Source organism: Marinitoga lauensis (assembly GCF_004135675.1).
Taxonomy (GTDB): domain Bacteria; phylum Thermotogota; class Thermotogae; order Petrotogales; family Petrotogaceae; genus Marinitoga; species Marinitoga lauensis.
Genome location: NZ_QHLX01000001.1, coordinates 115,343 through 230,685 on the forward strand (window position 1 = coordinate 115,343; position 115,343 = coordinate 230,685).

Genomic DNA, 115,343 nt, shown 5'->3' on the forward strand with positions numbered 1-115,343 from the left:
TATGTACTAAACAATAGCATCTTTCTACATGTTTTAAAAATCTATCTCCAAGTCCAACACCTTCATGAGCTCCAGGAACTAATCCGGGAATATCTGCAATCACGAATGAATTTCCATCACCCATATCAACAACACCTAAATTTGGTATTAATGTTGTAAAATGATAATTTGCAATTTTAGGTTTAGCATTTGATATTACGGATATTAAAGTAGATTTTCCTACATTTGGAAATCCTATAATTCCAACATCCGCTAATACCTTTAATTCTAACTTTAATACTCTTGATTCGCCTTCAACTCCTTTTTCTGCAATAGTTGGAGCTTGAACTCTGGAATTTACAAAATGTATATTTCCTTTTCCACCTTTTCCTCCCCTTGCAACTACTACATACTGGTTAGGATATTTTAAATCTGCTATCAATTCATTAGTTTCATAATCATATACTAATGTTCCTACTGGAACCTCAATTATTAAATCTTTACCATTTTTTCCATGCATTTTTTTACCTTGACCATTTTTACCATTTTCTGCTCTAAACTTTTTTTTATATCTAAAATCTGTTAAAGTATTTTTTTCCATTTTTGAAACAATTATAACATTTCCGCCGTCTCCACCATCTCCACCATCTGGTCCTCCTTTAGGTACAAATTTTTCACGCCTGAAACTTACTACACCATCTCCACCTTTTCCTCCGAATACAGTAATAATCGCCTCATCAATAAATATATTTTCACTCATTTTATCGCCTCCGTTTTGATTTTTTAATATTTTCGGTGTATAATATAATTTATGGAGGTGAAAATATGGCTATCATAAATGTTACAAAAAACTCTTTCTTAATTGCGGAAAGAATACATTCTATTATACCAGAAAAATTTGCACATTATAAGAGACTAAAGAAAGAACATCAAAATACAACCAGTTTAGTTGATTTAACTTATGGTAAAAGCGTAAGATCAATAATTTTTACAGATAGTGGCCATATGTTTTTATTGGCTCTTCCAGTAGAAAAAATATTTGAAAAAATAAGGAAGGTGAATGAACAGTGAGTATGCCTATTCCAGTAGTTGTCGAATCAACAGGTAGGTATGAAAGAGCATATGATATATATTCCAGATTATTGAAAGATAGAATCATATTTTTAGGTTCAGAAGTTAATGATTATATTTCAAATTTAGTTGTTGCGCAACTTTTGTTTTTAGAAGCTCAAGATCCTGAAAAAGATATTTATTTATATATCAATAGTCCTGGTGGTTCAGTAACAGCTGGTTTAGCAATGTACGATACTATGCAATATATAAAACCAGATGTTGCTACTATTTGTATTGGCCAGGCAGCTTCAATGGGTGCTGTTTTATTAGCTGCAGGTGCTAAAGGAAAAAGATTTGCATTACCAAATTCAAGAATAATGATTCATCAACCATGGGGTGGTGCTCAAGGTACAGCTAAAGATGTAGAAATTCAGGTTCAAGAACTATTGAGAATAAAAAAAATGTTAAATAAAATATTAAGTGAACACACAGGGCAGGAATTACAAACTATCGAAAAAGATACAGATAGAGATTATTTCATGTCAGCTGAAGAAGCTCTTGAATATGGACTAATAGATAAAGTTATTAAAAGCAGAAAAGAAATAAAATAATTGCAGGGCGCTTAGCGCCCTGATGTATATTTATTCTAATATAATTTTCATCATCAGGGTGCGAAAGCACCCTGATGTAATGGGAAGGTGGTATTATCAATAATGTTACTCCTATGATGAGACAATATCTGGAAATAAAAAATGAATATAATGATTGTATTTTATTATTTAGATTAGGGGATTTTTATGAAACCTTTTTTGAAGATGCAAAAATTACCAGCGAAGCACTTCAAATCACCTTGACCCAAAGGAATGGACATCCTATGGCTGGGATTCCACATCATGCTCTTGATAACTATTTAAAAAAGTTATTAGAACAGGGATTTAAAGTTGCTATATGTGAGCAAGTAGAAGACCCTGCTACAGCAAAAGGGATTGTTAAAAGAGAAGTTACTAAAATTCTTACTCCAGGAACTATAGTTGAAGAAAATATGATAGATGAAAATAATAGATATTCATTATTAATTTATTTTATTGATAACAACAATTATGTATTTACAATATTTGATTTTAGTACTGGTGAATTATATATAGATTCCTTTAAAATTTCAGAAAATGAAATTTTAGATTTTATTTCTTCTTATTCTTTTGTCCAAGTTTTATTATCTAATAATTTAAAAACTCTAAAGAATAAAATAAAAATATATATCCCTCTCTATATGTTGAGGAATTAGACGAATGGTATTTTAATAAAAATTTTGAAGATATTTTAAAAGAAAGTTATGGTATTTTGAATATTGATGTTTTAAACTTAAATAATAATGAATTATTAGCATTGGGTGCTGTTTTTAAGTATTTGGAAATTACTCAAAAGCAAAAAATCACTCATTTTTCTCTCCCGAAACATTTTAAAAGTTCAAATAATATGATTTTAGATTCCACCACCATATTAAATTTAGGATTGCTTCCAAATAGAGAAAACAAAGGAAAAACTCTCTTTGATGTTTTGAAATTTACAAAAACTCCTATGGGTTCAAGAACCTTAAAACAATGGATATCAAAACCTTTAATCGATAAAAAGTCAATAGAAAAACGTCTGGAAATAGTAGAAATATTCAGAAATGATCCTTTAATTATGGAGGAATTGAAAGAATATCTTAGTTCAATCAGAGATATAGAAAGAATAATTTCAAGAATTTCGCTTTTAAGAGCTACTCCTAGAGATTTAGTTGCTTTAAGATTTTCTCTGGAGGTATTGCCTTACATAAATGAATTATTAAGTGCCTTAGGATTAGATACATTAGAGGAATTTCATGATTTAATAGGTTTATTACATTCTGCTATAACTGAAGAACCTTCTACACAGGTTGGAACTGGAAGAGTTATAAAAAAAGGATTTAATAATGAATTAGATCAATATAAAGAAATATTCGAAAACTCTTCTGTTTTCTTAAAAGAAATTGAGTTAAAAGAAAAAGAAAAAACTGGTATTTCAAATTTAAAAGTTTCAAGAAATAAAATATATGGTTTTTATATTGAGGTTACAAAAGCTAATATAGATAAAGTTCCACCACATTATATTCGAAAACAAACACTTGTAAATTCAGAACGATTTATAACTGAAGAATTAAGAAATTTAGAGGAAAAATATTCTATTGCGGAAAAAAAGATTGATGAATTAGAAAAAAGGCTTTTTAATAATTTAATTTTAGAATTGCAAAAATATGTAAAAGACCTTAAGATTTTATCTTCTAATATCTCAAAAATAGATATTTTAAGAGGATTTGCAGAAGCTTCAATAAAAAATAATTATTCAAAGCCGGATTTTGATGATGATAATTTTGTTATTATAAATGGTCGTCATCCCGTTGTGGAACAATTTACCGACTCATTTACGCCTAATAGTATAAAACTTGATAGAAGTAAAAGATTTGTGATTTTAACCGGGCCTAATATGAGTGGAAAATCTACGTATTTAAGACAAATTGGTATTATTTCTATAATGGCCCAAATTGGCTCTTATGTACCAGCTGAATATGCAAAATTACCTATATTAAAAATATTTTTACCAGAATTGGTGCTAAAGATGATGTTGTTAGTGGAAAATCTACTTTTCTTGTGGAGATGGCGGAAGTTTCTACCATATTAAATAATGCTGATGAAGATAGTTTAATTCTTCTTGATGAAGTTGGTAGGGGTACAGGTACAATTGATGGAATCAGTGTTGCGTGGGCTACATCTGAATACATTTATCAAATTTTAAAATCATATACTATATTTGCAACACATTATATGGAATTAACAATGTTAAATGATTTTTATGATGGAATTATTAATAAAAGGGTAAAGGTTTTAGAAACTGAATCTGGTATAATATTTCTACATAAAATTGAAGATGGAATTAGTGATAAAAGCTATGGAATTGAAGTCGCGAAACTTGCAGGCGTTCCTAATGAAGTTGTTGCAAGAGCGAAGGAAGTTATGGAGGAAATATCTAATAAAACCGAATTTGAAAACAAATTGAAAAGCATGAAAAAAATTAAACAAAAGAGGTTTATTAAGAATAAAAATCAACTAAAACTTTTTTGAGTCTATGGTATAATATTATAAATATCCAATCAAAAATTTAAATTTAAGGGGGATTTATTGTGTTTGAAAATAGAATTAAAAAATTAAGAGAAAAAATGGAATCAAAAAACTTAGATGCCTATTTAATAATTAATATTGAAAATTCATCAAAACCTTCTTCCTATTATTTAACAGGATTTACTGGTTCATTTTCTATTATATATATTACACATAATGATATTATATTTATGACAGATGGAAGATATACAGAACAAGCAGAAAAACAAACTGGAATCAAACCCTTATTATTTAAAACTAAACTTTCTGAAGAATTAAAAAATATTATAAACCTACCAAAAGGTGCCAAAATTGGTTTTGAATCGACAACAATATCATCAAACATATATTTAAAGGTATTAAAATCTTTTGAAAATTACGAATTTATTCCAGCTGAAGATTTAATTACTGAATTAAGAAGAACAAAATCAGAAGAAGAAATTAAATTTATTAAAGAAGCTGCGATTATTGCTGAAAAAGCATTACAGGAAACCCTTGATACTTTTATTGTTGGGATGACAGAAAAAGAGTTTGCTGCTAAATTGGAATATAATATGCGATTATTTGGTGCAGATAATTATGCATTTGAAACAATAGTTGCTTCAGGTTTTCGAGGTGCATTGCCACATGGCATAGCTTCAGATAAAAAAATTGAAAATGGAGAACTTGTTGTTATTGATTTTGGTGCATATGCAAATGGATATAATTCAGATATTACAAGAACTATTGCAGTTGGGAATGTTTCAGAGAAACAAAGAAACATATATGAATTAGTTTTAAAAGCTCAAATGGCTGCTATAGATGCTGCAAAAAGTGGTATGAGGTATGGTGATTTAGATAAAGTCGCAAGAAATATCATTGCTGAAGGTGGATATGGCGAGTATTTTACACACAGTTTAGGTCATGGGTTGGGATTGGAAGTTCATGAAAATCCTCGAGTTTCAAAAAATTCAGAACTTATATCCATGGTTGGTGATATAATAACTATCGAACCTGGCATATATTTACCTGGGGAATTAGGTGTAAGAATTGAAGATGATGTATTAATTACTAACGACGGATGTGAAGTTTTAACTTCATTTGATAAAAAACTAATTATTTTATAATTTTATGATATAGGAGGAATGAAAAGATGGTGGTTGTTGGAGATTTAAAAAAAGGTATGATTATTGTAGTAGATGGTGAATTATATAGAGTATTAGGAATGCAAAAACACTTTACAGGTAGAGGCAGTGGTATTATTAAAACAAAATTAAAAAATATAAAAACCGGTTATGTTATTGATAAAAATTTTAATTCAGGTGAAAAAGTTGAAGAAGCAGCTTTAGAATATAGACCTGCGGAATATTTATATCATGATGGAGATAATTATGTTTTCATGGACTTAAATACTTATGAACAATATTTATTAACAGAAGATGACGTGTCAGATGCAAAAGATTATTTAATTGATAACTTAGAAGTTACTTTAACATTCTACGAAGAAAAGCCTGTTGGAATTGTTTTACCTACAGTTGTTGTTTTAGAAGTTACTGAAACTGAACCAAACTTTAAAGGTGATACTGCATCAGGTGGTGGAAAACCAGCTATTTTAGAAACGGGATTAAAAACAACAGTACCATTCTTTGTTGAAGTGGGACAAAAGGTAAAAATTGACACGAGAACAGGAGAATATATAGAAAGAGCCTGAAAGGAGGGAGAATATGGCCATTAATGAAAATAATCAATTTGGTGAACTTTCTTTTAGCGACACAGCTTTAAAAGAATTGGCCATGAAATCTTATCAATTATTCTTTAAAGAAAACGTACCTGAGTATGAGTTAAACGACAAAGATATCGCTAAGATGATAAAGATAATTGAAAATGACGATGAAACCATTTCTGTTTACATTAAAACAAAAGCAAAATATGGCACGAGCATAATACAGTTCGCAAAGGATTTACAGGAATTTTTAAAATCAGAAGTTGAAAAAATGACAGAGGTACCTGTAAGAAATATAGATATAGTTTTAGATGGATTAATTGTATCTCAAATGGAACAAAATATTGAAGAATTAGAAAGAACACCTGAGATAGAGAAAAAAAATATAGAAGAAAAAATAGAAGAAGAAGAATTTTATGATGAAAATAATGGGAGTGTTGAAAATTGATTTCTAAAAGAAGAAAAATTAGAGAAGCTGTTTTAGAGTCTATATTCCAATTAGATTTTAATTATAATGCATCATATGAAGAAATATTAAATTTATTGAGGGACCTTTTAGAAAATAAAAAGGTCCCTCAAAGCCTAATTGAGGAAGCAGAAGTATATTTAGAAAACATTTTTAATAATAAAAATGATTATGATAATTTAATAAAAAATATTTATTAAATTGGGAATTTGATAGAGTAGCAAATATAGAAAAATCAATTTTAAGATTATCTATTTTTGAATTGAAGAACAGAAAAGATATACCGCCAAAGGTAATATTAGATGAAGCTGTAGAATTAGCGAAAAAATATGCAAATGAAAAAAGTGCAAAATTTATAAATGGAATATTGGATAAGCTGGCTAAAGAAGAATTTAAAAGATTATAGAGGTGATCTGATGAAAGAAAAACCTTTGTATTATGCGATTCGAAAGATGAATTATGAACAATTAGATAGATTCGCAAATCAAATAAGAAAATATATTTATGAAACGGTAAAGAAAAATACTGGTCATTTATCTTCAAATTTAGGAACCGTTGAATTGACTCTAGCTTTATATAGAATTTTTGATCCTGAAAAGGACATTATAATTTGGGATACAAGTCATCAGGCTTATATACATAAATTGTTAACAGGTAGGTGGCATTCTTTTTCTACTTTAAGACAAAGAAATGGTATAAGTGGATTTACTAATATATTTGAAAGTAAATACGATTATTTTGGAGCTGGTCATGCTGGAACTTCAATTGCTGCTGCACTAGGTTATGAATTAGGATATAAAAAGCAAAATGTAGATAAAAATGTTATTGCCATATTTGGCGATGGAGCTATGACAAGTGGTATGATTTTAGAATCATTAAATCAATTGAAATCTGTTGATTCTAAAATAAAAATAATTTTACTAAATAATGAAATGTCTATTTCTCCAAATGTTGGAGCTTTAGCAAAAATGTTAAACAAAATTAGAATTTCAAACGATTATTTTTCTTTTAAAGAAAAATTAAAAGGTTCTCTCGAGAGTACCGATGTAGGACAGGATATTGAAACTGCATTGAAAAAATTAAAAGATGGTATTAAACATACTGTTTATAATAACACCTTAGGTGTATTTGAAGATATGGGAATTAAATATTACGGTCCTGTTGATGGTCACAATATAAAAGAATTAGAAAAATATCTGGAATTTATAAAAAACTATAAAGATGGACCATGTATATTACATTTAAAAACAATTAAAGGAAAAGGAATGGAATTTGCTGAAAAAAATCCAACAAAATTTCATGGAATAAGTAATAAAAAATCAACCAGTATATCTTACTCCAAAATAGTTGGTCATACTTTAAAACATATTGCCAGCAAACATAATTTCATTGCATATACAGCAGCAATGGAAGAGGGTACAGGATTAAATGTATTAAAAGAAAAATACCCAGAGAAGGTTATTGATCTTGGTATTACAGAGCCTTCTATTGTAACTGCTTCTGGAGCAACTCGATTATCTGGTATTTTTACAGTAGTTGATATATATTCCTCATTTATGCAACGAGCATATGATTCTATAATTCATGATATTGCATTGCAAAAAATACCTGTATTATTTTTGTTAGATAGAGCTGGTATTGTTGGAGAAGATGGACCAACGCATCATGGAGTCTTTGATATTTCTTATCTGAGATTAATTCCAAATATCGATATTTTAACTCCTTTAAACGCCCAAGATTTAGCGAATATGATTTTTACATCTTTGAAAAAGATCTGGATAAACCAACTTTTATAAGATTTCCACGTGGTGGAGAAAATTTAAATATTGATAAAGTAATTTCAAATTTGAAAATTGTGGATTACTCATGGAAAATTATAAAACACGGAAACGACAAAAATGTTATTTTGGTTGTTGGACAATTAGCGGAAGAATATAAAAATTTTTGGAAGAACTTGATGCTACAATAATAGGTGTTAGAAATGTAAAAAACATCGATAAACACATATTACAATTATATCTTAAAGATAATACCAATATTATAACAGTAGAAGAAAATAGTTTAAAGGGCGGTTTTAATGAAGAAATAAAATCTTATATATTAGAAAATAAAATCAAATGTTCTTTACATACTTTTGGTATTAAGGATGAATTTGTTCCACAAGGAATAAGGCATGAACTTTTGAATGAGTTTGTTGTAAAGCCAGTTGAAATAAAGAAATTATTATATTCTACTGAAAAAATAAAGTAATATGAAAGGGGAGAATAGAATGAAGAAAAGGACTGCAATATTAATATTTTTTGTATTGATTATATCCTGGGGATTTTCATTTAATTTATTAACGTTAGGTACATATGGATTTACTTCTTCATCGACATCATTAGATATTTCAAATTGGGATGATACATTTAAAAAGTTTGATTATTATTCATTTAAAATTGCTATAATGTATCCAGCTGAAGATTCTCCTGAAATGCTTTTTGGACCATATTTCGGATATACTATTTATGATAATTTGGATAAAACTCAGTTGAAAGATCTAAACTCAATAATAGAAAATACTGGATATGAATTAGGAATTGTTACTTTATATAATACTGACTTTTTATTTAATACAAAATTTAATGTGATGGCATTGGGTGGTATTCACACAGAAGATCAATTTCAATCATTATCCACTTCAATAAGTATAAATCTTGGATTATCTTATAAAGTTTCAACTATTGATATTTTTCTTCTTGGAGGATATGAATCCAGATATTTTACAACAGAAAATAAAATGGTAACAATTAATTATTTGCCAGTATCCATGGGAGTGGAGGTGCTTTTTTAATTAATGAATCTAAAAACATATAATGATCTTGAAATAAATAAAATATTAGAAATTATATCAGGTTTTTCATCTTCGGTATATGGAAAAAATTTTATTATAAAAAATTTTGAATATATAAAAGATTACGATGTGTTGAAAAATAAGTATGAAATTATTGAAGAGTTTAACAATTTCATTATAAAATATGGTGAATTTGATTTAAGGGGTATTCCATCCATATATTCTGAAATTGAAAAAATTGAAAATAATATATATTTAACCCCTGTGGAATATAAAAGAATTTCAAACTTTTTATCTCAATCATTAAATATAATAAAAGAAAATAAAACTTTTTTAAAAGGTTATAATAATTTAGAAAAAATAATTTTTTCTATACCCGATACTATGGATTATGTAAAATTAGTAGATAAGTCTATCGATGAAGATGGTAACATAAAAGATACCGCAAGTGATAATTTGAGACAATTAAGAAGAAAAATTGAAACTGTTAAAAAAAACTTATATACTTCATTAAAGCGAATCATATCCAAATATCATAAATACATAGCTTTGGAGAGACCTACATTAAAAAATAATAGATACTGCATCGTTATAAAATCAGAACATAAAAGTAAAATTGATGGAACTATTATAGCTTATTCCGATAGTGGTGTTTCGGCATATATAGAGCCATATGAAGTTGGTAGATTAAATTCAGAATTATCAGACTTAATCGCTTCAGAAAAAGCTGAAATTTCAAGAATATTGGGAAAAATATTTTTAGAAACCAATAAAAATTTGTACAACATAAATAAAACAATAAAAATTATTGAATATATTGATGGATTAAATGCAAAAATAAGATATGCTAAAAAAAATAGTTATATATTTTCATTACCAAAGAAAAATGAAAATACTATTTATTTAGATGGTATAAGACATCCGTTGATAGAAAAAGAAAAGGTTATTCCTGTAAATTTAAAATTGCCTGAAAAAAAATTAGGGATGATAATCACAGGTCCAAATACAGGCGGAAAAACTGTGGTATTGAAATCTGTCGGTCTTAGTATTGTATTTGCACATTCGGTTTTCCCAATACCAGCATATAATGCCAAAATACCATATTTTAAAAATATTTTTACAGATATAGGTGATGAACAAAGTATTGAACAAACATTAAGTACTTTTTCTGCTCATTTAAAAAATGTAAAATTTATTCTTGACAATGCTGATAATAAGTCCCTAATATTAATAGATGAATTAGGAACCGGAACAGATCCTATTGAAGGTTCTGCGTTAGCATTAGCTATTATTGAAAAGCTAATTGAATTAAATTCAACCTTTTTTGTTACCTCTCATTTATCTGCTGTAAAAACTTTTTCTATAGAAAACAAAAAACTGTTATCTGCCTCAATGGGATTTGATAAAGAAAATTTATCCCCTACTTATAGACTATTGGTAGGTGTTCCTGGTGCTTCTCATGCTATAGATATTGCAGAAAAATTAGGATTGCCAGAAGATGTATTATTAAAAGCTAATAATTTTCTTAGTAAAGAACAGGTTTTTGATGAAAAAATTTTGGAAAATTTAACGCAAATTTATGAGGAACTTGAAAAAGAAAAAGAAGAACATAAATTAAAACATAAGGAAGTTATATCTTTAAAAGAAAGTTTAGAGGAAAAAATGAAATTGCTGAAAAAAAGGAAATAGAAAAAATTGATAAAGAAATAAAACAATATAAGGAATATTTAAAAGATTTAAAAAAAGAAATAGATCACTATATAAATATTTTAAAAAAGAAAGGGATATAGATAAAATAAGACATCTAGGAAAATTAGTTGAAACTAAAAAAAGGAAATAGATAATATAAATATTCAAAAAAAGGAAAGTAACATTAGATATGTTAAAAAAGGAGACATTGTAAATATATCGGGAGAAAAAGCGAAGGTTATAAAGGTTAAAGGAAAAAAAATACTTGTAAGCTTTATTGATAAACCCTTTGAATTAACTGTTTCAATTGATGAAATAGATTTAAAAAAAGATGAAATAAAAAAAGACAATAATGTAAGTAACAAAGTTCATATTATTAAGAATGTCAAAAATGAAATAGACATACGTGGTCAAACGGTAGAAGAAGCTTTACCTGAAGTGGAAAAATTTATATCTGATTTATTAGCTTCAAATTTAAATGGTGGATATATTATTCACGGTAAAGGTACTGGTAAATTGGCTTTAGGAATCTGGAATTATTTAAGAAAAATAAAAGAGTAAAAACATTTAGATTGGGTAATGATAAAGAAGGGGAACAGGAGTTACATTTATAGAAGTAAAATAGCAAAATATGTTTTAATTTATTCTAATCCCTCATTGGAGGTGTATTTATGTTCGCACTCGATATAGGAACGAGATTTATCGTAGGAATAATATCTGATATGATAAATGACTCAGAAATAATAATAAAAGATGTTGCTATTAAAGAACATGAAAACAGAGCTATGTTAGATGGACAAATTCATGATGTTACAAAAGTTTCAAAAGGAGTAGAGAAAATAATTAATGAATTAAAGAAAAACAATAATAATGAGACAAAAAACGTTGCTGTTGCTCTGGCTGGAAGATTTTTAGTAACAGCCGTAGGAGAATATGAAAAGGATATATCTGAATTTAAACATATTGATTACAATACAATGAAAGGACTTGAATTAGAAGCTGTAAAAAATGCTGTGGAAAATCTTGATATAGAGAAAAATTTTTATTGTGTTGGTTATTCAGTATTATATTATGAATTGGATGGAGAATGGATAAAAAAACTTGAAGGTCAAAAAGGTAATATGGCTAAAGTTAAAGTAATCGCGGCTTTTTTGCCTAAAAATGTTGTTGATGCCATGCTTGCAGTATTGGAATTAAATGGTCTAGAACCAGTCCATATTACACTTGAACCTATTGCAGCAATGAATTTAATTGTACCAGAAGATTTAAGAACATTGAATATTGCAATGGTTGATGTTGGTGCAGGAACAAGTGATATTGCCATATCGAAAGATGGAACTATTATTGGTTATGGTATGGTCCCAATGGCTGGAGATGAAATTTCTGAGGCAATTTCTAAAGAATTACTGGTTGATTTTAAAACCGCTGAGCGAATAAAAAGGACATTGAATTCTAAAGAAAATAAAACTTTTAAATATAAAGATATATTGGATTTTGAACATGAAATAACAAAAGAAGAAGTTATGCAAATAATTGAGCCTGTAATAGACGAAATTACCAGTAAAATTTCAGAAAAAATTCTTGAATTAAACGGAAAACCGCCCATAGCTGTTATGGTTGTTGGTGGTGGTGGAAAAGTTCCAGAGTTTATAGATAAACTATCCTTAAAATTAAATTTATCAAGAAATAGAATTACTCTAAAAGATATTAAAAATATAGATTATGTTAAATTTGCAGATAATGTAAATTTTGAAGGCAGTGAATTTATTACTCCTGTTGGAATAGCTTACGTGGCACATAAAAATGAAGGAAATGTTTTTGCCAGAGTAATGGTTAACAATAAACCTATAAATATGATGCTTGTTGGTGGAAATATTTCGGTTATACAGGTTTTATTACAGGCAGGATTTACAATAAATGATCTTGTTGGAAAACCGGCACCTGCAATATCTTATGAATTAAATGGTGAATTGAAATTTATACCTGGTGAAAAAGGAAAAGAAGCTCCATTAAAATAAATGGTTTATTATCAGATTTAAAAACTCCTATAAAACCAGGAGACATTATTGAAGTAGGAAAACCTGAAGATGGTAAAATAAAAAAAGCGTTTTTAAAAGATATAATAAAACCATATAAGATATTTATTGATGGTCAAAAATATGAAATATATCCAAGAATATTAAAAAACGGAAAGGACATCAGTATTGAAGAAGAATTAAATGATGGAGATAAGATAGAAACCAAAAAACCATATGTTAAAGATATAACTTTAGAGTCATCAGTAATAAAATTCGTTATTAATAATATTCCTTATGAGATTCCAGCAGGCAAAATACTCTTAAGGAATGGTGTTATATTAGGTGATTTTGATGAATTAAATGATAATGATAATCTAAGTTCCAAAATTCTAGAATTACCAACTATTAGAGATTTCGTAAATATAAAACCAGAAAAATATATAACGGTGACATTAAATGGAAATAATATAGAATTACCCATTGAAGAAATTATTATAAAAGATGGAAATAACAGCATAATTGATATTAATAGTAAAGTTTATAACGATATGAATTTGAAAGTTGAAAAAATAGAAAAAGACATTAAATTATTAGACCTATTTTTACATATTGATTTTGATATTTCTAATTTTACAAAATATAGAATATATATAAACAATAAAGAAATCTTTAGTTTTAATGAAAAAATAAATAATGGAGATAATATAAGGATGGAGTTTGAATGATAAAAGGTATTGGTATAGATATTGTAGAAATAAATAGAATATCTCAAGGAATTGAAAATAAAGTTTTAAGTAATGAAGAAATTGAAATATTAAATGGTTTTACTGGAAATAGAAGGAAACAGGAATTTATAGCAGGAAGATTTTCTGCAAAAGAATCCTTAATAAAAGCTTTTGGAACTTTTATACCATATAAAAATATAACTATTATTAACGATGAAAAAGGGAAACCTTATTTTAGCGAAAAAACAATAGAATATTTAAAACAAAACTTTGGTAATTGCAAATTACATCTTTCTATTTCTCATGAAAGAAATTATGCTACATCAATTGTTATAATCGAAGATAATTAAGACAGATGGAGGTTTATATGATACCTGAAGAAATAAAAAAAGAATATGAAGAATTAAAAAAATAATAGAAAAACATAATTATCAATATTATGTATTAAATAATCCTTGATTTCTGACGCAGATTACGATAAATTATTTAATAAGCTTATTAAATTAGAAAAAAAATATCCGGAATTAAAAACTCCTGATTCTCCAAGTTATCGCGTTGGAGGATATATTATTTCTGAATTCAAAACAGTTGAACATACTATCCCAATGTTGAGTTTAGATAATACCTATAACGAACAGGATATTTTAGAATTTCATGAAAGAGTTAAAAGATTATTAGGCAAAGAAAATGTTGAATATACTTGCGAATTAAAAATTGATGGAATATCAATTTCTCTAAAATATGAAAACGGCATACTGACGCAAGCTATAACCAGAGGTAATGGTATTACTGGTGATGATGTTACTGAAAATATAAAAACAATACGTAGTATTCCATTAAAACTCACTGAACCTATAAACATAGAAGTTCGTGGAGAAATATTTATGCCTAAAAAAGAATTCTTCAGAATTAATGAACAACGTGAGGAAGAAGGATTACCAGTATTTGCAAATCCAAGAAACGCTACTGCAGGAACAATAAAATCACTTGATACAACTGAAGTTGCAAAAAGACATCTTGATTCTTTTATATATTATATATTATTTCCGGAAAATTACAACTTAAAAAATCAATGGATGCTTTAACATACTTAAAAAAATTAGGATTTAAAACAAATGAACAAACAAAATTAGCTAAAAATATTAATGAAGTAATAGAATACTGGAAATATTGGACAGAAAATAAAAAAATTTTAGATTATGATGTTGATGGCACTGTAATTAAAGTAAATTCGTTTGAAGAACAAACAAGATTAGGAAATACTGCTCGTTCTCCAAGATGGGCTATAGCTTTTAAATTTCCTGCAGAACAGGCAATAACTAAAGTAAAAGATATTATTTTTCAAGTTGGTAGCACAGGAGTCATAACTCCGGTTGCAATTTTTGAACCTGTATTTTTAGAAGGTTCTACCGTTCAAAGAGCAAGTTTACATAACTTTGATTATATAAAAGAACGCGATATCAGAATTAATGATTACGTTAAAATTGAAAAAGCAGGAGGAATTATTCCTCAGGTTGTTACAGTATTAACTGAAAAAAGAACTGGAAACGAAATTAAAATAAATGAACCTCAGTCATGTCCAGTATGTGGCGGAAAAGTTGGAAAATTGAATCCATCTGAAGTTGCAATTAGATGTTTAAATCCTTTATGTAAGGCAAAATTAAAAAGGAACCTCGAGGTTTGGGTTTCAAGAGATGCCATGAATATACAGGGATTAGGTCCAAAGCTCATAGATAGAATAGTTGAAGCTAAATTAATAGAAAAAGTTTCTGACTTATATAAATTAGACCATTTCAAATTAGCTACATTAGGACATGGGGTAGGCCCAAAAATGATAAGCAAAATATTGCAACAGATAGAAAACTCCAAACAAAGAGGATTAGATAAGGTTTTATATGCAATTGGTATCCCAAATGTAGGGAAAAAAATCGCAAAGGATCTTGCACAAAAATTTAAATCTATTGATAATTTAATGAATGCAGAATATGATGAATTAATAGCAATTGAAGGTATCGGAGAAGATATTGCACAGCAAATATATGACTTCTTTAGAAATGATAGAGTAAAAGAAGTAATAGATGAATTAAAAAAATATGGAATAAAGCTTGAAATAGAAAATACAAATTCATCAAATGGAATATTTAATGGCATGATGATATGTGCAACTGGAGAATTAGAAAGGATGCCAAGAAGCCAGTTAAAAGAAATTATTGAAAATAACGGTGGAATTTTCAAAGATAATGTAACTAAAAAATTGGATTTATTGGTTGTCGGAAAAAATGCTGGAAGTAAATTTGAAAAAGCAAAAAAATATGGTATTCCTATATTAACCGAAGAAGAATTTTTCAGTAAATATAAAATATAAGAAGAACGCGAAAACTCGCGTTCTTCTTTTTTCCAAAAAGAGGGTTCAGGTTCGGTGAAGGTTATTTACTTGCTAATATTTCTACAATGTCTCCAACAGTTTTTATTTTTTCTAATTCTGAATCATCAATAGCAATACCTAATTCATTTTCAAAATCCATTGTTAAATCTACTAATTCTAATGAGTCTAATTCTAAATCATCCGTTAAACTTGCATCTTCTGTAATTTTTTCTTTTTCAATACTTAAGCTATCAGCCATAATTTCAGCTACTTTTTCAAATAATTCTTTTTTGTCCATATTTTCTCCTCCTTACAATTTTTTAATTTTCAAATAATTCTTTTATGATATCTTCAACCTTTTGAATTTTATTAATTTTTGAAACAGCTCCTCCAGTGAAAACAAATCCTTCTTCAATATTACCAATTGCAGCGTTATATAATGCTTTTGCTATACAATATGGTGCCGTTTTAAAGTTACATGTTTTTATACAATGATACCTACATTCATATGGATGTTTTTCACCTTTTTCCACAGATTCAATAAACGAATTTTTCAAAGCTCTTCCTGGTAATCCAACAGGACTTTTTATTATTGTAATATCTTCGTCTTTAGCGCTTATAATAACTTCTTTGAATTTTATATCTGCATCACATTCTTCAGTTGCAATAAAGCGCGTTCCCAATTGAACAGCATCCGCACCTAAACTTAAAACTCTTTCAACATCTTCCTTTGAATATAATCCTCCACCTGCAATTAATGGTATAGATTTTCCATAACTTTTTTCTAATTCTAATAAATATTCTTTGACTATTGGAATATTATGTTCTAGTTTACTTTTTTCCGATGAAATCTCATTTCTTTTATAACCCAAATGTCCTCCAGCCAAAGGTCCTTCTAAAACAAAAGCATCAGGGAGGTATTCATATTTAGATAACCATCGTTTTACAATTACTTGAGCTGCTTTTAAAGAAGAAACAATAGGAACTAATTTGGTTTTACTATCTTTCTTTAAAAATGATGGTAAAGATAATGGTAATCCAGCACCGGAAAAAATAATATCTATTCCTTCATCAATAGCAGTTTTTACCATTTCAGCATAATCTGTCAATGCCACCATAATATTTACACCTATAATGCCTTTGGTCTTTGCTTTTGCCTTTCTAATATAATTTTTTAAACTTTCTATATTGGCTTTTCTATAGTTTTTTATATTGGAAAAAAAACCTATTCCTGCTGTGCCAATAACACCTATTCCGCCAGCATTTGCTACTGCAGATGCTAATCCATCTAATGAAATTCCAACAGCCATTCCACCTTGAACAATAGGATATTTTGTTTCAATATCACCAATTTTTAGTTTTTTAAAAATAATCTCACCTCACCTTATTAAATGACCGTCGGTCAGTTAATTATAAAAATAAAAAAATTATTTTTTTAAGCTTTTTCTCATAAAATCAATATAGTAATCTAAAATTTCTGAAGCAGGAAATTTCTCATCCCAATTTTCATATAATTTTTTTCTCAATTCAAATTGTTGAACAACTCCTATAGTTTGTAACCATAATAACATAGACATTTTAGTAATATCGACGTCTTCTCTTATTGATCCGTCATCTATTCCCTTTAAAATTAGCAACTTTAAAATATCATAAATTTCTTCACTTTTTTCATATGAATTTATTACTAATGGCTCAGTAGTATCCAAATCAGCTTTTTCAGATTCATATTTTATTACAAAACTATAATAATCTGGATATTCTCTATAAAATTTAATATAAGCCCTTCCCATATTCAAAATTTTATCTAATCCATTTTTAGCTAATTTTATATCATTTTTGATTATATTTTCCAATATTTTTAACCCTTCATATACTAAAGAAAAAAATAAATCCTTTTTACTTGAAAAATACAGGTACAACGTACCCTTTGCCATTTTTAATTCTCTGGCAATTTCATTCATAGATGTATTTTCATATCCTTTTTCATAGAAAATTTTTTTTGCAGTTTCCATTATTAGTTTTTTCTTTTTTTGAATTTTTTCTTCATCGTAATTATGTCTTGCCATAAAAACCCTTTGACCATTGGTCATTTTTTATGATTATAACATTTTTATTTTTATTTGTCAATATGCAAAAAAACAAATGATTTTTCATTAATTTTAATATTTAATCAAATTAAAGATTTTTATTATTAATTTGAAATATTTTTCTCTAAATTAACTCATGAAATGATAAATTTGATGATATTAAATATTTTAAATAATTATATTCTCCAACAACTACTAATAAATTAGGAAATGAAATTAGTGAAGTTGACGCAAGATTATTGATAGAAAGAATTTATGGAATTCTTCATTTTTTTATTTATTTTTAAGAAGTATATGATATAATAAGTGAGAAAGGAGTGTGATAAAATGGATTTAAAATCTAAATTAAATGAAGATATGAAAAAATTTATGAAAGAAAAAAACACAAAAGCATTAAACGCTATAAAAATTCTAAAAACTGAAATGAAAAAGGCCGAGGTTGAAAAACAAAGAGAATTAAATGACGATGAAATAATATCCTTAATTAGAAAACAAATAAAAATGAGACAGGATTCCATTGAACAATATAAATCCGCAGGTAGAGAAGATTTAGTTTCTGAAGAAGAATATGAGTTAAACATTTTAAAAGAATATCTTCCTCCAGAAATGTCCGATGAAGAACTTGAAAAAATTATTAAAAATATAATATCTGATTTAGGTGAAAATGTTAAGTTCGGACAGGTAATGGGAAAAGTTATGAAAGAATTGAAAGGGAAAGTTGATGGTAACAGAGTAAATTCTATAGTAAAAAAATTGTTAGGTTGATTATGAGGAAACTTATAATATTACTATTTTTAATTATTTCACTTACTAATTTTTCTCAAATAAAAATAAAAAAAGAAAATATTTTACTAAAGAAAAGCTCAAATTCATGGATTATTAATCAATTTATAGATGAATTTGAGTCAAAGCTTTCTTATTCCTATAATGTATATATATATGATAAAAAAAATAGTCAAAATTTAAATTATGATGTAGAAATAAATTTTACAGAAGATTCTTCAAAAAATACCATCAGAATTCTAGCTACTTTTGATGGAACCAGAATAGATTTAACTGAAAAAATTAAAAATAATAAAGATTGGATTAAAGTTTTTTCTACAAAAATCCTTGAAAAAATTTCTTTTAAAAGACTTAAATACAGCAAAAATTGGAATTTTCTTCAATTAACTTTTTGGGATGGAATAGATGAATACCCAATGATTTCTCCAGATAAAAATAAAATAATTTTTATTTCTGATAGATATATTGGAAATAGAAATGTATGGGGTTATGATTTAGTAGAAAATAAATATATTAATATACCTCTTAATTTTTCATCTGAATATTTTCCTAATATAACAGAAGATGGATCATATGTGTTTCAAAGTTCTCTATATGGGAAATGGGATGTTTTAATATATAATCCAGAAAATGAAGAGATAAAAAGGATTTCCGATGATTCATATAATGCCTATACTCCATACTATTATAAAGGAAATATTTATTTTTCTGCCGAAGAACGAAATGGAGAAAGCTGGACAGAAATTTATAAATATAACATAAAAGAAAGTAAAATCGATAAAATTACTTCTTTAAAAATACTTTTAAATTTAGACCTACTATGTGGAAAAATAAAATAATTTTTCAGATGATAAATCCTAAAAACGGACGAAATGATATATGCGTAATAGAAAACCATAATATTAAAACAATTATATCTTCTGATGTGAGCGAAGTTGATCCATTTGGTTTTGGAAAATATATTGTATATTCAAAGCCAAAAGATGGATATTATAGAATTACTTTATATAATACTGAAAACAACAAAGAAATTCCTTTAACTAGCAATATATCTGACGATACATTTTATCCTTCAGCATATAATAATATTATCTTATTTTCATTGTATTATAAAAATGGGAGCCAGATATTTTTGCAATCCGACTCCCTTAATTGTTTTATTTTATCACTTTTTCTAATTCTATTTTTTCTTCTTTTGATAATATTTTTTCAACATCTATCAAAAATATCATACTATCGTCTGTTTTTATTATACCGCTGATATAATCGGCTTTATTTCCACCAACTGAAGGAGACTCTTCAATTTGCTCCTGTTTTATATTCATTACCTCTTTCACTTCATCAACCATTAATCCAAATTTTTTTTCACCAATTTTTACTACCAAAATTTTTGCTTTATTTTTATCTTCAAATTGAGGATAGCTAAATTTAATCCTTAAATTAATAACAGGTAAAACACCATCTCTAAAATTAACAATTCCTTCTATAAAATCGGATGATTCTGGAACTTTAGTTGTTTTTTGATATTCTATAACAGTATCCACATGATTAATATCAATGGCAAACTTCTCATCTTCAATATTAAAGCTTACAGCCTTTAATTCAACAGACATATTTACCCCTCCTTTACTTTTATTATATTATATCATAAATAATTATATTTTGAAACATAAAAACAGCGTAAAAAATTATCGTGTATATCAGTTTTATACAAATATATTTATTTAAATTTAATTAAGCAAAATAATTACTGTGTATGTTAAATTTCATATAATTTGAAGAGTTAAGAATTTATGATATAATTGTTTGTTAAAAAATCAAAGGAGGGATTCAATGAAATTAAAAAGTAAACTTCTCTTTATTTTTGTTGTTATACTATTAGTACCCTTTCTTATTCTGGGATATTTTTCCATAAGCAGTTCAAAAAAAGTACTAAAAAATGAAATAGAATCAAAATTTTCAAACATAATGGAATCAAAAACTTTTGAGTTGTCTTTAATACTTGATAGATATAAAGGTGCTGTAGAAAATATTTCTAATTTTCAATACCTCCCTATAATGCTTAAATCGATGAATTCTTATTTTAAAGATTTTCAAAGTATAAAAAATTTAAAAGATGTATATGTAAATCAAAATCCAAACCCACCAGAAGAAAGATATAAATTAAACAATGTTAATGAAGATGAATTGGAAAAATACGGTGATGATGAATTTTCAATTTCCGACTATGATCTATTACATAGAAAATACCATCCAAATTTAGTTAAATATGCATTATCTCAAAATATTGAGGATATTTATTTGTTAAACACCGAAGGAGATATTATATATACATTAAATAAAGGTGATGAGTTTACAGAAAATATAAAAAATTTAGAAGATACTTCTTTGGGTAAATTATTTGAGGCACTAAAAAAACAATCAGATGATAAGATTACAATAGATTTTTCAAATATCTCCCTTTATAAATATAAAAATAATAAACCAATATTATTTATTGGAGAACCTTTTGTATACAGGTATGCCAGATATGGTTATATAATAATAGCCGTAGACTTTCAAAAAATAGGTCATATAATATTTGACTCTATAAACAAAGCTTCAAATACAGATATTTATGTACTAAATAAAGATAATATACTAATTTCAACATTAAAAGGTTATAATGTTGGAGAAAAAATTACACAAATTCCATCATCAGCAAATATTATTACTGAATATAATAATTTTGAAGGAAAAAAAGTTTTGGGAATACTTTCAAATTTAAAATTAAACAACGAAAAATTAAAAATCATTTTAGAGGAAGATAAAAATGCTGCATATATTCCTATTAACAGATTAAAAAGCACATTAATTCTCGTCATAAGCATTACTTTAATTTTTGCTATAATCATTGCTATTATTTTTGCAAACAGCTTAACCAAACCAATAAAAGTCATTGAAAAGAATGCTATATTGGTTTCAGAAGGAGATTTAACTCAGGAAATTTCAATCATCAGAAAAGATGAAATTGGCTTAATTGGAAATATTTTTAATAAATTAAAAGATACTATAAAAAACATATCAATTTCGTTTAACAAATATTCTAACACATTAAAGAAAGCAGAAGAAAATCTTAATTCAACATCAGATGAATTGATAAATATTACAAACCAAACATTTGAATCATTTGAAGAAATTAAAAAAAGATTAGAAATTGTAGCTTCATCCGCTGAAGAAACAACAGCAAATATTCAAGAAATAACTTCAGGAGCAGACTTGTTATCTAAAGAAGCAAATAATTTAAATTCTAAAACGAAAGAAATTACTGTTAGTGCTTCTTTAGGTAAATCAAATATTCAAAATATGATAAATGATGTTACAAATATTGAAAATCTTGTGGAAAAAAGTAATTCCATGATTTCTAAACTTTTCGATAAATCAAAAGCAATAGAAAAAATTGTTAATCAAATAACTGAAATTTCAAAACAAACCAATTTATTAGCATTAAATGCAGCAATAGAAGCCGCAAGAGCCGGAGAAGCTGGTAAAGGTTTTGCTGTTGTAGCAGATGAAATTAGAAAACTTGCAGATGAATCAAGTAATTCAGCAGCAAATATTACAGAAAATCTTAATTCACTTGTTAATGATGCCAGCGAAGCATTAAAAGAAAGTTCCAATATTACCAATAATGTTAATCAAATAGTAGAATCTATTAAAGAAATTGGAAAACAAATGGAAAATATACTTTCTGAAATTGATATTATTTCTGAAATGGTTGATAATACCTCTAATATTTCTAATCAACAAAAGATTTCGACATCTGAAATTACGAATGCTGTTGAAGCGATCTCTGTTTCTATCCAACATATAACAGAAAAAGTTGAAACTGTTTCTTCAATGATGCAAAGACAAAAAATTAAATTAAATGATTTTGATGTTTTAATTAACGAATTGGAAAATATGACATCTGAAATGATTAATTTCTCGAAGAAATTTAAATTATAATATTTATTTATGAAGACTCCGGACTTTTTCTCGGAGTTTTATTTTCCATATAAAAAATAATAAATAATATGTTATAATTATATTAGGTGATAGTATGAAAATCTTTAAATTTAATCTAAGAATAACACATCTACTTTTTATTTTATTTTTATCTATTTATTTAATAACTTACTTATTTAACAATCCATGGATTGAAATTTTTGAATTGAAAACACTGGATTTAAGATATAGAATAAGAGGAGAAAAAAAGATAGATTCTAAAGTTGTTATTATTGCTATAGATGAAAATTCATTAATAAACATGTCTATGCAATTTAATGATGAATGGCCATGGAATAGAGAGCACTATGCTAGAATGATTGCAAAATTATTTAAATTAGGCATTAAAACTATTGGTTTCGATGTTTCTTTCACAACACCATCAGAAAGCAATATTATGAGCAATGGAAAATCAAAAGATGATGTATTATTGTCTGCAATACTGAGAAAATATAATAAAGTTGTATTAGGAACATATTTAACTGTGAAAAAACAAAATTTTCTGGAATATAATGATGAGTTTAAGGAAGAGTTAGAAAAAAATAGATTTTATTTAAAATATTCTTTTAAGTTAAAAAATCCGGAATATTTATCTTTATTCTTCCCACTAACCGCATATAAAGTAATACCACCAATTCCTGAATTTTCTTCATTAGCTCCATCATCCACATATGAAATTGGACAATTGGATCCAGATGGTGTAGCAAGAAGCTTACCATTAATATTTAAAGAAGATTGGGCTGCTGAAAAGGGATATAGTACGGGGTTATTTCCACATATGGATCTTATTTTATATGCATTTTATAAAAATTATGATGTAAATAAATTTATTTTTGATCCAAAGAATTACTCAATAGAAATTAATGGTGAAAGCATAAAAACAGATAAAAATGGATTTTATTTATTAAACTTTTATGGAAAGGGTTCAGATATATTTGATACAATTTCTTTTTATGATTTAGTATATACAAATAAATATGATAACTATGACTTTAAAGGGAAAGTAGCAATTTTAGGGTATTCAGCTACTGCAAAAGGATTGTACGATTTACGAATAACCCTTTTTCAAATGATGAACCTGGAGTTTATTTACATGCTACTGCTGTTCAAAATTTGATAAGCAAAGATAAAATTAGAAGAATAAACTTTTTTTATAGTGTAATTATATTATTTTCATTACTCTTTTTATCTTTATCATTTTCCATTTTTAAAAAAATATCCATAAAACTTATCTCATTTTCAATACCTACATTATATATTTTTATATCTTATTTCTTATTTAAAAATAATATATGGATTGATACTTTTTATCCAGTTGTTTCAACACTAATAATTCCAGTTGTAGATACTATTCAGTCAGTATTAAAAGAATCTAAAGAAAAGAAAAAAATAAAATCGTTCTTTTTTAAATATGTACCAGACTTTGTAGCTCAAAAACTTCTGGATCAGGGAAAAACTGAACTTGGTGGTGAAAAAAAGAAAGTTGTTCTTATAATGTCAGATATAGTCGGCTTTACTGAAAAGTCCGAAAAGCTTTCGCCAGAAGATGTAGTAAGATTTTTAAATTATTATTTATCTCAAATGGCCGATATTATAAGAAATAAATATTATGGTACAATAGACAAATTTATAGGAGACTTAATAATGGCCATTTTTGGTGCTCCCATAGAGTTCGGAGATGAAGTTGATAGAGCTATTTCCTGCGCACTTGATATGAGAAAAAAATTAAAAGATATAAATATTGAACTCAAAAAAATGGGATTTGATTTTGAAGTAAATGCTGGAATCGGAATGCATTATGGAGAAGTTATTATAGGTAATATAGGAGCAGATTTTAGGATGGATTATACATGTATAGGAGATACGGTAAATACTACTTCCAGAATTGAACATTTAACTCGCGACTTAAATCAATGGTTAATTGTAACCGAAGAAATTGTGAAAAGATCTAAAAAATATAATTTTAAATATATTGGAGATTTTAAAGTTAAAGGAAAAGAATTACCTTTGAAATTATATGTTATCAAGGAAGGAGATATAGATGAATAAATTATATAATTTACTTTTAGAAAATATTAAAACCCTAAAATTAATTGATATAGAATTTAAAATTACTATAGATAACGAAGTTTATGAAAATATAATTACTAACAAAAAAGAAAGGATTAGAATTCAATATAAAGGCGAACATTATGTAGAAATTGTTTTTTTTGAAAATATAGATTATATTTTTTTATTGAGCTTAGACTCTATTATTAAAGACTTTTGTTCCATAAAAAAGAAAAAAATATTGATGAAAAGATATTAAATTTTATTTCTAATATAAAACCAAATATCCAGTTTAAAAAAACTATTGAAAATATTAAACAAACCTTAAAAAATACTTTTTCTCTTGATGATATTAAATTTTATTTATCTACAGAAGCTAAATTTTTTGAAAATATTGAATTTATTACTTCATCAGAAAAAATCATTTCTTACATAAACTGCAATATCAATAAAATAATTGTTCCTGTGATTTTAGAAAGTTTCGATCTTGGTTATTTTGTTTTAATAAGAAATAAAGGTTTTACATTATATGATTATGCCCTAATATATAAATTGAATGATTATATTAAAAAAAATATTGAAAATTCATTTTTAGAAAATAAGTTTGATATAATTCTTGACAAATCATTGAATGTACTAACAATTATTTTAGAAACCAGAGTACCTGGTGCTGAGAAACATTGCGAAAATATCTTAAAATCAGCTATCAAATTTGGAGAAATCTTAAACTTAAGTAGCAAAAATATTCAAAATCTTAAATTTGGAAGCATGATATTTGATATTGGAAAAATTGGAATACCTGAAAGAATTTTATCAAAAAAGAAGAATTAACTTTAGAAGAAAATAATCTTATAAAAAGCATGTTATATATGGATATAATCTTGTATCAAAATTCCAACAATTCCTGAAGATGTTAAAAAAATTGTTTTATATCATCATGAAAAATGGAATGGAGAAGGCTATCCCGATGGCTTAAAAGGTAACAATATCCTTTATTAGCACAAATAATTGGTTTGCTTGATACATATTATTCTTTATTGGAAGATAGACCATATCGGAGTAAATTACCAAAAACAAAAGCTATTGAATTAATAGATAATTATAGTGATGTTTTTTTTAATCCCAAACTGGTAAAGGTTTTAAAAGAGGTGGTCGAAAATGATTGAAAATACATTTTTTATTTTCTGCTTTCTCATTTAATTGGTGATTATGTATTTCAAACATCTTATATTGCTCGATATAAAAATTCAAAAGTGGGTGTCTTAATTTTACATATTTCTATTATATTCATTTCAATGTTTCTATTGTTTTTGCCTTCTATTTTAAATTTATATAACTTATTTATAATAATTTTATTAACGTTTATCCATTTATCCATAGATACTTTAAAATTCAAGAATAGAGCAAAAAAGCATTTAATTCGCATACTTATTATATTTTAGATCAGGTTATGCATTTTTCTTCATTAATTTTGGCAAGTATGTTATATAAACCTCAAAATTTTTTCATATTACCAGAATATACAAAAATTATAACACTTGGGCTGTTTAATGCTTATTTTATAAGTTTATTATTCTATATGATTGATGGATTTTCAAAACCTTATAAAAGAGATTATTTAGGATATCTATTTAGATTTTCTTTACCTTTCATAAAATATTATAGTAATATATTATTTTAATATTCTCATTCTTATTTATTTTATCTTCTATACTAATTATGATGAAAAAAGAGGAGATAAATACTAAATCAGAATTAGGTCCGTTGGCATTTAGTATAATAATTACTTATTTAACTATATGGAGGTGAAATTATGTTTAAAAGGTGGGAATGGTGATCATATTTTTATTGAGTGTATCATTATTTTTTGGAAATTTCTCTATTAATGTTGAAAATACAACAGTTTATGCAGGCGAAAATGTACCTATAGAGATAGAAACTGATCAAACAACATTGACACATCTTTATGTTGATGTTACAAGTGGCGGCTTTGATGATCCGCTAATTTTATTTGACGGATTTGATTTGGTCGATGGAAAAGCTCATTTAACATTTCTTGCTCCTTTAATACCTGGAGATTCTGTTATTACCTTTTTTAATGAAGATAGAACATTCGAAAAGGTTTTAAATTTGAAAGTGATCGAAGAAAGTATGAATTTACCTGAAACAAAATTGATAATATTAGAAAAAAGAGGAAATGTATTATACAAAACACCTGATTCAGATATATGGGATTCACTTTCAACCGATACTGTAATTCAGGAAAAATCAGAATTATTGACATTAAAAGACGGCTTTGTCCATTTAAAAGAACCAAGCCTTAATATTGAAATTAAAGTTGCTGCAGATACTCAATTATATATAAAACGCTTAAGAGTTTCTGAAAGTGGAGATATAGATATTGAATATGAATTAAAAAAAGGTGCTACAATTAACAAAATAAAAGAAATATTAGCTCCAGGATCAAAATATTTAGTAGGTTCTGGATCTGTAGTTGCTGGAGTTAGAGGAACAGAATTTGGATTCGAGAATCATAACGGAAATACTCAAATTAGAACTTTTGAAGGAACAGTATATACAATGGTAAATAATCAATTATTTCCTGTTACTGCTGGAAATATGTTTAATTATTCTTCTGAACAACCCAGACCTCAAATACAAAAATTAGATAAACCATTAGAAGAATACGAGAACGAAATTATACCTAAAAAAGAAGTCAAAACTGAGGAACAACCAAGTGAAAAACAACAAAAAGAAACTAAAACTGAGGAGCAACCAAGTGAAAAACAATCTAAAACAAAAGCGAATATTGGAAATATATCTTTTGGAAAACAAACAAAAGGATTAAACAGTTATCTTGTTTATTCTTTTGCTCCAAATCTGGATTTTGGTCCATTTGGTATTGGAATTGGTTTTAATGCCTATCAAGAAAATATAGATAGTCCTCTTTATTACGGATTACCAACAGAGGAAGCATCGCCTTCTGAAAATATTTTAAGCGCATTATCCATTAATTATTTTAAACTAGATTTTCCTGCTTTTTATATAAGATATGGAATAAGTCCGTCATATACAAAAGGTTTAGGATTATTTATGAATAATTATTATGTTCCATATTCACGAGTTTTAGATGCTGAATTAAGATTTTCAAATTTACAGTTAGGGTTCCATTTACCATATGAAATTACCTCTTTGATACCATTTAAGTATCAGCAATCTTCAAATATTTTCTTTGGATATATTAATGCTAATTTAAATATTTTTAATGCAGAAATTACCGGAATAATAAATTTAGATAAAAATAAACCAAAAATGATTTTAATCAAGCATATTTAGCCACACTATATAAAGATATTTTATTTTTCAGATTGGGATAGAAACAGACGTTATTATTACAAATGAAGGCACAATGGTTTGGGTATGTTAGCAGGACCAATGATGAATCTTCCGCCATTTTTCCAATTTATGTTTGGTTTTAATTACTTATCAGATGGCTTTAACAATGAATACTTAAATTCATACTATGAATATAATGCCGCTAATGGTTTTTATATGCATTTAAATAACAAATCTTCATTTGGATTAATGGGAAAATCTATTTTGAGTATAAATCCTTATTTACATTTGCTTCTAAAATATAATAAATTATTTAGTGAAGATAGAGATAGTTTATTAAGTGGGCAAATGACGGTAAACATACCTTCAATAGGAGGTATGCCTCAATTAACAGCTGGATTTAGTTATATGCAATATAAATTTCTTGAAGATTCCAGTGTATCTAATATTTTCTTAAACGATAATACTAATTTACAGGATTCATTTATTATCCTGTATTAGAAAATTCAGGAGTTATTTATTCTATAAATTATAATATGAAAGAACAAAAATTCGAATATACTTTAAACTTTGAAACCAAGGAGTTTTAATAATGTTAAATGTGGTTATACAAAATTTTGATTTAAAAGGTATAGTATTCGACAATAAATTATATGGTGAAAAAGGAGATTTTATAATTAACATTCCTCCTGATATTAAGGTTTTTTCAGATAAAAAATTAACTTCTCTTGAAATAATAACATTGAAAAATGCATTAACTACTATCAACAATGAAAATTTAAAAAATTTTAGATTTAAAAGTGGCCATATATTGGAAATTTTAGAATTAATAAATAGTAATTTCAAATTAGAAACTGTTTTAAAATTAACAGAAGATGCGTTAAGAAAATTATTAAATTCTGATGGGCTTCAATCTTATTATATAATGAAGATAAGCACGTATTAAATTTTTATGTTACCTCTGGTGGTGCCAGCGGAAATATTGAAACTATTGATGTTCCGATAGATAGTTCAATTGCGGAGAATGTTTTAAAAGAAAACAAACTCTTATAATAAACGATGCACAAAAAAACCCTTTACATTTTAAAAAAACCGATATGAAAGCAAAATATGAAACAAAAAATATAATTGCTACTCCCTTGTTTTTGAAAATGAGACTATAGGTGTATTAGAAGCAGTTAATAAAAAAAGTGGAATTTATACGCAGGAAGATATGGAGGTTATTGAGCTTTTCTCCTCTTTAATATCGAACAAATTGATGAATTCAAAAATATATGAAGACTTGAGCAGCACAATAAAAGGGATCATTTTAGCGGTTGCTACGGCCATAGATTTAAGAGATAATTATACACATACTCACTCTAAAAATGTTTCAAATCTATCAGTCAAAATAGGTAAGGAATTAGGATTTAATGATTCTTTTTTAGAAGAACTCGAAATTGCTGCTCTTTTACATGATGTTGGAAAAATAGGTATTCCAGATGAGATATTAAATAAACCCTCAAGATTAACTGATGATGAATACAAAATTATACAATCACATACTATTATTGGCGCTAAACTTTTATCAGAAATTGATTTTCTTTCTAAAAACATTCCTTTAGGAGCATTAGAACATCATGAAAAACTCGATGGAACTGGATATCCTTATAATAAAAAAGACGGAGAAATATCATTGTTTGGAAAAATTCTTGCAGTGGTTGATATATATGATGCTTTAACCGCAAAAAGAATTTATAAAGAACCGTGGCCAAAAGAAAAAGTGTTAAAAATTTTAAAAGAAGATTGTCCAAAAAAATTTGATTGTGAAATAGTAAGGGCTCTTGAAAAGTGCGTTAGTATACAAAAAGGGGATTAATTCCCCTTTTCATTTTTTAAAATATATGATATAATTTATATTGATTCTTTTATAGGAGGAATATTCAATGATTACATTATATAGAAAATATAGACCTATGACATTTAACGAATTAATAGGTCAAGAGCATATAAAGAAATATTTTGAAAAATCAATAGAAAAAAATGAAATTTCACATGCCTATATATTTTCAGGACCACGCGGAACTGGAAAAACATCGACTGCAAGAATATTAAGTAAAGTTTTAAATTGTAAAAATCCTAATGGTCATAATCCATGTAATACATGTGAAAACTGCATTGCTATAAATAATGGAAATTTTATGGATGTTATAGAGCTTGACGCTGCTTCAAACAGAGGTATCGATGAAATAAGAAAAATTCGTGATGCTGCAAATTTTAGACCAGTTTCTGGAAAATACAAAGTATATATAATCGATGAATTTCATATGCTTACTAAAGAAGCATTTAATGCTTTGTTAAAAACATTAGAAGAACCACCTGAACATGTGATTTTTATCTTAGCTACAACTAATCTTGAAAAAGTTCCTGAAACTATAATTTCAAGAGCCCAGGTTTTGCAATTTAAAAATATTACAGAAAATGATATAACAAATCATATTATAAACATAGCTAAAACCGAAAATAGGAACATTACAGAAGAAGCAGCAAAAATAATTGCCAGAAAAGCTAAAGGTGGAGCAAGAGATGCTTTATCTCTTTTAGAACAGTTATTAAAATTCTCCGATAATGATATAACTCAAAATGATGTTATTAAAATTTTAGGTTTATTTGATGAAAATTTGCTGAAAGATTTTATAAATTCTATTTATAATGGAAATAATGAAAATTTGCTGAAAATATCAAATGAAATTTTTAATGAAGGTAAAGAAATAGAGGTTTTTTTAGAAGAAGTTTTAGAATATATTTTTAATAATATAGAAAAATCAGAAAATTTATCAAGAGATATTCACATTGCAAAAAAATTATCTGATTTATTAAAAGAAATCAAATATTCAGAAAATAAAAAGATTCTATTTGATATAAATATATTATTGTTTGCTTTTGAATACAATAATGTTCAAAATCCTTTACAACATACAAACCTGAATAAAATAACTCAATATAAAGAAGCAACAACATCTACTACTGAATCATTAACTTCAAAAGTGTTGAATATATTATTAAACAAAAAAGAAAAAATGGATTTAGGATTGTATTTTGCTTTAAAAAATGCAAAAATAACTGAAAAAGATGATTATATTAAAATATTTTTTAAGAAAGAAAATTTATTGGAATATCAAATTGTAAAGTCTAAATCTACTATTTTAGAATTATTTTATTCAAATCTTACAAAACATCTTGTAAAAATTGATATTGAATATGAAGATAATAATGATGATGAAATGAGAAAAAATAATATTATAAAACTCTTTTAATATGGGGGTTATTATGAACCAAAAATTGATTAGTGCATGCATTATGGCAAAAAATGAAGAGCAAAATATAGGAAGATGTTTAAATAGTATAAAAGATTTTTGTGATGAAATTATTTTAGTAGATACAGGTTCTACAGATAATACTGTTGAAATTGCAAAAAAATATACTGACAAAGTATATTTTTTTCCATGGAATGGTAGCTTTTCTGATGCAAGAAATGAAACTTTAAAATACGCTTCTTCTGAATGGGTATTTATAATTGATGCCGATGAAGAAGCTTCTGAAAATTTAAAAAATAATATTAGAGATTATTTGAAATCATTAAAAGAGGATATTGTTGCTGTATATATACCAACTGTAAACTTTTTAGATTTTGAAAAAAAACATTCTGAAATAGCTAGTACCGCTAGATTTTTTAGAAATGGAAAGGTAAAATATGAAAATATAGTTCATAATCAACCAGTATATAAAGGTAAAAATACAAAAATCGATCTTGAATTATATCATTATGGGTATATATGGACAAGATTAAGGAGGAAACAAAAACACAACGAACTTTAGCCCTTCTTGAAAAATACCTGGAAGAAAAACCCGATGATATATATTATTTAATTCAATATATGAAAACATTATCAATTGCTCAAAAAATATAGAAAAGATGAAAATTGGATATAAAGTATCTCAAAAAATTTTAAAAGATATTAAAAAAAAGAATTACAAACCCATTCCAATGACTGTAGAATTTATGTTTTTATGGGTATTGAATTAATGAATAAAGGATATTGGGAGGAAGCCGAAAGATGGTTTAAAATAGGTTCAAAATGGAATCTTGATGCCTATTATGGATTAATGAATGTATACTATAATAAGCGTGATTGGGAAAATTTAAAAAGTGCTTCGTCTGATTTTTTAAAATATTTAAATGTTTTTGAAAGCAGACGTGGTGAAATTACGTGGTCAATGCAATCATTATTTAAAAAGAATGAAGGGTTAGCTTTTCTTGTAATGTCAAAAATAAAAACAAAAGATTTTGGAGACATAGAAAATGCTTTGAATGATTTTGACTATACAAAAAATAATGAAAAAATCGTAATGTTATATAATTTTGTTTTTGATGAATTTTCTAAAGAGGATAACTATAATGTAAAAGAAGATTTAATCAAAATAATAAAAACGCTTCATGTCGAAATACTGAAAAATAAAGAACATTATGATAAAACAACAATAGATAATATAAATAAATATAATTTAATTTTTGAAAAATTGGAAAACAAAAATCCATACATATTTTTAGAATATTTCACTGAAAGATTGGAAAAAGAAAAAAATATTGTTGGCTTTTTACTCACCTTCATTGATAATTTATTTGAAGGAGATTTTGAACAGTTACTGGAATTACTTTTAAAAATAAGAAGATTGCGAAGAAATATCAGCTCTGACAAAGAAAAAGCTGTCATAGAGCTATTAATTGCAGATATTTTAACCAAAACTGGAAGATTCAACGAAGCAAAAATAAGATACAAAAAAGCTGTAAATTTAGAAAAATCTCTGGCGAAATTTGTTCAGGTTTTAATAGAAGATATACTAACTCATATGGACCCAAAAGAATTAATTCCTGCATATGTTGAATTAAAAGAAGAAATGAGCAGGAAAAATGAGTTATTTTTTAGTCTGGATATTTTTGACCATAAAGAGTTATCTTTATTTGATTTTTATTTTGGGAAATGTTCCCGGAATTAAAATATGTTTATGCTTTAAAATTAAAAAACGATAATAAAAAATTATTTGAATCATTATTATTAGAAAGCTTTGAAATAACAAAAAATAAATACTTTAAAGCTTTTGTAAGCTTGAGATTATATAATTATTTTAAAGAAAATGAGGAACTTGAAAAAGCTAAATTTTATCTTGAAAAAGCTCTTGAATTAAATTCTATACTTGCTGATTTAGCAGGAGGACACTACAATTATACTGGCTTTTATTTTGAAGAAAATATAAAAAAGAAGAAGATAAAATAGTAAACGTTTTAAATATAGGAGAAATTATTTCTTTGATACCTGTTGTTAATCCTGTTAAAACATGGTATGAATCCGTAGAAACTGGTTTAAGATATGTTTCTCCATTACCAACATATAATTCTTTAAAAAGCCTGGATAATTATTTAAAAAATTATTCTAAATATTTCAGAACCCTATTTCCAAATCCGTTAAAAAAGAATAAGATAAAATATTTATTGTCACAGATTAACGGTGATAATGTTTTAGAAATTAATACACTTAGCCCATTTCTAAAAAAAGAACATATTTCTATATATAATATGGAATATGTTGAAGATAGAATTTATAAATATACATTTGATACAATAGTATTCTTTAATCCAGAATATTCAAGAATTTTATTAAAGGATTTAGAATATTTAATTTCTATAAGTAATAATTTATTTGTCTTTTTCAATTTAAATGAAAATATTTTTCAAAAAGATCCAAGAGCATTATGGTATTTAAGTTCAAGTAATATAGCGAAGTTTATTAAATATACAAAACCATTTTCTTTTGATTTTATTGATGATGAATTGCTTCTTGTACAATATAAAAAATGATTTAACCTTATTTAAAAGATATAAAATAAAAAATTATCGTGGAGGTGGATATTGTGTCATTAAAAGATCCTATTTTAAAAGAAGCTAAAGCTAAAATGGATAAAACGGTTAAACATTTAGAAGATGAATACAAAAAGCTTAGAACTGGAAGGCCTTCTCCAGCAATGTTTGAGGAAATTATGGTAGATTATTATGGAACACCTACTCCAATTAATCAAACCGCTACATTAACTGTTGGAGAAGATAGAACAGTTGTTATTACACCATGGATAAAAGCTTATGTTCAAAAATTGAAAAAGCTATTAATGCTGCTAATTTAGGTATGATGGCTTCAACTGATGGTGTAGTTGTCAGAGTTAAATTTCCTAACCCAACAGTAGAGGATAGAAAAAAATGGGTTAAACACGCAAAAGAACTTTCTGAAGATTTTAAAATCGCATTAAGAAACATTAGACGTGAAGATATGAAAATTGTTAAAGAGAAACAAAAAAATGGTGAGATTCCTGAAGATGATGCTAAAAAATTAGAAGAAGAAATTCAAAAAATATTAAAAGAGCACGAACACAAAATCGATGAAGTATTTCATAAAAAAGAAAAGGAGATAATGGAGTCTTGAAAATACCAAAACATGTTGGAATCATAATGGATGGAAATGGAAGATGGGCCAGGCAGAGAGGACTTAAAAGGACAATGGGGCACGAACGTGGTGCAAAAGTTGCTGAAGATGTAATACAGTGGGCATCCGATCTGGGTATAAGGTATTTAACCTTATACTCTTTTTCTACTGAAAATTGGAAAAGGCCAAAAGAAGAAGTTTCGTTCCTTTTTTCGCTTATGGTAAGATATCTTGAATCAAGACTAAATAAGATAATAAAAGAGAATGTAAGAGTTCGTTTTACTGGTAGAATTGAAGAATTACCAAAGAATGTTTTTGATGTGTGTAAACGAATAGAAGATAAAAGTAAAAATAATACGAAAATTGACGTGATTTTAGCAGTAAATTATGGTGGTCGTAAAGAAATTGTAGATGCCGTAAATAAGTTAATGGAAAAAGGTGTTAAATCTATAAATATAGAGGATATATCTAAAAATCTATATCTACCAGATGTTCCAGATCCTGAATTAATAATAAGAACTTCTGGAGAAATACGAATAAGTAATTTTCTCCTATGGCAGATTGCATACTCAGAATTATATTTTACCAATACATTATGGCCAGATTTTACCAGAGAAGATTTGATAAAAGCTGTAGAAGATTATTCAAATAGAGAAAGAAGATTTGGTAGTATTTCTTCAGATGAAGGAAGTGAAAAATAATGGCTATTAATAAAAAAAATCTCTTAATTAGAACACTTTCAGGAATTATTTTAGGACCAGCTGTTGTTTTTTCCTTTTTTACCTTACCAACTACTATTGGCCTGGTCACGTCCATTATTTTAATTACAGCATTAGAATATTTTGAAATGACTTTAAAAGACTTTAAATATGAATACAAAGTATTTCTTTCCATTATGCTTGCTTTAACAAGTGCAGTTTATGGATTTTCTTTGAGAGCTTATTATTCAGGATTAACAGTATTCGATCCAATTACAGTATATGTCATATCTATAATTTTGGTTGCAGGTTTCAGCTTAATTTATTTAAAAAATACCATAATTATAAGATTTCTATAGAAAGTTATATCTTTGGTCTTATATCTATTTCTTTATTTTTATCTTATTTTTACCATATTGTTTTGAATTATGGAGCAACTACTTCAGTTTTAGTTTTAACTTCAGTATGGATATATGATGCTGGTGCTTATTTTGTTGGATTAAATATTGGAAAACATAAATTATCACCTAATTATTCGCCCAAAAAAAGCATAGAAGGTTTAATAGGCGGAATAATTTTAACATACTTGTATATTATTATTTTTGAATATATAAGGAAAAGTTTCAATTTAAATTTAATAAACCCTTTTCAGGCTATTTTTTTTGCAATATTAGTTGGATTAATTGATACTATAGGTGACCTTACAGAATCATCTTTAAAAAGAACATATAATTTAAAAGATTCCGGGGAAACATTACCAGGCCATGGTGGTATGTACGATAGAATAGATGGATTATTATATTTAACTCCATCTTTTTATTTTTTGATGAAAATTTTTGGAATATAATGGAGGGATTACATGAATTCAAAAGAAATAAGAGAATCGTTTTTAAAATTTTTTGAAAAAAATGGACATAAAATAATGAAGAGTTTTTCTTTAATACCCAGTGATCCACAACTATTATTTACAGTGGCTGGAATGGTCCCTTTTAAACCAATATTTTGGGGAAAGGTAGAGCCTACTTATACAAGAATAGCCACATGTCAAAAATGCATTAGAACTAATGATATAGAAAATGTTGGAAGAACTGCAAGGCATCAAACTTTTTTTGAAATGTTAGGAAATTTCTCCTTTGGTGATTATTTTAAAGAAGGAGCAATCAAATTTGCATGGGAATTTCTTACCGATGTTCTGAAATTACCAGAAGAAAAGTTATGGGTATCAGTATATTATGAAGATGATGAAGCATATAATATCTGGAAAAATGTTATCGGTTTTCCAGAAGAAAAAATTGTTAAAATGGGGAAAGAAGATAATTGGTGGGGACCTGTAGGACCTTCAGGACCGTGCGGACCATGTTCTGAAATATATTATGATACTGGTAGAACTGATTTGTGTCCTAATACTGAAAAATGTACTCCACAAGATGATTGTGGAAGATACGTTGAAATATGGAATTTAGTATTTACCGAATATTATCAAGATGAAAATGGCAATCTTTCACCATTACCAAGAAAAAATATTGATACTGGTGCAGGACTTGAAAGAGTTACTGCGGCCGTCCAGGGGTATATGATAATTTCGAAACAGATTTATTTACTCCTATAATTAAAAAAATTGAAGAAATTTTTAATGTTAAATTCCGAGAAAATAAAAAAACAGATATATCTATAAAAGTTATTGCTGATCATTCAAGAGCTGTAACATTCCTTGTCTCAGAAGGGATATTACCTTCAAACGAAGGTAGAGGATATGTATTAAGGAGAATTTTAAGAAGAGCCTTAAGGCATGGAGCGCTTTTAGGAAAAAAAGAAGTTTTTATGAATAAGATAATTGATGTTGTGTTGGAAAATTATGGTGATATTTATCCTGAAATTAAAGAAAAGAGTTCATTTATCAAAAAGATAGTTGAAGCAGAAGAAAAACGATTTTTAGAAACACTGGATAAAGGAACAGAGAAATTGATAGATTACATAAAATCATCTAATAATAATATAATTGAAGGTGATTTTGCTTTTGAATTATATGATACTTATGGATTTCCTCTCGATATCACTAAAGAAATTGCAGAAGAATATAATTTTACAGTGGATGAAAATAGCTTTAATGAGTTTATGGAATTACAAAGAAAAAAAGCCCGTGATGCAGCTGGAGAAAAAGAATATGCTAAAATGAATCAAGCATATAAATATATTGGTGATGAAATAAAAACTACAAAATTCACTGGTTATGAAAAAATCATTGATGAAAGCGAAATACTTTATATTGTAAAAGAAGATAAAATTGTCGATACTGCAACTGAAGGAGATGCCGTAGTTTTAATTACTAAAAACACACCATTTTATGCTGAAAAGGGCGGTCAAATTGGTGATACAGGAATTATAAAAAATAAAAATTTTAAATTTAAAGTCGAAGATACTAAAATTATTAATAATGAGGTAATTGGTCATTTTGGAAAGGTTATTAATGGCAACATAACCACTGGAGAAAAAGTTGAATTAATAGTTGATGGAGAACGAAGAAAAGCCATAAGAAGAAATCATACTGCAACACATCTGTTACATAAGGCTTTAAGAGAAATATTGGGAGAACACGTGAAACAGTCTGGTTCTTTGGTTACAGATGAAAAATTAAGATTTGATTTTACACACTATGAAGGTATATCCAATAATACAATTAAAGAAATTGAAAAATTAGTAAATGAAAAAATACTTGATAATTTAAAAGTTATAACAGAAATAAAAACTTTAGAAGAAGCAAAAAATGAAAACGTCATGGCCTTATTTGAAGAAAAGTACGGTAATGAAGTTAGAGTGGTTAAAATTTCTGATTTTAGTTCTGAATTATGTGGTGGTACCCATGTATCTAATACTGGTGAAATAGGACTATTTAAAATAATTTCTGAAACTGCTGTTTCTGCTGGGGTTAGACGAATTGAAGCCATTACTGGAATAAAATCTTTAGAGTATTTAAATGAAATAGAGGAAAAATTAAATATCATTTCAAAACATCTTGACGCAGCACAAGAAATAGTTATTCCTAAAATATTGAATTTATTGGAAAAAATAAACACCCAGGAAAAAGAAATAAAAAGATTACAGGAGAAACTTACTTCACAATCAATTGATGTTTTTAATGTCAAAAAAATTGGAGAAACAAAAATTTATACAAAAATCTTTGAAAAAGTAGCTTCTGATGTTCTAAGAAATGTAACAGATATTGCAGAAAATAAAATAAAAAGTGGAATTATCATACTATTTAATAAAAATGATAAAAAAGTGAATTTCATTGTTAAAGTAACAAAAGATTTAGTTGATAAATACCATGCAGGTAATATTGCCAGAAATATCGCCAAAGAGCTTGGTGGAGGAGGTGGCGGAAGACCAGATTTTGCACAAGCAGGGGGAAAGATTCATCAAAAATCAATGATATTATTAACAACATTGATAAATTTATTAACTAATAAGGGGATGATTTTACGGAGCGTACTATTGCATTATTGATTTTCCTTTTTGCCTATACTTTTTTAATAACAGAAAGAATTAATAGAACAATTGTTGCAATACTTGGCGCCACTGTAATGATGATACTTGGCATATTTGAAAATCATATTGAAGCCATAAAAAATTATGTTGATGTTAATACAATATATTTGTTAATGGGAATGATGATTTTTGTTTCTGTTATTAGGAAAAAAGGTATTTTCGAGTACTTAGGAATAGTAACTCTAAAAGCTTTTAAGAAAAATGGTTATATACTTTATTTTGGATTAACTTTTACAGTAGCCTTACTCTCTGCAATAATTGATAATGTAACTACAGTTCTTGTTTTTATACCTATTACATTAGCTATTACTGATTCTTTAGATGTGGATCCATTGCCTTTTGTTTTTGGAGAAATTATGGCATCAAATATTGGAGGAACTGCCACAATAATCGGTGATCCTCCAAATATTATGATTGCCAGTGCAGCAGGATTGCGTTTTACAGAATTTTTTATGGTTAATGGTACAATTTCTTTTTTAAATTTATTTGTAATGCAATTAATTACAATGTTTCTTTTTAAGAAAAAATTAAACTTTTCTATTGATGAAGATAAAGTTAAATCCTTTGATCCAAAATCAACCATTAAAAGTAAATTAGGATTTTATATTTCATGGGCACTGTTGCTTTTAACTCTGATTTTGTTCATATTTCAACATCAACTTGAAATGGAAAGCTCTACCATTGCGTTATTTATAGGATTTTTAGCTTTGTTAATTTTAGATAGAAATGAAGTTGAGGAAATTCTTAAGGAGGTTGAATGGGGAACTATCTTATTTTTCTTTGGTTTATTTATTATGACAGGTGGATTAGTTCAAACAGGAATTTTAAAAGATTTCACACATGTTTTAGTTAATATTGCAGGAAGTTCTATGAGAAGCTTTGCAATGATGCTTATAGGTGTTTCTGGGGCTATTTCAGGATTTGTCGATAATATTCCTTTTACAGCAACATTAATTCCTGTTATTAAAAATTTACAACATATAAATCCACAAACTTTTTCAGACTTGAAACCACTATGGTATTCTTTATCCCTTGGTGCATGTTTAGGAGGTAATTTCACTCCAATAGGTGCATCTGCCAATATAGTAGCTTTAGCCATGTTAAAACAATTCAAAAATGAAGAGATTAAGTTTAAAGATTTCTTTAAGTTTGCTTTTTTAATTGTTATTACTAATCTAATATTATCTGCTATTTATATTGAATTAATTTTAATTTAAGGAGGAAACTTTATGATAAACGTAACAGACGAATTAATTGAAAAATTAGAAAAACTGGCTATGATAAAACTATCTGAAAATGAAAAAGAAGTTATAAAAAAAGATTTAAATGATTTATTAAAATATATGGAAATGATTGATGAAATTGATACAAAAGATGTTAAGCCATTATTTTCTCCTATAGAAAATATTTTAAAAAACATTTTTCATGAAGACAAGGCTAAATCTAATGAAGTATTAAAAAATATAATCAATGAATTTCCTAATAAAAGAAATGATTTGTTAAAGGTGCCTGGAATACAGGGATAATGAATAATAAAGGTAAAATATATGAGGATATAGCTGTTCGATTTTTAAAGAAAAAAGGTTTTAAAATTTTAAAGCGAAACTTCGCCACTAAAATTGGTGAAATTGATATTATTGCTCTCGATAAGAAATGTCTTGTCTTCATTGAAGTTAAAGGTGGAAAAGACTATATTGAAAATCCAGCATACAGAGTTAATAATAAGAAATTGCAGAAAATCATCAAAACTGCTAATATTTTTATAAAATACAATAATATTGATTTTGACGAAACAAGAATTGATGTGATTGGTGTAAATGATAAATTTGAAGTTTCTTACTTTCCAGAACAAAAATTATTTTGAGGGGCTATAGCCCCTTTTGTATATTTTAAATCTTTTTTGAAATATTTATCTTTTTTTGTGTTATAATTTTATTGTATAAAGTATATTTCAAGGAGGAGAGGTTATGACAGACATAGAAAAAAGTGCTTATAATAAATTTGAATTATGGATTAAAAAAGCTGATTCTTCATTAAAATATGAATTAATTACTATTAAAAATAATAAAGAGGAACTTTTAGATAGGTTTTTTAAAGATTTAGAATTTGGTACTGGTGGATTAAGAGGAAAAATCGGTGCAGGTACAAATCGTATGAATATTCATACAGTTGCAAGAGCTACTCAGGATTTGCTAATTACTTAAAAAAGATATGTAGATTTCCAGCAGTTGCAATAGCTTATGATACAAGAAAATTTTCTTTAGATTTCGCTAAAACAACAGCATCAGTTTTGGCAGCTAATGGGATTAATGTCCATATTTTTAAAGAAGTTACTGCTACACCAATATTATCTTTTGCAGTAAGATATTTAAAAACAACTGCTGGAATTGTTATTACTGCCAGTCATAATCCACCCCAATATAATGGATATAAAATATATACTTCTGATGGAACTCAAGCTGTGCCAGAAGTAGCTAGTAAGGTTATTGAAGAAATAAATAAATTGGATTATTTTGATGATGTAAAAATTATTGATTTTGAAGAGGGCATAAAACGTGGATATATTAACTGGATATCCGAAGAACTTTTTGAAGACTACATCAATAATTTAGAAAGCTATTTAAGATCATTAATGCCTCAAATAAATAATAATATAAATATCGTTTATTCACCATTACATGGAACAGGTTTGAAACCTGTCAAAGAATTACTTACAAGATTAGGGTTCAATTTAAAAATTGTAGAAGAACAAGCTATTCCAGATCCGAATTTTTCAACAGTTAAAGTTCCTAATCCAGAAGAAAAAGATGCTTTTAAATTAGCTTTAAATTATGCAAGTAACAATAATACAGATCTGGTTATGGCAACTGATCCAGATTCAGATAGATTAGGTATATATATAAAAGAAAAAAATGAGTATAAGTCTTTTACAGGAAACCAGATTGGAGTCATGCTATCTCATTTTATTTTAACCAGAATGCAATCTCTTGGAATTTTACCAGAAAATGGAGTAATAATAAAAACTATTGTAACAACAGATATGATTAAACCTATAGCCAGAGAATTCAATGTTTCTATTGAAGAAACATTGACTGGTTTTAAATTTATCGGTGAAAAAATTGAAAAATTTTACAATAATGGTGAAAAGAAATTTATTTTTGGATTTGAAGAAAGTTATGGATATTTAGCAAATGAGCATGCAAGAGATAAAGATGCTGTTATAGCTTCTGGATTAGTAGCTATTATGGTTTCTTATTTGTACAATAATAATATGACATTAACTGATTATCTTAATAAATTAAGAGGAAAATATGGATATTATCTTGAAGAAAATGTTTCATTTACATTGGAAGGAATTGAGGGAATAAACAAAATTAATAGTATCATGCAAAAATTAAGGAATACACCTCCTACTCAAGTTAAAAATTTAAAATTAGTGGAAACTATAGACTATTTAAAAGGTGTTAATGATTTACCTCAATCAAATGTAGTGGAGCTAAATTATGAAAATAAATTAAAAATTATTGGAAGACCATCTGGAACAGAACCAAAAATTAAATTTTATTTGTTAGCTAAAGGAAATGATGAAATCGAAGCAGAAAATATCATTTCATGGGCAAAAGAGGTTGTAAATTCATTGACTTAATATTGAGGTGAAATTATGGAACCAAATCTATTATTAGTAACCAATAATGGTGATTTTTATGTTCCAAAGAAATGTGAATTTATCGATTCTAAGACATTAAAAATTATGCTATATAGTGAAGAAGATCTGGAAAACATCCAAAACTTTAATAATGGCATTCTAGGATATTTTATATTGAAAGAAAAAAAGGTAATTTAGTAGGTTTAAAAAGATTTTTAAAATAGATAAAAAAGTTTCGTCTTATTTAAAAGTTTCTTTTGTAGATTTTTATCAGAAGAGATAAGAGAGTTATATGGTGATTATATAGAATTAATATCAGAATTCATTGGACTATATGAAACAATACATGAATTTAATTCTTTAATAAAGACCAATAAAATAAGGGAAAATTATGAAGATTGGCTAGAAACCTTAGTTAAAAATGTTGAAGATTCGCACAAAGAAACAATAAAAATGTATGTATCAAAATTTGCGAACCTTTATTTAATAAGAATTTATGAGAAATTATTCAAAAAAAATTTAGAGTTACTTGAAAAACAAGAAAAAGAAATTGCTTATAAGTTATTAGAAACTGGTGTTTTAAAAGAAAAAGGCGTTTTATAATGGAGGTAAAATATGAGAAGAGTTGCCGCAATAGTTGCGTATGATGGAACAAAGTTTAATGGATTTCAAGGACAGCCAAAAGTAAGAACTGTACAAGGAGAATTTGAAAAAACTCTCCAGAGAATTTTTAAGCAAAAGATAATTTCATGGGGTGCTGGAAGAACAGACACTGGAGTTCATGGTTATGGACAGGTCATAGCTTTTAGTGTTCCAAATGATAGGATGACATTAAAAAATATAAAAGATGCATTAAATGCAAATCTTCCAGAAGATATATATGTAAGGGAAATTAGGAATGTCAGAGATAAATTTTCTCCGCGTCACGAAGCTAAAAAAAGAATATACCATTATTTTATTTATCAAAATGATGAACCAAACATATTTTTAAGAGATAGGGTTTGGTGGTTTCCTTATGATTTAAATATAAATAAAATGAGAAAAGCTGCTAAATACCTGGAAGGAGAACATGATTTCACGACATTCAAAACCGGGCATGATGATAGAAATCCTGTAAGAACAATATATAGAATTAGGATTTTAAAAATGAGAAATAATATTATTTTAATAAGGGTTGAAGGACATTCATTTTTAAGAAGAATGGTAAGAAATATTGTAGGTGCTTTAGTAAAGGTAGGGACAGAAAGTTGGGAACCAGAATATATAAAAGAAATTTTAGAGGCAAAAAGTCGTTCAAAAGCTCCAGCATCGGCTCCACCACAAGGATTATACTTTTATTCTGTATTATTTTAATAAATATTTCAATATTTTCAAAAGAAAAAATAGGGCTGATATATAATGGCCCTTCTTCTTTGTTTACAGATATATTTTATAGTATTTATAAATATGCTGATATAGAAACTCCACCATCAACGAATTCTAAAAGATTAGAAATTACTATTCAGGCTTCACGTGTCATAATAGATTTTGAAAAAAAAGAATATACTGACTCTTTAAACAATTTAAAATATTTACTGTCAAATATTTTTAAAAACTATTATCAAAGAAGAATTTACTTGATAGCAAATAATTGTCAAATACTTGATGAGTCTGGAACAATAGTTAATTCTGCTTTTTTTGACTGGTCAGAAAATTTAAAAGTAAAAATTTTGAAAGATAATTTGATTTTCAATATTCCGTGAAAGTACCTCTAGGACAAAGCTTAAAAAAGTCCCTGAAAGATGGATTGATGTCGATTTTTCTGGATATACCGGTGACGCAACACTAAACGGAGAAAAAATTGAATTAAAAGAACATATGATATTGCCACCGGATAATTATATTCTTGAAACACCTTATGAAAAAATAAGATTTAATCTTGAAAATATTTATGATAAATATAAAGTGCCTTTAATATCAGAAATTATAGAAAAGGAAATATCTTTTAAAAAAATTCTGGGAGTTTTCAATTTAGAAACCGGTATTGAAATTACCGGAAGTGAAAAAAGCGTTTGGATCCCCAAAAATGATGATAATATTTTAATTATTGAAAATGCTGTTTTTGTTTCACCATTTGGTATTTTAGAAAAAAATAAAAGTATTCAATACCATGGAATTCCTGTTTTTGCTTATGAAAATAATTTTACTATTTATCTTATTACTTCTTATGGAGAAATAATAACTGTTGGTTTAAGGAATATTATTAGAGATATAGGAAGAGCACCTGCATATATAACTGTTAAAAATAATAAAATATCTGTTTTAACTGTTGGAGGAAAAAAATATTCAATAGATTTAAAAACTGGTGGATTATACTTTGTTGGTCAAACATCAAAAATTGAAAATAATATTAAGTTATACACAGAAAAAAAGATATCATTAAAAAATAAAAATATTTTTATACAAAATAATAAAGTAAAAATTACAAGAAAAAATACTATAACGGGGTATAAAAATGGAAAATAGGTTAGATATATTTCTGGTTAAAAATAATTATGTTGAATCTCGAGAAAAAGCACAACGCTTAATTAAAGAAAAAAAGGTTAAAGTTAATGATGTTTTTGTTACTAAACCATCGAGAAAGATAAAAGAAACTGATAAAATAGAAATTACAGAAAATGAAAAATATGTAAGCAGAGCTGCATATAAACTATTAAAAGCTATAAAAGAATTTAATATTAATATAAAAGATAAAATATGTATGGATATTGGTTCATCTACAGGTGGTTTTACTCAGGTTTTATTAGAATATGGTGCTAAAAAAGTTTATGCTATAGATTCTGGGACAAATCAACTTCATGAAAATTTAAGAAATAATCCTAAGATCATTGTTATGGAAAATACAAATGCCCGTTATTTAAAAAAAGAAGACTTTGATAAAATTGAAGTTTTTACCTGTGATGTATCTTTTATATCTGTTACTAAACTAATTGAGTCAATAAAAAATATAACCTCTCCTTTTGCTCAAGGGATTATTTTAATAAAACCTCAATTCGAATTAGAACCTTCAAAATTAGTAAAAGGTGTTGTGAAAAAAGAAGCTTATAGAAAAGAAGCAATTGAAAAGGTAAAAAAAGTTTTTGAAAAAAATAATTTTAAAATTTTAGGACTAACAGAGTCCCCTATAAAAGGTAAAGAAGGAAATATAGAATTCTTATTGTATGTAATGAAAATCAATTAACCAAGGATTAATAATATAGCAAAAGAAATTAAGTCTTTTTCTGTTAAAATTCAGAAAATTAAATATTTTTAATGATGCTTTTCCTATATAATTCCAGTAATATGGTCTGGAAGTATCTACCAGATGGCCGTAAACCATCTGACTATAGGAAAGGAGGTTGTATGTTAGTGTATATAATATGCACTCCTCTTTTCTTATAGAGGAGTGTATTTTTTTATAGGAGGTGCTTATGGAAAAGGTTATTATTATCGATTATGGGTCGCAATATACTCAATTATTAGCAAGACGAATAAGAGAATCAAAAATTTATTCGGAAGTTATTCAATTTGATGAATTACCTGATGGAGAGATTGGTGCCATTATATTATCTGGAGGACCAAAAAGTGTAAATGCGAAAGATGCTTTACCTCTTCCAAATTGGGTATTAAATTCAGAAAAACCTATATTAGGCGTATGTTATGGACTTCAATTATTAGCAAAAAAACTTGGAGGTATCGTAGAGAAAACCGAAATTTCAGAATATGGTAAAACTGAGATTAATATTTACGATGATCCTATATTTAAAAACATACCTAAAAATATTATAACATGGATGAGTCATGGAGATTCTGTTGTCTCATTACCTGAAAATAGTAAGGTTATTGCCAAAACCAATAATAATATCTATGCTGCAATTAAGTTTTCAGAAAATATATATGGACTACAATTTCATCCTGAAGTTAAACATACAGAATTTGGCAATGATATAATCAAAAATTTTCTCTTTAATATTGCTAAACTAAAAAAAAATTGGTCTTTAAGTAATTTCATTGATGAGAAAATCGCTGAAATTAAAAATCAGATAAAAGATAAGAAAGCAATCATCGCACTTTCTGGTGGAGTTGATTCATCAGTTGCTGCAGTTTTAGTTCATAAAGCTATAGGAGAAAATCTAAAAGCTGTTTTTGTAAATCATGGTTTATTAAGATTAAATGAAGAAACTGAGGTAAAAAGAATTTTTAATGATTTACTTGGAATAAACTTAACAGTTATCGATGCACAAGAAAGATTTCTAAATAAATTAAAAGACATAACAGATCCAGAAAAAAAGAGAAAAATAATCGGAGAAGAATTCATTAGAGTATTCGAAGATGAAGCTAAAAAAGATTTTGAATTTTTTATACAGGGAACCATATACTCAGATGTAATTGAAAGTGCCGCTTCTGGAAAAAGTACAGCTAAAATAAAGAGTCATCACAACGTTGGAGGATTACCAGAAGAAATAAACTTTAAAATAATAGAACCTTTAAAATATCTTTTTAAAGATGAGGTAAGAAAAATCGGTGAATTATTAGGTATTCCAAAACATATTTTATATAGACATCCATTTCCAGGTCCCGGTTTAGCAATAAGAATAATAGGGAAATCACTGAAGAAAAATTAAACATTCTAAAAAAGCTGATCATATATTTATTGAAACTCTAAAAAGTATAACTGGTATCATAAAGTCTGGCAGGCTTTTACTGTTTTAACTCCAATAAAGACTGTAGGTGTTGTTGGAGATGAGCGAAGTTATGATTATGTTTTAGCTATAAGAAGTGTTAATAGCGTTGAAGGAATGACCGCAAATTGGTCAAAAATTCCATTTGAAATTCTTGAAGAAGCATCAACAAGAATAACAAATGAAGTAAGCGGAATTGGTAGAGTTGTTTATGACATTACTTCTAAACCACCTGCAACAATTGAATGGGAATGAAAGGAGTGAGCATACCTTGTTTAGAGAAACATTGACTTTTGATGACGTTTTATTATTACCAAAATATAGTGAAGTTACCCCTTCTTTAGTTAACACAAGTTCAAGATTAATAAAAGACATTTTTTAAATACACCATTTTTATCTGCTGCTATGGATACTGTTACAGAAAGTGCTATGGCCAAAGCAATGGCTCACGCAGGTGGCATTGGCATAATTCATAAAAATATGAGTATAGAGGAACAGGCTCATGAAATAGAAAAAGTTAAAAAATCAGAAAACGGTATTATATATGAACCAATTACTATTTCACCAGATACTCCTATATTTGAAGCTGAAAAAATAATGCATGAATACAAAATTGGTGGTCTACCTGTTGTAGATGAAAATAATAAATTATTAGGAATTTTAACCAATAGAGATATGAGATTTGAAAAAGATTCTTCAAAAAAGTCTAAAGAATTAATGACTCCATTTAAAAAATTAATTGTTGCTGGTCCTCATATTTCCATTAATGAAGCGAAAGAAATATTACATGAAAACAAAATAGAAAAATTACCTATAATAAACGAAAAACAGGAATTAATAGGATTGATTACAATAAAGGATATTTTTTCTGTAATTGAACACCCAAATGCATCCAGGGATTCAAAAGGGAGATTATTAGTAGGTGGCGCTATAGGAATTTCTGATGCTATAGAAAGAGCACAAGCGCTAATTGAAGCAAATGTTGATGTCATCGTATTAGACTCTGCACATGGACACTCTAAAAACATTATAAACACTATCAAACTTCTAAAATCCAGATTTCCAAAAACGCCAGTAATTGCGGGAAATATTGCGACAGAAGAAGCAGCAAAAGATTTAATAAAAGCTGGTGCAGATGCATTAAAGGTTGGAATTGGACCTGGATCTATATGTACCACCAGAATTGTTGCCGGAATAGGAGTACCACAATTAACTGCTATTATGGATGTTGCAAAAGTCGCAAAAAAATATAACATTCCTGTAATTGCAGATGGTGGAATACGCTACTCTGGAGATATAGTAAAAGCATTAGCGGCTGGAGCAAACACTGTGATGCTTGGTAGTTTATTTGCAGGTACTGAAGAAGCACCAGGAGAAACCATTTTATATCAGGGTAGAAAATACAAAACTTATAGAGGAATGGGATCTATTGGAGCTATGAAAAAAGGCAGTAAAGATAGATATTTTCAGGAAAACGTTAATAATACTGATAAACTTGTTCCTGAAGGTGTTGAAGGTATGGTTCCATATAAAGGAAAAGTTGGGAAGTTATTTATCAATTATTAGGTGGTTTAAAATCTGGAATGGGGTATATAGGAGCAAAAAATATAGAAGAATTACATAATAAAGCAGAATTTATCAAAATTACTTCTGCAAGCATTAAAGAAAGTCATCCACATGATATATCAATAACAAAAGAATCACCTAATTATTCAATAAAATAACCCCGAAAAGGGGCATTTTATCGAATAGGTGGTAATTTCTTTCGTTGATAATAATTATTAGGATTATATGGCATATTTTGATTATATTCTGGATATTTAGGTAACCCTGGTCTATAATTGTAAGGATTTGGAGTATTCATCATCATATTCGGAGAATATTTAGGAGACAGATTAAAATTATAAGGTCTTCTATGCCTTTGATTAAAGTATAATTCTTTTCTTCTCTGATATAATCTTCTTGCAATTTCCTTTCTTAAATCGAAATTTTTTCCCTTATAAGAGACTATTACAGGTACAAAATATTTCCCTATTTTTAATTCTATATAGTATCCCTCTAATGATATGTCTGTATTTTTCTCAACCCATCTTAATAATTCTGGAAATCTTGGAAATACAACCTCAAAATCTGTCTTATTTTTTAACGTAACTGTGAAAAATCTATTTCCAGGATTATCTTTGATACTTTCAATTACCCCTTTCACCTCAATCAATTGGCTTTCATCTAATATAGGAATTCTGGCGAAAGCAAACATGGAAATACTTAAAACTGTTATCAATAACACAGAAATCGTCTTTCTCATTTTTTCACCTCCCTATTTTTTATTTCAATGTAATAATACCTTACATTCCTTAAAATTTCCTTAGAAAATAGGGAGTATTTCTTATTCAAATTTAGATTTTATTTCTTCGAACTTTTTATCTATCTTCTCTTTTTCTGCTTTAGTTATAGATAATTTTTCTTTTGCTATAATCAATAAATCTAATCCTTTCTTATAAATTTCTAGAGCATATTCAACATCTAAATCGTTACTATTTCTTTGAAAAGTTTGCGAGATTAATTCAAGCATATTTGCTATTTCTTTAAATGAATATTTTTTTAACTCAGATTTTGATAATTTTAAAATTTCCTCAATAGTCATTTTTCTTCCTCCGATAATATCTTATTTCCTTAATTTTAGTATTTATTTCCCCATCGTATAATTTTATTTCTAACTCTTTTTTCTCATCAACTTTATACACACTATCTATTATTTGTGAATTTTGAACTAAAATTGCACCTCCGCTTAAAAAAGAACTAAAAGGACTATTTTTTGTCATTTCTATATAATAATTATCTAACTTTTTTGATACATTTGATATATATAGATCGAAAATATTTTTAAATTTTTCTTCAGTATTATCATTTATACGTTTAAAGTTATTTATATTATTTTCTATATATTGTGAAAAGAATTCAAAAAATTTAAATTCTTTTTTCATGGTCAATTCATTTGATCTAATAATATTATCAAATAATTTTATAGAATTTGAATACATTATCATCTTATTTCTTTCCTCTTCAAAAAATTGATCTATCAAAGAACTTAAATTGTTTAATATATTTTTCGAAAAGATTTCTGACCTGGTGAATATATTATTAATTGAATATATTATATTCTGAAAATTTTCATCTATTTTTTTATTATAATTTTCAATTTGATTTACAATAGCTCTTGCGACTTCTGTAGGTGTTGAAAATCTCATATAAGATACATAATCTGGTATTGTAATATCCTGTTCATGTCCTATACCTGTTAAGATTGGAATTTTATTATTAGAAACCCAGGCTATATTTTGAGCTAAATTGTAATCATCAAAATACATTAAATCTGATTGTGCCCTCCTCCTCTAATAATAGTAATAATATCGTATTTTATTCCAGAATTTAAAATTAGTTTCAATGATTTACTAACACTAATGGGAACTTCAATTCCCTGCATTGAAGAAGGATAAAGATGGATTAATGGTGGATTTTTTAACTTGTTAATATTTTTTATGAAATCACCATATCCAGCTGCATTTTCTGAAGAAATCACTGCTATTTTTCTTATTGGTTCCAGATATTCTAATTTATTTTCTTTTGTCCTTAATAAGCCTTCAATTTTCAGTCTATTTAAAATATCTCTTTTTCTTTTTTCTAGTTTTGATTCTCCAAGCGACAATAAAGATTGGAGTTTAATAGCAAATGTAGAAGATGACGGCCAAAATGATAGTTTACCTAAAATTTTCCAGCTTTTATTTTCCAATTCTTTTACATTTTTTAATCCTAAATTATTTAAGAGTGTTTTTATGTGATATCTTGAAAGAAATATATTTATTTTATATGTCTTACCATATTCATTTCTTTGAGAAACCTCAATAAATAAATCTCCTGCACTACTGGTCTTTGCTTTTGAAATATCCCCATTAAATACTATGGAATCTTCAAATAGTTCAGTATTTTCTAATTGTATTGAAATCCAATTTATAAGCTCTAATAAATCTTTAAATTTTTTCATTTTCACCCTCTTTTCCAGACAACACAACCGTAATTTCACCTTTTATATTTTTTTCTGAAAAGTATTTTATTGCCTCACTAACTTTCCTCTAAAGAATTCCTGATGTATCTTTGTCATTTCTCTTGCAATAAATATTTCTCTATTTCCAACTATCTCAAATATTTCTTTTAATGTATTATTTAATCTCTGTGGAGACTCAAAAAATACAAATAAAATTCCTAAGTCTTTTATTTTTCTCAAAAGTCTCCTTTTATTTTTGCCTCTGGGTAAAAAACCTTGAAACATATATTTTGACCCTGGAAAACCACTTACAGCTATAGCTGCAGATGGCGCATTTGGACCAGGAATAATATCTACTTCAATATTCTCCTGCCAGCATTTATTTATTAACTGATAACCTGGATCAGAAATAACAGGCATACCAGCGTCGCTAACCAGCGAACAAATATTATTTTCCTTGACTAAGTCTATGGCTTTTTTTAAAACCTTATTAGCATTATATTCGCTAAAAGTAAATAATTCTTTTTTCCCTATATCAAGATTATTTAATAATTTTATCGTAACCCTTTTATCTTCAACAAAAATAATATCAGATTGTTTTAAAGTTTCAACTGCCCTTAAAGAAATATCTTTCAAATTACCTATAGGAGTACCAATTATATACAATTTACCCATAAATATCACCTCATTAAAAAAACCCGCTACCGCGGCTATATGGTGCCGAGGACGGGACTTGAACCCGCATGGACATAAAGTCCATATGATTCTGAGTCATACGCGTCTGCCAATTCCGCCACCTCGGCCTTTTTTATTCTTCTATTTCATAAAAACTTTTATTATTAGAAATAATGTCATAGGTTAATGCTTTTAATGATATAGTAAAATCAACGTTTTCAACAGAAATATTCTCAGGCAATGTTAACGACGTTGGAGCAAAGTTTAATATCCCTTTTATTCCCGTTTCAACCAATTGATTGGCTACTTTTTGTGCTACTTCTGAAGGGACTGTTAATATTGCTATTTCAATATTCTTCTCTTTACAAATTTTTTTCATATCTTTCATATCATACACAAGAATTCCTGCAGAAATTTGAGTTCCTATTTTAGTTTTATTTTTATCAAATGCAGCTTTAATATAGAAACCATTCTTTTCAAGTCCTGTATAATTTGCAATAGCCGAACCCAAATTCCCAACTCCTACAATAGCAACATTCCATTTTTTATTAAGGCCTAAAATTGTCTTAATTGAACTCATCAATTTATCAATATCGTAACCAACACCACGCTTCCCAAATTCACCAAAATAAGATAAATCTTTCCTTATTTGACTTGCTTTTATATGTAATGAATCCGCAAGATCCTTTGATGATGTTCTCTGCATTCCGGAAGCTTTTTTATTTTCCAAACACCTATAATACATTGCGAGTCTTTTAATCGTTGGTTTTGGTATTTTAGGATTTTTCATAATTTACCCCCAATCACTTTTTTATAACTATATTAAGCAATTTACCTTTTACCAATATTACTTTTTTAACTTCCGCATTTTCAAGATATTTTTTTACCTTTTCTTCTTCAAATGCTTTATTTTTTATTTCATCTTCTGTAGCATTTGCATCTACTATTATTTTCGCTCTCACCTTGCCATTTATTTGGACCACTATTTCTAATTCTTCAACCTCTAATGCTTTTTCATCCACTTCTGGCCATTTTGCATTTAAAACAAAAGTTGAGTGTCCCATCATATGCCATAATTCTTCTGATAAATGTGGTGCAAATGGAGATAATAATATTACAAAATCCTGAGCTACTTCCTTTAATAACTCCTTATTCCACTTTTCTTCTGGCAAATTATTCATATAATTATTTAATTCATTAATTAATTCCATCATGCCACTAATTGCTGTATTAAACTGGAAATTCTTTTCAATATCATTTGTAATTTTCCCAATCATTTGATGTAACTTTCTTCTAAGAGATTTTTCTTCTTTTGTGTGTAATTTCATATTTTTTATGTCTACATCTTGAGTAATTCTAATTATTTTTGACATTGAATTCCAAACTTTATTCATAAATCTTGCCACACCTTCTAAACCTGCATCATTCCATTCCGCATCTTTTTCTGGTGGCCCATGAATAGCATATATAATCTTAATGTGTCCGCACCATATTTTTCAACCATTTCATCTGGTGAAACTACATTTCCTTTTGATTTTGACATTTTTGCTCCATCTTTATAAATCATTCCTTGAGTAAATAAATTGGAAAATGGTTCAACAAAATTTATATATCCCAAATCATATAAAACTTTAGTAATAAATCTTGAATATAGCAAATGTAATATTGCATGTTCAACCCCGCCAATATATTGATCAACTGGAAGCCAGTAATTCACATCATCTGAATCAAATGGTTTATCTTCCATCTTAGGATTAATATACCTCAAATAATACCAGCTACTATCTACAAATGTATCCATCGTATCCACTTCACGTCTTGCTGGTTTTCCACATTTAGGACATGTTGTATGTATAAATTCTTCTGTATATGTTAATGGACTTTTTCCAGTAGGTTCAAATTTTACATCAGTTGGCAATCTTACAGGTAAATCTTTCTCAGGAACAGGCACTACACCACAATCTTCACAATATACCACCGGTATAGGTGCTCCCCAATATCTTTGTCTTGAAATTAACCAATCCCTTAATTTATATTGAACACTTTTTTCCCCTAATTTATTTTCTTCTAACCATTTAATTATTTCAGGTAAAGCTTCCCTATTTTTCATTCCATCAAATTTATCTGAATTAACCATTATTCCATCCTCAGTAAATGCTTCTTTTAAATCATCAGCTTTTAAATCAGAATTTTCTGGTTTGATTACTACTCTTATTGGTAAATTAAATTCTTTAGCAAATTCAAAATCTCTTTGATCATGTGCAGGAACTGCCATTATTGCACCTGTTCCATATTCAAATAAAATATAATTTGCTACATAAATTGGGATTTTTTCGCCATTTACAGGATTGATAGCATAACTTCCTGTAAATGCCCCATCTTTTTTAGCTCCTTGGGCAATCCTCTTAAATTTATCTTCTTTTGTTACCCTATTTAAAAATTCTTCAACTTCTTTCTTTTGTTGAGGAGTTGTTAACTCTTCAACTAATGGTGATTCTGGAGCTAAAGCCATGAAGGTTACTCCCCATAATGTGTCCGGTCTCGTTGTAAAAACTTTTAATTTTTTTTCTGTTCCATCTATAGTAAAATTGACTTCTGCTCCAACACTTTTTCCAATCCAGTTTTTTGCATTATTTTTACATTCTCTGGCCATCCATCAAGGATATCAAGATCGTTTAATAACTTTTCAGAATATTCTGTTATTTTAAAATACCATTGCTCAAGTTTTTTCATTTCAATTTCAGTTCCACATCTTTCACATTTACCATTAACAACCTGCTCATTAGCTAAAACAGTTTTACAACTTGGACACCAATTTACGGCTGCATGTTTTTTATATGCTAAACCTTTTTCATATAATTTTAAAAATATCCATTGCGTCCATTTATAATAATCTTCAGTACATGTTGCAATTTCTCTATCCCAATCATAACTAATTCCTATCTTCTTTATTTGATTTCTTATAGTTTCTATATTTTTAAATGTCCATTCTCCTGGATTAACATTATTCTTTATAGCTGCATTTTCTGCAGGCAATCCAAAAGCATCATACCCAAATGGATGCAATACGTTATATCCCTGCATCCTTTTGTATCTTGCCACCACATCGCCTATAACATAATTTTTAACATGTCCAACGTGGATTGTTCCTGAAGGATAAGGAAACATTGTCAAAACATAATATTTTTCTTTATCATTTCTTTGTGAAGTTTTAAATACCTTTTTTTCTTCCCATTCTTTTTGCCATTTTTGCTCGATTTCTATATGATTATAATCCATGGCCTTCCCTCCTATATCCAAGTGATAACTTTCTCATATATTATACCAGAATTTTCCTTAAATTAAAAGACCTTTTAATTATTTTCCACGAATAGTTGGTATGTAGAGATTTAATTCTTCAGATATATTTTTTATTTTTGCCTCTGGCATTTTTTTTAATCTTCTCTGACCAGGTTCTTGAATTAAAAAATATACATTATCCGGGTTAGCTGTTTGGATTTGGGAATTATATGGAACGTTTATTGTATATGAAGTTCTTATAGAAGGGTCTTTAAAAAAATAAAATTTATAAGGCGATAAACCTGGTTTTAACATACCCTGAAATACATATTTTCCTTTTTCATCTTTTATTCCTATCCAGACTTCTCTTGAACCTGTAATATACAATTGAAAATATCCTACATTTTTATCTTCCTGAGCTAAAGTAAGCAATTTTTCCAGATCATTTAAATGTTTTTCCAGATTACTTTTATAATTAATAAATTTTTCTACAATTCCATTTGGTTCAAAATATTTTTCCATTTCTTCTAATTTAGTGTTTAACATAGATATATTATCATTAACTTTCGCATTTTGCCTATTAAAGAGGCTTTCCATATAATTTTGAAATTTCGAAAATCTTATCTCGCTTCCAATTGACATTATTATTGAAATTATGGATAATATTATTGCTAAATATAGCAATACTCTTGTTATTCTCATCATTTACCTCCTATCGCTATTGCTGAATTAACATATTTCATTACCCGATTTGCAACTTTCTTAAACTTTTGTATTGTATTGTCTACTTTTTTCTTTGAAATTTCAAGTTCTTTAGAAATTTCATCATAGGAATTATTATCCAACCACATTCTAACAATTTCTTTTTCAATATCTTTCATTTGTTCAATAGATCTTTCAAATATATAATTATAGACAACAGATTGATATAAATCCGTTTCAGATGGAACCTCAAAATAATAATCCGAATCTTCAGAATAATCTTCAAACATCGATTCTATACTTACCGCATCTGACAACACCTTATTTTTTAATCTATTAAGATAAGTCAAAAACGATTTTATCTCAGAAGATATATTCAAATAAGCAAATGTTGAAAATTTTGTTTTATTAGTTTCATCAAAGGAATAAACACCTTGTATTAAACCAACAAAACCAATTTGAACCAGGTCTTGAAATTCTGCCCATGCACCATAGTATTTTGAAGCAATCGACTTAATCATGGGTTCAAATTTAACCATGATCATATTCATTGCTTCTTTATCTCCAGATTGTGCTAATTTAATTAAAGCTTCTACGCGCAATGTTCTTAATTTATATTTACTCATTATTTCACAACCATATATAATAAATGTTCTGCAACATCATAAAATTTTTCTGAATATTCCAACTCCAAATTCAATACATTTGCCCAGTAATTCGAAATATCAGGAGTATTTTCCATGGAAACGACATTATTCCATAAATTTTTACGTAATTAAAATATTTTAATAAAAACTTTTCAATCTCCTCTTTTGTAAATAGTTTTGAATAAAATGACATATGTTCAGAAACCCAACCTTTACCTTCTTTTCTCTTGCCATTACTTCTATTATATCAAAATCTTTTGAAAAAAAGGCATCAAAAATAAATTTATTTAAATTATCTACGGTTCCAATGAATATACCACCTTTTTTTAATACTCTATATACTTCTGTTATAAATTTTTCTTGGTTTTCTGAATAACTTAGTATATCTCCCATCGCAAGTACTATATCAAAAGTGTTATCCTTTGCAGGAACATCCTCAGCAAAACCATTTATAATTTTTATATTTTCATAGTTTTCAAATCTTTTTTCATTAATTCACACATTTTTTTAGAGGGTTCCAATGAAAAAACCTCAAAATTTTTATCTAGAAAAATTTTAGTCCAATAACCAGTTCCTGCTCCAATATCAAGTATCTTTCCGTTATTTATTTTTATATTTTTAAAAATTATTTTTTCCGAAACTTTATTATGCATCTGCCAATATGGATCATTGTACATAGAATCATACTCATCAGCAATTTTATCATAATATTCCATGATTTCATAAAAATCCCCTGTTAATAAAATAAAATCCCGATAATTCGGGAGCAACTGGAGCAGGTGATGGGACTCGAACCCACAACCTCTGCCTTACCAAGGCAGCGCTCTAACCTGTTGAAGCTACACCTGCAAACCTAGTATATTATACAATAAAATATTTTTTAGTCAAGTTAAAAACTCTTTTGAATTATATTAATAATAAAAATACCCGGTTTTTAAACCGGGTATTAGAATTCTTCTATTATTTTTACTTCATCACCTGTTTTTATCAATGCAGCATTTGCTTCATCGGTGTCAACATGAAATTCCAAAGCATATTTTGGACTAACTCTGATTAATACATCACCAAATATTAATTTTCTATCTCCGCTTTCAACAGCAACATAAACTAAATCTTTATCTTTAACACCATATTTTTCTGCATCTTCAGGTAACATATGAATATGTCTTTTAGCTAAAATTAATCCTTTTTTAGTTTCAACTTCTCCTTTTGGACCAACTATCTTAATCCCAGGTGTTCCATCAAGATCACCAGAATCTCTAACAGGTGGCTGTACACCTAATTTAAATGCATCGGTTTGTGAAATTTCTATTTGAGTCTCTTTTCTAACAGGACCTAAAACCTAACTCTTTCTATTTTACCTTTTGGACCAACTAAAGTTACAACCTCTTCTGCAGCATATTGACCTGGTTGTTTTAAATCCTTTATAGGATGCAATTCATAACCTTCACCAAATAAAATTTCTAAATCTTCTTTGGATAAATGAACATGTCTGTTTGAAACACCTACAATAATTCCTGGTTCTTTTAATTTCATATACCTACACCTCCGATTATATAATATTCCTCTTTTTGGAGTGATTAACGCTTTCCTGATAATTAATTCAATATTTTTAGGTTTTATTACTTCGATATTCAAAGGACCTCTTCTAACAGATATCCATCCAAACCAGGCATTGCTAATTCATCACCTTCATCTATCGAAACAATTTCTTTCTCATATTCAATGACAAGAGGATAATCCTTTTCATATGGTGGAAATAGCACATCTCCAATATGATTTTTAATAAATCATCAACCCTTTCTTCCTTTGTTTGGTGAAAAGCTATTTTTTCCGGAGCAAATATTAAAAATATGGGTTTTAATTCGTCTTTTGCCAATGAAAGTATTTTAAACCTAAACAAAGAACTTACAAATATAATTTTACCTACATCTGGTTTAAATGTTTTTCTACTAATTGTTTTTTTTGGTATCATTTCCACCTGAGTATATATATCAAAAAAATCAGTAAATCTTTTTTTAGTTTCTATTCCGGAGTATCATACAATTCTATATCAGTACCTAAAATTTTCCTTTTTACTATCCCAAGGTAGTACCTGGAAATGAACTGGTAGTAATTTTTACATTGGTAATATTATTTAATAAAGAAGATTTCCCACATTTGTAGTTCCAATAACTATGGCTTTTTTTATTTTTCTTTCTTTCAAAATTTTTATCATTCTATTTATACCAAAGTTCTTTTTCGCACTTATTAAGCGAATATTATCTTTTTTAATATTTAGCTCATTTTTTACTCTATCGTATACCCAGTCTTTTAATTCTGCAAAGGATACGCTTTTAGGTAGTAAATCAACCTTATTTATAATCAAAAAGATTTCTTTATTTTTAATTAATTTCAAAATATCTTTATCAAAAGTTCCCTCAAAATCTATTATGTCTATTACCATAAAACAGTTTTGAACTCATGTATTATACTTTTTAGCTGATTATAAAAATCTTTATTTATTGGGACTGGAATTAATTCACCATAATGCTTTAACTTAAAGCATCTCTGACATAAAGCTTTATCTTCATGACCAATAAATTTTTCAAAAATATGCTCCGGCAAAAAACCTAACCGTCAGGATTATTTGTTTGTATTTCAATTCCGCATCCATGACATCTCATCTTACCACCTCTTATTTAAATATATAAAAATATATCATTCCCAAATATTCATGTATAGCCATCGCATTAGCTTCTAATGCTGATATATCTGGCTTAAAATCTATCCATGTGATTTTTTCTCTTGTTATTAAATAATTGGAAGGTACAGGTATTATTTTTATACTATTATTTATAAAACTTTTAAAAATTTTATATGATCTCAGTAAATGAATCGAAGAAGTTACTAAAAAAATTCTATTTATCTTCATACTTTCAATTAATGAGTTTACAAATTTAGCATTTTCTTCTGTTGTCTGTGCATCTGGTTCAATAAAAATATTTGATGGTACAACTCCAAGTCTAACCAAATAATCTCTCATTATTAATGCTTCAGGAACATAATTTGTATTTGGAGGTTTACCACCTGAAATTACTATAGGAAAATCTGTTTTCTTATATAATTCATACCCTGAAAATATTCTTTTAAACGTTTGATCAGATACTTCACCCATTAAAGGAGAATTTGGAGTTTTTGGTATAGCTCCTCCTCCTAATACAACTATTATAGAAGGAATGCTTTTATCTATTTTATTATAATTTATTGGAGGAAATGCATCTTCTAAAGGATATACCAAAATTCTTGAAGTAATTTGAATAGAAAAAAGATATATTATAAGTGATGTAATCAAAATCATTCTTTTCGGAGATTTTGATTTTTTTATCCTAAAATTCAATAATAGAATAAGTGTAATAAATAATCCTGGTAATTCAAAAAAAGATTGAAATATTTTTCTAATCCATAACATACAATTCCTCCCACATTTTTCATCGTACTTTTTATTATACCACAGCTCTTGTTAATAAAAAGATATATCAATGAAAAAATACTTCTTCTAAATAAGATACCTATATTTGTGGTATAATAACATTGAAAAAATAACAAATCGGAGGATAAGGATGAGAAGAAGATTACTTTTTATAATGCTTTTGTCATTATTTTTTTTGTTTTCCTCATGTGGAACTAATGGATTTAGAATATTTTCTCAACCAGAAAATCAAAAAGGAGCTGCTTACCATGATTTTAAAGGTTTTGGTATTATAGATTATAAGTCTTTCCCACAGGAGGCTCAAGCTAAATTAGCCGCTTTAGAAGCTGCAAGACAGGATGCATATTCAAAAGCTGTTGAATATATTTATGGTGTATATATTGACTCCAATACTACTGTTAAAGATTTTACTTTGAAAAATAAAGCAATAGACTCATCATTATGGGGAGTTATTAAAGGAGCTCAGGAAATAGATGAAGGGTTTAATATGACGGAGGGCATGGCCTATGTTACAATAAGGGTATTTAGAAAAGATATTGAACAATTATTAGGAAAAAGATTAAAAAACTTCTGAGGAGGGAATTTTTTTGAAACTTTTATTTTTGCATAAGTATAATTCATATTGGGATAAAAAAATTAATGAATTAAAAAATCATTTTCCTGAAATAGAAATCATTTTTCCTGAAAAGCATAAAAAAGCAAATGATGAGTTATTAAAGATAGCAGATGGAATAATAGGTGGTTTTATTAATGAAAAAGAATTAGAAATTGCAAAAAATTTAAAAATTATATTTGTTCCTTTTGCGGGTGTTGAACAATTACCAATGGAAAAATTAAAGGAAAAAAAAGTTATAATTTCCAACGCACATGGTAATGGAAAATATGTTGCTGAAAGGGCTGTAGCTTTAGCACTGTCTCTTTTAGGTAAAGTAGTTCCTTTTCATAATGATTTAAAAAAAGGAAGATGGCATGGTTTCACAGTTGGCGAATCTATATTTGATTCTTGGATATCAATTCAAGGAATGAAGGTAGGAATTTTAGGATTTGGGGCTATTGGTCAAAATATAGCAAAATTTTTAAAATGTTTTGATACACATATTTATATTTTAAAAAATACTAAAATTAATTATCTGCCTAAAAATGTTGATAAAGTTTATTATAATATCGATGATATTTTAAAAGATAGTGAGATAATATTTTTAACTTTGCCATTAACAGAAAAGACTTATGAAATAATTAATGAGAAACGCTTAATGACAATGAAAGATAAATATTTAATAAACGTTGGAAGAGGGCGATTAATTCATGAAGAGGGATTATACCATGCACTTCAAAAAAACATATTAAAAGGCGTTGCTTTAGACGTATGGTTTAACTACCCATCTTCTGATAATAAAAATATTATGCCATCAAAATTTCCAATATGGGAATTTGATAATGTGATTCTTTCTCCACACGTTGGTGGATATTCATATCATGCAACCACTGCTGGAATAGATTATACTATAGAAAGTATTAAAAATTATTTAAAGTCCGGTGTTCCTCTTTCAATTGTCGATTATAATAAAAAATACTAATTGCATAGAGGTGATTGTTATAAAAGATTATTTAACTATACCTGAAGATATAGAACTCACTGAAATATTTGGTACTTATAATAACAGGGTTAAATATTTAAAAAACAAATTCAATGTTCAAATTTCTTATCTAGAAAATAAAATAATTTTAAATGGAGAGAAGAAAAAAAATATTGATAAAGTAAAAAACATATTAAAAGAAATTATTGAAATCACTTCTAACAGTCATCTACTTGATTGGACAGAATTTCAGTATATTGTTTCCCTTTACGAAACAGAAAAAGATTTGATTAAATCAAATAAAAGTGATTATAATAAAGTTATCAACACAACAGTAAGCGGATTGAGAGTGCAGGCAAAAACACACGGTCAATCAGATTATATAAAATCTATGAAAAAAAATGATATTGTATTTTGTATAGGTCCTGCTGGAACAGGAAAAACATACTTAGCTGTTGCTATGGCCGTGGAATTCCTAAAAACTGGTCAGGTTCAAAGGATTATATTAACAAGACCTGCTGTAGAAGCTGGAGAAAAATTAGGTTTTTTACCTGGTACTTTATATGACAAAGTTGATCCATATTTAAGACCGCTGTATGATTCATTAATGGATTTTATCAATGCCGATAAAGTTATAGAATATAAAGAAAAAGGTATTATAGAAGTTGTTCCATTAGCTTATATGAGAGGTCGTACTTTAAATAATGCTTTTATTATATTAGATGAGGCTCAAAACAGCACATATTATCAAATGAAGATGTTCTTAACAAGAATAGGATTTAATTCAAGAGCTGTAATTACGGGAGATACTACGCAAATAGACCTTGAAAATAAAAAAGATTCTGGTCTATTAATTGTACAACACATCCTAAAAAATATAAAGGGAATAAACTTTATTGAACTAACAGAAAATGATGTTGTCAGAAATCCTCTGGTTAAGGAAATTATAAAAGCATATGATAAATTCGAAAATGCAAAAGGTGAAAAAGATGAAAAAAAATAGGATATACATGGATATCTTTTTATTCCTTAACTTTTTTTTATTGGCCGTATTTACAGAAATTCTATTATGGCATAATCTCACGTGGAGTTTTTTATTCAACTTCACAATAATTTTTATGCCATTTTGGTTTTTTATTATACAATATTTGATAAAAAAGAATAAAATGTTTAATATGCATCCTGTAAATTATTGGTCATCTTTTATAATAATTCTGGACATGGGAATCATTATTAATATTTTTTCTTTGAAATATTTTTCTGATCCTTCTATTACACCATTATTTGTAGCTGTTACAATTACTCTTATGATGGATTTTTATCTTGGATTTTTATCTTCACTTGTTTTTGCTTTTTATTTTTCCTTTTTAATTGGATTTCCACTTAAGACTTTTATTTCTCTTTTATTATAGGACTAACAAGTGCATATTTAAGCAAAAAATATATTCACGAGTTAGAATAGTTATACCTTTTTTAGGTGCTACTATTTCTCAAATAATAATCTATTTAATATATAAGAATTTTGAATACTTAGCCATACCTCAAATTTTTATATCCAATCTTGTTCAGATGTTATTTGTTTTAGGAGTATTACCATATTTAGAATATATAACCCGTGTATACTCTGATATCGGTCTTTTAGAATTAGGTAATTTGAATCATCCGTTATTACGAAAACTTTCATTAAATGCTTCTGGAACTTATTATCATAGTTTAATTATTGCTAATTTAGTTGAAAGTGCAGCAGAATCTATAGATGCAAATCCTATTCTTTTAAGAGTTGGAGCTTATTTTCATGATATTGGAAAATCATTAAGACCTTTATTTTTCACAGAAAATCAACGAGGTCTTAATCCACATGATAAAATAAATCCTAAATTAAGTGCTTTAATATTAAATCTTCATGTTAGCAAAGGAAAAGAATTAGCAAAAAAATATAAATTACCTATATTAATAGAGGATTTAATAGTTCAACATCATGGACTAGAATAAAAAGATACTTTTTTCACAAAAGTATTGAATTAAATGAAAATCTTCCACCAGATATATTTAAATATCCTGGTCCTATTCCTCAATTTAAAGAAGCAGCTATATTGATGATCGCTGATAACATAGAAGCCATTACCAGGAGTATGAAAGCAATCAACAAAAAAATATTGAAGAAAAAATTGATAATTTAATACAGGATCTTTTTTTGAAGGTCAATTGGATGATTGTGGATTAACTTTGAGAGAAATAAAGAGAATCACTTATTCAATGATAGAAACTATATTAAATATGAATCATTCAAGAATTAGTTACCCTGAAATTCCAAAAGAATTACTTAAAGAGGTGAATAAGTTTGAAAATTAATATATTTAATGAACAAAAAATTAAAAATATCGATATAAAAAAATTGGAAAATATAGCAAAAATGTTTTACTTAAAGAAGTCGGAGAAGGAGATTATGAATTAAATATTCTCATTACTGATAACAAAAATATAAAATATTACAATGAGGAATATAGAAAAAAGAAGGACCTACTGATGTCTTATCTTTTGAATATGGATTAGAAGAAAACATTATTGGTGATATTATAATCTCTGTTGAAAGGATTGAAGAACAAGCTCCTGAATTTGGAAATACTTTTGAAGAAGAATTTTTCTACATTTTGATTCATGGCATTCTTCATATATGCGGATATGATCATATTGAAGAAAATGAAAAAAGAGAAATGTTTAAGCTTCAGGATAAATATTTTAAAGAATTGTTTTAATACATATGAAAAATATTTCATCATTTTCTTTATATGTAAGTATGCCTGATTTTTAGCTTTAATTAATAATATTTACTTTATAATACTCTATTTTTTTATTGAATCTATTTGAGGAAAACAACTCTAATTGATATAATAGTCCTGGAATATAAATAAAACAAGGGAGGTATTAAATTGTCTATTATAAGACCTTTTAAAGGGTTAAGACCAAGAAAAGAGTTAGTTGAAGAATTTTCATGCCCACCATATGATGTTTTAGAAGAAAATGAAGTTAAGGAAATTGTTTCCAAGCATCCAAATAATTTTTTAAGAGTTACCAGAGCAGAAGTTGAATTTGAAAATGAGATTGATCCTCATAGTGAAATAGTATATAAAAAAGCTAAAGAAAATTTAGAACAATTTAAAAAAGATGGTGTATTGATAGAAGAAAAAGAACCTGCTCTTTATCTGTATAGAGAAACATGGCAGGGACATTCACAAACAGGAATTTTTGCAACTTTTTCTGTAGAAGAATATCAAAAGGGACTAATTAAAAAACATGAATTAACAAGGCAGGATAAAGAAGACGATAGAACAAAACATATTATGATTTTAGAAGCTCAGACCGGGCCTGTATTTTTGACTTTTAAATCTGAAAATAAAATAAAAGAATTAATTAATAGTGGTATTGAAAAAGCAGAAAAAATTTATGATTTTATTGATGAAAAAGAAGTCCATCATGAATTATGGGTTTTAACTCAAAAAGATTTGATAAAAGAATTAGAAAATGCTTTTGAAAAAGTAGAAGCTTTATATATTGCAGATGGACATCATAGGGCTGCAGCCGCTTCTAGAACAAGAGAAATATTAAAATCAAAAAATCCATTGCATACTGGAAATGAAGAATATAATTATTTTATGGCTGTTGTTTTTCCACATGATGAATTAAAGATATTGGATTACAATAGAGTTATTAAAGACTTAAATGGATTATCCGATGATGAATTTATTAATAAAGTTTCTGAATATTTTGATATTATTGATGCTCCAGAAAGTCCATATAAACCAAAATCAAAACATGAATTTGGAATGTATATAAATAAAAAATGGTATATATTAAAAGCGAAGGATAAAATAATAGAAGAAAAAGATCCTGTTAAACAATTAGATGTATATATTTTACAAAATTATCTATTGGACCCTATATTGGGAATAGAAAATCCAAGAAAGGATCCAAGAATACACTTTTTAGGTGGTATTAGAGGAGTTAAAGCCTTAGAAAAATGGATAGATGAAAAAGAATGGAAAGTAGCCTTTTCAATGTTCCCAACATCTCTCGAGGAACTGATGGCTGTTGCAGACGATAATAAAACTATGCCTCCAAAATCAACATGGTTTGAACCAAAATTGAGGTCAGGATTATTAATTCATGAAATTTAAAACAATAGCTCCGCTTATGGAGCTATTGTTTTTTTTATATCCAAATATAATGAATCATCCAGTTTCATTTTTTTTCTTGTTCTTTTACTTGAACTAAAAAGTTCTTCTATTTTTGCTTTATGATGAATTGCACTAAATATAAATAATTTTTTTACAAAATGTTTGTTGCTTATGCTGGCATTTTTGAGTATATCTATAATATTTTTTATAGAATAATCGATTATAAAATCTATATATTCCTTATCCTGTACAGATAACATATTTAATTTTTTAATATTATATATTCTGTAAATAGGATTAAAATTTTTTCTTTTTATATCTTTTTCAAAATCATATAATGCATCTAACATGTATGTTAATGTTCCAACATAATAACTAAATTCTTCAGGTAAACTCAACCCATGCTTTTTAATAATCATTTGAATAATTTTTATTGAAGGTTTGAAATAATTTTCTAATTCCAATTTTTCTTTTTCTAACTCAAATTGTTCTCTTAATATTTTTTCATATTCAATAATAAAATTTTCTCCATAATAATTAACTATTTTTCTTCTCAGATTTTTTATTAATATTCTCATATTTTCAATATGTGAATCATGTAACTTATCAAATAATTTTCCATATATAATAAATGCATTAAGATATGAAAATTCTTTGAATATATCCAGATTTCTGTATATATATCTTTTTTAAATCCAACCCATGGACATGTAATCTCTTTTATATATGATTCTTTAAAATCTAATTTCATTATTGAAAAAAAGAAACTTCTCTTATTATAAACATTCTATATAAATTCCCAAATTCTTTTTTTAATGAATGACACATAGAACAATAATGACTTATATAATTTAACCTTTCATCTTTATTCGGTTTAAAATAAAGCGAGATATATCCATACAATATCCGTTCACATCCTTATTGAGAAATTCCAACATATAAATCCAAACGCTTTTCTAAAGTACTTTCACTTGTAAATACCGTAAATACCAATTTATAATTTCCAGGAATCGACAGTTTCACTGGTGGTTCAGGCAAAATAATATTAATTAAGGTTTTTCCACCTTCACTAATATATATTCTTCTTTTATCCTTATTTTCATAATTGAAAAATATAGTATTATTTTCCACATTTATTAAGCGAATTGTATAACCTTTGATTTCTAAAAATCTTTCTTTTTTAAAATCCAGATTATTTATATAAAATGCCCTTTAAAGGTTTCATTAATAGGATAAAATAAATATGTGTCAATTGATAAACTGATATTTTTCAATTTTCTTTCAATCTTATCAGTTACTGGAAAAGGAATGTATACTGCTTGATTTAATTCTTTTGATACAAAATATAATTCATATGTTCCTTTTTTAATTGGAGGTAAAATAACACTATATTCCTTTTTCTCAAGTGGATTTAACGTTACATAACCAAGATTTACCGGTATTTTTTTTATCAATTTTCTTTTTTTAGTGTAAATTTCAATATCTCCAATTAAATTAATACTCCTTGTTTCAGCTGAATAATTTTTTGGTTCTATATAAAGCTTTGCTCGTTCATTTTCTGTATAAAATCCTTTTTCAAGATATATATTATATTTAATAGAATGAATATAATTAAACTCTTTTTTCAAACGTATTTTTCTTCCATTATAATTAAAAATTGTTTCTACAATATATTTTCCATTAGGTATTTTGGATAATGGATTTATATTCTTTAAATCAAATATTTTTTTGCTTTCCATAGGATATAATTTATAGTCTATTATCTTGGATATTCGAAGTTATAAAATACCTCACTTGAATTTTTGGTAATTTTATAAATTTTAAATTTAAAAGAGTCCAGTTTCATATTTTCCGGTTTGCTTTTTGTATTGAACATATTCACATTTATATTTAAAGTATCTGGATATGTATAATTATCTTCTGACATTATAGAAAAAGAAATTCCATTTAGCAAAATAGAAAATCCAAGATTATACCTTGGAAAGTAATATTTTGATACCATGATTAATGCTATTGCCAAAATGGAAATAAAAATAATTAACATGTTATTAATCCTTTGCCTTCGTTTATGCATTTTTTTTATATAATCTTTTTTTTCTTTTTCTTCATCATATTTTTCCCATTCTTCAGGTGTCTTGCTATGATATTTCATATAATTCACCTCTAACTATCTGAAATAAAGAATTTATAATCTTCTAAAGAAATTTTTTCTTTAATAAATAATTGATTTAATTCTTCTTCATAAGACTTGTAAAAAGGCGTATTTTTTAGATTTTTAAAGTCATTATTGCTTAAATAAGCTATGGTTAACTCATTAATTTCTAAAATTTCAAAAATTGGAATTATCCCCAAATAACCCGTATAATGGCATTTTTCACATCCTTTTTTATTTCCATTACTATAGCAATCACATAATATTCTTACAAAATTCTGATTAAATATAATCTTTGTAGAATTTAATATATCATTTTTACTAATTCCCATTTCAATTAATCTATTGATTACATTAAAAACATTATTGGAATGTATTGTAGAGAGAACAAGATGTCCTGTCATAGCAGCTTCAATAGTTAATCTGGCTATTTCCTTCGTTCTTATTTCACCAGTCATTAAAATATCAGGATCATGCCTTAAAATATTTTTTAAAATTGTTGTTTTTTCAGAATCATTTTTTATCTCAATTTGCTGAGCACCTGGTATTTGATATTCAAGTGGATTTTCTATTGTAATAACTTTTTTTGGATAACTTTTTAATATATTTATAAGTATATATGCCAGTGCTGTCGATTTACCACTTCCAGTAGGACCAGAAAATAAAATAAGACCATTTTTTAATGTTTTTATTTTTTCTATATGATTAATAAATTTCTCAGAATAATTTAAATTATCAAGCGTCAAATCAGATATATTTTTTAATTTTCTTATAACACAATTTATACCATTGAAATTTTTTATTAACGATACTCTAAATCTGTGGTTATAAAAAGTAAAGGACCCATCTGACGGATCCTTGTCATTAATAATATCAATCCCTGATAATACTTGAACTTTAGTAATTATCTTCTCATATAATTCTTTAGATATTTTTTCATGTTCTACCAAAGTCGTATTAAATCTATATGAAACAATGGTTTGATCAGGCGTAGGAGAAAAATGTAAATCTGTAATTTTATTTTCTAAAAGAACATTAATATACTTTTCAAAAAGCATAGTAGAATTTAAATTTTTAATTGTCACATTTTTATTTATTTTTTTATTATGGAAAAGCTGTAAAGTTGATAATTCTTTTAAATTATTCTTCATAATCTCCCTGCTGTGCCTCCAAATACTTTTCCAATTTAATTCTTTCCTCATTTAAAACATTATTACCGAATAATCTGTATATAGCTGGAATTTCATAAATATTTTCTCCATCAAAATCATTTAATATTTTATTATATCCAGCAGCTACAATAGTAACCTTTAATTCATCAGGTTGCATATCTTCCACTTCAGTAATTCCATATTTCAAATTAACTTCATCAGTAGAATAAGAATGCAAGATAGAAGTTACAATTTTCAAATCCTTTAACGTCGGATTTTTACCTGAAACGTTTACCAAAGCTGCTGTAGCATTTTGAACAGAATTCTCCAAGAATTTTGAATTTAATGCACTTTTCGCAGCTTCTTCAGCTTTATTCGGTCCTTTTCCCCAACCTATACCAAGCATTGCTGAACCTCGTCTTTTTAAAACGGATTCAACATCTGCAAAATCAGTATTAACTAATCCTTTTTTAGTAATTAAATCTGAAATACCTGTTATACCTTGATATAATATGTCATCTGCTTTAGCAAAGGCTTGTCTAATAGGTATATCATCATTATCTTCAAGTAATTTATCATTGGAAATTTTAATTAATGTATCAACATATGGTTTTAACTTATTTAAACCACTATTTGCAATTTTTTGTTTTGTAGAACCTTCAAAATGGAAAGGAATTGTTACAACTGCAACTGTTAATATTCCCAGTTCTCTGGCAATTCTGGCAATTACTGGAGAGGCACCTGTACCTGTACCACCACCAAAACCTGCTGTAATAAATAATAAATCAGTACCCTGAATCATTTCTCTTATTTCGTCTACGCTTTCTTCTGCTGCTTTCTCACCTTTTTCAGGATTTCCACCAGCACCTAATCCTCTGGTTAATTCTTTTCCAAGTTGTAATTTAAATTTAGCGCTACTTGATTCCAATACTTGAACATCTGTATTTGCAGCTATAAGGTCAACATCAGAAACCCCTAATCTCACCATTCTTTCAATGGCATTATTACCAGCTCCGCCTACACCTATGACTTTAATAACATATTTTGGCCTTTTATGAAACATCTCTTTAGGTTCATCTTCAATAGGTAAATTAAATGGCATCTTCATTACCTCCTAAAAGGATTCTTCCAAGTTTAGAGAAGAAACCTCCCTTTTTTTCTACCTTTTCTTCCACATAATTATTTTCTGAAGAAGAATTTAAATCTTCAATATATAATTTTGGTATGTTCGCACCACTAAAATATAAATTAATTGTACCGATTATTGGTGCAAAAAGTGGATCTTTATATAATTCATCAGCATTTTCAATATAAAAATTATTAGCATTGTTAGATGCAACCCCTAATCTCGTTTGTGCACCCATAAAATCTGAAATAGTCTTTTCAATATTTTTTATCCTTGCTCCTCCGCCAGTGTGAACTATTCCTGCTTGTAATCCTCCCGCAATTTCAAATGTATTTTCATATTCTAACTTTGCCAGATCGCTATTTAATTTATTTATTATTTCTCTTGTTCTTGCAAAAACTATTTTGTTTAATAAATTTTGAGTAGTATATTCATAATGATCTCCAACTAAACTTAAATAATCAATTTTTTTCACTATTTTAGTATCTTGAAGACAAACTGCCTGTTCTTCTAATAATCTCAAAGCTTCTTTTTCAGAAGTTTTTAATACATGCATTATATCTTTTAAAACATATTCCATTCCAACTTCAAAATCTAAATAAAATTTAGGTATTCCATCTTTAAAGATCAGCATTCTGGCCTTTGAATGTCCTAAATCCACAACCCCAACTCCAAGATTTCTATCAGAAGTATTGGTTACACCATATGCTGAAGCTAATGTGGAATCATATATTGGTATTTCACCTTCTATTAAATTTTTTATTGTGTTTCTAATTGGCGCAAAAGAATTTTCAGGTACCCATACAACATTTATAAGTGCATTTAAACTATAATTAGCAACAAAAGCAACTGGATTTTTTACCTTTTTATCATCAACCTCAAAATTGACAAATTTAATATCCAAAACTTCTTTATTTAATTCTGAGTATTTTTGCTGAATATTAGATTTTATTTTTTCTAAATCCCCTTCGGTTATTTCTTTAGGTTCTGAAAACTCCAACGTATAGCCTTCTCTTGAAATTTTTAATTCATTTGTAGCATAAGATAATACTATTTCTATTTCTTTAGCTTTATTATTTTCTCCTTCAAGAGTATAAATTACATTCTCTATTTTTCTTCGCAAAGCTCTAACATCCTGTACCTGTCCTTTTACTATTCCTTCAGCCTGTTCTATAGCCTTAGAAACAAGTTGATAACTATTTTTAGTTTCTTCTAATGCAATTCCTTTTATAAAATAATTTCCTACATCAATTGCATAAATAACCTTTCTGGCCATTTTATCCCTCCTAATAAATGCTAATTAAGCTACCTCCAGAGAGAAGATAATAATTCCCCGGTTCATATTTTTCTAATTTATTTATTATATCTTTAAAATGATTTACAACATCTTGCCATGAATTAAATAATATTTTATAACCAATATTTATATACAATATTTTTTGTTTAAAATCTATCCTTGATATATAATTCAACTGATTTAATGTTAATTCTGATATTTCATTTCTATGAATTAAATAATCCTTTAAATCTATAAGCGGATAGCCAACAATAGGAACATCAGAAATTTTAAAAATTATTTCATCTTTACTTAAAAGAAGATACCTTCTATTAAATTTTACCACACATATAGGTTGTTGTGTTGCATAATGATTTCTTACCTGTTGAGTTTTTGTAACAAAAAATTGCGAACCTATATAAAAAATAATAAATACGTATAGCATTGATACTACTAATAATAAAGAACGAGAAACACTCATTTTAAATATCTAACTCCTTAACCTTTAAAGCATGTTCTTCAATAAACTCTCTTCTTGAAGATGGGTCACTACCCATTAATATTTCTAAAATTTCTTCTGTTTCAACAAGATCATCAATGTTTATTCTAATTAATTTTCTTTTTGCAGGGTCCATTGTTGTATCCCATAATTGATCAGCATTCATTTCACCAAGACCTTTATATCTTTGAAGTGAATATTTTGGATATTCTTTTTTTAATTCTTCTAATTCCTCATCACTATATAGATATGTTTCAAATTTTCCAGATTTAAATTTGTATAGTGGAGGCTGTGCTGCATATATTCTACCTTCTTTTATTAATTCAGGCATAAATCTAAAGAACAATGCCAATAGCAATGTTCTAATATGTGCACCATCAACATCAGCATCAGTCATAATTATAATCTTACCATATCTTAATTTTTTTATATTAAAGTTTTCTCCAATTCCTGTTCCAATTGCAGATATAATATTAGAAACCTGTTCATTCTTCATTAATCTTTCTATATCATGTTTTTCTACATTTATAATTTTACCTCGCAATGGTAAAATTGCCTGAAAATTTCTATCTCTTGCTGATTTAGCATTTCCACCAGCTGAATTACCTTCAACTATAAACAATTCTGTTTCATCCAAATTTGTTGAAGTACAATCAGCCAATTTACCCGGTAACGGAGAATTTTCAAAAATAGATTTCCTTTTTACTTTATCTCTGGCCTTTCTTGCATTTATACGAGCCCTTGCAGCTTCTTTAATACGTTCGAAAATCATTTTTGTATCTTTAGGATGTGAATCTAAATATTTAATCAAATATTCCGATAATACTTCATTTACAGCAACTCTTACTTCTTTACTTCCTAATTTAGCTTTTGTTTGACCTTCAAAAACAGGATCTGGGAGTTTAATACTTATGATAGCAATTAGCCCTTCTCTTACATCCTCTCCTGTAAAATTCTCATCTTTTTCTTTTAAAACACCTGTTTTCCTGGCATACTCATTCATTAGCCTTGTTAATGTGGCTTTAAAAGCAGATTCATGTTCTCCACCTTCTATAGTTCTTATATTATTTACATAACTATAAATATGTGGAAAATCATTTCTGGTGTACATCATTGAAAACTCTACTATAATATCAGAAAAATTCTTACCTCTTGGGTTTTTTACTGCACCTTTTCCGAAAATAGGATTTTCATGAATTGGAATTTTTTTATTTTTCTTTACAAGAAATTCCAGAAATTCTGAAATTCCCTTTTCAAATTTAAAAACATTCTTTTTGTTTCTTTTTTCATCTATAAATTCTATTTCCAATCCCGGATTTAAAAATGCTAATTCTCTTAATCTATTTTCAATTATTTGCCCTTCTACTTCGATATCTCCATTTTCAAAAATCTCAGGATCTGGTTTAAATTTAATATATGTTCCAGTTTTGTTTGTATCACCTAATATTTCTACTTCAGTTACCTTAATTCCTCGAGAATATTTTTGATAATATATTTTTCCATTTCTATGCACCCAAACTTCTAAATATTCTGATAAAGCATTTACAACTGAAGCTCCAACACCATGCAACCCTCCGCTAATTTTATAAGTGGCATTATCAAATTTTCCTCCTGCATGCAATGTTGTAAATACTACCTCAAGCGTGTCTTTTTTTTCAGTTGGATGGGGGCCAACTGGGATACCTCTTCCATTATCTTTTACTTCTATTGAATCATCGCTATTTATTTTAACAATAATTTTTGTACAAAAACCACTCATATATTCATCAACACTATTATCAACTATTTCATAAACCAGATGATTTAGCCCTGGTTTTCCAATAGAACCTATATACATTCCAGGTCTTTTTCTTACTGGTTCTAATCCTTTTAATACTTTAATATTTTCTTGTGAATATTGACTCATCAATCAACACCTCCGGAAAATTTTATATTTATTATCTTGTCATATTTCAGTTTATTATTAATATCTCTTAAGATTTTTTTCTTTTTAAAAATTATTTCCTGTTTAATATAATTGTTTTCTATATACAAAAAAAGTGTGGAGGTCTTTAAATCTACATTAACCACCTCCACTGAGGTAAATCCATATTTGTCAAAAATTTTTTTTATTATTTGCTTCAAATCTTTCATCAGTAATATCTTTTTTAATACATTATTCTTATTACTTACTTCTTTAAAAATATCATTAAAATCTTGCATTTTAATCCCAATAAGTATTATTATTAATAATGAAATCTTGCCAGTAATTAATAAGTGTTTCAGTCGTAATACCTGGCGCATTAAATGTAAAGTTTGGAACTATCCTTCTAACAGGAACTATTCCAACACTTGTGTGAGTCAAAAAAATTTCATCAGCAGAAAGCAATTCCCAAACTTCTATATTCCTTTCCTCAAAATCTATATTAAAACTTTTTACTAAATCCAAAACTATTTTTCTTGTTATCCCGGTAATATTCCGGCAGATAATGGTGGAGTAGTAATAACTCCAGCGGTAACAATAAAAATATTAGATTTTGTACCTTCAGTAACATATCCAAATTCATTTAACACTACAGCATCATAATAGGCATTATACTTTTGTCTCAAATACATGCCATAACCATTTAATGATGTTTTTACATAATAAGGGATTACAGGATTTTTTGGTTTTCTTTCACGAGATATTGTGAGTACAACACCACTTTCCCTTAAATCATCTATTTCTATCATTGGCTCTATAAAAGCATAAAATGATTTTTTATTAGAAGTATATTTATTTAACATCAATTTAATTCTAACATCATTTTTGCAATTCAATTTTTCTATTCCTTCATTTAATATGTTTTTTAATTCCGCATATTCAGGAACTTCTAATCCTAAAAACATTGCGGATTTCTTTAATCTTTCATAATGAAAACGTAAGGCAAAAATATTTTTATTATAGGTTCTTAAAGTCTCATAAGTTGAATACCCATTAAAAAGCGAATAGTCTTCATTTTCATACTTTGTTTTTTCTATCCATTTTTGCGTATTATAAAACATAAGAAATCACTCCAGTGTTTTCAATATTATTAACCTTTACATTATAAAATGCATTATTAATTAAGTTTTTTTCTATTTTATGATAAATATAATATTCATCATATCCAAAACTTTCATTTTTATTTACCTTTTCTATTAAAACCTTTGTATTTTTGCCCTTCAACTCATTTAAATACCTATTTGTTGAAATATTTATATGTTTTTGTAATTCTTTCATTCGTTCTTTTTTTATATTTCCAGGTATTTGATTTTTCATTCGAGATGCTTTAGTATTTGGCCTATTTGAATATCTAAAAGCATGAACCCTCGAAAAATTATATATATTCAAAAAAGATATTAATTTTTGAAAATCTTTTTCACTTTCCCCAGGAAATCCTACAATCAAATCAGCTGATACAGAAAAAGATGAATTTATTGAATAAATCATATCAAATAAATTATATAAATATTTTTCTGTATATTTTCTTCCCATATTTCTTAAAATATTATCCGAAACATGTTGTAATGACAGGTGAATATGTTTTTCAAAAATAGGACTTTCATTTAATATTCTAATTATTTCTTCATCAATAAAATCTGGATATAATGAGCTAATTCTAAACCTGATTTCCTCATTGTTATACTTTTCATTTAAATCATATATCAATTTTTTCAAATTATAATCAGTACTATAACCAAAATAAGAAAGATTTATTCCGGTAAATACTATCTCTTTAATACCTTCCTTATATATCTCATTTACTTTTTTGAATATATCCTCTTTATCAACACTTCTAATCTTATTACCTCTTGCAAAAATAATTCTACAATAACTACAAAATTCAAGACATCCTTCTTCAATTGGAAGAAAGTATCTTGAATAAGAACTATATGGTTTAGAAGGAATAAAAACTTTTTCTTCTAATTTATTCCAATATATTTTATCTACAAATATCCCTGTTTTATCAATATACTTATCAATATATTTCTTTTCAAGATTCCCAAGAATCAGATCAGCTCCTGCATTTTTTAGTGCTTCAACATTTGTATGCGAATAACACCCAACAACTATAACCTTTTTATTTTTATTTTTTCTTTTTATTCCTCTTATTAATTGTTTAATCTTTCTCTCCGCTTCCGAAGTTACAGTACAAGAATTTATCAATACATATCCACTATTACTATCTTTTTTGTCATAAGAAACATCAAAATTAATATGCTCTAATTTTTCTCCAATAAATTCACTTTCTGCTTGATTTAATTTGCAACCAAAAGTAATAATATTTATTTTTTTTATACTCACGATTCTTCCAATATCCCCTTTGCTGCAAGACTCAATAATTTAATTCTTCTAACAATACCAACTAATCTATTATCATAATCTACCACAGGCACTATTTTTAAACTATTTTTTATTATCACATCTGCCACATGCAGAGCTGTATCATCATAATAAACTTTTGTCGGGTTTTTTTCCATTATTTCAGAAACGGGTTTATGTAAAATACTTCCTAATCCTTTTATAAATTGCTGTGAGTCAGGAATAAATGATGTGGATTGCATTAAAGAAAGATATCCTGGTATAGATGCTTTTATAACCATAGATTCACTTAACAAACCTACAAGGTGAAATTCTTTATCAACAATGGGTAAAGCTGAATATCCATGTCTTTCACATAAAGTAATAAACCTTTCTATAGTAACATCTACCACCAAAGATGTAACATCCTTTAGCATAATATCTTCTACTCTCATCATTTCACCTTCTTTGTTTCAAAATAATCAAGATATTTATTAATTTCTTCTTTACTTTCAATATATTTTTCTATATGATGTACTTTGGCAATAGCTGTTGCCATACCAAATTTTGCAGCCTCAAGATAATTATAGCCATTATTTAATATATAATAAATTATACCAGTCATAAATGAATCTCCAACACCAAACAAATGAGATCTATCGACTTTTTCATTTACTGCAAATAGCCACACGCCGTCATTTGTAGCAATAATATCTCCCTCAACATGATAACTTAGAACAGCCAATTTTGCTCCATGTTTAATAATATCTTCTGCAGCATAAATATAATCATCCAATTCTTTTAATTCTCTATCAAAATATTTCTTTTCTTTCCTTAAATCAACTCTTACAACCATTGGACAGGATTTTTCTAGTGCTTCATTAAAATGCTCTCCATTTGCTTCCATATAAGTTGTAATACCATTCTTTTTAGCTAATGAAAATAATGTAGCATAAATATCTTTAGGCACATTTGGTGGAACACTACCAGAAATTAAAACATGTTCAACTAATGATAAAGAATTCTCATATCTTTGAATTAAATGCTCAATATCAACGTCAGTAACTTTCGGACCACTAGAATTGATTTGAGTTATTGTATGATTTACTAAATCCAGAATTGCAATATTTTCACGTGTTTCTTCTTCCACAAAAATAAAATTAGATGTAATGTTTCTATCTTCTAATAATTTTTCAAGAAAAACTCTTCCAATAAATCCTCCCAAAAAACCCAAAGCCATATTTTCCACACCTAATTTACTAAGCATTTTAGAGACATTTACACCTTTCCCACCTGGTTCCATAAAAGCATTCGATGGATTTGAAATCCTAAACATTTTACCGCATTTGAAATTTTCTACAATTATCTCTCTATCAAGAGAGGGATTTAAGGTTACAGTCATTACATCCATATTCAAGCCCCTAAATATATAATCCTTTTTTCACTTTAATTATACCACAAATCATTTAATTATATACAAAGATTATTTTCTATTTGATAATCATTTATTATGAATTAAATCGTTTCGTTAATATTTTCCAAATCTTTTACTTCTAACTATATTAATTATATTTTGTAAATATTTCACTTTAAACAAAAATGTAAATAGCAAATAAATAATAGCACCTGCAAACACTAATATTACCGTATATATATTAGAAGAACTCAACATTTTTAATAAGTATAAACTCAACAGCATCCCAGAGGTAGAAATAATAATTTTAATTACTTCAATATAATCATTTTTTGTAAAATGCACAAAAAATTCCCAACCTAATATTATCATACCAATAAACCCTGAAATGCTGGTAGCCAAACCTATGCCCGCAACCCCTATATATTTAGCTAAAATTATATCCAGAACAATATTTATTAAAACCATTACAAAAGAAATTCTGGTTGGTTTTTTTGTATTTAATCTTGAATAATAATTTCTAACTAAAATCCCATGTATAGAATAAAATATAATTCCAATAGAATATGTGACTAAAGTAAAAGCTGTTATTAGAGTATCTTTTTCTGTAAAGCTACCTCTTTGATAAATTAATTTTATTATTTCTTTGCTTAAAATTATCAACCCTGATGATGCAGGTATCGTTAAAAATAATGATATTAAAATCGCATCTTTGAATTCCTGTATAAATTTTTCTTTTTTATTATTAAATGATAATTTTGATAATCTAGGTAAAATCACATTTGCTATACTAACAGAAAAAATAGCTAATGGTAATTGATATAATCTTAAAGCATATTGAATTGTTGCAACTCCTCCTTCACCTGTCCACGAAGCGACATTTGTATCAACAATACTATTAATATGAGAAATAGCAACACCAAAAAAAGCTGGTATAAACATTCCCATTATTTCTTTAACATATTCCTGTTTTAAAGAAAAATAGTAATGGAAATATTCTTTTTTATTCAAATAAATCAATAATGCAACCATCTGAAAAAATCCGCCTAATAAAAAACCAATAGTTGGTCCATAAATACGTATTGAAAAAATATAAGAAAATATTATTCCTAATATGGTGAAAACATTGGTTATAGCAGGAGAAACAGCAGAAACAAAAAAATTATTTTCATGATACAATATACCTGAAAGTATAGACCATATTGAAATAAATGTAATAAATGGAAATGTTAATTTCATAAGTTTTGAAGATAATATTAAATATTCTTTTTCAAGACCACTGCCCAACATTTTGGCAAAAAATGGTGAGAAAAAAAATACAAAAATATATATTAAAGCTGTTATTAGAATTAAAAAATTTATAGCAGTGCTTGCAAAAATATCAGCTTCTTTACCTTTTTTTCTGGTATATAATGGGATAAAAACAGTAGAAAAAGCCCCTTCTGCAAATATACGTCTTAGAAAGAAAGGTAACAATATTGCTATAATATAGGCATCATATTCACCACTTCTTCCAAAATAATAGGCAAATAATATATCTCGAAATAATCCTAAAAATCTGCTCACCATTGTAGCTGAAGCAAAAATTGCTGTAAATTTCATTATATCAGACACAAAAACAACCTCCTATATTATAAACAAAAGCCCATGCGGGCTTTTATTACATAGTTTCTACCATTATACATTTATGAAACAAATATTCAACTTCTGGATCATTTAAAGATTCCAAATATTCTTTTATTTCATCTGATTCTGCACCTGGTTGATACCAGAATTTTTTAAAACCATTTTCATAAGCTTCTTTTGTAACTTTTAATCCTATCTTTGGCGGAACTACAAAATTAAGAATATCTACTTCTGGTAAATCTTTTACTGATTTATATGTTTTTATACCATCTATTTCATCATAATTTGGAGTTACCGGATAAACTTCATACCCTTTAGAAACTAAGTCTTTTAATATTTTATAACCAAATTTCGATTTATTTGTTGTAGCTCCAATTAATCCAACTTTTTTTATTTTATCAATATCAAACATCTATACAACCTCCTATATAAAATTTATAAGATAATACAATAAAGGTATTGTTATTATTGAAAACAAAGTACTGATAAAGACCATTAAATTTCCAAGGGCAGGGTTTATTTTCAATTCTTCAGTTATAAAAGAAACATTCATCCCAACTGGCATTCCAACTTCTATAACAAAAATTCCTGCAAGAATTGGATCTATTTTTAATAATTTAACTAAAAATACAGCTATTACTGGAAAAATTATTAATCTAAATAAAGTTGTTAAAATCGTATCATATAAATCATAAATCTTAATTTTTATTCTTGATAACGAGACTCCTATATTAATTAAAATTATTACTATACTGGCTTCTTTTATCATTTTTAAAGGTTCATATAAAGTAAAAGGCAAATTTTCCCATGATAATCCATTTGCTCCTAAAATCCAACCAACTAAAAAACCCCACAACATAGGAAGTTTCAACATATTTGTTAAACCTTTTTTTATATTTCCAGTTAAAATTACTATCCCTACGGAAAAAGATAATAAAGTCATTACAATAACATACATAACTGCTTTAGCTATATATTCTTCACCAAAAAGAGCACTTACTACAGGATAACCCAAATATCCACCATTAGAAAACATTAATGCAAATGCAATTATTCCCCATTCTGATTTTATCAATCCTATTTTCTTTAGTAGTAGTGGTAAAATTATAGCAAGAACAAATATAAATATGTATCCAAAAAAGAATGCTTTTAATTCTTTAATCATAGGAGGATTTGAATTTATTGCTGTAAATGCTAAAACATTTCCTGATATCCATAATGTCACTTTATTTAAAATTTTATTATCCAAGTTAGAAAAAGCTTTACCAAAAACATATCCCACAAAAATTATAATAAATAATGGTAAAATTTTAAAAAGCGTAAGAAAAAAAAGCAAATATAATCACCTCGCTGATTTTAAAGCGTAAACCTCTGTTCCTATCCCTGTTAAAAAATCAAGGAGTTCTACATCCTGGTTGAGCAATCTTATACATCCATGAGATATTCTTTTTCCTATTTCCCATGGTTTTGTAGTACCATGTATCCCATATTGTTCTACTGATAATTGAAGCCATCTACTGCCAACACCATTTATAATTGACCCTGGCTTTATATATTCTCCATACCAATATAATGCAGGTTCTTTTTCCTTATACATGATTCTATAATATCCTGGTGGTGTTGCATCACTTCTACCAACAGCTGCAGGAAAGGTCAATACTTTTTTTCCAAGATAATATAAATTAAGAATAGATTTATCAAGATCAACGGTTATTATTAATGGACTTTCTCCAAATTTCAATTTTCCAATTTTTAATAATTGACCAGGATAAATTGTTTTCGGGTCTGAAATATTATTATATAATATTATTTCTCCAGGTTTTACATCATATTTTCTGGCTATCTTATATATTGAATCACCTTTCTTTACAAGATAATTATCAATAAATCTTACCCGATAAGATGCTCCTTTCAAATTTGATGATGCATAAAACCAACCTTTTTTGAAAAATTTAATTTTTTTTACTCTTTCAATATTATATTTATTCAAATAAGAAATTTTTATTTCATGAAAACCATCTTCGATATCTTCAGGTAAATAATATAAATTACTTTCGCTATTGTATATTTTTATTCTATTATCAAGATATACATTTTCTACATGAAATCTCCCATTAGAGTTATTAACTAAAACACCTTTCCAACCATCTAATGTTTCTATAGTAGAAACTTCTATTTTTATTTCATCAAAAAAATCTTTAAGTTCAAGAAAATTATTAGCTATTATTTTTTTTCTTCCATTTAAAGAATCATATTCTATCTCCAGGTTTAAAACGTCATTCCTGCTAAAATCATTAATATTTATTCTTATGTCAATATAAGTCGGACTATAAGAATAATCTGGTATTATTCTAAAACCTATTGTGGTTAAAAAAACTTTAGGATTTATCATTCTTTCTTCTGTAATTACCCTTAAATAAATAATATCATTATGAAATTTTAAAAATGTTATAGAATTTTTAGCCAGAATAATAGTTTGCAATATAATCAATAATCCTAAAAGCAATATCTCTTTTTGAACTTTTTTCAACATGGGTAACATCTCCATTTTATTTATTATATCTACTTCGTTTAAATTTGAATCAAAACCTATTTCTTTTTTAGACACATCATTTGCAACTATTAAATCACAATTTTTTCTTTCAATTTCTTCTTTGCATAATCCAATAAATCATTGGTTTCCGCTGCAAAACCTACTAATACTTGATTTTCTTTTTTAACTTACCTAATTCCTTTAAAATATCTGGATTTCTTTCTAATTCCAATGTAATATTTTCATTTTCTTTCTTTATTTTTTTATCAGAATAATTTTTAATCTTATAATCCGAAACTGCTGCAGACATAATAATTATGTCAGCTTCTTTATAATGCTTCATTACCTCATTTTTCATTTCTATCGCTGTAGTTACGTTAATTAAATTTTTTAATATATATGGTGGTTTAATATTGGTTGGCCCAGAAATAAGTGTTACTTCTGCTCCTCTATATGAAAATGCTCTTGCCAATTCATATCCCATTTTCCCACTTGATTTATTCGTTATATTCCTAACAGGATCTATTGGTTCAACTGTTGGGCCAGCTGTTATTAAAACTTTTTTATTTTTCATATCTTTTTTTGCCAAAGAATATTCTAAAAATTCTAATATCATTTCATTTTCTGGATATCTACCTTTTCCAATTTCTCCACATGCCAGGTGACCAACTTCCGGTTCAACAATAATCCATCCATCATTTTTTAATATTTCTAAATTTCTTTGTAATGCTGGGGACTCATACATTCTTGTATTCATAGTGGGAACCAATATTTTAGATTTTTTTCTAAAAGCGAGAGCTATTAAAGATAATAGATCATCAGCAAATCCATTTGCAATTTTGGCAATAATATTAGCAGTTGCTGGAGCTATTACTAAAGCATCTGATTCCATTGAAAGTTGTGTATGTGGAATCCAACCGTCTTTTACTTCATTAAAATAATCTGTATAAACAGGACAATTTCCAACTGCTGAAAAAACAACAGGAGAAATCATCTTTTTAGAATCTTCTGTTAAAACAATATTTAAATCCACTTCTAATTTCCTTAATTTCGATGATAAATCTACTGCCTTATATATAGCTATACCACTACTAACTCCTAATATAACCTTTTTATTTTTAATATATTCATTTAAAAACACCTCTACTTTTTTAAACGAGAAATTGTTTTTTCTTTTCCTAAAATAGCAATTGATTCAAATAAACCAGGTGTTACTAATTTTCCTAAGACACTTCCTCTTATAATTTGAAAGGTATTCTTTTTAGAAGTTATTTTCATATCAGCTATTTGCCTAACAACTTTTTCAACATTTTCTACTGAATATTCATCCAATTTTTCAAACTCTTTTTTGTTACTTTTATCAACTCATTTGCCATTCCTTTTTCAAAAATTTTTCTATAAATTTTTCCTCATAATCAAAATCTTCAACAAAAAAATTATATGAAAAATCCTTTAATTGCTTTAATGTATTGACTTTTTCTCGACAAATAGATAAAACATTTAAAGAATAATCTTTATCTTTCAATATTTTCTCTTTAATATAAATATTATCAGTATATTCCAACCATTCAGTAAATTCATCGAACAACTCATCTATGTTTTTCATTCTTAAATGTTTTCCACATATCCATTCCAACTTTTCATAATCAAATATTACACCTTTATTTGATAGTTTTTCTGGAGAAAAACTATCAACTTTATCTTTATAATTAAAGATTTCTTCTTCTATAGTCCAACCTAATAACGCGAGATAATTCATCAAAGCTTCTTTCAATATCCCTTCTTTTCTGAAATATTCAATTGATGTTCCACCATGTCTTTTGCTTAATGGCTTTCTATCGCTTCCTAATATTAATGGTATATGCATAAATTTTGGTGGAACCCAATCCAAAGCTTTATATATCATTATTTGCTTTTGTGTATTTGAAATATGATCTTCTCCTCTAATTACATGGGTAATATTCATCAAATGATCATCAATTACCACTGTAAAATTATATACAGGTATTCCATTTGAGCGTAATATAATAAAATCACTGAGTAAATCATTTCTAAATTGAATTTTACCCTTTATAAGATCATCAAATTCAGTAATTCCTTCTCTATTAACCCTAAATTTTACTACTATACTTTCATTTTTATATTCTTCAGGATAGCTATTAGATGTATATATTTCATTATTATTTTTATCGTAAACAGCATAATATGCCATATTTTTTTCGATTAAAAAATTTATATACTTTTTATAAATATCCAATCTTTCACTTTGTCTATATGGACCATATTCTCCACCAACATCTGGGCCTTCATTCCAATTTAACCCACACCACTTTAATGAATTGATAATCTCATTTTCTGATTTTTTTGTAGATCTTTCAATATCCGTATCTTCAATTCTTAAAATAAAATCCCCATTATTTTTTTTAGCATATAACCAATTAAATAAAGCTGTTCTTGCCCCTCCAACGTGCATACTACCTGTAGGGCTGGGAGCGAATCTTAATCTGATCATTTTAAACTTCTCCTCCTCTTATTTTAACAATGGTAATTTCTAGATTTTTTAGTAGTATTTCTAATTCTTCTATATTATTTGCTATATAAATTTCAGAAAGTTTCCTGTTATCTAAATATTTTCCTTCAATTAATACATTTTGAATTCTGTCAGTCCAACCTCCAGTTCCTTTTATCAAAATTACTGGTTTTTTATTTGCATATGCCCCTAAAATCTCTATCGCCGTACCAATTTCACCACCAATACTTATAACAACATCAACACTTTTAACAAGAACATAAGACCTCATTGAAAAATCTAATCCTGTTTTTATCGATACGTCTAAATACTCATTTCCATTAATTTCCCATGGTAATATTCCAATACTTTTTCCACCGTTTTCTTTTACAGCTTTAGAAATCAATTCCATAACTCCATCTCTTCCACCACTAAATAAAATCCAGTTATTTTTTGCTATAATTTTTCCAACTTTATAAATAATATCTTTTAAAGATTCTATTGGTTCTTTATGTAGATCACCAGAATATCCTATTACTCCTACATTCATTTTATCACCAACCTAAGTAATTTTCTATTACTATTTTATCTTTTAATACTTCTTCTGGACTTCCATAAGCAATAACATTCCCCTTATGTAAAACATATAAAACATCTACGACTTCAGCAATTTCATCAACGTTATGATCTGTGACAATAACTCCTAAATTCTTTTTCGACAACGTTTTTATTATTTTTTGTATATCTTTAACTGTAATTGGATCAATCCCAACAAAAGGTTCATCTAACAGAATAAATTTCGGATTGGTTATCAATGTTCTTGCAAATTCTAACCTTCTCTTTTCACCACCAGAAAGTGAATCTGCTATTTGTTCCTTTAATTCATATATTCCAAATTCCGTTAAAATATCTTTTATAAACTCTTCCTTATTTTTGATTTTCAACATTGTAGCTATTAAATCCATATTATCCCAAACGGTTAAATTTCTAAACACAGATGGTTCCTGCGGAAGATAAGCTATTCCATTCTTAGCTCTTACATGAACAGGTAAATGCGTAATTTTTTTATTGTCCAAATATATATCCCCACTTTTAGGAACTACAATTCCCAAAATAGATTTAAATAAAGTAGACTTACCAGCACCGTTGGGACCCAAAATCCCAACAATCTTACCAGTGCTGGCTTCAAAATCTACTTTATTCAATACTGTTTTTCTCCCATACTTTTTCGTTATTTTTTTACATACAAGATTATGCATAATATTATTTTTTCAATAATTCTATAATTTGCGGTGTAATATCAACTAATTCATCGGCATAAATAACTGATGGCTCATAAAGAACCAAATTATAACCATTTTCTTTTGCATATTCTATAACTTTATTCTTTACTTCATCTAATATTTGGTTGGTTTTCTGTGTATATTCATCTTGAATTGCTTTTTGATATTCTGATACTCTTGTTTCTAATTCTTTTTGTTTTTGAGCTAATTCTTCTGCAGATGCGCCTGATTTCTTTAAATTCTCAAAATCCTGTTTCATTTGATTGATTTTATTCTGATAATATTGAAGATCATTTTTATATTTTTCCTGCAAATCCACCCATTTATAATAATTTTGAGTAACCTTTTGCATTTGAACAAAAGCAATTTTTAAGTCTTTACCTGTTTGCTTCTGACCTTCAGATATACCAATCTTCGGAATAAATAAAAATGATAATAAAACTACTGCCACAACTAAAAGTTTTGAAAAGTTTTTCACCAAAAAACACCTCCTGAATTTTATTCTTAAAATATATTATATCATCAATTTCTAATTTTAAGAAAATATTTTTATAACTATTTTGTTTTACTTTTCTTAATTTATAATACATATTTCTGAATAATTTATTGTTTTTTATTTAACATAATAATGTTATTATATCATTACCCCTATCCTCCTTAAAATAAATATAAGGAATTCACGGAGCTTTTAGCTCCGTTTTTTTATTAAAAAATAACCCCAATTGGGGGCTATTTTTTAATATATCTTTCCTTTATATAATGGGAATTTTTCACATAATTTTTTTACTTTTTCTTTTATATTGATTTTAACCTCTTCATCTAATGTTCCATCTTCATCTTTTATATTTGATATTACTTCGTTTATTAATTCAGCTATTATTTTCATTTCCTCTTCTTTCATTCCCCTTGTTGTAATTGCAGGAGTACCTATTCTAATACCACTTGTAACGAATGGAGAACGTGTTTCTTTTGGAATAGTATTTTTATTTACAGTTATACCAGAAGCTTCCAGTGCCTTTTCAGCAGCTTTACCTGTTACTCCTTTTTCATTTAAATCAACAAGGAATAAATGTGAATCTGTTCCACCAGAAACAATTCTAAATCCTAATTTTTCCATTTTTTCTGCCAACTTTTTAGCATTTTTTATAACCTGTTTTTGATATTCTTTAAATTCAGGAGTTAGCGCTTCCTTAAACGCAACTGCTTTAGCTGCAATAACATGCATTAAAGGTCCTCCTTGAATTCCAGGGAATATACTTTTATTTATCAATTTATATAATTCTTTATCATTTGTTAAAATCATTCCACCTCTTGGACCTCTTAATGTTTTATGGGTAGTTGTTGTTACAACATGTGCATATTCTAATGGATTAGGATACAATCCAGCTGCTACCAAACCAGCAAAATGCGACATATCTACTACTAAGTAAGCTCCCACTTTATCTGCAATTTCTCTAAATCTTTTAAAATCAATAATTCTTGCATAAGCACTTCCACCAGCAACAATAACTTTTGGTTTATGTTCTAAAGCTAATTTTTCTACCTCATCATAATCTATAACTTCTGTTTCTTCATTAACGCCATATTGAACAACATTAAATATTTTTCCAGAAAAATTGACAGAAGCACCATGTGTCAAATGTCCACCATGACTTAATGACATACCCATTAAGGTTTCTCCAGTTTGCATTAAAGCTAAATATACTCCCATATTTGCTTGAGATCCTGAATGTGGTTGAACATTTGCATATTTTGCTCCAAATAATTCCTTTGCCCTGTTTCTTGCTAGCGTTTCTGCTTCATCAACAAATTCACACCCACCATAATATCTTTTTTTAGGATATCCTTCTGCATATTTATTAGTTAAAACACTTCCCATTGCTTCCATTACAGCTTGAGAAGCAAAATTTTCTGAAGCTATTAATTCCAAACCATATTCTTGCCTATTCAATTCCTTCAACACTATTTCATGAATTTCGGGATCAACATTTTTTAAATTTTCCCACATATTCATTCCTCCTTAATTTTAATTATTAATTGTATCAAAATATATTACCTTTTCTTATATCGCTCATATTATACAACATTATTTTTATAAAAACCAGTATCAATATTGAAAAAAATTTCGTGAAATTTTTTTCACACAGCATATAATCACATATAATTGTATATAACCAGATATATGGCCTTATAATCAACTTTGTAAATTTTAAATTAAAAGTGTAAAATAAAACCGAGAAAAAAACTAAATTTGGAGGGGTGATATTATGAAATTCGAAAGTAAATATTCTGTAACGGTAAAAAGAATTAAATCTAACATTATTAGAGAATTGCTTAAAACAGCTACTCAAGAAGGCATTATTTCATTTGGTGGAGGAATTCCAGATCCTGAAACATTTCCAATAGAAAAATTATCAGAAATTTCCAAACAAGTTATTATGAATGAATATAAAATTGCTTTGCAATACGGCTCCACTGAAGGGGATCCAGAATTAATTAAGCAATATATCAAATTATTGGAAAAATATGAAGATATACATTGTCTTGATGAAGAAAATTTAATGATTACTACAGGTTCACAGCAGGCTTTGTTTATAATAGGCACAGTATTTTTGGATGAAGATAGCTACTGTGCAGTTAGCAAACCTATATACTTAGGTGCAGGTAGTGCATTTAACCAAAGAAATCCTAATTATATAAGTATTCCTTTAGAAAAAGATGGAATGAATTTAGATGTTTTAGAAAAAGAATTAGAAAAATTAGAAAAAGATGGGAAAATTGATAAATTCAAATTTGTATATACAGTAAGCAATTTCCACAATCCTGCTGGTACAAGTTTATCTTTAGAGAAAAGAAAAAGATTAATTGAATTAGCTGAAAAATATGACTTTATCATTATTGAAGATGATCCTTATGGTGCATTAAGATTTGAAGGAGAAAAATTACCAAGTATCTTCAAATTAAACAAAGGTGAAAGAGTTATATTATTAAACACATTTAGTAAAGTATTATCTCCTGGATTAAGAATTGGTGTAATTATAGGAAATAAAGAATTAATTAAAAAAATGGTTTTAGCTAAACAGGGTATGGATTTATGTTCTTCAACATTAACCCAAAGAATAGCAGCAAGATTTATGGAAAAATATGATTTATTCGAAGAAATACAACCTACTATCAAATTATATAAAGAAAAGAAAGATAAATTTATGGAAGCTTTAGATAAATATTTAGGAGATATTGAAGGTATTGATTGGATACATCCTGAAGGTGGATTATTCTCATGGATTACCTTACCTAAAGATTTTGACACAATGGAAATGTTTGAATTTGCAAAAGAAAACAAAATTATTTATATCCCTGGTGAAACATTTTATGTTGATGAGCCAGAAAGAAATACTATGAGAGTATCATTCTGCTTACCTTCATTTGAAGAGTTAGAAGAAGGAACAAAAAGATTAAGAAAAACTATTGAAGAATATGCTAATAAAAAAGGTTTAGAATTAAAATTAAAAAAATAATCACTAAGTGAGGTGAAAAAATGAATCGAATTTTAGTTATTAATCCAGGTTCCACTTCAACCAAAATAGCAGTTTTTGAAAACGAAAAATTAATAGTATCAGAAGAAGTTTCTCACTCTCCTGAAGAATTAGATAAATATGAAAAATTAATGGATCAAATAGATTTAAGAAGAGATGAAATAAAAGATTTTATTGAAAAATATGGATATAAAATGACAGACTTTAATGCTATTGCAGCAAGAGGGGAGTTCTACCTCCTTTAGAAAGTGGAACATATAGAGTAACAGAAGAAATGGTTGACTTTTTAAAGAATAAAACAAAAATAGAACACGCTTCAAATTTAGCTGCAGTAATTGGGTGGGAGCTGGCAGAAAATAATATACCTGTATTTATTACTGATCCTGTTTCTGTTGACGAATTTATACCTGAATCAAGAATTTCTGGAATACCTGAAATCGAAAGAAAGAGTTTGTATCATGCACTAAATATGAAAAGTGTTGCACGTAAAGCTGCTAAAGAATTAAATAAAAAATATGATGAATGTAATTTTGTAATAGTACATTTAGGTGGCGGAATTTCTATTGGAGCACAAAGAAAAGGTAAAATGATTGATGTCAATAATGCTAATGATGAAGGTCCATTTAGTCCAGAAAGAACAGGCGAACTACCTGTTGGAGACTTAGCAAAATTAGCTTTTTCTGGCAAATATTCTAAAAGGGAACTAAAAAAGAGATATATTGGCAAAGGTGGATTAGTTGCTTATCTTGGAACTAATGATTTAAGAGTTGCAATGAAAAAAGCAGAACACGATGAATATGCAAGAAAAGTTGTGGAAGCTATGGCTTATCAAATTGCTAAAGAAATTGGCGGAATGGCTGCAATATTAAAAGGAAAAGTTGATGCAATTATTATTACTGGTGGAATGGCTCGAAATGATGATTTTATTGATATGATAAAACAAAGAATATCAAAAATCGCTTTAATAATGTTATATCCTGGTTCATTCGAAATGGAAGCATTAGCCGAAGGTGCATTAAGAGTATTAAATAACGAAGAAAAGGCTAAAGATTGGAAAATGTGAGGTGAAATCATGAGAATTAATAAAATTATTGAATTAGCAAAAAATTTAGAAACTAAAAAAACAGTTGGTGTTGCTGCTGCAGAAGATGATGTTGTTTTAAAAGCAGTTACACGAGCTGTTAAAGAAGGAATATGTAATGCAGTTTTATATGGAAATGAAAATAAAATCAAAAAAATTGCAGGAGAAAATAATATTGATATTTCAAATATGGAAATTGTTCATTGCAATTCAAATAAAGAAGCTGTAATTAAAACTATAGAAGATGTTTCTAATGGAAAAACAGATTTACCTATGAAAGGTCATATCACCACAGGAGAATTATTATCTGTTTATTTAAAAGAAGAATATGGACTTAGAACAAAAGGAACAATTAATCTGGTAAGTGTTTTTGACATAGAAAAATATCATAAATTATTAATAGTTACTGATGCTGGTATGGTTATAGCACCTACACTTGAACAAAAAGTTGATTCTATAAATAATGCAGTAAAAGTTGCAAATGCTTTAGGAGTAGAAAATCCAAAAGTTGCTATTGTTGGTGCTTTAGAAAAGGTAAATCCTAAAATGCCTACTACAATGGATGCTGCCATTATAACTCAAATGAATAGACGTGGTCAGATTAAAGGCTGCATTGTCGATGGCCCTTTTGCTATGGATAATGCCATTTCAAAAGAAGCTGCTGAACATAAAGGTATTAAAAGCGAAGTTGCAGGAGATGCTGATATTGTTATTATGCCTGATATTGAAGCGGGAAACATTTTTTACAAATCCATGGTATTTTTAGCTGGCTCAAATGTAGCAAGTACAATACTTGGCGGAAAAAAACCTGTAGTTTTAACTTCAAGAGCAGATTCTGATGATGCAAAATTACTTTCAATTGCATTATCTGTACTCTTGGCTTAGGAGGTAATAATATGCATAAAATATTAGTTATAAATCCTGGATCAACATCTACAAAATTGGCTATATATGAAGATGAGAATCTCATTTCTAAAGACACTGTAAGACATTCATCAGAAGAATTAGCTCCATTTAAACATATAGCCGAACAATATGAATTCAGAAAAGAAGTCATAAAGAAATTTTTAGAAAAGGAAGGATATCATCTTTCAGCCTTCTCTGCTATTGTTGGAAGAGGTGGATTATTAAGACCTATTCCTGGTGGTGTTTATGAAATTAATGAATTAATGAAAGAGGAATTAAGAGAAAGAAAATTTGGTGAACATGCTTCAAACTTAGGTGCATTAATCGCGCACGAATTAGCTTCAGAATACAATATCCCCTCTTTTATAGCAGATCCTGTTGTTGTAGATGAGATGATTGATATTGCCAGGTTTTCAGGACATCCAGATTTTGAAAGAAAATCTATTTTCCATGCATTAAATCAAAAAGCTGTTGCGAGAGCAACTGCAGAAAAAATGAATAAAAAATATGAAGAAGTTAATTTGATTGTTGTACATATGGGCGGTGGTATTTCAATTGGAGCCCATAAAAAAGGAAAAGTAATTGATGTAAATAACGCTCTTGATGGCGACGGCCCTTTTACCCCGAAAGGTCTGGAACATTACCAATGACTCAAATAATAGATTTAGCTTATTCTGGAAAAATGACATTAGATGAAATGAAAAAAAGAATAAAAGGAAAAGGTGGATTAGTTGCTTACCTTGATACAAATGACGCATTAGAAGTTCAAAAAAGAGTAGAAGATGGCGAAGAGTATGCAACTCTCATTTACAGAGCAATGGCTTTACAAATATCAAAATGGATAGGAAAAATGGCAGCAGCATTAAGCTTTGAAGTTGATGGAATTGTGTTAACTGGTGGTTTGGCTTATGATAAAGACAATATGATTAAATGGTTAACTGAACATACACAATTCATTGCACCAATTTATGTTATTCCTGGTGGTGATGAAGAAAAAGCTTTAGCAGAAGCGGCATTAAGAGTCCTAACCGGTAAAGAAAAAGCTAAAAAATATCCACCCAAGGAGGAACATAATGCTTAATACAAATTATAAATGTCATGTTATTATTGGTATGTTTGGCTCTGGAAAAACTGAGATTGCATTAAATTCGGCAATTTATTTAAAAGAAAAATATGATAACGTTGCTATTGCTGATATTGATGTAATCAGTCCATATTTTAGAACTAGAGATGAAATAGATGTTTTAGAAAATATGGGAATAAAAGTTATAACTCCTCCAAGAAAATTTATGCACGCTGATTTACCAATAATACCACCTGCTGTTGGAGGTTATATTGTTAATCCGGAATTTCAAACAATTATTGATGCTGGTGGAAATGAAGATGGTTCGACCGTTGTTGGGTCTTTGAAAAATTTTCTTGATCAAACAAAAACAGCTACATATTTTGTTGTCAATACAAAAAGACCGTTTATGAATACAGTTGAAGATATTGAATATTACATTGAACGATTAAGTGCAAAAGCCAGAAGAAGAGTTGATTTCTTAGTTTCAAACTCAAATCTTCAAAATGAAACCACAGAAGAAATAATATTAAGTGGTGAAAAATTATTAAAAGAGGTTTCAGAAAAGACAGGAATCCCTGTTGCTTTTACTGTTGTCCCCGAATTTTTAAAGGATATTAAAACTGAATTTCCAAAATTTGTATTAAAAAGATTTTTAGATAAAGTATATCAATTATGATTTAAAAAAGGAGGGATACGATGGAATACAAAAACAAGGTTGAAATTGATCAAGAAAGATGTAAAGGATGTGGTCTTTGTATAGATGCATGTCCTACGGGTACATTGGGTTTTTCTGAAGGTTTTAATGCTAAAGGATATCATCCTGCTGCAGTAGTTAATCCAGAAAAATGTATTGGATGTGGATTCTGTTATCAAATGTGTCCCGATGTATGTATAACAGTTTCAACATTAGAAAAAGCTAAAGCTTAAGGAGGGATATTGATGGCTGAAAAAGTAATGGTAAAAGGTACTGAAGCAATTGGTGAAGCCGCCATAAGGGCTGGATGTAGATTATATTTTGGTTATCCTATTACACCACAAAGTGAATTAACTGAATATATGTCAAGGAGAATGCCTCAAGTTGATGGTGTTTTTTTACAAGCAGAAAGTGAAGTTGCTGCTGTAAATATGTTATATGGTGCAGCATCAACAGGACATAGAGTTATGACTTCAACATCTTCACCAGGTTATAGTTTAATGCAAGAAGGTGTTTCATATATTGCTGGTGCAGAATTACCAGTTGTATTTGTTAATGTTGTTAGAGGTGGTCCTGGATTAGGCGATATTCAACCTGCTCAAAGCGATTATTTCCAGGCTACAAAAGGTGGAGGACACGGTGATTATAGACTTGTTGTTTATGGTCCAGAATCATTGCAAGAAGCTGTTGAATTAACCGCAAAAGCTTTCGATGTAGCAGATAAATACAGAAATCCTGCTTTAATTCTTGCAGATGGTATGTTGGGTCAAATGATGGAACCAGTTGAGTTCCCTGAATTTAGAGACTTAAGCACTTTACCAGATCATAGTTCATGGGCAATGCAAGGTGCTAAAGGAAGAGAACCACACAAAATAACTTCATTTGATATAAATGAGTATGTATTAGAACAAATGAATTTAAGATATCAAGAAAAATATAAGAAAATCATTGAAAACGAACAAATGTGGGAAGAATATAAAACAGATGATGCTGATATAATAATAGTAGCATATGGTACAATGGGAAGAATCGCAAAAACAATTGTAAATATGGCCAGAGAAAAAGGTGTTAAAGCTGGTTTATTTAGACCTATTACTTTATGGCCTTATCCATATGAAGCATTGGCAAAATTAGCTGATCAAGCTAAATTATTCTTTACAGTAGAAATGAGTATGGGGCAAATGGTAGAAGACGTAAAATTAGCTGTTAATGGTAAAAAAACTGTTGAATTCTATGGTAGAACTGGTGGAGTTGTTCCTACACCAAATGAAGTATTAGCAAAATTAATGGAATTGATATAAGAAAGGAGGAAAATTATGTCTTATAAAATAAAATTTAAAGGTCCAGAATCTTTAAGTGGAAAAGAATTTACATATTGTCCAGGATGTCATCATGGAATTGTACATAGACTTGTTGCTGAAGTTATAGACGAATTAGGAATAAGAGAAAAAACATTGATGGTTGCTCCAGTAGGATGTTCTGTTTTTGCATACGAATTCTTTGATGTTGATGGAACAGTTGCACCTCACGGAAGAGCTCCAGCAGTTGCTACAGGTATGAAAAGAGCAATGCCAGAAAATGTAGTTTTCACATACCAGGGCGACGGTGACTTAGCAGCTATTGGTACAGCTGAAATCTTACATGCTGCAAATAGAGGAGAAAAAATAACTACTATATTTATAAATAATGCTATATATGGTATGACTGGAGGTCAAATGGCTCCTACAACATTATTAGGTATGAAAACAACTACTTCACCATATGGAAGAAGTGCTGAAAATGAAGGTTATCCTCTACATATGGCTGAACTATTATCAAACTTACCTGGTGTTGCTTATTTAGCAAGAACAAAGGTTAACAAACCACAAGATGTATTAAAAACTAAAAAAATGATTAAAAAAGCTTTCTTAGCTCAAATTGAAGGTAAAGGTTTTGGTATGGTTGAAGTATTATCAACATGTCCTACAAACTGGGGTATTCCACCAGTTGAAGCAAACAAATGGTTAGAAGAAAATATGGTCCCAGAATATCCATTAGGTGTTTATGTTGATAAGGTGGGTGATGAAAAATGAAACATCATGCATTTATAGCTGCTGGTTTTGGTGGACAGGGTGTTATGTTATTTGGAAAAATTTTATCCTTAGCTGCAATGTATGAAAATCTATATACTACATGGTTACCTTCATACGGTCCAGAAATGCGTGGAGGTACAGCAAACTGTACAGTAGTTCTTTCAGAAGAATATATTGCTTCACCAGTTGTTGATCAACCAACAGAAGTTATTGCATTCAATATTCCTTCAATGTATAAATTCGAAAAATTATTACCAGAAAATGGAATTCTATTATTAAACTCGTCAGTTATTGACAGAGATCCAGAAAGAACTGATATTCAAGTTTTCAAGATTCCTGCAAATGATATTGCTGATGAATTAGGTAACGTAAAGGTTCAAAATATGGTTATGTTAGGCGCTTACTTAAAAGCCACAGGAGCTGTTTCTTTTGATTCAGTAAAAAAAGCTTTGGAAAAATCATTAAAAGGTAAAAAAGCAGAATTATTGGATATAAATTTAAAAGCTATTGAAGCAGGAATGAATGCTTTAGTAAAATAAAATAATCCCCGGTGATTTTTTCACCGGGATTATTCATAAAATTCTATTCTATTTTTACCATTATCCTTAGCTCTATATACAGCTAAATCGGCTTCTTTAATCAATTGATCTACATTTTTATTTCCATCAAATATTGATAATCCTTGACTCACTGTTATTTTAATTTGGTGACCATTTATATGTACAACATTATTTTCTACTGCTAATCTTATTCTTTCACTAACTTTAAGTGCATTTTCCTTAGAAATGTTAGATAATACTATCAAAAATTCTTCTCCGCCAAGCCTTCCAATAGAATCATAATATCTAATCTTTTTTCTTATAAGTTCAATAGTTTTTCTTAAAACTTCATCACCTGCATCATGACCGTAGGTATCGTTAACTCTTTTAAAGTTATCAAAGTCAAGCATTGAAACAACAAATGTCCTATTTTCCCTTTTCGATCTTTCTATTTCTTTTTTTAAAAAATCTGTAATAGCCCTTCTATTATAAACACCTGTTAAATAATCAATTAAGGACAATTTCCTTAATTCATTTATTAATTTAACTTTTTTTAACCCAATTCCTATTCTATAGTTTAATTCTTCAACATTGACTGGATTTAAAATAAAATCATCCGCTTCCAATAGTTTCTCATCTAAAGAATCAACTACCAAAATCGTATAAATATTATTTTTTGATAAATTACCTGATACAATAATATCTACAGAATTCAATTCTGTATTTTCATCAAAAAATACATATTCAAATTTTAGATTTTCTAGTTTTTCTTTATCTATAAGATCTTTTTCTATTGCAATCATACTATTATTATACCATAAAAAATCCACATCTAAAGATGTGGATTAAGAATTTTTTATCATTTTATGAGCTTCTTGCAATTCCTCATGAACAATATTTTTAGCATCATTAAATAATTTAAATATTGCCTCATATTTCAAATCACAAAAAACAATATTACCTTCTTTTCTTTTTCTAACTATACCAACATTTTCTAATATTTTTAAATGTTGAGAAATACTTGATTGAGTTAAACCAAGCTCCTCTGAAATTTCAATTATATTGCATTTCCTATTTTTTAATATTTTTAATATTCTCAAACGAGTTGGATGAGACAATGCTTTAAAAATTTCTGCAATTAATTCACATTCATCCATCATTTTAGCCTCTCTTTTTTTTAATATTAATCACTCTTCAAATATAGTATAATCTAATTTATTTAAATTATATAATGAATAAATTTAATTTTCTATTAATTTTCTCGCTTCAATTATTCCATGAGCTGTTGCATGTACAATACTTCTTGTTTGACCTGAACAATCTCCAATAAACTTTAAATTTTCAAATAAATTGTTATCTAATTTTTTTCCATAAAATTTAACTTCTACACCATATAAAAGATTTTCTTCATCAGCAACACCTGGAATAATTTTATTTAAATTATCTATAAATTCTATTAATGATACCGATGTTTTACTTGGAAAAACAAGATTTAAATCACCTAAAACATATTCTTCAGAACTTAATGTTGGAAACACTTTCCATAATTTTTTTGTTCTTTTTCCTTTTTTGAAATCACCGTATGTTTGTAATATAACTTTATTTCCACCAGCTAAAATATTAGATAATTTTGCAATATATGAACCATATCCATTTGGATCATTAAAAGGTTTTGTAAATGAATGTGTTACCAATATAGCAAAATTAGTATTAGTAGATTTTTGATCATGAATTGCATGTCCATTTACCGTAATAAAATCTGAATATTTTTCAGTAACTACATATCCTGATGGATTATTACAAAATGTTCTTACCAACTGACCGTTAGATGATTTGAATTTTACTTTAAATTCATACAATGCCTCATTTAACTCTTTAACAACAATATCAGGTAATTCAAATCTTACTCCCAAATCTACTTTTGTATTGGATAATATAATATCTGGATATTTCTTTGTTAATGTATCTATTAATTTAAATCCACTTCTTCCTACAGCGATATACACCCTGTCAAATTCTTCTTTTATTTCCTCTCTTATTTCTCTATCTATATATTCAACAATTACTTTTTCATTTATCTCTATATCTTTAACTAATGAATTAAATTTAAAATGCACTCCTTTTCTAACAAATTCCTCATGTGCATTTTTCAAAAAAATCTTTAACTTATCTGTTCCAATATGAAAAAATTCTGATTCCACCAATTTAAATCCATTTATAAAAAATTTCTTTTGTAATTCTTCTAAATTTTCTCTTGTTCCTATTTCAGGCTCAGTTTCTGATAATTCAGAATAATAATCTACAATTTCTTTTTGCAACTGTTTATCAAACAATATTTCTTCTAAATCTCCACCCATTTCCGATGAAACAAATAATTTCCCATCTGCTCTGATACCGCTTATCGAAGAAGAAAAAATATCTTTGTTCATTTCATATACAATTACTTCATGTTTGTTTGAATCTACCTCTTTTAAGAATCCCACTGCTGCTGCACCAAAACCTATAATAGCTATTCTCATGTTATTCCTCCTTCCAAAATAAAAAAACTGAAACCTTTCGGTTTCAGCCTATTTTTTTATAGTATAATAGCATCTCTTTGGAGATACAACTTTTTCTTCTTTTTTTAATTTTTTTATAGCTTTATCCACTTCCTTTTTGTCTAATCCTGCTTTTTCTGCAATTTCCGCTGATTTTAATGGTTCATTAGATTCAGATAAAACCTTTACTACTAATTCAATAGAATCCATAAAAATCCCTCCTCATTACACATTTAGTATTATATATTTTTACGCAATTTTTGTCAACTATAGTATTATTTTTTATATCTATTTTATTAAAAGCCCTATTTTATATACATTTTCTAATTTTTTCAACCCATGTGGCGATAATTCTGTTATTTCATAGGTTAAATCCATGCCTGCTTCATGTTGTCCTTTATGTTCACCATTTTTCCACAATTTTGAATGCGTTACATCATATACTACTCCATTTACCGCTACATATGCCTTATTTCCATTTTTTCCATTAAATTTCTTTAATTCTTTTAAATCTAAAGCTAAAATACCCACTGGATATACTTTATCTAATTTTTTTAATCCATGTGGCGATAATTCTGTTATTTCATAGGTTAAATCCATGCCTGCTTCATGTTGTCCTTTATGCTCACCATTCTTCCACAATTTTGAATGTGTTACATCATATACTATTCCATTCACTGCTACATATGCCTTATTTCCATTTTTTCCATTAAATTTCTTTAATTCTTCAAATGTAAATATAAGATATCCAACTGTTTCTGCCTTTTCTAATTTTCCTAATCCATGTGGCGATAATTCTGTTATTTCATAAGTTAAATCTTTTCCTGCTTCATATCCTTTATGTTTTCCGTTCTTCCAGTCTTTTAAATACGTCACATCATATACTATTCCATTTACTGCAATCCAGGTGTCATTTCCATTTTTACCATTATTGTTTTTCAAAACTTCATATGGAATCAATGAATATTTAGGCTGAAATTTTTCTAAATTTAATTCTTCTATACTCAAAATTTCTGAAAAAGTGAACACACTTAAAACTACAAAAACAAATACAAAAAACTTTCTCATAAAAATTCCTCCTTATAACAACCACGGATCTATTAAATGAATCAATAACAATATAATTAAAATAAACCCAACATATCTATGCCATTTAATCCATGCTTTCTTAAATAATTTTATTTTTCTTAATAAATAAACCAGGAACATTAAAATAATTCCAAACCATAAAATTATCCCTGTATGTAAATAAAGATTTCCATTTAGTTCTATATAACCATGAATAATACCTGTAATAATCAACAAAATACCGGACAATTTATGATATCTTTGTAGTATTTTAATAATACCAATAAAATATTTTTCAATTCTATAATTTTTATTTCTTATAAAAACTCTATATATTCTTCTCACTACAAATAATGAAAGGTTAAATGATAAAAAGAAGACATTTAACCAACCGAGTGATTCAATTATTTCCTGCACTATTTATCACCTTACTTAATTAATCCTAATCCTTTAAGATAATTCTTTGCCACAATTTCCGGTTCTAATCCAACAACATCTACTAAATAATTAAGCCTAATAATAATATTTTCATTCAAATATAATGTCAATGGTTTTAGAATTTCTTTTATTTCAGGATATTTTTTTAAGATTTCTTCTCTTACTAAAACTGCAGGATTATATAAAGGAAAGAAATGTTTATCATCCTCTAAAACTATCAATTTATATTTAAGTAGCTTTGCGTCTGTAGAATAAACCATCGCTACATCTATTTTCCCAGAGGAAACCGCTTCATATGTAAGTCCTGCTTCCATAGTTTTCACATTTTTTTAGGAACATTCATATTATATGCTCTGGCCATTGCAAAAAAACCATCTGCTCTTTCATAAAATTCCGGATTAACTCCAAAAATAACCTTATTACCTTCATTGACAAATTTTGCTAAATCCGATAAAGTTCTTAAATTATTTTTCTCTGCAAATTCACTTTTTACAGCCATTGCATAAGTATCATTAAATGGTATCATATTTATCCAAACAATCTTATTTTTCTCATAATCAAGTTTTGATACTTCATTAAATAATTCATAAGGATTATAGATATTCTTTTTTTGTTTAAAATATGCAGCCCATGCAGTTCCTGTATATTCTGAATAAATATCCACCTGTCCATTCTCTATGGCAGCCCTTAGAGGAAATGATGTTAATCCAAATTGCTCCTCAACTTTAAATCCTGCATCTTTAAGAAGATAAGATATCATATTGGCAATAATATAACCTTCGGTAAACATTTTAGAACCAACTACAACAGTCTTTGCTGCAAATACATTAAAACTCATAATCACAATTAACATTACAATTCCAAATTTTTTCATAATAAAACCCCTCCTAAATTTCATTTATTAAACCTTTTGAAACATATTTTTTCTCTAATGCACCTAAAAAAGCATCAACTCCAACCGCCAAGATAGAAACAGGAACAACTCCAGCAAATATCATTGGTGCATTATAATGCGAAAGACCTGTAAATATAATTACTCCCAATCCTCCACCGCCTATAACAGATGCTACCGTAGCAGTTGCAATATTTATTACAGCTGAATTTCTCAACCCAGAAAATATTGCTGGTAAAGCTATTGGTATTTCAATTTTATATAAAATATCCCTTTCACTCATTCCCATTCCTTTTGCAACTTCATAAATGTTAGAATTTATACTTACTATACCAGAAGTTGTATTGAAAATAATAGGAACCAATCCATATAAAAACAAAGCTGTTATTGCAGTAATTTTTCCTATACCCATAAATAAAAATATTAAAGCTATTACAGCAACACTTGGTATAGATTGGGTTATTCCTGTTATAGATAATGCTAAGTTAGTATATTTTTTTCTTTTTTCACGAGTAATATAAATTCCAATAAAAATGCCTATTGCCGAAGATAAAAACCAGGATAAGAAAAATATAAATAAATGTTCTAAAGTTCTTTGAATTACCATATCAAAATTACTAAACATATAAGAAAATATATACATATTATTCCCCCAATATAGAGTTATATTCTAAAACTCCAATAACTTCACCTTTTTTCAAAATTGGTAGATAATGAATATTATTTTTAAACATTATATTTATTCCTTCCAAAACACTATTATCAAAGTTAATGTATTCTTTTCTTAAATTCTTCCTTTTATTTTTCACATCATTTAATGTCAAAAATCCTTCATACTTCTTATCAAAAAAAACATAACATTTTGATTTCAGTTTTTTAATTTCCTCAAATGATTTTACAATAATAAAATTATTTTTCAATAATTTTTCAGCTTTTACAAACTCTAAAAAGTTTAATTCTGCATTTTTCCCTAACAAATTTTTAACAAAATCATTTTTAGGTTTTTTAATAATGCTTAAAGTCCCATCATATTGTTCTAATGTACCTTTATTAAAAATAGCTATTTTATCTCCTAATTTTATTGCTTCTCTAATATCATGAGTAACAAATACTATTGTCTTTTTTAATCTTTCTTGAATTGTTAAAAATACATCTTGGAGTATTTCCCTATTTATAGGGTCTATTGCACCAAAAGGTTCATCCATTAATAAAATCTTCGGATCTGCTGCTAATGCTCTTGCAACACCAATTCTTTGCCGTTGCCCACCAGATAATTCAAGAGGATATTTATCAACTACTTCATCATATTCTAAATTTACAAGTTCTATTAACTCTTTTACCCTATTTTTTATTTTTTTCTTATCCCACCCAAGTAATTTTGGAACAACAGAAATATTTTCAAAAACATTGTAATGTGGAAATAATCCAATTTCTTGAATAACATATCCAATACTTCTTCTTAATTGTATTTTATCTATTTTATCAATTGAAATACCATCAAATTGAATATCTCCAGATGTTCTTTCAATAAGTCTGTTAATAAGCTTTAAAGTTGTTGTCTTACCACAACCAGACGGACCTATCAAAACGGTTATTTTTCCATCATCAATCATTAAATCCAAATCTTTTACTGCATAAAAATCGCCATATTTTTTTGATATTTTTTTAATTCAATAGCCATTTTTCTCCTCCATTATTTTATCTTTAATCCTCTTGGAGTAATTACCTCTTCAATTTTTAACATTAAATAGTTTAACCCTATTCCTAAAATTGCAAGCAAAATTACCCCTGTTATTATCATTTCATATCTACCTCTACTAAGCCCGGCAAAGATAAAATATCCTAATCCACCAGCAGCAATATAATAACCTATTGTTGCAACACCAACACCCATAACCACTGAATTTCTAATTCCAGACATTATTATAGGAAGAGAAAGAGGAATTTTTATTTTAAATAAAATTTGAAATTCTGTCATCCCCATACCTTTAGCTGATTCTATCATCCGTTTATCTAATGTTTTTACTGCAACCAGAGTATTTCTAATCATAGGCAAAAGCGAATAAATTACAAGGGCAATTATAGCAGGAGGTTTACCTAAACTCATATGAAAAGGAGCAAGAAGAATTACCATTATTCCAAAAAGTGCAGGAGAAGGAATTGTCATCAAAATATTTGCTATATATAGTACTATTTGAGAAATTTTTCGATTTTTGGAAATCAACAATCCTATACCCACACCTATAATTATTGCAAATGGTAATGCAGTACCTATAATCTGAAGATGATTTAAAAGTTCTTTTATTATTTTTTCATAATTGTATGAAAGATATTTTATGTAAGACATTTTATCCCCCAGGAATATTATAACGTAATTGCAATTAAATTACAAAATCAAAATTATGATTTATTTCATACAAATGTTCCTGATCATAATCAAAAGATTTTATCTTTGCCGGGATACCAGCTACCAGGCAATTGGAAGGAACATCTTTTAAAACAATTGAGTTGGCAGCAACCACAGAGTTATCTCCCACGACAATATCTCCTAAAACCTTTGCTCCAGTTCCAATTATAACATTTTTTCCAATAGTTGGATGTCTTTTACCCTTCTTTATATGTTTTGCACCTAATGTTACTTGATGATAAATTAATGTTCCGCTTCCCACAGTAGCAGTTGAACCTATAACTACTCCTATTCCATGGTCTATTACAATTCCGGGGTCTAATCTTGCTGCAGGATGAATATCCATAGAATACAATATTTTACTTAACATATATAAAAAATAAGCTATTGGATATATTTTATACTTATAGAAAAAATGATAAATTCTATAATAAACCAGACCATGAAACGCTGTATTAAATAAAACTACACCTATTTTATTATTAGAAGCCGGATCTTTAATAATATATTCATTTAAGTCCTTTTTTAAATTTTTAAAAATTTGAATAAAATCTATTATAAAATTTACTATTATCATATTATCACCTCGATTTAAATCGGATATTTTTTGTCATCATTATTATATCATAATATGGATAATTTTTATCTTATATTTTGTTAAAATCTTTTTACTGATTAATATATTTCAATATCGAATATCATAGTAGAAATTTCATCTAAATTTCTATCCACATATGCTGGATATGGAATAATACCATTTTTTCTACATTGATTTATATAATTATCAATAATCTCAATATTTAAATTATCGTTATCTACAATATAATCGATACTTAAAACAAATTTTTTTGAGTCTATAATTTTTCTTAAAAATTGTAACCTGTAATTAATTTCATCACTTTTTACAATTTTCACCTGACCATTTTCTTCAATAGTTGTATAAAACAGATCTTCTATCCCTATACCAGATATGACATTCAAATATTTATTATTAAAATCATATTCAAGAATATCCTCTCCATTTTGTGGCACAATCAAAAAATTAGGATTTTTATTTCTCGCATATTCCGCAATTTTTATTACAAATTGAATCATATCATCTGCTGTTTCTTCTATATTTCTCCTTTCAGAAATTGGTGCTTCTCCTTTATCGGGCCAATAATAATAAGCATCTATAATATCAAGATAAGCGCCAGAAAATCCCATTGATATTAATTTATCTATATATCCTAATATTATGTTTTGCCATTCTGCATTCCAATATTTTACCTTATAATTACCTTGCCATTCCTCGTTTTCCGGGCCAAGCCATTCTGGAGGAGTTGTATTCCATTCACTTTGCCAATAATATCTATAATTTTCAGCTTCCCAATACTAATATAAGCCAGCGGTATAATACCCATTTGTTTTATTTTTTTAATGTCTTCATTTGAATATTTACTACTTTCCTTACCATCACGAGTATAATCCATTACCAAATAATTAATAGGATAAGTTATTATTTCATCAATATCCAGATTTTGTAATTGATAAACAAAATACTTATTCTCATACTGTATAGGATCCAAAATACATGATGATAATAATAATAAAACTAAACTTATAAACATAAAAAGAAGTTTTTTCATTTTATCATCTCCTCAAATTTATTTGATATATTTATATTATACCAAATAAATTGGATAAAAAATATCTATTTTTCTTTTTAAAAAAAAATCCTTCCAGATAACCTGGAAGGATTCATCCTTATTTTAAAACGCCTTTTATAATTAATTCTGTAGCCTCGTCTTCATCAAGGCCTTTGGCCATCAAAGTTTCAAGTTGTTGTGGATTTATTCTACCTACTGATGCTTCATGAGTTAACTCTGCTAAATCATTTTTAACCCTTAAAATTGGAATTGTACTAATATTAACCCCATCACCTTTACTAATTTCTGTACATTCTATATGACCTTTAGAATAAGGGCATTTCCATATGCTTCATTTATTACTTCTGCCCTTGTTGAATCCTGAGCCACTATATAACTTTTTGCAATACCAGAAGAATATTCACCATTTAAATTTACTATTTCCCTTATTTCTAAATCATCATCTTTTTTACCCCAAACCTTTGACTCTAATAATGCTTTTGAATGTTCATCTAAATCTACAAACATATCAATTTTTAATTTACCTGCTCTTGATTTTGTTAATTTAAATCTACTATCAAAAACCGAATTTTTCCCAACCTTTGTGTAATATGATGTTTCTAAATATATTCCATCTTTCTCATTATGGAAATGTTCATCTTCCATAAATACGATAGAATTTTCTCCTATTATCATTTCAGAATCCATTTTATGATGTATTTTACCAAAAGGGAAAGAACAATGAGATAAAAATTTAATATCACAATTATTTCCTATTTTGTATTTTGCGTTGATATATTGCTCTCCCTGATTTTTTAAAAATCCAACACATAAATGTATTGGTTTATCCAATTTAACTCCATCTTCTATTATCATTTCATAATTCACAACACCTTCAGAAGTCTCAACATTTAAATGAATACCTTCAACTGTATTTTTACCTAATACTTTATCTCCGCTTATAATTAGAGAAACTATATCTTTACTCAATAAATTACTTACGTCCCCACCAGCTTGTTCATAAGCCTTCTCAATCATTTCAAATTCTTTGGCATAATTCTTTTCTATATTCATAGTTTCACCTCGTTTTCAATCATATCTACAGGAACATTAATATGAGAACAATTATCACATGTACTTCTATAAAATTCCGATACTTTTTTCGGATCACCTTTTGAGGTAATCTTTCCTGAACATATCAAAAATGCTTCATCCGCAACTTCTGCAATTTCTTCTCTATGTGTAATGCTTAATACAGTTCCTCCATTTGCAGTAATTATTTTAAATATTCTTTCTATCATTATATTGGACATCATGTCTATTCCTGAATCTGGTTCATCAAAGATAGCAAATTTTGGTTTTAATATAATTAAAGAAGCTAATTCTATTCTTTTTCTTTCACCACCAGATAATGTTTTATCAACCTTTCGATGTAAATAAAATGGATTTAATCCTACGAGATTTAATATCTCTAATAATTCATTATCGCTTAAATTAATTCTTTTTCCAAGAGTTAAATATTCTCTTACCCCTAACCCTTCATATCTTACTGGTTCTTGCCAGGCCATAGTTATTCCTAATTTTGCCCTTTCTGTAATTGAAAAATCTGTTATATCTTTTCCTTCAAAATATATTTTTCCTCCATGTGTTCCTTTATAACCATTTAGTCCCATTATAATTCTTGCTAATGTTGACTTTCCAACTCCATTATTACCTAATGCTGCATAAATTTTTCCCTTTTCAAAAGTATATGTAATATCTTCCAATACTTTTCTTGGACCAGCAGAGAAACTTATATTTTTCAATTCAAGCATTCTTATTCCTCCCTATAATGAACTATTATAATTTTAACAAATTTATGTAAAATATACTCTATCAAAAAACTTCAAATATAAAATTTTGTAAAAAAAAGATTAATATGCTATAATTTTCTTTGAATTACAAATATAGAGGTGGCATATGAATATCATAAAAACTGAAGTTTTTGATATTAAATACAATATAATAAAATCTAAAAGAAAAACTTTATCTATAATTATAGAAAATAATGGAAATATCATTGTCAGAGCACCAAAATTTTTATCCGATTATGAAATAAAAAAATTCGTTTTTGAAAAGAGAAAATGGATAATATCAAAATTATTAACTATTAAACCCATAGAAGAAAAAAAGTATATCGATGGTGAAAAGTTTCTGTATTTAGGAAAATATTATAAATTAATAACCATAGAAGGAAATTACGGTGTGGGAATTCAGGATAATTTCCTATATATATCCTTAAAAAAAGATTTTTTTAATAACCTTGAATTAAAAAAAGAGATGATATTGAAATGGTATAAAAACGAAGCAAAAAGAATTATAAACGAACGTCTTAAATATTATTCTAAAATTATGAAGTTAACTTATGGAAAGGTATATATGCGCGATCAAAAAACACGATGGGGAAGTTGTTCCGGAAAAAATAATCTTAGTTTTAATTTTAGAATAATAATGGCTCCAATGCGTAAAATAGATTATATAATCGTCCATGAATTAGCGCATATTCGCTACAAACATCATCAAAAAACATTCTGGGATTATGTCGAAAAATACTGTAATGATTATTTAGAATCAAAAAAATGGTTTAAAGAAAACGGAAAATTTTTAACATTATAGGAGGTGCTATATGATAGAAATTATCGATGTAATAAAAGAAAAAAAGAAGATATATGCAGTATCAGAAAAAAGTTCTTTTTATCCTGATGGCAAAGGTGGTCAATTAGGAGATAGAGGAAATATCGGAGATGCTAATGTATTATTTGTCGAATTCAAAAATGGAAAATATTATCATTTAATAGATAAAGAGATTACACCAGGTAAATATGAAGAAATAATAGATTTAGATAGAAGATTTGACATCTCTCAGCAACATACTGCGCAGCATATTCTTTCAGCGGCATTTGAGAAAATCGCTGATCTGGATACTGTTGGGTTTAGAATGGCAGAAGAGTATACAACTATTGATTTAGAAATTCCTAATCTTCCAGAAAATGTTGAAAAAGAAGCGGAAAGATTATCAAATGAAATAATTCAAAAATGCTTAAATGTTGAAGAAATAATTACAACTAAAGATGAGATCTCAAAATATAATCTTAGAAAAGAATTAAGTAATAAAGTTCATGGCAACGTAAGACTTATTAAAATAGGTGATTTTGATATAAATCCATGTGGTGGATTTCATGTGAAAAATACTGGAGAAATAGGTTTAGTAAAAATAATTGCAAAAGAAAAAGTGAAAGGCAATTTAACAAGACTATACTTTTTAGCTGGTAATAGAGCTATAAATGATTATGATAATAGAATAAAAATAACAAAAAGCATTTCAAATTTAATGACCGCTAAGGTTGAAGAAACCCCTAAAAGAGTAGAAGAAGTTATAAATAAAATGAAAGAATATAAATCAAAATATGAAAAATTAAATGAAAAATTCGCTGAATTAATAGCAAATGATATTTTAAACAAAGCAGAAATAATAAATGACACAAAAATTGTTTACATTGATACAAAAGAAGATTACATCAATTATTTACCTAAATTTTTACCTATGGACGAAATTATATACATTGCAAAAGTTGATAATAGATTTGAAATATCTTCAAAAAAAATAAATTGTAAGGAATTAATAAAAAATATAAAAGAAGATCATCCAGAAATAAAAGGTGGTGGCGGAGAAAATAGAGGTAGCATTGTTGGAAATATAGATATATCCGAAATAAAAAAGTATATATAAAAAATAGCGGAATCAAATGATTCCGCTTTATTTATCCACATCTTTTTTTCCTGAGTTTGACAGTATTTATTTCAATAAAATTTGGAAAAGCTGTATTATTCTAAAAAACAGTTATTGTTAATTTTTTATTAAATACAAAAGTGTCATTACACCCCTAAATTTTATATTTTTCTTTGAATTCTGTATAGGGTGAAATTATTTTTGGTACAGGAATATTTAATGTATTTAATATTCTTTGCCCTAATTTATTTAAATTCATTCTCGCTACAAGATGTTGCTTTTGTGTTTTAAATTCAATGTATTCCATATTTTTAATAGCTTCTCTTATTTTTTCATGAGAGTATTCAACATTATTTTTTTCCAGTTCTAATTCTAGTGTTCTTTGAATTATGTAAGATATGAAACTCATTACAATATGTCCTTTTATTCTTTTTGGTGTCCAATGAAATACCGGTCTTGTTTCAAGATAATTTTTTAATGTTCTAAATGTTTCTTCTACTTTCCATAATGTATGATATTGTTCTAATATTTCTTTTGGAGATAGTTTTGTGTTTGTTATTATTCCATAGTATCCATCGTATTTTTCATCATTTTCTATTTTTTCTATGTCCAGTATATAATTTTGTTTATTCTGTTCTTTTAAATATTTTTTCGCTCCTCTTTTACTTTTTGAATCTATATTTCCTTCTTCTAACATTTTTTTCGCTTTTTCTATTAATCGTAGTCTATCTGCTCTGTCTTTTTTGGCTCTTTCTTCTGAATATATTATGAGTAATCTTTTATTTTCATATTCTACTTCTCTATATTTTATTCCTTTTGCTATTTCTATGAATTCTCCTTCAAATATATTTACTTTTTTTAACTGTTTTATTGATTTTCCTACTATGAATTCATAATTAGAATTTTCTACTACTTCTATATTTTTTTTACTCATCATTCCTCTATCTGCTACTACTATTACTTTTCCTAATTGATATTCTTTTTTCATTTTTTCTATTGAATCTTTAAATGTATGCCCTTCAAATGTATTTCCTGCATATATATCAAAACTAACTGGCATTCTATCCTGATCTATTGACATCCCTAATACTATTTGTGATTCATTAAATTTCTTATCTTTTGAATATCCCATTTGTAATATTTCATTTGTTTGTTGTGTTTCAAACGCTAATGTCGTTACATCGTAAAATACTAAATCTACCGTTGTATTAAACAAACTTATCCTTTGATTATACATATGTTTTTCTATCGACTCTTTATTATCTGCCAATATATCCAATGTTCTGTATAACCAGTGCAGCATTACATCTTTTTCTTCCAGGTCTTTTTCTTTTTTAACTTCCACTTTGTTATATCCAAAATACTCTAAATTATTAAATATTCCCAATTTACTTTTCGGTTCTACTATTCTATTCATCACCATTATTTTTAGCATCTCTTCTGCATTGTATTTTATTTCTTTATCCAGTCTTTCAAAATATCTTTTCATCTCATATCTTTCAAATATCTTATTTACTATTACTTTGGCTCCGTAATTTCTTTTATCTGGTGCTTTTTTTATATCTTCCGTATCAATATAATTTTTTAAATCAAATATTTGTATGAGTTTATTTACTATATTTTTCGCTTCATTTTCACTAAAAGAGTCAATCCTTCCTAAGTTTGCAACAGTTCTTTGCTTTATCTTACCATTTTCCCTATAACTTTCAACAATTCTTAAATATTCAACACCTTTGTTATTTTTAACTACTCTCAAAAACACAAAAATCACCTCTTGATTTCATAATACCATTACTTATTATACCACAAAAATATTATGAAATCAAGAATATAACGCTATTGTTAAAAATATTTGTGTCACTACAAAAATTTTTCAACCCCCAATTTTCACCCTTTTCATCGTCGCAAACCCGCATTCTACCGTTTCGATTTTTCAAAAATCTTGAATTTGCTGTCAAACTCAGGAGAAAATAGAGGTAGCATTGTTGGAAATATAGATATATCCGAAATAAAAAAGTATATATAAAAAATAGCGGAATCAAATGATTCCGCTTTATTTATCCACATCTTTTTTTACCAGATACCATAAATATAAATCTAACTTACCAATTGGTTCATTAAAGTGATTTTCCAATACATCTTTTAATATTTTTTCATACTCCAAATACCTCTTTTTCGTCCATCCTTTTGGAATTGAATCTATTAAATTATTTTCATTCATCAATCTTAAAATATGCTTATCTAAAATTGCAACTTCACCATATCCTACATTTCTCAAAAAATGACTGGATTCCTTCCAGCCTATACCTTTCATGTTTTTTACAATAAATTCTCTCATTTGATAATATGGTAAAACAAACAGATGCCGTATAGTTCCTATAATCCATCTATTAGAAACTATATATTGAGCTCTCGTCTTTGGAAATCTATGACCAACCTTCCTTAATGCATATTCCAACTCATCTATATCCAGTTTTGCAAAACCCTCTGGGCCAATTTCATTTTGTGCTTTAATTCCTCCTTTAGCACTCCAATTAGCCGTTAAAACACAAAAGGATAATTCTGAAAATAACTCTAGTTCCGTTCCGTTTTCACCTAAATTAACAAATTCATTCCATCTTTTTTCAACCAAAGGCTTTGCTTCAAAATAAATACTTTCGATATCCTTAATTAATTTCATATTTTCACCTCATCTCCATAAAGATACAACCCAAACCAATAACGGTGAAATAATTAAAGCGGGTAAAAAATTTCCCACTTTTGTATCCTTAATTTCCAGAATCTTTAAACCTATACCCAATACCATTATACCACCAACTGCAACTAAATCATTAAGATACATTTTGTCTGTTAAAAAGGACAATTGTGATGCCAATAAAACTATACTTCCCTGAACCACAAGTACAGAACCCGCGGAAACCATAACTCCAAGTCCATATATAGAAGCTAAAACTGTTGAAGATATACCATCTAATAATGATTTTGTATATATCAAAGTCCCATCATTCGTTAACCCCGCATTTATAGAACCAATTATGGTTAAAGGCCCTACCAAAAATAAGATAGAGGACATAACAAACCCGGTGGAAAAATCACCCTCTTGCATAGTATCTCCCATCTTTTTCAAAAATCCTTCTATGTTTAACCATTCACCAATTAAACCACCTATTGCCATCGAACCTAATACTATAAGAAAATTATTTGCAGATATAGTCATATTAATTCCTATTCCTAAAGAGGTCAAACCAACTGCATAAAATAATATTGTTTTGAATCTATCTGAAATGCCTTTTTTTGCAAATAAACCTAACAAACTACCTATAATAACCGCTATAGCATTTACCATTGTTGGAACCATTTACTCACCCCCAAATACATTTAATGATTTTTCTATAATGCTAAACTTAAAAGGCGTATGTCCCAAATTCTCACCATCAACCTCTAAATATATTTTTTCTTTCGACTCAATCTCAATATTCTTTCCCCTGAACTGTTTTACCCATTTTAAATTCACAAAAGAACCATCAAATATCTTTTTTATATTTCTTATTACCTGCATCTTTGGAACATCCTTTATTAAAGTAATATCAAAATATCCATCGTTATATATTGCATCCGGTAACATCATCATACCACCGCCACTATATTTACATATACCTACAGCCATAGTAAAAATTTTTTCATTTATAATTTCACCATCAATTATTATTTTTGCTTTTTGAGGTTTATATTTAAATAAAGAGGTTATAAGATTTAATAAATAAGAAAATGTCCCACTTTTATTTTTATCCTTGGATATATTAGTATTTTTAGTAACCACTGCATCAAAAAACATTCCTGCTATATTAACAAAATATCTTCTCTTTTCCTCGTTATTTTCATAATATAGAACCTTACCAACATCCTGTTCAATTATTTTTCCATTTTTTATAACTTCTATCGCCTGAAAATAATTATTTGGAATACCTATTGTTTTTCCCCAATCATTACCTGTACCAGTTGGTATTACTCCTATGATAATATCTTCTGGATTTGCAAAATTTTGATTAAATATCCCATTAATAATTTCATTTATTGTTCCATCTCCACCAACACCAATAATCTTTCTATATCTGTCTTTAATAGCTTTTATCGTCAAATAATAAGCATCCATCCTACCTTTAGTAAATTCATATTCAAAATCAAACCTTTCCTTTTCTAAATTTTCTTTAATAATTGGCCATAACTTAATCGCCTTTGAACCAGAAGAATGTGGATTAACTATCATAAAATATTCCTTCATAATATTCCCCCATATATGTCATTTTATTATTATTTTACCATAAAAAATAGGCCTTCCGGCCTATTATCTAAATATTATTTTATTTAACTTTAATTCTTCTTTTTTATTTTTAATTTCAAAAATTTCCGTAGAATTAGCTATGGTTATATACCCTTTCTCATTATCCAATAAATATTCCTCAAAAAATTCAACATCTGTATCTGTTGATAAACCAGGAACATAAGTCATTCTAAACTCATAATCGATACTCGAACTCCTCAAAACTTCAATTGTCTTACTTATATCTTTCCAATAATCTTTGGGAACATTAATTAACTTATAATAATTATCTGGTTTTGCTTTTATATCCATTGCCGCATAATCTATCAATCCATTTTTTATTAAATACTTTACCATTTCCGGGTTTGTACCATTTGTATCTAATTTTACTAAATATCCCATTCTTTTTATTTCTTGTATAAATTCTGGCAAGTCATTGTGAATAGTTGGTTCCCCACCTGTAATACACAATGCACTTAATCTCTTTTTTAAAAATGCCAATTTATTCAATATATTCTCTTCTGTCAAAGGTTTATATTCATCAGAATAAGCTATTTCCCAATTATGACACCACTTACATCTAAAGTTACAACCTGCGGTGTAAATCACCGCAGATATTCTTTTAGGATAATCCACAAAACTAAATGTTCTTATTCCAGCTAAAATCATATTATCAGCTCCTTAGAACTCCTTCATTAATTTTAAACTGTATTCTTTCTACATATTCCTGTTGTTTACCATCATTCCAGTTCTGAACAGGTCTATAATATCCAACAACCCTTGAATAAACCTCTGTGTCCTTACCACAATACGGACATTTGAAATGCTCACCTGCAATATAACCATGTTCTGGACAAATAGAAAATGTTGGAGTAATACTCATATAAGGCAAAGAATAGTTTTCAAAACTAAATTTTATAAACTCTTTTAAAGTCTCTGCATCTGTAATTTTCTCTCCAACAAAAATATGTACAACCGTTCCGCCTGTCCATTTATTTTGCAATCCTTCCTGATGTTCCAACAAGTCAAATGGATCTTCAAAATAGTTTACCGGTGGATGAACAGAATTGGTATAATACGGTTTATCCTTTGAACCAGACTGTTTTATACCATCTCCAAATTCATTTCTATCAATTCTTGCTAATCTATATGTTGTACCTTCTGCAGGTGATGCCTCAAGATTATATAAATTCCCTGTTTCTTTATTAAATTCATTCAATTTTTCAAGCATATAATTCATTACTTCTTCTGCGAATTTTTTTCCCTCTATATTAACAATTCCATTATCTATACCAAAATTCAACAAACCTTCATGCATTCCAACAAAACCAATAGTAGAAAAATGATTTGCCCAATACTGTCCAGTTAATTTATAAACACTATCAAGATATACCTTTGTATATGGATATAATCCCTGTTTAGTCCATTCTTCAACATATATTCTTTTTATTTCCAAGCTCTCTTTTGCTAACTCCATTACTTCATCAAGAAGTTGATAAAATTCACCTTTATCTCCATTTGATAAATACATCAATCTTGGCATATTAATAGTTACAACACCAATTGATCCTGTTAAAGGATTAGAACCAAATAACCCACCACGCCTTTTAACCTCTGTTTTTTCATCATCTTTTTTATCTTCATTAACAAAACCAAATGAAAGTTGTTGCATGTGTTCTAACACCTGTCTATTATCAAGCTTTAATCTGCAACACATCGATCTTGCATCTTCAGGATTCATATCAGAATTTATATAATTTGCAAAATATGGCGTTCCATATTTCATTGTCATCGTCATAATCATTGTTGCTACTTCACTGTCCCAATTAAAATCTCTTGTTATATTATATGTAGGTATAGGAAATGAAAATGGTCTACCGTCATAATCTCCTTCAAGCATTACTTCTATAAAAGCTTTATTTAAAATATCCATTTCTTTTTGAAAATCCTTATATGTTTCTTCCTTTTCTTTACCGCCAATAATAACATGTTTATCCTTATGTGTTGAAGAAACTGTTAAATCCATTGTTATATTGCTGAAAGGAGATTGAAATCCCACTCTTGTAGGAACATTCATATTGAAAATAAACTCCTGAAGTGCTTGTTTTACCTGATTATAATCTAAATTATCATATTTAATAAAGGGTGCTAATAATGTATCAAAATTGGAAAAAGCAACCGCTCCTGCTGCTTCGCCCTGCATGGTATATAAAAAGTTAACTATCTGCCCTAATGCTGTTCTGAAATGCCTTGCCGGACCAGAAGCAACCTTACCAGAAACTCCATTAAATCCTTTTCTTAATAACTCTTCTAAATCCCAACCAACACAATATGCAGATAATGCACCCAAATCATGTATATGCATAAATCCATTATTATGATACTCACTTATCTTTTTATTATGTTTATCATATACCTCATTTAACCAGAATTTCTTAGTAATTTCCTGATGTATATGATTATTCAATCCCTGAAGTGAATATTGCATATTTGAGTTCTCTCTAACCTTCCAATCACTGTTATTAATATAGTTATAAATCAAATTCATATTTCCCTCCT

126 protein-coding genes, 2 tRNA genes, 16 pseudogenes and 1 riboswitch (1 of these 145 cut by a window edge) are annotated in these 115,343 nt (G+C 27.5%); of the genes and pseudogenes, 74 read left to right on the forward strand and 70 right to left on the reverse strand.

The window, feature by feature from the left end; genetic code table 11:
- On the reverse strand, positions 1 to 739 hold the 5' portion of the coding sequence (gene obgE, locus DJ007_RS00560; RefSeq protein ID WP_129407879.1) for a GTPase ObgE. 590 nt of this gene lie to the left of the window's left edge; only the first 739 of its 1,329 coding nucleotides appear in the window; the start codon lies at positions 737 to 739; its stop codon lies beyond the left edge, outside the window.
- A 65-nt stretch (positions 740 to 804) separates the two neighbouring features.
- On the opposite strand from obgE, the gene DJ007_RS00565 reads away from it, so the two are divergent.
- The 18 genes and pseudogenes from DJ007_RS00565 (at position 805) to ligA (ending at position 16,006) form a co-directional block, all read left to right on the forward strand.
- Positions 805 to 1,050 (forward strand): DUF370 domain-containing protein, encoded by a 246-nt coding sequence (locus DJ007_RS00565; protein ID WP_129407880.1) that lies wholly within the window; start codon positions 805 to 807, stop codon positions 1,048 to 1,050.
- A gap of 2 nt (positions 1,051 to 1,052) precedes the next feature.
- Entirely contained in the window at positions 1,053 to 1,643 is a 591-nt protein-coding gene (gene clpP / locus DJ007_RS00570) for an ATP-dependent Clp endopeptidase proteolytic subunit ClpP (protein ID WP_129408236.1), read from the forward strand.
- Between the two features lie 113 nt (positions 1,644 to 1,756).
- Entirely contained in the window at positions 1,757 to 2,317 is a 561-nt protein-coding gene (locus DJ007_RS16650) for a MutS N-terminal domain-containing protein (protein ID WP_240739127.1), read from the forward strand.
- A gap of 191 nt (positions 2,318 to 2,508) precedes the next feature.
- Positions 2,509 to 4,172, forward strand: a pseudogene (gene mutS / locus DJ007_RS00575) (DNA mismatch repair protein MutS).
- 59 nt (positions 4,173 to 4,231) lie between these two features.
- The gene (locus DJ007_RS00580) at positions 4,232 to 5,314 is read left to right on the forward strand and encodes a M24 family metallopeptidase (RefSeq protein ID WP_129407881.1); all 1,083 of its coding nucleotides are present in this window, start codon (positions 4,232 to 4,234) and stop codon (positions 5,312 to 5,314) included.
- Positions 5,315 to 5,340: 26 nt separating this feature from the next.
- Complete coding sequence (gene efp, locus DJ007_RS00585) at positions 5,341 to 5,898, forward strand: elongation factor P (RefSeq protein ID WP_129407882.1); 558 nt, start codon at positions 5,341 to 5,343, stop codon at positions 5,896 to 5,898.
- A gap of 13 nt (positions 5,899 to 5,911) precedes the next feature.
- Positions 5,912 to 6,358, forward strand: a complete 447-nt coding sequence (locus DJ007_RS00590) for an Asp23/Gls24 family envelope stress response protein (RefSeq protein ID WP_129407883.1) — start codon at positions 5,912 to 5,914, stop codon at positions 6,356 to 6,358.
- Positions 6,355 to 6,576, forward strand: coding sequence for a transcription antitermination NusB family protein (locus DJ007_RS15120; protein WP_206075986.1), 222 nt, complete (start codon positions 6,355 to 6,357; stop codon positions 6,574 to 6,576). Before DJ007_RS00590 ends, DJ007_RS15120 begins: the two co-directional genes overlap by 4 nt.
- Before the next feature lie 38 nt (positions 6,577 to 6,614).
- On the forward strand, positions 6,615 to 6,782 hold the full coding sequence (locus DJ007_RS15125; RefSeq protein ID WP_240739204.1) for a transcription antitermination factor NusB: 168 nt from the start codon (positions 6,615 to 6,617) through the stop codon (positions 6,780 to 6,782).
- A gap of 10 nt (positions 6,783 to 6,792) precedes the next feature.
- The gene (gene dxs, locus DJ007_RS00600; protein ID WP_165973922.1) at positions 6,793 to 8,172 is read left to right on the forward strand and encodes a 1-deoxy-D-xylulose-5-phosphate synthase; all 1,380 of its coding nucleotides are present in this window, start codon (positions 6,793 to 6,795) and stop codon (positions 8,170 to 8,172) included.
- A 148-nt stretch (positions 8,173 to 8,320) separates the two neighbouring features.
- Positions 8,321 to 8,626, forward strand: a complete 306-nt coding sequence (locus DJ007_RS00605; RefSeq protein ID WP_129407885.1) for a transketolase C-terminal domain-containing protein — start codon at positions 8,321 to 8,323, stop codon at positions 8,624 to 8,626.
- Positions 8,627 to 8,645: 19 nt separating this feature from the next.
- Positions 8,646 to 9,209 (forward strand): hypothetical protein, encoded by a 564-nt coding sequence (locus DJ007_RS00610; RefSeq protein ID WP_129407886.1) that lies wholly within the window; start codon positions 8,646 to 8,648, stop codon positions 9,207 to 9,209.
- A gap of 3 nt (positions 9,210 to 9,212) precedes the next feature.
- Positions 9,213 to 10,898 (forward strand): endonuclease MutS2, encoded by a 1,686-nt coding sequence (locus DJ007_RS00615; protein WP_129407887.1) that lies wholly within the window; start codon positions 9,213 to 9,215, stop codon positions 10,896 to 10,898.
- Between the two features lie 402 nt (positions 10,899 to 11,300).
- Positions 11,301 to 11,459 (forward strand): Smr/MutS family protein, encoded by a 159-nt coding sequence (locus tag DJ007_RS16655; RefSeq protein WP_276318619.1) that lies wholly within the window; start codon positions 11,301 to 11,303, stop codon positions 11,457 to 11,459.
- Positions 11,460 to 11,569: 110 nt separating this feature from the next.
- Positions 11,570 to 12,916 (forward strand): cell division FtsA domain-containing protein, encoded by a 1,347-nt coding sequence (locus tag DJ007_RS00625; protein WP_240739129.1) that lies wholly within the window; start codon positions 11,570 to 11,572, stop codon positions 12,914 to 12,916.
- A gap of 446 nt (positions 12,917 to 13,362) precedes the next feature.
- Positions 13,363 to 13,641 carry a hypothetical protein gene (locus DJ007_RS16660; RefSeq protein ID WP_240739130.1) on the forward strand — a complete coding sequence of 93 codons (279 nt, stop codon included), beginning with the start codon at positions 13,363 to 13,365 and terminating at the stop codon, positions 13,639 to 13,641.
- Positions 13,638 to 13,991, forward strand: a complete 354-nt coding sequence (acpS, locus tag DJ007_RS00630; RefSeq protein WP_129407889.1) for a holo-ACP synthase — start codon at positions 13,638 to 13,640, stop codon at positions 13,989 to 13,991. Before DJ007_RS16660 ends, acpS begins: the two co-directional genes overlap by 4 nt.
- A 105-nt stretch (positions 13,992 to 14,096) precedes the next feature.
- A pseudogene (gene ligA, locus DJ007_RS00635) lies at positions 14,097 to 16,006 on the forward strand (NAD-dependent DNA ligase LigA).
- A 61-nt stretch (positions 16,007 to 16,067) separates the two neighbouring features.
- Here ligA and DJ007_RS00640 read toward each other — a convergent pair.
- Genes DJ007_RS00640 through DJ007_RS00650 form a run of 3 tightly spaced genes read right to left on the reverse strand, consistent with a single transcriptional unit; the run spans position 16,068 to position 18,072 of the window.
- Positions 16,068 to 16,304: an acyl carrier protein gene (locus DJ007_RS00640; RefSeq protein WP_129407890.1), complete on the reverse strand. Its 237-nt coding sequence runs from the start codon at positions 16,302 to 16,304 to the stop codon at positions 16,068 to 16,070.
- Positions 16,305 to 16,326: 22 nt separating this feature from the next.
- The gene (locus DJ007_RS00645) at positions 16,327 to 17,376 is read right to left on the reverse strand and encodes an NAD(P)H-dependent flavin oxidoreductase (RefSeq protein WP_368359309.1); all 1,050 of its coding nucleotides are present in this window, start codon (positions 17,374 to 17,376) and stop codon (positions 16,327 to 16,329) included.
- Positions 17,377 to 17,433: 57 nt separating this feature from the next.
- Positions 17,434 to 18,072, reverse strand: a complete 639-nt coding sequence (locus DJ007_RS00650; protein ID WP_165973923.1) for a TetR/AcrR family transcriptional regulator — start codon at positions 18,070 to 18,072, stop codon at positions 17,434 to 17,436.
- Between the two features lie 348 nt (positions 18,073 to 18,420).
- Here DJ007_RS00650 and DJ007_RS00655 point away from each other — a divergent pair, with 348 nt between their 5' ends.
- Entirely contained in the window at positions 18,421 to 18,858 is a 438-nt protein-coding gene (locus tag DJ007_RS00655) for a GatB/YqeY domain-containing protein (RefSeq protein ID WP_129407893.1), read from the forward strand.
- Between the two features lie 2 nt (positions 18,859 to 18,860).
- On the forward strand, positions 18,861 to 19,715 hold the full coding sequence (locus DJ007_RS00660; RefSeq protein ID WP_129407894.1) for a TolB family protein: 855 nt from the start codon (positions 18,861 to 18,863) through the stop codon (positions 19,713 to 19,715).
- Between the two features lie 318 nt (positions 19,716 to 20,033).
- Here the strand turns inward: DJ007_RS00660 and DJ007_RS00665 are convergent, their stop codons facing one another.
- On the reverse strand, positions 20,034 to 20,489 hold the full coding sequence (locus DJ007_RS00665; protein WP_129407895.1) for a chemotaxis protein CheW: 456 nt from the start codon (positions 20,487 to 20,489) through the stop codon (positions 20,034 to 20,036).
- A gap of 220 nt (positions 20,490 to 20,709) precedes the next feature.
- Between DJ007_RS00665 and DJ007_RS00670 the strand changes: the two genes are divergently transcribed.
- From DJ007_RS00670 to guaB, 35 genes and pseudogenes are all read left to right on the forward strand, one after another.
- The gene (locus DJ007_RS00670) at positions 20,710 to 22,863 is read left to right on the forward strand and encodes a methyl-accepting chemotaxis protein (protein ID WP_129407896.1); all 2,154 of its coding nucleotides are present in this window, start codon (positions 20,710 to 20,712) and stop codon (positions 22,861 to 22,863) included.
- Positions 22,864 to 22,957: 94 nt separating this feature from the next.
- Positions 22,958 to 24,019 (forward strand): CHASE2 domain-containing protein, encoded by a 1,062-nt coding sequence (locus DJ007_RS15130; protein ID WP_206075987.1) that lies wholly within the window; start codon positions 22,958 to 22,960, stop codon positions 24,017 to 24,019.
- Entirely contained in the window at positions 24,016 to 24,951 is a 936-nt protein-coding gene (locus DJ007_RS15135) for an adenylate/guanylate cyclase domain-containing protein (RefSeq protein ID WP_206075988.1), read from the forward strand. The genes DJ007_RS15130 and DJ007_RS15135 overlap by 4 nt, the downstream gene beginning before the upstream one ends.
- A complete protein-coding gene (locus DJ007_RS00680) occupies positions 24,944 to 25,210 on the forward strand; it encodes a hypothetical protein (protein WP_129407897.1) in 267 nt (88 codons plus the stop codon). The genes DJ007_RS15135 and DJ007_RS00680 overlap by 8 nt, the downstream gene beginning before the upstream one ends.
- The gene (locus DJ007_RS00685; RefSeq protein WP_129407898.1) at positions 25,168 to 25,782 is read left to right on the forward strand and encodes an HD-GYP domain-containing protein; all 615 of its coding nucleotides are present in this window, start codon (positions 25,168 to 25,170) and stop codon (positions 25,780 to 25,782) included. Before DJ007_RS00680 ends, DJ007_RS00685 begins: the two co-directional genes overlap by 43 nt.
- Before the next feature lie 69 nt (positions 25,783 to 25,851).
- Positions 25,852 to 25,950 carry an HD domain-containing phosphohydrolase gene (locus DJ007_RS19740; RefSeq protein ID WP_368359311.1) on the forward strand — a complete coding sequence of 33 codons (99 nt, stop codon included), beginning with the start codon at positions 25,852 to 25,854 and terminating at the stop codon, positions 25,948 to 25,950.
- Positions 25,951 to 25,964: 14 nt separating this feature from the next.
- Positions 25,965 to 26,117 carry a hypothetical protein gene (locus tag DJ007_RS14445; RefSeq protein ID WP_165973924.1) on the forward strand — a complete coding sequence of 51 codons (153 nt, stop codon included), beginning with the start codon at positions 25,965 to 25,967 and terminating at the stop codon, positions 26,115 to 26,117.
- 18 nt (positions 26,118 to 26,135) lie between these two features.
- Complete coding sequence (locus tag DJ007_RS19745; protein ID WP_368359312.1) at positions 26,136 to 26,393, forward strand: DUF3307 domain-containing protein; 258 nt, start codon at positions 26,136 to 26,138, stop codon at positions 26,391 to 26,393.
- 388 nt (positions 26,394 to 26,781) lie between these two features.
- On the forward strand, positions 26,782 to 28,287 hold the full coding sequence (locus DJ007_RS00700) for a FecR domain-containing protein (RefSeq protein WP_129407899.1): 1,506 nt from the start codon (positions 26,782 to 26,784) through the stop codon (positions 28,285 to 28,287).
- An 84-nt stretch (positions 28,288 to 28,371) separates the two neighbouring features.
- On the forward strand, positions 28,372 to 28,788 hold the full coding sequence (locus DJ007_RS00705) for a hypothetical protein (RefSeq protein WP_129407900.1): 417 nt from the start codon (positions 28,372 to 28,374) through the stop codon (positions 28,786 to 28,788).
- Between the two features lie 91 nt (positions 28,789 to 28,879).
- Entirely contained in the window at positions 28,880 to 29,233 is a 354-nt protein-coding gene (locus tag DJ007_RS00710) for a hypothetical protein (protein ID WP_129407901.1), read from the forward strand.
- A 267-nt stretch (positions 29,234 to 29,500) separates the two neighbouring features.
- Positions 29,501 to 30,145: an HD-GYP domain-containing protein gene (locus DJ007_RS00715; protein WP_129407902.1), complete on the forward strand. Its 645-nt coding sequence runs from the start codon at positions 29,501 to 29,503 to the stop codon at positions 30,143 to 30,145.
- Between the two features lie 67 nt (positions 30,146 to 30,212).
- On the forward strand, positions 30,213 to 31,583 hold the full coding sequence (gene dnaX, locus DJ007_RS00720) for a DNA polymerase III subunit gamma/tau (protein WP_129407903.1): 1,371 nt from the start codon (positions 30,213 to 30,215) through the stop codon (positions 31,581 to 31,583).
- 13 nt (positions 31,584 to 31,596) lie between these two features.
- A complete protein-coding gene (locus DJ007_RS00725; RefSeq protein WP_165973927.1) occupies positions 31,597 to 32,145 on the forward strand; it encodes a glycosyltransferase family 2 protein in 549 nt (182 codons plus the stop codon).
- A 192-nt stretch (positions 32,146 to 32,337) separates the two neighbouring features.
- Positions 32,338 to 33,324 (forward strand): hypothetical protein, encoded by a 987-nt coding sequence (locus tag DJ007_RS00730; protein WP_129407905.1) that lies wholly within the window; start codon positions 32,338 to 32,340, stop codon positions 33,322 to 33,324.
- Positions 33,309 to 33,602, forward strand: coding sequence for a hypothetical protein (locus tag DJ007_RS00735; RefSeq protein ID WP_129407906.1), 294 nt, complete (start codon positions 33,309 to 33,311; stop codon positions 33,600 to 33,602). The genes DJ007_RS00730 and DJ007_RS00735 overlap by 16 nt, the downstream gene beginning before the upstream one ends.
- Before the next feature lie 32 nt (positions 33,603 to 33,634).
- Positions 33,635 to 34,183 (forward strand): hypothetical protein, encoded by a 549-nt coding sequence (locus DJ007_RS00740; RefSeq protein ID WP_129407907.1) that lies wholly within the window; start codon positions 33,635 to 33,637, stop codon positions 34,181 to 34,183.
- Between the two features lie 95 nt (positions 34,184 to 34,278).
- Positions 34,279 to 34,799: pseudogene (frr, locus tag DJ007_RS00745) on the forward strand (ribosome recycling factor).
- Entirely contained in the window at positions 34,796 to 35,500 is a 705-nt protein-coding gene (gene uppS, locus DJ007_RS00750; RefSeq protein ID WP_129407908.1) for an undecaprenyl pyrophosphate synthase, read from the forward strand. Before frr ends, uppS begins: the two are co-directional and overlap by 4 nt.
- A complete protein-coding gene (locus DJ007_RS16665) occupies positions 35,500 to 35,856 on the forward strand; it encodes a hypothetical protein (protein ID WP_240739132.1) in 357 nt (118 codons plus the stop codon). The genes uppS and DJ007_RS16665 overlap by 1 nt, the downstream gene beginning before the upstream one ends.
- A complete protein-coding gene (locus DJ007_RS00755) occupies positions 35,778 to 36,344 on the forward strand; it encodes a phosphatidate cytidylyltransferase (protein ID WP_240739205.1) in 567 nt (188 codons plus the stop codon). The genes DJ007_RS16665 and DJ007_RS00755 overlap by 79 nt, the downstream gene beginning before the upstream one ends.
- A gap of 12 nt (positions 36,345 to 36,356) precedes the next feature.
- Positions 36,357 to 38,961, forward strand: a pseudogene (alaS, locus tag DJ007_RS00760) (alanine--tRNA ligase).
- A 36-nt stretch (positions 38,962 to 38,997) separates the two neighbouring features.
- Entirely contained in the window at positions 38,998 to 40,260 is a 1,263-nt protein-coding gene (locus tag DJ007_RS00765) for an ArsB/NhaD family transporter (RefSeq protein ID WP_240739133.1), read from the forward strand.
- Between the two features lie 12 nt (positions 40,261 to 40,272).
- The gene (gene gatC / locus DJ007_RS00770; RefSeq protein ID WP_129407911.1) at positions 40,273 to 40,569 is read left to right on the forward strand and encodes an Asp-tRNA(Asn)/Glu-tRNA(Gln) amidotransferase subunit GatC; all 297 of its coding nucleotides are present in this window, start codon (positions 40,273 to 40,275) and stop codon (positions 40,567 to 40,569) included.
- Positions 40,569 to 40,907 (forward strand): YraN family protein, encoded by a 339-nt coding sequence (locus DJ007_RS00775; RefSeq protein ID WP_129407912.1) that lies wholly within the window; start codon positions 40,569 to 40,571, stop codon positions 40,905 to 40,907. The genes gatC and DJ007_RS00775 overlap by 1 nt, the downstream gene beginning before the upstream one ends.
- Before the next feature lie 103 nt (positions 40,908 to 41,010).
- Entirely contained in the window at positions 41,011 to 41,247 is a 237-nt protein-coding gene (locus DJ007_RS16670) for a hypothetical protein (protein ID WP_240739134.1), read from the forward strand.
- A 29-nt stretch (positions 41,248 to 41,276) separates the two neighbouring features.
- Positions 41,277 to 42,689, forward strand: coding sequence for a phospho-sugar mutase (locus DJ007_RS00780; RefSeq protein WP_240739206.1), 1,413 nt, complete (start codon positions 41,277 to 41,279; stop codon positions 42,687 to 42,689).
- A gap of 15 nt (positions 42,690 to 42,704) precedes the next feature.
- The gene (locus DJ007_RS00785) at positions 42,705 to 42,887 is read left to right on the forward strand and encodes a hypothetical protein (RefSeq protein WP_129407913.1); all 183 of its coding nucleotides are present in this window, start codon (positions 42,705 to 42,707) and stop codon (positions 42,885 to 42,887) included.
- A 255-nt stretch (positions 42,888 to 43,142) separates the two neighbouring features.
- Positions 43,143 to 43,292, forward strand: a complete 150-nt coding sequence (locus tag DJ007_RS14450; RefSeq protein ID WP_165973928.1) for a hypothetical protein — start codon at positions 43,143 to 43,145, stop codon at positions 43,290 to 43,292.
- Positions 43,293 to 43,304: 12 nt separating this feature from the next.
- Positions 43,305 to 44,042: a tRNA pseudouridine(38-40) synthase TruA gene (gene truA / locus DJ007_RS00790; RefSeq protein ID WP_129407914.1), complete on the forward strand. Its 738-nt coding sequence runs from the start codon at positions 43,305 to 43,307 to the stop codon at positions 44,040 to 44,042.
- A gap of 59 nt (positions 44,043 to 44,101) precedes the next feature.
- Positions 44,102 to 44,431 carry a hypothetical protein gene (locus DJ007_RS00795; RefSeq protein WP_129407915.1) on the forward strand — a complete coding sequence of 110 codons (330 nt, stop codon included), beginning with the start codon at positions 44,102 to 44,104 and terminating at the stop codon, positions 44,429 to 44,431.
- A 115-nt stretch (positions 44,432 to 44,546) separates the two neighbouring features.
- On the forward strand, positions 44,547 to 45,194 hold the full coding sequence (locus DJ007_RS00800) for a hypothetical protein (protein ID WP_129407916.1): 648 nt from the start codon (positions 44,547 to 44,549) through the stop codon (positions 45,192 to 45,194).
- Positions 45,184 to 45,909, forward strand: a complete 726-nt coding sequence (locus tag DJ007_RS00805; RefSeq protein WP_129407917.1) for a TlyA family RNA methyltransferase — start codon at positions 45,184 to 45,186, stop codon at positions 45,907 to 45,909. The genes DJ007_RS00800 and DJ007_RS00805 overlap by 11 nt, the downstream gene beginning before the upstream one ends.
- Positions 45,910 to 45,972: 63 nt before the next feature.
- Positions 45,973 to 46,074: riboswitch (purine riboswitch) on the forward strand.
- A gap of 64 nt (positions 46,075 to 46,138) precedes the next feature.
- A pseudogene (gene guaA, locus DJ007_RS00810) lies at positions 46,139 to 47,644 on the forward strand (glutamine-hydrolyzing GMP synthase).
- Positions 47,601 to 49,113: pseudogene (gene guaB, locus DJ007_RS00815) on the forward strand (IMP dehydrogenase). The pseudogenes guaA and guaB overlap by 44 nt, the downstream one beginning before the upstream one ends.
- 17 nt (positions 49,114 to 49,130) lie before the next feature.
- On the opposite strand, the gene DJ007_RS00820 reads toward guaB, so the two are convergent.
- From DJ007_RS00820 to DJ007_RS00895, 17 genes and pseudogenes are all read right to left on the reverse strand, one after another.
- The gene (locus tag DJ007_RS00820) at positions 49,131 to 49,694 is read right to left on the reverse strand and encodes a hypothetical protein (protein WP_129407918.1); all 564 of its coding nucleotides are present in this window, start codon (positions 49,692 to 49,694) and stop codon (positions 49,131 to 49,133) included.
- An 81-nt stretch (positions 49,695 to 49,775) separates the two neighbouring features.
- Entirely contained in the window at positions 49,776 to 50,033 is a 258-nt protein-coding gene (locus DJ007_RS00825) for a hypothetical protein (RefSeq protein WP_129407919.1), read from the reverse strand.
- Complete coding sequence (locus tag DJ007_RS18565; protein ID WP_129407920.1) at positions 50,023 to 50,757, reverse strand: exodeoxyribonuclease VII large subunit; 735 nt, start codon at positions 50,755 to 50,757, stop codon at positions 50,023 to 50,025. Before DJ007_RS18565 ends, DJ007_RS00825 begins: the two co-directional genes overlap by 11 nt.
- Positions 50,757 to 51,431, reverse strand: coding sequence for an exodeoxyribonuclease VII large subunit (locus DJ007_RS18570; protein WP_129407921.1), 675 nt, complete (start codon positions 51,429 to 51,431; stop codon positions 50,757 to 50,759). Before DJ007_RS18570 ends, DJ007_RS18565 begins: the two co-directional genes overlap by 1 nt.
- Positions 51,418 to 52,106: pseudogene (gene rsmI, locus DJ007_RS00840) on the reverse strand (16S rRNA (cytidine(1402)-2'-O)-methyltransferase). The gene DJ007_RS18570 and the pseudogene rsmI overlap by 14 nt, the downstream one beginning before the upstream one ends.
- A gap of 40 nt (positions 52,107 to 52,146) precedes the next feature.
- Positions 52,147 to 52,234: transfer RNA gene (locus tag DJ007_RS00845), tRNA-Leu, on the reverse strand.
- Positions 52,235 to 52,239: 5 nt separating this feature from the next.
- Positions 52,240 to 52,896 (reverse strand): redox-sensing transcriptional repressor Rex, encoded by a 657-nt coding sequence (locus DJ007_RS00850; RefSeq protein WP_129407922.1) that lies wholly within the window; start codon positions 52,894 to 52,896, stop codon positions 52,240 to 52,242.
- A 13-nt stretch (positions 52,897 to 52,909) separates the two neighbouring features.
- Positions 52,910 to 55,385, reverse strand: a pseudogene (leuS, locus tag DJ007_RS19750) (leucine--tRNA ligase).
- A gap of 78 nt (positions 55,386 to 55,463) precedes the next feature.
- The gene (locus tag DJ007_RS00860) at positions 55,464 to 56,087 is read right to left on the reverse strand and encodes a hypothetical protein (RefSeq protein ID WP_129407923.1); all 624 of its coding nucleotides are present in this window, start codon (positions 56,085 to 56,087) and stop codon (positions 55,464 to 55,466) included.
- On the reverse strand, positions 56,087 to 56,713 hold the full coding sequence (locus tag DJ007_RS00865) for a sigma-70 family RNA polymerase sigma factor (RefSeq protein ID WP_129407924.1): 627 nt from the start codon (positions 56,711 to 56,713) through the stop codon (positions 56,087 to 56,089). Before DJ007_RS00865 ends, DJ007_RS00860 begins: the two co-directional genes overlap by 1 nt.
- A 159-nt stretch (positions 56,714 to 56,872) precedes the next feature.
- Positions 56,873 to 57,450: pseudogene (locus DJ007_RS00870) on the reverse strand (class I SAM-dependent methyltransferase).
- 55 nt (positions 57,451 to 57,505) lie between these two features.
- Positions 57,506 to 57,583 (reverse strand) — tRNA-Thr (locus DJ007_RS00880).
- Between the two features lie 97 nt (positions 57,584 to 57,680).
- Positions 57,681 to 58,270, reverse strand: a pseudogene (pduL, locus tag DJ007_RS19755) (phosphate propanoyltransferase).
- 98 nt (positions 58,271 to 58,368) lie between these two features.
- A complete protein-coding gene (locus DJ007_RS18590) occupies positions 58,369 to 58,500 on the reverse strand; it encodes a hypothetical protein (RefSeq protein WP_276318594.1) in 132 nt (43 codons plus the stop codon).
- Between the two features lie 312 nt (positions 58,501 to 58,812).
- Positions 58,813 to 58,866, reverse strand: coding sequence for a hypothetical protein (locus DJ007_RS19760; RefSeq protein ID WP_368359316.1), 54 nt, complete (start codon positions 58,864 to 58,866; stop codon positions 58,813 to 58,815).
- Between the two features lie 5 nt (positions 58,867 to 58,871).
- Positions 58,872 to 59,180, reverse strand: coding sequence for a putative GTPase (locus tag DJ007_RS00890; RefSeq protein ID WP_129407927.1), 309 nt, complete (start codon positions 59,178 to 59,180; stop codon positions 58,872 to 58,874).
- A 231-nt stretch (positions 59,181 to 59,411) separates the two neighbouring features.
- Entirely contained in the window at positions 59,412 to 60,185 is a 774-nt protein-coding gene (locus tag DJ007_RS00895) for a YdcF family protein (RefSeq protein ID WP_129407928.1), read from the reverse strand.
- 151 nt (positions 60,186 to 60,336) lie between these two features.
- Here DJ007_RS00895 and DJ007_RS00900 point away from each other — a divergent pair, with 151 nt between their 5' ends.
- The 8 genes from DJ007_RS00900 (at position 60,337) to DJ007_RS00930 (ending at position 65,958) form a co-directional block, all read left to right on the forward strand.
- Complete coding sequence (locus tag DJ007_RS00900) at positions 60,337 to 60,780, forward strand: hypothetical protein (RefSeq protein ID WP_129407929.1); 444 nt, start codon at positions 60,337 to 60,339, stop codon at positions 60,778 to 60,780.
- A 13-nt stretch (positions 60,781 to 60,793) separates the two neighbouring features.
- Positions 60,794 to 61,783, forward strand: a complete 990-nt coding sequence (locus DJ007_RS00905; protein ID WP_129407930.1) for a 2-hydroxyacid dehydrogenase — start codon at positions 60,794 to 60,796, stop codon at positions 61,781 to 61,783.
- A gap of 19 nt (positions 61,784 to 61,802) precedes the next feature.
- Entirely contained in the window at positions 61,803 to 62,786 is a 984-nt protein-coding gene (locus DJ007_RS00910; protein WP_129408239.1) for a PhoH family protein, read from the forward strand.
- Between the two features lie 115 nt (positions 62,787 to 62,901).
- The gene (locus DJ007_RS00915; RefSeq protein WP_129407931.1) at positions 62,902 to 63,195 is read left to right on the forward strand and encodes a hypothetical protein; all 294 of its coding nucleotides are present in this window, start codon (positions 62,902 to 62,904) and stop codon (positions 63,193 to 63,195) included.
- Positions 63,196 to 63,352: 157 nt separating this feature from the next.
- Positions 63,353 to 63,775, forward strand: coding sequence for an HDIG domain-containing metalloprotein (locus tag DJ007_RS00920; protein WP_129407932.1), 423 nt, complete (start codon positions 63,353 to 63,355; stop codon positions 63,773 to 63,775).
- Between the two features lie 213 nt (positions 63,776 to 63,988).
- Positions 63,989 to 64,135, forward strand: coding sequence for a hypothetical protein (locus DJ007_RS14455; RefSeq protein WP_165973929.1), 147 nt, complete (start codon positions 63,989 to 63,991; stop codon positions 64,133 to 64,135).
- A gap of 212 nt (positions 64,136 to 64,347) precedes the next feature.
- Complete coding sequence (ybeY, locus tag DJ007_RS16695; RefSeq protein ID WP_240739208.1) at positions 64,348 to 64,539, forward strand: rRNA maturation RNase YbeY; 192 nt, start codon at positions 64,348 to 64,350, stop codon at positions 64,537 to 64,539.
- Positions 64,540 to 64,713: 174 nt separating this feature from the next.
- Complete coding sequence (locus DJ007_RS00930; protein ID WP_129407933.1) at positions 64,714 to 65,958, forward strand: DUF1015 domain-containing protein; 1,245 nt, start codon at positions 64,714 to 64,716, stop codon at positions 65,956 to 65,958.
- A 14-nt stretch (positions 65,959 to 65,972) separates the two neighbouring features.
- Here DJ007_RS00930 and DJ007_RS00935 read toward each other — a convergent pair whose 3' ends face one another.
- The 25 genes and pseudogenes from DJ007_RS00935 to glyA form a co-directional block, all read right to left on the reverse strand.
- A complete protein-coding gene (locus DJ007_RS00935; protein ID WP_368359319.1) occupies positions 65,973 to 66,587 on the reverse strand; it encodes a DUF5685 family protein in 615 nt (204 codons plus the stop codon).
- Positions 66,533 to 66,709 carry a hypothetical protein gene (locus tag DJ007_RS14460; RefSeq protein WP_165973930.1) on the reverse strand — a complete coding sequence of 59 codons (177 nt, stop codon included), beginning with the start codon at positions 66,707 to 66,709 and terminating at the stop codon, positions 66,533 to 66,535. The genes DJ007_RS00935 and DJ007_RS14460 overlap by 55 nt, the downstream gene beginning before the upstream one ends.
- Before the next feature lie 167 nt (positions 66,710 to 66,876).
- Complete coding sequence (locus DJ007_RS00940) at positions 66,877 to 67,089, reverse strand: hypothetical protein (RefSeq protein ID WP_129407935.1); 213 nt, start codon at positions 67,087 to 67,089, stop codon at positions 66,877 to 66,879.
- A gap of 65 nt (positions 67,090 to 67,154) precedes the next feature.
- Positions 67,155 to 67,697: a hypothetical protein gene (locus tag DJ007_RS00945; protein WP_129407936.1), complete on the reverse strand. Its 543-nt coding sequence runs from the start codon at positions 67,695 to 67,697 to the stop codon at positions 67,155 to 67,157.
- A 20-nt stretch (positions 67,698 to 67,717) separates the two neighbouring features.
- Positions 67,718 to 68,110 carry a hypothetical protein gene (locus tag DJ007_RS00950; RefSeq protein ID WP_165973931.1) on the reverse strand — a complete coding sequence of 131 codons (393 nt, stop codon included), beginning with the start codon at positions 68,108 to 68,110 and terminating at the stop codon, positions 67,718 to 67,720.
- Positions 68,111 to 68,121: 11 nt separating this feature from the next.
- Positions 68,122 to 69,261: a GspE/PulE family protein gene (locus DJ007_RS00955; RefSeq protein ID WP_165973932.1), complete on the reverse strand. Its 1,140-nt coding sequence runs from the start codon at positions 69,259 to 69,261 to the stop codon at positions 68,122 to 68,124.
- A complete protein-coding gene (gene ftsZ, locus DJ007_RS00960) occupies positions 69,251 to 70,363 on the reverse strand; it encodes a cell division protein FtsZ (RefSeq protein ID WP_129407939.1) in 1,113 nt (370 codons plus the stop codon). The genes DJ007_RS00955 and ftsZ overlap by 11 nt, the downstream gene beginning before the upstream one ends.
- Complete coding sequence (locus tag DJ007_RS00965) at positions 70,353 to 71,663, reverse strand: cell division FtsA domain-containing protein (protein WP_129407940.1); 1,311 nt, start codon at positions 71,661 to 71,663, stop codon at positions 70,353 to 70,355. The genes ftsZ and DJ007_RS00965 overlap by 11 nt, the downstream gene beginning before the upstream one ends.
- 10 nt (positions 71,664 to 71,673) lie before the next feature.
- Positions 71,674 to 72,144, reverse strand: coding sequence for a DUF4894 domain-containing protein (locus DJ007_RS00970; protein WP_129407941.1), 471 nt, complete (start codon positions 72,142 to 72,144; stop codon positions 71,674 to 71,676).
- Position 72,145: 1 nt separating this feature from the next.
- Positions 72,146 to 74,068 carry a DNA gyrase/topoisomerase IV subunit B gene (locus DJ007_RS00975; protein ID WP_129407942.1) on the reverse strand — a complete coding sequence of 641 codons (1,923 nt, stop codon included), beginning with the start codon at positions 74,066 to 74,068 and terminating at the stop codon, positions 72,146 to 72,148.
- Complete coding sequence (locus tag DJ007_RS00980) at positions 74,068 to 74,364, reverse strand: DciA family protein (RefSeq protein WP_165973933.1); 297 nt, start codon at positions 74,362 to 74,364, stop codon at positions 74,068 to 74,070. The genes DJ007_RS00975 and DJ007_RS00980 overlap by 1 nt, the downstream gene beginning before the upstream one ends.
- A 1-nt stretch (position 74,365) precedes the next feature.
- Positions 74,366 to 75,186 (reverse strand): annotated as a pseudogene (locus tag DJ007_RS00985) (aminotransferase class IV).
- A complete protein-coding gene (mtaB, locus tag DJ007_RS00990; RefSeq protein ID WP_165973934.1) occupies positions 75,176 to 76,468 on the reverse strand; it encodes a tRNA (N(6)-L-threonylcarbamoyladenosine(37)-C(2))-methylthiotransferase MtaB in 1,293 nt (430 codons plus the stop codon). Before mtaB ends, DJ007_RS00985 begins: the two are co-directional and overlap by 11 nt.
- Positions 76,465 to 76,920 carry a CBS domain-containing protein gene (locus DJ007_RS00995; RefSeq protein ID WP_129408240.1) on the reverse strand — a complete coding sequence of 152 codons (456 nt, stop codon included), beginning with the start codon at positions 76,918 to 76,920 and terminating at the stop codon, positions 76,465 to 76,467. Before DJ007_RS00995 ends, mtaB begins: the two co-directional genes overlap by 4 nt.
- Entirely contained in the window at positions 76,920 to 77,876 is a 957-nt protein-coding gene (locus tag DJ007_RS01000; RefSeq protein WP_129407945.1) for a 1-phosphofructokinase family hexose kinase, read from the reverse strand. The genes DJ007_RS00995 and DJ007_RS01000 overlap by 1 nt, the downstream gene beginning before the upstream one ends.
- 117 nt (positions 77,877 to 77,993) lie before the next feature.
- Positions 77,994 to 79,493, reverse strand: coding sequence for a murein biosynthesis integral membrane protein MurJ (murJ, locus tag DJ007_RS01005; protein WP_129407946.1), 1,500 nt, complete (start codon positions 79,491 to 79,493; stop codon positions 77,994 to 77,996).
- 46 nt (positions 79,494 to 79,539) lie between these two features.
- Complete coding sequence (locus DJ007_RS01010; RefSeq protein ID WP_129407947.1) at positions 79,540 to 79,917, reverse strand: CoA-binding protein; 378 nt, start codon at positions 79,915 to 79,917, stop codon at positions 79,540 to 79,542.
- Positions 79,918 to 79,929: 12 nt separating this feature from the next.
- A complete protein-coding gene (locus DJ007_RS01015; protein ID WP_368359217.1) occupies positions 79,930 to 80,754 on the reverse strand; it encodes an AEC family transporter in 825 nt (274 codons plus the stop codon).
- Positions 80,755 to 80,847: 93 nt separating this feature from the next.
- Positions 80,848 to 82,053: a L,D-transpeptidase family protein gene (locus DJ007_RS01020; RefSeq protein ID WP_497006733.1), complete on the reverse strand. Its 1,206-nt coding sequence runs from the start codon at positions 82,051 to 82,053 to the stop codon at positions 80,848 to 80,850.
- Positions 82,054 to 82,074: 21 nt separating this feature from the next.
- A pseudogene (gene coaBC, locus DJ007_RS01025) lies at positions 82,075 to 83,179 on the reverse strand (bifunctional phosphopantothenoylcysteine decarboxylase/phosphopantothenate--cysteine ligase CoaBC); the annotation flags it as partial.
- 2 nt (positions 83,180 to 83,181) lie between these two features.
- Positions 83,182 to 84,550 (reverse strand): annotated as a pseudogene (gltX, locus tag DJ007_RS01030) (glutamate--tRNA ligase).
- Between the two features lies 1 nt (position 84,551).
- Complete coding sequence (locus DJ007_RS01035) at positions 84,552 to 85,097, reverse strand: TIGR00725 family protein (RefSeq protein ID WP_129407950.1); 546 nt, start codon at positions 85,095 to 85,097, stop codon at positions 84,552 to 84,554.
- Positions 85,098 to 85,101: 4 nt separating this feature from the next.
- Positions 85,102 to 85,806 carry an LPS export ABC transporter ATP-binding protein gene (gene lptB, locus DJ007_RS01040; protein ID WP_129407951.1) on the reverse strand — a complete coding sequence of 235 codons (705 nt, stop codon included), beginning with the start codon at positions 85,804 to 85,806 and terminating at the stop codon, positions 85,102 to 85,104.
- Between the two features lie 4 nt (positions 85,807 to 85,810).
- The gene (locus DJ007_RS01045) at positions 85,811 to 86,308 is read right to left on the reverse strand and encodes an OmpH/Skp family outer membrane protein (protein WP_129408241.1); all 498 of its coding nucleotides are present in this window, start codon (positions 86,306 to 86,308) and stop codon (positions 85,811 to 85,813) included.
- Between the two features lie 258 nt (positions 86,309 to 86,566).
- Positions 86,567 to 87,838, reverse strand: a complete 1,272-nt coding sequence (gene glyA / locus DJ007_RS01050; RefSeq protein ID WP_129407952.1) for a serine hydroxymethyltransferase — start codon at positions 87,836 to 87,838, stop codon at positions 86,567 to 86,569.
- Positions 87,839 to 88,097: 259 nt separating this feature from the next.
- Between glyA and DJ007_RS01055 the strand changes: the two genes are divergently transcribed.
- The 9 genes and pseudogenes from DJ007_RS01055 to DJ007_RS01095 all read left to right on the forward strand — a co-directional run bounded on the left by DJ007_RS01055 (position 88,098) and on the right by DJ007_RS01095 (position 95,724).
- On the forward strand, positions 88,098 to 89,348 hold the full coding sequence (locus DJ007_RS01055; RefSeq protein ID WP_129407953.1) for an aminotransferase-like domain-containing protein: 1,251 nt from the start codon (positions 88,098 to 88,100) through the stop codon (positions 89,346 to 89,348).
- 20 nt (positions 89,349 to 89,368) lie between these two features.
- A pseudogene (gene buk / locus DJ007_RS01060) lies at positions 89,369 to 90,429 on the forward strand (butyrate kinase).
- A gap of 9 nt (positions 90,430 to 90,438) precedes the next feature.
- A complete protein-coding gene (locus DJ007_RS01065; protein WP_206075989.1) occupies positions 90,439 to 91,332 on the forward strand; it encodes a bifunctional enoyl-CoA hydratase/phosphate acetyltransferase in 894 nt (297 codons plus the stop codon).
- A gap of 11 nt (positions 91,333 to 91,343) precedes the next feature.
- A pseudogene (gene buk / locus DJ007_RS19765) lies at positions 91,344 to 92,434 on the forward strand (butyrate kinase).
- Positions 92,427 to 93,095, forward strand: coding sequence for a cobalamin biosynthesis protein CobQ (locus DJ007_RS01075; RefSeq protein ID WP_129407955.1), 669 nt, complete (start codon positions 92,427 to 92,429; stop codon positions 93,093 to 93,095). The pseudogene buk (DJ007_RS19765) and the gene DJ007_RS01075 overlap by 8 nt, the downstream one beginning before the upstream one ends.
- Before the next feature lie 20 nt (positions 93,096 to 93,115).
- Positions 93,116 to 93,346 carry a 4Fe-4S dicluster domain-containing protein gene (locus DJ007_RS01080; protein WP_129407956.1) on the forward strand — a complete coding sequence of 77 codons (231 nt, stop codon included), beginning with the start codon at positions 93,116 to 93,118 and terminating at the stop codon, positions 93,344 to 93,346.
- Between the two features lie 12 nt (positions 93,347 to 93,358).
- Positions 93,359 to 94,414 (forward strand): 3-methyl-2-oxobutanoate dehydrogenase subunit VorB, encoded by a 1,056-nt coding sequence (locus tag DJ007_RS01085; RefSeq protein ID WP_129407957.1) that lies wholly within the window; start codon positions 93,359 to 93,361, stop codon positions 94,412 to 94,414.
- A 15-nt stretch (positions 94,415 to 94,429) separates the two neighbouring features.
- Positions 94,430 to 95,185 carry a thiamine pyrophosphate-dependent enzyme gene (locus tag DJ007_RS01090; protein WP_129407958.1) on the forward strand — a complete coding sequence of 252 codons (756 nt, stop codon included), beginning with the start codon at positions 94,430 to 94,432 and terminating at the stop codon, positions 95,183 to 95,185.
- Positions 95,182 to 95,724, forward strand: coding sequence for a 2-oxoacid:ferredoxin oxidoreductase subunit gamma family protein (locus DJ007_RS01095; protein WP_129407959.1), 543 nt, complete (start codon positions 95,182 to 95,184; stop codon positions 95,722 to 95,724). The genes DJ007_RS01090 and DJ007_RS01095 overlap by 4 nt, the downstream gene beginning before the upstream one ends.
- Positions 95,725 to 95,753: 29 nt before the next feature.
- Here DJ007_RS01095 and DJ007_RS01100 read toward each other — a convergent pair whose 3' ends face one another.
- The 17 genes and pseudogenes from DJ007_RS01100 to DJ007_RS01170 form a co-directional block, all read right to left on the reverse strand.
- Positions 95,754 to 96,554 (reverse strand): GGDEF domain-containing protein, encoded by an 801-nt coding sequence (locus DJ007_RS01100; RefSeq protein ID WP_206075990.1) that lies wholly within the window; start codon positions 96,552 to 96,554, stop codon positions 95,754 to 95,756.
- A gap of 15 nt (positions 96,555 to 96,569) precedes the next feature.
- Positions 96,570 to 96,884, reverse strand: a complete 315-nt coding sequence (locus DJ007_RS01105; RefSeq protein WP_240739147.1) for an ArsR/SmtB family transcription factor — start codon at positions 96,882 to 96,884, stop codon at positions 96,570 to 96,572.
- Between the two features lie 81 nt (positions 96,885 to 96,965).
- Entirely contained in the window at positions 96,966 to 98,243 is a 1,278-nt protein-coding gene (locus DJ007_RS01110) for an NAD(P)/FAD-dependent oxidoreductase (protein WP_129407961.1), read from the reverse strand.
- A gap of 48 nt (positions 98,244 to 98,291) precedes the next feature.
- Positions 98,292 to 98,471 (reverse strand): HTH domain-containing protein, encoded by a 180-nt coding sequence (locus tag DJ007_RS01115; RefSeq protein WP_129407962.1) that lies wholly within the window; start codon positions 98,469 to 98,471, stop codon positions 98,292 to 98,294.
- A gap of 78 nt (positions 98,472 to 98,549) precedes the next feature.
- Complete coding sequence (locus DJ007_RS15140) at positions 98,550 to 99,329, reverse strand: cytochrome b5 domain-containing protein (protein WP_206075991.1); 780 nt, start codon at positions 99,327 to 99,329, stop codon at positions 98,550 to 98,552.
- Between the two features lie 12 nt (positions 99,330 to 99,341).
- A complete protein-coding gene (locus tag DJ007_RS01130; RefSeq protein ID WP_206075992.1) occupies positions 99,342 to 99,746 on the reverse strand; it encodes a hypothetical protein in 405 nt (134 codons plus the stop codon).
- Between the two features lie 11 nt (positions 99,747 to 99,757).
- Positions 99,758 to 100,081, reverse strand: a complete 324-nt coding sequence (locus tag DJ007_RS18605; RefSeq protein WP_276318622.1) for a glycine betaine ABC transporter substrate-binding protein — start codon at positions 100,079 to 100,081, stop codon at positions 99,758 to 99,760.
- Between the two features lie 5 nt (positions 100,082 to 100,086).
- The gene (locus DJ007_RS18610; protein ID WP_276318598.1) at positions 100,087 to 100,641 is read right to left on the reverse strand and encodes an ABC transporter substrate-binding protein; all 555 of its coding nucleotides are present in this window, start codon (positions 100,639 to 100,641) and stop codon (positions 100,087 to 100,089) included.
- A gap of 13 nt (positions 100,642 to 100,654) precedes the next feature.
- On the reverse strand, positions 100,655 to 101,302 hold the full coding sequence (locus tag DJ007_RS01140; protein ID WP_129407963.1) for an ABC transporter permease: 648 nt from the start codon (positions 101,300 to 101,302) through the stop codon (positions 100,655 to 100,657).
- A gap of 1 nt (position 101,303) precedes the next feature.
- Entirely contained in the window at positions 101,304 to 102,272 is a 969-nt protein-coding gene (locus DJ007_RS01145; RefSeq protein ID WP_129408245.1) for an ABC transporter ATP-binding protein, read from the reverse strand.
- Between the two features lie 80 nt (positions 102,273 to 102,352).
- Positions 102,353 to 103,006: an ABC transporter permease gene (locus tag DJ007_RS01150; protein ID WP_129407964.1), complete on the reverse strand. Its 654-nt coding sequence runs from the start codon at positions 103,004 to 103,006 to the stop codon at positions 102,353 to 102,355.
- A 34-nt stretch (positions 103,007 to 103,040) separates the two neighbouring features.
- On the reverse strand, positions 103,041 to 103,643 hold the full coding sequence (epsC, locus tag DJ007_RS18615) for a serine O-acetyltransferase EpsC (protein ID WP_129407965.1): 603 nt from the start codon (positions 103,641 to 103,643) through the stop codon (positions 103,041 to 103,043).
- A 98-nt stretch (positions 103,644 to 103,741) separates the two neighbouring features.
- A pseudogene (locus DJ007_RS01160) lies at positions 103,742 to 104,374 on the reverse strand (MJ1477/TM1410 family putative glycoside hydrolase); the annotation flags it as partial.
- Positions 104,332 to 104,694 (reverse strand): hypothetical protein, encoded by a 363-nt coding sequence (locus DJ007_RS15145; RefSeq protein ID WP_206075993.1) that lies wholly within the window; start codon positions 104,692 to 104,694, stop codon positions 104,332 to 104,334. The pseudogene DJ007_RS01160 and the gene DJ007_RS15145, both read right to left, overlap by 43 nt.
- A gap of 118 nt (positions 104,695 to 104,812) precedes the next feature.
- Entirely contained in the window at positions 104,813 to 105,043 is a 231-nt protein-coding gene (locus DJ007_RS19770) for a SufD family Fe-S cluster assembly protein (RefSeq protein ID WP_206076041.1), read from the reverse strand.
- Positions 105,010 to 105,768: a SufD family Fe-S cluster assembly protein gene (locus tag DJ007_RS01165; protein ID WP_206075994.1), complete on the reverse strand. Its 759-nt coding sequence runs from the start codon at positions 105,766 to 105,768 to the stop codon at positions 105,010 to 105,012. Before DJ007_RS01165 ends, DJ007_RS19770 begins: the two co-directional genes overlap by 34 nt.
- Entirely contained in the window at positions 105,765 to 106,508 is a 744-nt protein-coding gene (locus DJ007_RS01170) for an ATP-binding cassette domain-containing protein (protein WP_129407966.1), read from the reverse strand. The genes DJ007_RS01165 and DJ007_RS01170 overlap by 4 nt, the downstream gene beginning before the upstream one ends.
- A 145-nt stretch (positions 106,509 to 106,653) precedes the next feature.
- On the opposite strand from DJ007_RS01170, the gene DJ007_RS01175 reads away from it, so the two are divergent.
- Complete coding sequence (locus DJ007_RS01175; RefSeq protein WP_129407967.1) at positions 106,654 to 107,349, forward strand: M48 family metallopeptidase; 696 nt, start codon at positions 106,654 to 106,656, stop codon at positions 107,347 to 107,349.
- Positions 107,350 to 107,359: 10 nt separating this feature from the next.
- On the forward strand, positions 107,360 to 108,463 hold the full coding sequence (locus DJ007_RS01180) for an alanyl-tRNA editing protein (protein WP_129407968.1): 1,104 nt from the start codon (positions 107,360 to 107,362) through the stop codon (positions 108,461 to 108,463).
- 154 nt (positions 108,464 to 108,617) lie between these two features.
- Here the strand turns inward: DJ007_RS01180 and DJ007_RS01185 are convergent, their stop codons facing one another.
- From DJ007_RS01185 to DJ007_RS01205, 6 genes are all read right to left on the reverse strand, one after another.
- Entirely contained in the window at positions 108,618 to 110,225 is a 1,608-nt protein-coding gene (locus tag DJ007_RS01185; RefSeq protein WP_129407969.1) for an IS1634 family transposase, read from the reverse strand.
- A gap of 291 nt (positions 110,226 to 110,516) precedes the next feature.
- Entirely contained in the window at positions 110,517 to 111,143 is a 627-nt protein-coding gene (locus DJ007_RS01190) for an N-glycosylase/DNA lyase (RefSeq protein ID WP_129407970.1), read from the reverse strand.
- Between the two features lie 9 nt (positions 111,144 to 111,152).
- Complete coding sequence (locus DJ007_RS15155; protein WP_206075995.1) at positions 111,153 to 111,821, reverse strand: DUF554 domain-containing protein; 669 nt, start codon at positions 111,819 to 111,821, stop codon at positions 111,153 to 111,155.
- The gene (locus DJ007_RS15160) at positions 111,822 to 112,745 is read right to left on the reverse strand and encodes a diacylglycerol/lipid kinase family protein (RefSeq protein ID WP_206075996.1); all 924 of its coding nucleotides are present in this window, start codon (positions 112,743 to 112,745) and stop codon (positions 111,822 to 111,824) included. It abuts the gene before it with no gap.
- Positions 112,746 to 112,808: 63 nt separating this feature from the next.
- Positions 112,809 to 113,453, reverse strand: coding sequence for an anaerobic ribonucleoside-triphosphate reductase activating protein (locus DJ007_RS01200; RefSeq protein ID WP_129407971.1), 645 nt, complete (start codon positions 113,451 to 113,453; stop codon positions 112,809 to 112,811).
- 4 nt (positions 113,454 to 113,457) lie between these two features.
- Positions 113,458 to 115,332 (reverse strand): ribonucleoside triphosphate reductase, encoded by a 1,875-nt coding sequence (locus DJ007_RS01205; protein WP_129407972.1) that lies wholly within the window; start codon positions 115,330 to 115,332, stop codon positions 113,458 to 113,460.
- Positions 115,333 to 115,343: the final 11 nt, after the last annotated feature.

Excerpts from the sequence above, each read along its gene's own strand:
- DJ007_RS00565 (WP_129407880.1), top strand. The coding sequence starts at position 805 with ATGGCTATCATAAATGTTACAAAAAACTCTTTCTTAATTGCGGAAAGA.
- clpP (WP_129408236.1), top strand. The coding sequence starts at position 1,053 with ATGCCTATTCCAGTAGTTGTCGAATCAACAGGTAGGTATGAAAGAGCA.
- DJ007_RS16650 (WP_240739127.1), top strand. The coding sequence starts at position 1,757 with ATGATGAGACAATATCTGGAAATAAAAAATGAATATAATGATTGTATT.
- efp (WP_129407882.1), top strand. The coding sequence starts at position 5,341 with ATGGTGGTTGTTGGAGATTTAAAAAAAGGTATGATTATTGTAGTAGAT.
- DJ007_RS00590 (WP_129407883.1), top strand. The coding sequence starts at position 5,912 with ATGGCCATTAATGAAAATAATCAATTTGGTGAACTTTCTTTTAGCGAC.
- dxs (WP_165973922.1), top strand. The coding sequence starts at position 6,793 with ATGAAAGAAAAACCTTTGTATTATGCGATTCGAAAGATGAATTATGAA.
- DJ007_RS00610 (WP_129407886.1), top strand. The coding sequence starts at position 8,646 with ATGAAGAAAAGGACTGCAATATTAATATTTTTTGTATTGATTATATCC.
- DJ007_RS00615 (WP_129407887.1), top strand. The coding sequence starts at position 9,213 with ATGAATCTAAAAACATATAATGATCTTGAAATAAATAAAATATTAGAA.
- DJ007_RS00625 (WP_240739129.1), top strand. The coding sequence starts at position 11,570 with ATGTTCGCACTCGATATAGGAACGAGATTTATCGTAGGAATAATATCT.
- acpS (WP_129407889.1), top strand. The coding sequence starts at position 13,638 with ATGATAAAAGGTATTGGTATAGATATTGTAGAAATAAATAGAATATCT.
- DJ007_RS00640 (WP_129407890.1), bottom strand. The coding sequence starts at position 16,304 with ATGGACAAAAAAGAATTATTTGAAAAAGTAGCTGAAATTATGGCTGAT.
- DJ007_RS00650 (WP_165973923.1), bottom strand. The coding sequence starts at position 18,072 with ATGGCAAGACATAATTACGATGAAGAAAAAATTCAAAAAAAGAAAAAA.
- DJ007_RS00655 (WP_129407893.1), top strand. The coding sequence starts at position 18,421 with ATGGATTTAAAATCTAAATTAAATGAAGATATGAAAAAATTTATGAAA.
- DJ007_RS00660 (WP_129407894.1), top strand. The coding sequence starts at position 18,861 with ATGAGGAAACTTATAATATTACTATTTTTAATTATTTCACTTACTAAT.
- DJ007_RS00665 (WP_129407895.1), bottom strand. The coding sequence starts at position 20,489 with ATGTCTGTTGAATTAAAGGCTGTAAGCTTTAATATTGAAGATGAGAAG.
- DJ007_RS00670 (WP_129407896.1), top strand. The coding sequence starts at position 20,710 with ATGAAATTAAAAAGTAAACTTCTCTTTATTTTTGTTGTTATACTATTA.
- DJ007_RS15130 (WP_206075987.1), top strand. The coding sequence starts at position 22,958 with ATGAAAATCTTTAAATTTAATCTAAGAATAACACATCTACTTTTTATT.
- DJ007_RS00680 (WP_129407897.1), top strand. The coding sequence starts at position 24,944 with ATGAATAAATTATATAATTTACTTTTAGAAAATATTAAAACCCTAAAA.
- DJ007_RS00700 (WP_129407899.1), top strand. The coding sequence starts at position 26,782 with ATGGTGATCATATTTTTATTGAGTGTATCATTATTTTTTGGAAATTTC.
- DJ007_RS00705 (WP_129407900.1), top strand. The coding sequence starts at position 28,372 with ATGTTAGCAGGACCAATGATGAATCTTCCGCCATTTTTCCAATTTATG.
- DJ007_RS00710 (WP_129407901.1), top strand. The coding sequence starts at position 28,880 with ATGTTAAATGTGGTTATACAAAATTTTGATTTAAAAGGTATAGTATTC.
- DJ007_RS00715 (WP_129407902.1), top strand. The coding sequence starts at position 29,501 with ATGGAGGTTATTGAGCTTTTCTCCTCTTTAATATCGAACAAATTGATG.
- dnaX (WP_129407903.1), top strand. The coding sequence starts at position 30,213 with ATGATTACATTATATAGAAAATATAGACCTATGACATTTAACGAATTA.
- DJ007_RS00725 (WP_165973927.1), top strand. The coding sequence starts at position 31,597 with ATGAACCAAAAATTGATTAGTGCATGCATTATGGCAAAAAATGAAGAG.
- DJ007_RS00730 (WP_129407905.1), top strand. The coding sequence starts at position 32,338 with ATGGGTATTGAATTAATGAATAAAGGATATTGGGAGGAAGCCGAAAGA.
- DJ007_RS00735 (WP_129407906.1), top strand. The coding sequence starts at position 33,309 with ATGTTCCCGGAATTAAAATATGTTTATGCTTTAAAATTAAAAAACGAT.
- DJ007_RS16665 (WP_240739132.1), top strand. The coding sequence starts at position 35,500 with ATGGCTATTAATAAAAAAAATCTCTTAATTAGAACACTTTCAGGAATT.
- gatC (WP_129407911.1), top strand. The coding sequence starts at position 40,273 with ATGATAAACGTAACAGACGAATTAATTGAAAAATTAGAAAAACTGGCT.
- DJ007_RS00775 (WP_129407912.1), top strand. The coding sequence starts at position 40,569 with ATGAATAATAAAGGTAAAATATATGAGGATATAGCTGTTCGATTTTTA.
- DJ007_RS16670 (WP_240739134.1), top strand. The coding sequence starts at position 41,011 with ATGACAGACATAGAAAAAAGTGCTTATAATAAATTTGAATTATGGATT.
- DJ007_RS00785 (WP_129407913.1), top strand. The coding sequence starts at position 42,705 with ATGGAACCAAATCTATTATTAGTAACCAATAATGGTGATTTTTATGTT.
- DJ007_RS14450 (WP_165973928.1), top strand. The coding sequence starts at position 43,143 with ATGTATGTATCAAAATTTGCGAACCTTTATTTAATAAGAATTTATGAG.
- truA (WP_129407914.1), top strand. The coding sequence starts at position 43,305 with ATGAGAAGAGTTGCCGCAATAGTTGCGTATGATGGAACAAAGTTTAAT.
- DJ007_RS00800 (WP_129407916.1), top strand. The coding sequence starts at position 44,547 with ATGATATTGCCACCGGATAATTATATTCTTGAAACACCTTATGAAAAA.
- DJ007_RS00805 (WP_129407917.1), top strand. The coding sequence starts at position 45,184 with ATGGAAAATAGGTTAGATATATTTCTGGTTAAAAATAATTATGTTGAA.
- DJ007_RS00820 (WP_129407918.1), bottom strand. The coding sequence starts at position 49,694 with ATGAGAAAGACGATTTCTGTGTTATTGATAACAGTTTTAAGTATTTCC.
- DJ007_RS00825 (WP_129407919.1), bottom strand. The coding sequence starts at position 50,033 with ATGACTATTGAGGAAATTTTAAAATTATCAAAATCTGAGTTAAAAAAA.
- DJ007_RS18565 (WP_129407920.1), bottom strand. The coding sequence starts at position 50,757 with ATGTATTTTGATGATTACAATTTAGCTCAAAATATAGCCTGGGTTTCT.
- DJ007_RS18570 (WP_129407921.1), bottom strand. The coding sequence starts at position 51,431 with ATGAAAAAATTTAAAGATTTATTAGAGCTTATAAATTGGATTTCAATA.
- DJ007_RS00850 (WP_129407922.1), bottom strand. The coding sequence starts at position 52,896 with ATGAAAAATCCTAAAATACCAAAACCAACGATTAAAAGACTCGCAATG.
- DJ007_RS00860 (WP_129407923.1), bottom strand. The coding sequence starts at position 56,087 with ATGAGAATAACAAGAGTATTGCTATATTTAGCAATAATATTATCCATA.
- DJ007_RS00865 (WP_129407924.1), bottom strand. The coding sequence starts at position 56,713 with ATGAGTAAATATAAATTAAGAACATTGCGCGTAGAAGCTTTAATTAAA.
- DJ007_RS00890 (WP_129407927.1), bottom strand. The coding sequence starts at position 59,180 with ATGGTAATAGACATAATAGATTTTGAGGGAACTTTTGATAAAGATATT.
- DJ007_RS00895 (WP_129407928.1), bottom strand. The coding sequence starts at position 60,185 with ATGTTATGGATTAGAAAAATATTTCAATCTTTTTTTGAATTACCAGGA.
- DJ007_RS00900 (WP_129407929.1), top strand. The coding sequence starts at position 60,337 with ATGAGAAGAAGATTACTTTTTATAATGCTTTTGTCATTATTTTTTTTG.
- DJ007_RS00915 (WP_129407931.1), top strand. The coding sequence starts at position 62,902 with ATGCCATTTTGGTTTTTTATTATACAATATTTGATAAAAAAGAATAAA.
- DJ007_RS00920 (WP_129407932.1), top strand. The coding sequence starts at position 63,353 with ATGTTATTTGTTTTAGGAGTATTACCATATTTAGAATATATAACCCGT.
- DJ007_RS14460 (WP_165973930.1), bottom strand. The coding sequence starts at position 66,709 with ATGAAATTAGATTTTAAAGAATCATATATAAAAGAGATTACATGTCCA.
- DJ007_RS00945 (WP_129407936.1), bottom strand. The coding sequence starts at position 67,697 with ATGGAAAGCAAAAAAATATTTGATTTAAAGAATATAAATCCATTATCC.
- DJ007_RS00950 (WP_165973931.1), bottom strand. The coding sequence starts at position 68,110 with ATGAAATATCATAGCAAGACACCTGAAGAATGGGAAAAATATGATGAA.
- DJ007_RS00955 (WP_165973932.1), bottom strand. The coding sequence starts at position 69,261 with ATGAAGAATAATTTAAAAGAATTATCAACTTTACAGCTTTTCCATAAT.
- ftsZ (WP_129407939.1), bottom strand. The coding sequence starts at position 70,363 with ATGCCATTTAATTTACCTATTGAAGATGAACCTAAAGAGATGTTTCAT.
- DJ007_RS00965 (WP_129407940.1), bottom strand. The coding sequence starts at position 71,663 with ATGGCCAGAAAGGTTATTTATGCAATTGATGTAGGAAATTATTTTATA.
- DJ007_RS00970 (WP_129407941.1), bottom strand. The coding sequence starts at position 72,144 with ATGAGTGTTTCTCGTTCTTTATTATTAGTAGTATCAATGCTATACGTA.
- DJ007_RS00975 (WP_129407942.1), bottom strand. The coding sequence starts at position 74,068 with ATGAGTCAATATTCACAAGAAAATATTAAAGTATTAAAAGGATTAGAA.
- DJ007_RS00980 (WP_165973933.1), bottom strand. The coding sequence starts at position 74,364 with ATGCAAGATTTTAATGATATTTTTAAAGAAGTAAGTAATAAGAATAAT.
- DJ007_RS00995 (WP_129408240.1), bottom strand. The coding sequence starts at position 76,920 with ATGAGAGTAGAAGATATTATGCTAAAGGATGTTACATCTTTGGTGGTA.
- DJ007_RS01000 (WP_129407945.1), bottom strand. The coding sequence starts at position 77,876 with ATGGATGTAATGACTGTAACCTTAAATCCCTCTCTTGATAGAGAGATA.
- DJ007_RS01010 (WP_129407947.1), bottom strand. The coding sequence starts at position 79,917 with ATGTTTGATATTGATAAAATAAAAAAAGTTGGATTAATTGGAGCTACA.
- DJ007_RS01020 (WP_497006733.1), bottom strand. The coding sequence starts at position 82,053 with ATGGAGATGTTACCCATGTTGAAAAAAGTTCAAAAAGAGATATTGCTT.
- DJ007_RS01035 (WP_129407950.1), bottom strand. The coding sequence starts at position 85,097 with ATGAATGTAGGAGTAATAGGATATTCTGGTGATCTACATAAAGAACCA.
- lptB (WP_129407951.1), bottom strand. The coding sequence starts at position 85,806 with ATGCATAATCTTGTATGTAAAAAAATAACGAAAAAGTATGGGAGAAAA.
- glyA (WP_129407952.1), bottom strand. The coding sequence starts at position 87,838 with ATGTGGGAAAATTTAAAAAATGTTGATCCCGAAATTCATGAAATAGTG.
- DJ007_RS01055 (WP_129407953.1), top strand. The coding sequence starts at position 88,098 with ATGAAATTCGAAAGTAAATATTCTGTAACGGTAAAAAGAATTAAATCT.
- DJ007_RS01065 (WP_206075989.1), top strand. The coding sequence starts at position 90,439 with ATGAGAATTAATAAAATTATTGAATTAGCAAAAAATTTAGAAACTAAA.
- DJ007_RS01075 (WP_129407955.1), top strand. The coding sequence starts at position 92,427 with ATGCTTAATACAAATTATAAATGTCATGTTATTATTGGTATGTTTGGC.
- DJ007_RS01080 (WP_129407956.1), top strand. The coding sequence starts at position 93,116 with ATGGAATACAAAAACAAGGTTGAAATTGATCAAGAAAGATGTAAAGGA.
- DJ007_RS01085 (WP_129407957.1), top strand. The coding sequence starts at position 93,359 with ATGGCTGAAAAAGTAATGGTAAAAGGTACTGAAGCAATTGGTGAAGCC.
- DJ007_RS01090 (WP_129407958.1), top strand. The coding sequence starts at position 94,430 with ATGTCTTATAAAATAAAATTTAAAGGTCCAGAATCTTTAAGTGGAAAA.
- DJ007_RS01095 (WP_129407959.1), top strand. The coding sequence starts at position 95,182 with ATGAAACATCATGCATTTATAGCTGCTGGTTTTGGTGGACAGGGTGTT.
- DJ007_RS01105 (WP_240739147.1), bottom strand. The coding sequence starts at position 96,884 with ATGATGGATGAATGTGAATTAATTGCAGAAATTTTTAAAGCATTGTCT.
- DJ007_RS01110 (WP_129407961.1), bottom strand. The coding sequence starts at position 98,243 with ATGAGAATAGCTATTATAGGTTTTGGTGCAGCAGCAGTGGGATTCTTA.
- DJ007_RS01115 (WP_129407962.1), bottom strand. The coding sequence starts at position 98,471 with ATGGATTCTATTGAATTAGTAGTAAAGGTTTTATCTGAATCTAATGAA.
- DJ007_RS15140 (WP_206075991.1), bottom strand. The coding sequence starts at position 99,329 with ATGAGAAAGTTTTTTGTATTTGTTTTTGTAGTTTTAAGTGTGTTCACT.
- DJ007_RS18605 (WP_276318622.1), bottom strand. The coding sequence starts at position 100,081 with ATGGAAGCAGGACTTACATATGAAGCGGTTTCCTCTGGGAAAATAGAT.
- DJ007_RS18610 (WP_276318598.1), bottom strand. The coding sequence starts at position 100,641 with ATGAAAAAATTTGGAATTGTAATGTTAATTGTGATTATGAGTTTTAAT.
- DJ007_RS01140 (WP_129407963.1), bottom strand. The coding sequence starts at position 101,302 with ATGTATATATTTTCTTATATGTTTAGTAATTTTGATATGGTAATTCAA.
- DJ007_RS01145 (WP_129408245.1), bottom strand. The coding sequence starts at position 102,272 with ATGATTGATGATGGAAAAATAACCGTTTTGATAGGTCCGTCTGGTTGT.
- DJ007_RS01150 (WP_129407964.1), bottom strand. The coding sequence starts at position 103,006 with ATGTCTTACATAAAATATCTTTCATACAATTATGAAAAAATAATAAAA.
- epsC (WP_129407965.1), bottom strand. The coding sequence starts at position 103,643 with ATGATAATAGTAAATTTTATAATAGATTTTATTCAAATTTTTAAAAAT.
- DJ007_RS15145 (WP_206075993.1), bottom strand. The coding sequence starts at position 104,694 with ATGAAAAAACTTCTTTTTATGTTTATAAGTTTAGTTTTATTATTATTA.
- DJ007_RS01165 (WP_206075994.1), bottom strand. The coding sequence starts at position 105,768 with ATGAATATAGAAAAGAATTATGCCAAAGAATTTGAAATGATTGAGAAG.
- DJ007_RS01170 (WP_129407966.1), bottom strand. The coding sequence starts at position 106,508 with ATGCTTGAATTGAAAAATATAAGTTTCTCTGCTGGTCCAAGAAAAGTA.
- DJ007_RS01175 (WP_129407967.1), top strand. The coding sequence starts at position 106,654 with ATGAATATCATAAAAACTGAAGTTTTTGATATTAAATACAATATAATA.
- DJ007_RS01180 (WP_129407968.1), top strand. The coding sequence starts at position 107,360 with ATGATAGAAATTATCGATGTAATAAAAGAAAAAAAGAAGATATATGCA.
- DJ007_RS01190 (WP_129407970.1), bottom strand. The coding sequence starts at position 111,143 with ATGAAATTAATTAAGGATATCGAAAGTATTTATTTTGAAGCAAAGCCT.
- DJ007_RS15155 (WP_206075995.1), bottom strand. The coding sequence starts at position 111,821 with ATGGTTCCAACAATGGTAAATGCTATAGCGGTTATTATAGGTAGTTTG.
- DJ007_RS15160 (WP_206075996.1), bottom strand. The coding sequence starts at position 112,745 with ATGAAGGAATATTTTATGATAGTTAATCCACATTCTTCTGGTTCAAAG.
- DJ007_RS01200 (WP_129407971.1), bottom strand. The coding sequence starts at position 113,453 with ATGATTTTAGCTGGAATAAGAACATTTAGTTTTGTGGATTATCCTAAA.
- DJ007_RS01205 (WP_129407972.1), bottom strand. The coding sequence starts at position 115,332 with ATGAATTTGATTTATAACTATATTAATAACAGTGATTGGAAGGTTAGA.